The organism is Amycolatopsis sp. NPDC004378 (assembly GCF_053602455.1).
Genome location: NZ_JBSGDR010000020.1, coordinates 1 through 109,440, shown reverse-complemented (window position 1 = coordinate 109,440; position 109,440 = coordinate 1). Strand labels below are relative to the sequence as shown.

At 72.6% G+C, this 109,440-nt stretch carries 114 protein-coding genes (1 of these 114 only partly in view); 60 read left to right on the top strand and 54 right to left on the bottom strand.

Annotated elements, in window-relative coordinates:
• The 3 genes in view from ACWEN0_RS39380 to ACWEN0_RS39370 are tightly spaced (at most 9 nt apart) and all read left to right on the top strand, a layout consistent with a single transcriptional unit that may run on beyond the window.
• Positions 1-700, top strand: partial view of a dihydrodipicolinate synthase family protein gene (locus ACWEN0_RS39380; protein ID WP_451985231.1) — the 3' portion only. Its footprint begins 179 nt before the window's first position; the window shows 700 of its 879 coding nt (coding positions 180-879); the start codon falls outside the window, past its left edge; its stop codon occupies positions 698-700.
• A complete protein-coding gene (locus ACWEN0_RS39375; RefSeq protein ID WP_451985229.1) occupies positions 700-1,464 on the top strand; it encodes an SDR family oxidoreductase in 765 nt (254 codons plus the stop codon). The genes ACWEN0_RS39380 and ACWEN0_RS39375 overlap by 1 nt, the downstream gene beginning before the upstream one ends.
• A 9-nt stretch (positions 1,465-1,473) precedes the next feature.
• A complete protein-coding gene (locus ACWEN0_RS39370) occupies positions 1,474-2,904 on the top strand; it encodes an aldehyde dehydrogenase family protein (RefSeq protein ID WP_451985227.1) in 1,431 nt (476 codons plus the stop codon).
• A 37-nt stretch (positions 2,905-2,941) separates the two neighbouring features.
• Here ACWEN0_RS39370 and ACWEN0_RS39365 read toward each other — a convergent pair whose 3' ends face one another.
• The gene (locus ACWEN0_RS39365) at positions 2,942-3,538 is read right to left on the bottom strand and encodes a hypothetical protein (RefSeq protein ID WP_451985225.1); all 597 of its coding nucleotides are present in this window, start codon (positions 3,536-3,538) and stop codon (positions 2,942-2,944) included.
• A gap of 100 nt (positions 3,539-3,638) precedes the next feature.
• Here ACWEN0_RS39365 and ACWEN0_RS39360 point away from each other — a divergent pair, with 100 nt between their 5' ends.
• On the top strand, positions 3,639-3,770 hold the full coding sequence (locus ACWEN0_RS39360; protein ID WP_451985224.1) for a hypothetical protein: 132 nt from the start codon (positions 3,639-3,641) through the stop codon (positions 3,768-3,770).
• Between the two features lie 37 nt (positions 3,771-3,807).
• Here ACWEN0_RS39360 and ACWEN0_RS39355 read toward each other — a convergent pair whose 3' ends face one another.
• A complete protein-coding gene (locus tag ACWEN0_RS39355; RefSeq protein WP_451985222.1) occupies positions 3,808-6,546 on the bottom strand; it encodes an AAA family ATPase in 2,739 nt (912 codons plus the stop codon).
• A 124-nt stretch (positions 6,547-6,670) separates the two neighbouring features.
• On the opposite strand from ACWEN0_RS39355, the gene ACWEN0_RS39350 reads away from it, so the two are divergent.
• From ACWEN0_RS39350 to ACWEN0_RS39340, 3 genes are read left to right on the top strand one after another with little or no spacing between them, the layout of a single operon-like run.
• Positions 6,671-7,243: a VOC family protein gene (locus ACWEN0_RS39350; RefSeq protein ID WP_451985220.1), complete on the top strand. Its 573-nt coding sequence runs from the start codon at positions 6,671-6,673 to the stop codon at positions 7,241-7,243.
• Positions 7,244-7,260: 17 nt separating this feature from the next.
• Complete coding sequence (locus tag ACWEN0_RS39345; protein WP_451985218.1) at positions 7,261-8,622, top strand: dihydrolipoyl dehydrogenase family protein; 1,362 nt, start codon at positions 7,261-7,263, stop codon at positions 8,620-8,622.
• Positions 8,622-9,635: an alcohol dehydrogenase catalytic domain-containing protein gene (locus tag ACWEN0_RS39340; protein WP_451985216.1), complete on the top strand. Its 1,014-nt coding sequence runs from the start codon at positions 8,622-8,624 to the stop codon at positions 9,633-9,635. Before ACWEN0_RS39345 ends, ACWEN0_RS39340 begins: the two co-directional genes overlap by 1 nt.
• Positions 9,636-9,698: 63 nt before the next feature.
• Here the strand turns inward: ACWEN0_RS39340 and ACWEN0_RS39335 are convergent, their stop codons facing one another.
• Positions 9,699-9,851 carry a hypothetical protein gene (locus ACWEN0_RS39335; RefSeq protein WP_451985214.1) on the bottom strand — a complete coding sequence of 51 codons (153 nt, stop codon included), beginning with the start codon at positions 9,849-9,851 and terminating at the stop codon, positions 9,699-9,701.
• A gap of 311 nt (positions 9,852-10,162) precedes the next feature.
• On the opposite strand from ACWEN0_RS39335, the gene ACWEN0_RS39330 reads away from it, so the two are divergent.
• Positions 10,163-12,973, top strand: a complete 2,811-nt coding sequence (locus tag ACWEN0_RS39330) for a helix-turn-helix transcriptional regulator (protein ID WP_451985212.1) — start codon at positions 10,163-10,165, stop codon at positions 12,971-12,973.
• Here ACWEN0_RS39330 and ACWEN0_RS39325 read toward each other — a convergent pair.
• Positions 12,970-13,512 carry a DUF6328 family protein gene (locus ACWEN0_RS39325; protein WP_451985210.1) on the bottom strand — a complete coding sequence of 181 codons (543 nt, stop codon included), beginning with the start codon at positions 13,510-13,512 and terminating at the stop codon, positions 12,970-12,972. The genes ACWEN0_RS39330 and ACWEN0_RS39325 overlap by 4 nt on opposite strands.
• A gap of 64 nt (positions 13,513-13,576) precedes the next feature.
• Positions 13,577-14,431, bottom strand: a complete 855-nt coding sequence (locus ACWEN0_RS39320; protein WP_451985208.1) for a LysR family transcriptional regulator — start codon at positions 14,429-14,431, stop codon at positions 13,577-13,579.
• Positions 14,432-14,512: 81 nt separating this feature from the next.
• Here ACWEN0_RS39320 and ACWEN0_RS39315 point away from each other — a divergent pair, with 81 nt between their 5' ends.
• Together ACWEN0_RS39315 and ACWEN0_RS39310 are read left to right on the top strand one after the other, a co-directional pair.
• Entirely contained in the window at positions 14,513-15,469 is a 957-nt protein-coding gene (locus ACWEN0_RS39315) for a 4,5-dihydroxyphthalate decarboxylase (protein ID WP_451985206.1), read from the top strand.
• Positions 15,470-15,504: 35 nt separating this feature from the next.
• On the top strand, positions 15,505-15,930 hold the full coding sequence (locus tag ACWEN0_RS39310) for a pyridoxamine 5'-phosphate oxidase family protein (protein ID WP_451985204.1): 426 nt from the start codon (positions 15,505-15,507) through the stop codon (positions 15,928-15,930).
• Between the two features lie 334 nt (positions 15,931-16,264).
• Here the strand turns inward: ACWEN0_RS39310 and ACWEN0_RS39305 are convergent, their stop codons facing one another.
• A complete protein-coding gene (locus ACWEN0_RS39305) occupies positions 16,265-16,630 on the bottom strand; it encodes a hypothetical protein (RefSeq protein ID WP_451985202.1) in 366 nt (121 codons plus the stop codon).
• Between the two features lie 331 nt (positions 16,631-16,961).
• On the opposite strand from ACWEN0_RS39305, the gene ACWEN0_RS39300 reads away from it, so the two are divergent.
• Complete coding sequence (locus ACWEN0_RS39300; protein ID WP_451985200.1) at positions 16,962-18,983, top strand: MGH1-like glycoside hydrolase domain-containing protein; 2,022 nt, start codon at positions 16,962-16,964, stop codon at positions 18,981-18,983.
• On the opposite strand, the gene ACWEN0_RS39295 is transcribed toward ACWEN0_RS39300, so the two are convergent.
• Complete coding sequence (locus ACWEN0_RS39295) at positions 18,970-19,548, bottom strand: hypothetical protein (protein WP_451985198.1); 579 nt, start codon at positions 19,546-19,548, stop codon at positions 18,970-18,972. The two genes, ACWEN0_RS39300 and ACWEN0_RS39295, sit on opposite strands and share 14 nt — an antisense overlap.
• 160 nt (positions 19,549-19,708) lie before the next feature.
• Here ACWEN0_RS39295 and ACWEN0_RS39290 point away from each other — a divergent pair, with 160 nt between their 5' ends.
• Both ACWEN0_RS39290 and ACWEN0_RS39285 read left to right on the top strand, forming a co-directional pair.
• Complete coding sequence (locus tag ACWEN0_RS39290; protein ID WP_451985196.1) at positions 19,709-20,026, top strand: hypothetical protein; 318 nt, start codon at positions 19,709-19,711, stop codon at positions 20,024-20,026.
• Between the two features lie 36 nt (positions 20,027-20,062).
• Positions 20,063-20,527 carry a hypothetical protein gene (locus ACWEN0_RS39285; protein WP_451985194.1) on the top strand — a complete coding sequence of 155 codons (465 nt, stop codon included), beginning with the start codon at positions 20,063-20,065 and terminating at the stop codon, positions 20,525-20,527.
• 7 nt (positions 20,528-20,534) lie between these two features.
• On the opposite strand, the gene ACWEN0_RS39280 is transcribed toward ACWEN0_RS39285, so the two are convergent.
• Positions 20,535-21,164 carry a TetR/AcrR family transcriptional regulator gene (locus ACWEN0_RS39280; protein ID WP_451985192.1) on the bottom strand — a complete coding sequence of 210 codons (630 nt, stop codon included), beginning with the start codon at positions 21,162-21,164 and terminating at the stop codon, positions 20,535-20,537.
• Between the two features lie 114 nt (positions 21,165-21,278).
• On the opposite strand from ACWEN0_RS39280, the gene ACWEN0_RS39275 reads away from it, so the two are divergent.
• Both ACWEN0_RS39275 and ACWEN0_RS39270 read left to right on the top strand, forming a co-directional pair.
• Positions 21,279-21,881, top strand: coding sequence for an SRPBCC family protein (locus tag ACWEN0_RS39275; RefSeq protein WP_451985190.1), 603 nt, complete (start codon positions 21,279-21,281; stop codon positions 21,879-21,881).
• 17 nt (positions 21,882-21,898) lie between these two features.
• Positions 21,899-22,234, top strand: a complete 336-nt coding sequence (locus ACWEN0_RS39270) for a hypothetical protein (RefSeq protein ID WP_451985188.1) — start codon at positions 21,899-21,901, stop codon at positions 22,232-22,234.
• On the opposite strand, the gene ACWEN0_RS39265 is transcribed toward ACWEN0_RS39270, so the two are convergent.
• The gene (locus ACWEN0_RS39265) at positions 22,224-22,520 is read right to left on the bottom strand and encodes a DUF1540 domain-containing protein (RefSeq protein WP_086673666.1); all 297 of its coding nucleotides are present in this window, start codon (positions 22,518-22,520) and stop codon (positions 22,224-22,226) included. The two genes, ACWEN0_RS39270 and ACWEN0_RS39265, sit on opposite strands and share 11 nt — an antisense overlap.
• A 206-nt stretch (positions 22,521-22,726) precedes the next feature.
• On the bottom strand, positions 22,727-23,566 hold the full coding sequence (locus tag ACWEN0_RS39260; protein ID WP_451985186.1) for an LLM class F420-dependent oxidoreductase: 840 nt from the start codon (positions 23,564-23,566) through the stop codon (positions 22,727-22,729).
• Positions 23,567-23,674: 108 nt separating this feature from the next.
• Between ACWEN0_RS39260 and ACWEN0_RS39255 the strand changes: the two genes are divergently transcribed.
• The 4 genes from ACWEN0_RS39255 (at position 23,675) to ACWEN0_RS39240 (ending at position 26,492) form a co-directional block, all read left to right on the top strand.
• Positions 23,675-24,127 (top strand): hypothetical protein, encoded by a 453-nt coding sequence (locus ACWEN0_RS39255; RefSeq protein WP_451985184.1) that lies wholly within the window; start codon positions 23,675-23,677, stop codon positions 24,125-24,127.
• A gap of 168 nt (positions 24,128-24,295) precedes the next feature.
• Positions 24,296-24,955: a MerR family DNA-binding transcriptional regulator gene (locus ACWEN0_RS39250; RefSeq protein ID WP_451985182.1), complete on the top strand. Its 660-nt coding sequence runs from the start codon at positions 24,296-24,298 to the stop codon at positions 24,953-24,955.
• 182 nt (positions 24,956-25,137) lie between these two features.
• Complete coding sequence (locus ACWEN0_RS39245) at positions 25,138-25,926, top strand: choice-of-anchor P family protein (RefSeq protein WP_451985180.1); 789 nt, start codon at positions 25,138-25,140, stop codon at positions 25,924-25,926.
• Positions 25,927-25,931: 5 nt separating this feature from the next.
• Positions 25,932-26,492, top strand: a complete 561-nt coding sequence (locus tag ACWEN0_RS39240; RefSeq protein ID WP_451985178.1) for a class F sortase — start codon at positions 25,932-25,934, stop codon at positions 26,490-26,492.
• A gap of 122 nt (positions 26,493-26,614) precedes the next feature.
• Here the strand turns inward: ACWEN0_RS39240 and ACWEN0_RS39235 are convergent, their stop codons facing one another.
• Genes ACWEN0_RS39235 through ACWEN0_RS39225 form a run of 3 tightly spaced genes read right to left on the bottom strand, consistent with a single transcriptional unit; the run spans position 26,615 to position 29,969 of the window.
• A complete protein-coding gene (locus ACWEN0_RS39235; RefSeq protein ID WP_451985176.1) occupies positions 26,615-27,352 on the bottom strand; it encodes a succinate dehydrogenase/fumarate reductase iron-sulfur subunit in 738 nt (245 codons plus the stop codon).
• Positions 27,349-29,271 carry a fumarate reductase/succinate dehydrogenase flavoprotein subunit gene (locus ACWEN0_RS39230; protein WP_451985174.1) on the bottom strand — a complete coding sequence of 641 codons (1,923 nt, stop codon included), beginning with the start codon at positions 29,269-29,271 and terminating at the stop codon, positions 27,349-27,351. The genes ACWEN0_RS39235 and ACWEN0_RS39230 overlap by 4 nt, the downstream gene beginning before the upstream one ends.
• Positions 29,271-29,969: a succinate dehydrogenase cytochrome b subunit gene (locus ACWEN0_RS39225; protein WP_451985172.1), complete on the bottom strand. Its 699-nt coding sequence runs from the start codon at positions 29,967-29,969 to the stop codon at positions 29,271-29,273. The genes ACWEN0_RS39230 and ACWEN0_RS39225 overlap by 1 nt, the downstream gene beginning before the upstream one ends.
• Positions 29,970-30,051: 82 nt before the next feature.
• Here ACWEN0_RS39225 and ACWEN0_RS39220 point away from each other — a divergent pair, with 82 nt between their 5' ends.
• Genes ACWEN0_RS39220 through ACWEN0_RS39210 form a run of 3 tightly spaced genes read left to right on the top strand, consistent with a single transcriptional unit; the run spans position 30,052 to position 33,079 of the window.
• Complete coding sequence (locus tag ACWEN0_RS39220) at positions 30,052-30,996, top strand: LysR family transcriptional regulator (protein ID WP_451985170.1); 945 nt, start codon at positions 30,052-30,054, stop codon at positions 30,994-30,996.
• Between the two features lie 32 nt (positions 30,997-31,028).
• Positions 31,029-32,585 carry an amidase gene (locus tag ACWEN0_RS39215; RefSeq protein ID WP_451985168.1) on the top strand — a complete coding sequence of 519 codons (1,557 nt, stop codon included), beginning with the start codon at positions 31,029-31,031 and terminating at the stop codon, positions 32,583-32,585.
• Positions 32,586-32,614: 29 nt separating this feature from the next.
• Entirely contained in the window at positions 32,615-33,079 is a 465-nt protein-coding gene (locus ACWEN0_RS39210; RefSeq protein WP_451985166.1) for a MarR family winged helix-turn-helix transcriptional regulator, read from the top strand.
• 4 nt (positions 33,080-33,083) lie between these two features.
• Here the strand turns inward: ACWEN0_RS39210 and ACWEN0_RS39205 are convergent, their stop codons facing one another.
• Complete coding sequence (locus ACWEN0_RS39205) at positions 33,084-34,253, bottom strand: alpha/beta hydrolase family protein (RefSeq protein WP_451985164.1); 1,170 nt, start codon at positions 34,251-34,253, stop codon at positions 33,084-33,086.
• A gap of 279 nt (positions 34,254-34,532) precedes the next feature.
• Between ACWEN0_RS39205 and eno the strand changes: the two genes are divergently transcribed.
• Positions 34,533-35,810, top strand: a complete 1,278-nt coding sequence (gene eno / locus ACWEN0_RS39200) for a phosphopyruvate hydratase (RefSeq protein ID WP_451985162.1) — start codon at positions 34,533-34,535, stop codon at positions 35,808-35,810.
• 63 nt (positions 35,811-35,873) lie between these two features.
• Positions 35,874-36,644 (top strand): isocitrate lyase/PEP mutase family protein, encoded by a 771-nt coding sequence (locus tag ACWEN0_RS39195; RefSeq protein ID WP_451985160.1) that lies wholly within the window; start codon positions 35,874-35,876, stop codon positions 36,642-36,644.
• Here ACWEN0_RS39195 and ACWEN0_RS39190 read toward each other — a convergent pair whose 3' ends face one another.
• The 3 genes from ACWEN0_RS39190 to ACWEN0_RS39180 all read right to left on the bottom strand — a co-directional run bounded on the left by ACWEN0_RS39190 (position 36,645) and on the right by ACWEN0_RS39180 (position 40,615).
• Positions 36,645-38,219 carry a succinic semialdehyde dehydrogenase gene (locus ACWEN0_RS39190; protein ID WP_451985158.1) on the bottom strand — a complete coding sequence of 525 codons (1,575 nt, stop codon included), beginning with the start codon at positions 38,217-38,219 and terminating at the stop codon, positions 36,645-36,647. It lies immediately after the preceding gene.
• Complete coding sequence (locus tag ACWEN0_RS39185; protein ID WP_451985156.1) at positions 38,216-39,844, bottom strand: GMC family oxidoreductase; 1,629 nt, start codon at positions 39,842-39,844, stop codon at positions 38,216-38,218. Before ACWEN0_RS39185 ends, ACWEN0_RS39190 begins: the two co-directional genes overlap by 4 nt.
• Before the next feature lie 159 nt (positions 39,845-40,003).
• Complete coding sequence (locus tag ACWEN0_RS39180; RefSeq protein ID WP_451985154.1) at positions 40,004-40,615, bottom strand: TetR/AcrR family transcriptional regulator; 612 nt, start codon at positions 40,613-40,615, stop codon at positions 40,004-40,006.
• Positions 40,616-40,663: 48 nt separating this feature from the next.
• On the opposite strand from ACWEN0_RS39180, the gene ACWEN0_RS39175 reads away from it, so the two are divergent.
• The gene (locus ACWEN0_RS39175) at positions 40,664-41,101 is read left to right on the top strand and encodes an SRPBCC family protein (RefSeq protein ID WP_451985152.1); all 438 of its coding nucleotides are present in this window, start codon (positions 40,664-40,666) and stop codon (positions 41,099-41,101) included.
• A 202-nt stretch (positions 41,102-41,303) separates the two neighbouring features.
• Here the strand turns inward: ACWEN0_RS39175 and mftR are convergent, their stop codons facing one another.
• Positions 41,304-41,945: a mycofactocin system transcriptional regulator gene (gene mftR / locus ACWEN0_RS39170; protein WP_451985151.1), complete on the bottom strand. Its 642-nt coding sequence runs from the start codon at positions 41,943-41,945 to the stop codon at positions 41,304-41,306.
• 106 nt (positions 41,946-42,051) lie between these two features.
• Here mftR and mftA point away from each other — a divergent pair, with 106 nt between their 5' ends.
• The 7 genes from mftA to mftD are packed head-to-tail and all read left to right on the top strand — an operon-like array spanning position 42,052 to position 47,686.
• On the top strand, positions 42,052-42,159 hold the full coding sequence (gene mftA / locus ACWEN0_RS39165; RefSeq protein WP_451985150.1) for a mycofactocin precursor MftA: 108 nt from the start codon (positions 42,052-42,054) through the stop codon (positions 42,157-42,159).
• Positions 42,149-42,442 (top strand): mycofactocin biosynthesis chaperone MftB, encoded by a 294-nt coding sequence (mftB, locus tag ACWEN0_RS39160; protein ID WP_451985148.1) that lies wholly within the window; start codon positions 42,149-42,151, stop codon positions 42,440-42,442. The genes mftA and mftB overlap by 11 nt, the downstream gene beginning before the upstream one ends.
• Positions 42,442-43,617 (top strand): mycofactocin radical SAM maturase, encoded by a 1,176-nt coding sequence (gene mftC / locus ACWEN0_RS39155; RefSeq protein WP_451985146.1) that lies wholly within the window; start codon positions 42,442-42,444, stop codon positions 43,615-43,617. Before mftB ends, mftC begins: the two co-directional genes overlap by 1 nt.
• A gap of 1 nt (position 43,618) precedes the next feature.
• The gene (mftE, locus tag ACWEN0_RS39150) at positions 43,619-44,293 is read left to right on the top strand and encodes a mycofactocin biosynthesis peptidyl-dipeptidase MftE (RefSeq protein WP_451985144.1); all 675 of its coding nucleotides are present in this window, start codon (positions 43,619-43,621) and stop codon (positions 44,291-44,293) included.
• Complete coding sequence (locus ACWEN0_RS39145) at positions 44,290-45,069, top strand: mycofactocin-coupled SDR family oxidoreductase (protein WP_451985142.1); 780 nt, start codon at positions 44,290-44,292, stop codon at positions 45,067-45,069. Before mftE ends, ACWEN0_RS39145 begins: the two co-directional genes overlap by 4 nt.
• Positions 45,066-46,496: a mycofactocin biosynthesis glycosyltransferase MftF gene (mftF, locus tag ACWEN0_RS39140; RefSeq protein WP_451985140.1), complete on the top strand. Its 1,431-nt coding sequence runs from the start codon at positions 45,066-45,068 to the stop codon at positions 46,494-46,496. Before ACWEN0_RS39145 ends, mftF begins: the two co-directional genes overlap by 4 nt.
• Positions 46,493-47,686, top strand: coding sequence for a pre-mycofactocin synthase MftD (gene mftD / locus ACWEN0_RS39135; RefSeq protein WP_451985138.1), 1,194 nt, complete (start codon positions 46,493-46,495; stop codon positions 47,684-47,686). The genes mftF and mftD overlap by 4 nt, the downstream gene beginning before the upstream one ends.
• 11 nt (positions 47,687-47,697) lie before the next feature.
• Here mftD and ACWEN0_RS39130 read toward each other — a convergent pair whose 3' ends face one another.
• Together ACWEN0_RS39130 and ACWEN0_RS39125 are read right to left on the bottom strand one after the other, a co-directional pair.
• On the bottom strand, positions 47,698-49,950 hold the full coding sequence (locus tag ACWEN0_RS39130) for a glycoside hydrolase family 3 N-terminal domain-containing protein (RefSeq protein ID WP_451985136.1): 2,253 nt from the start codon (positions 49,948-49,950) through the stop codon (positions 47,698-47,700).
• Between the two features lie 143 nt (positions 49,951-50,093).
• The gene (locus ACWEN0_RS39125; protein ID WP_451985134.1) at positions 50,094-50,894 is read right to left on the bottom strand and encodes a S1 family peptidase; all 801 of its coding nucleotides are present in this window, start codon (positions 50,892-50,894) and stop codon (positions 50,094-50,096) included.
• 246 nt (positions 50,895-51,140) lie between these two features.
• Between ACWEN0_RS39125 and ACWEN0_RS39120 the strand changes: the two genes are divergently transcribed.
• Positions 51,141-51,905 (top strand): polysaccharide lyase family 7 protein, encoded by a 765-nt coding sequence (locus ACWEN0_RS39120; protein ID WP_451985132.1) that lies wholly within the window; start codon positions 51,141-51,143, stop codon positions 51,903-51,905.
• A gap of 4 nt (positions 51,906-51,909) precedes the next feature.
• Here the strand turns inward: ACWEN0_RS39120 and ACWEN0_RS39115 are convergent, their stop codons facing one another.
• From ACWEN0_RS39115 to ACWEN0_RS39105, 3 genes are all read right to left on the bottom strand, one after another.
• Positions 51,910-52,932: an LLM class flavin-dependent oxidoreductase gene (locus ACWEN0_RS39115; protein WP_451985130.1), complete on the bottom strand. Its 1,023-nt coding sequence runs from the start codon at positions 52,930-52,932 to the stop codon at positions 51,910-51,912.
• Positions 52,933-53,024: 92 nt separating this feature from the next.
• Entirely contained in the window at positions 53,025-53,642 is a 618-nt protein-coding gene (locus ACWEN0_RS39110) for a hypothetical protein (RefSeq protein ID WP_451985128.1), read from the bottom strand.
• Between the two features lie 17 nt (positions 53,643-53,659).
• A complete protein-coding gene (locus tag ACWEN0_RS39105) occupies positions 53,660-54,130 on the bottom strand; it encodes a hypothetical protein (RefSeq protein WP_451985126.1) in 471 nt (156 codons plus the stop codon).
• 274 nt (positions 54,131-54,404) lie between these two features.
• On the opposite strand from ACWEN0_RS39105, the gene ACWEN0_RS39100 reads away from it, so the two are divergent.
• From ACWEN0_RS39100 to fxsT, 5 genes are all read left to right on the top strand, one after another.
• Entirely contained in the window at positions 54,405-54,830 is a 426-nt protein-coding gene (locus tag ACWEN0_RS39100) for a Fur family transcriptional regulator (RefSeq protein WP_451985124.1), read from the top strand.
• 24 nt (positions 54,831-54,854) lie between these two features.
• The gene (katG, locus tag ACWEN0_RS39095) at positions 54,855-57,086 is read left to right on the top strand and encodes a catalase/peroxidase HPI (RefSeq protein ID WP_451985122.1); all 2,232 of its coding nucleotides are present in this window, start codon (positions 54,855-54,857) and stop codon (positions 57,084-57,086) included.
• 292 nt (positions 57,087-57,378) lie between these two features.
• Positions 57,379-58,860, top strand: coding sequence for a VMAP-C domain-containing protein (locus ACWEN0_RS39090; protein ID WP_451985120.1), 1,482 nt, complete (start codon positions 57,379-57,381; stop codon positions 58,858-58,860).
• Entirely contained in the window at positions 58,857-59,873 is a 1,017-nt protein-coding gene (locus ACWEN0_RS39085; protein ID WP_451985118.1) for an AAA family ATPase, read from the top strand. Before ACWEN0_RS39090 ends, ACWEN0_RS39085 begins: the two co-directional genes overlap by 4 nt.
• A 3-nt stretch (positions 59,874-59,876) precedes the next feature.
• Positions 59,877-64,070, top strand: a complete 4,194-nt coding sequence (fxsT, locus tag ACWEN0_RS39080) for an FxSxx-COOH system tetratricopeptide repeat protein (protein WP_451985116.1) — start codon at positions 59,877-59,879, stop codon at positions 64,068-64,070.
• 56 nt (positions 64,071-64,126) lie between these two features.
• On the opposite strand, the gene ACWEN0_RS39075 is transcribed toward fxsT, so the two are convergent.
• From ACWEN0_RS39075 to ACWEN0_RS39060, 4 genes are all read right to left on the bottom strand, one after another.
• On the bottom strand, positions 64,127-65,905 hold the full coding sequence (locus ACWEN0_RS39075; RefSeq protein WP_451985114.1) for an HEXXH motif domain-containing protein: 1,779 nt from the start codon (positions 65,903-65,905) through the stop codon (positions 64,127-64,129).
• 26 nt (positions 65,906-65,931) lie between these two features.
• Entirely contained in the window at positions 65,932-66,108 is a 177-nt protein-coding gene (locus tag ACWEN0_RS39070) for a hypothetical protein (RefSeq protein ID WP_451985112.1), read from the bottom strand.
• Between the two features lie 170 nt (positions 66,109-66,278).
• The gene (locus ACWEN0_RS39065; protein WP_451985110.1) at positions 66,279-67,421 is read right to left on the bottom strand and encodes an MFS transporter; all 1,143 of its coding nucleotides are present in this window, start codon (positions 67,419-67,421) and stop codon (positions 66,279-66,281) included.
• Between the two features lie 96 nt (positions 67,422-67,517).
• Complete coding sequence (locus ACWEN0_RS39060) at positions 67,518-68,069, bottom strand: Chromate resistance protein ChrB (protein WP_451985108.1); 552 nt, start codon at positions 68,067-68,069, stop codon at positions 67,518-67,520.
• A gap of 192 nt (positions 68,070-68,261) precedes the next feature.
• Between ACWEN0_RS39060 and ACWEN0_RS39055 the strand changes: the two genes are divergently transcribed.
• Genes ACWEN0_RS39055 through ACWEN0_RS39040 form a run of 4 tightly spaced genes read left to right on the top strand, consistent with a single transcriptional unit; the run spans position 68,262 to position 70,026 of the window.
• Positions 68,262-68,714, top strand: a complete 453-nt coding sequence (locus ACWEN0_RS39055) for a hypothetical protein (RefSeq protein ID WP_451985106.1) — start codon at positions 68,262-68,264, stop codon at positions 68,712-68,714.
• 9 nt (positions 68,715-68,723) lie between these two features.
• Positions 68,724-69,167: a hypothetical protein gene (locus ACWEN0_RS39050; protein WP_451985104.1), complete on the top strand. Its 444-nt coding sequence runs from the start codon at positions 68,724-68,726 to the stop codon at positions 69,165-69,167.
• A complete protein-coding gene (locus ACWEN0_RS39045; RefSeq protein ID WP_451985102.1) occupies positions 69,164-69,637 on the top strand; it encodes a hypothetical protein in 474 nt (157 codons plus the stop codon). Before ACWEN0_RS39050 ends, ACWEN0_RS39045 begins: the two co-directional genes overlap by 4 nt.
• Positions 69,634-70,026 (top strand): hypothetical protein, encoded by a 393-nt coding sequence (locus ACWEN0_RS39040; protein ID WP_451985100.1) that lies wholly within the window; start codon positions 69,634-69,636, stop codon positions 70,024-70,026. The genes ACWEN0_RS39045 and ACWEN0_RS39040 overlap by 4 nt, the downstream gene beginning before the upstream one ends.
• On the opposite strand, the gene ACWEN0_RS39035 is transcribed toward ACWEN0_RS39040, so the two are convergent.
• Positions 70,013-70,597, bottom strand: coding sequence for a TetR/AcrR family transcriptional regulator (locus ACWEN0_RS39035; protein WP_451985098.1), 585 nt, complete (start codon positions 70,595-70,597; stop codon positions 70,013-70,015). The two genes, ACWEN0_RS39040 and ACWEN0_RS39035, sit on opposite strands and share 14 nt — an antisense overlap.
• Positions 70,598-70,682: 85 nt before the next feature.
• On the opposite strand from ACWEN0_RS39035, the gene ACWEN0_RS39030 reads away from it, so the two are divergent.
• The gene (locus ACWEN0_RS39030) at positions 70,683-71,600 is read left to right on the top strand and encodes an aldo/keto reductase (RefSeq protein ID WP_451985096.1); all 918 of its coding nucleotides are present in this window, start codon (positions 70,683-70,685) and stop codon (positions 71,598-71,600) included.
• On the opposite strand, the gene ACWEN0_RS39025 is transcribed toward ACWEN0_RS39030, so the two are convergent.
• Positions 71,593-71,979, bottom strand: coding sequence for a hypothetical protein (locus tag ACWEN0_RS39025; RefSeq protein WP_451985094.1), 387 nt, complete (start codon positions 71,977-71,979; stop codon positions 71,593-71,595). The two genes, ACWEN0_RS39030 and ACWEN0_RS39025, sit on opposite strands and share 8 nt — an antisense overlap.
• 51 nt (positions 71,980-72,030) lie before the next feature.
• On the bottom strand, positions 72,031-72,882 hold the full coding sequence (locus tag ACWEN0_RS39020) for an SDR family NAD(P)-dependent oxidoreductase (RefSeq protein ID WP_451985092.1): 852 nt from the start codon (positions 72,880-72,882) through the stop codon (positions 72,031-72,033).
• A 70-nt stretch (positions 72,883-72,952) separates the two neighbouring features.
• Between ACWEN0_RS39020 and ACWEN0_RS39015 the strand changes: the two genes are divergently transcribed.
• Positions 72,953-73,858, top strand: coding sequence for a LysR family transcriptional regulator (locus ACWEN0_RS39015; RefSeq protein WP_451985090.1), 906 nt, complete (start codon positions 72,953-72,955; stop codon positions 73,856-73,858).
• On the opposite strand, the gene ACWEN0_RS39010 is transcribed toward ACWEN0_RS39015, so the two are convergent.
• Positions 73,855-74,670, bottom strand: a complete 816-nt coding sequence (locus ACWEN0_RS39010; protein ID WP_451985087.1) for a hypothetical protein — start codon at positions 74,668-74,670, stop codon at positions 73,855-73,857. The two genes, ACWEN0_RS39015 and ACWEN0_RS39010, sit on opposite strands and share 4 nt — an antisense overlap.
• Before the next feature lie 307 nt (positions 74,671-74,977).
• Between ACWEN0_RS39010 and ACWEN0_RS39005 the strand changes: the two genes are divergently transcribed.
• Together ACWEN0_RS39005 and ACWEN0_RS39000 are read left to right on the top strand one after the other, a co-directional pair.
• A complete protein-coding gene (locus tag ACWEN0_RS39005; RefSeq protein ID WP_451985085.1) occupies positions 74,978-75,466 on the top strand; it encodes a beta-class carbonic anhydrase in 489 nt (162 codons plus the stop codon).
• A gap of 106 nt (positions 75,467-75,572) precedes the next feature.
• Complete coding sequence (locus ACWEN0_RS39000) at positions 75,573-76,661, top strand: YeiH family protein (RefSeq protein ID WP_451985083.1); 1,089 nt, start codon at positions 75,573-75,575, stop codon at positions 76,659-76,661.
• On the opposite strand, the gene ACWEN0_RS38995 is transcribed toward ACWEN0_RS39000, so the two are convergent.
• The 4 genes from ACWEN0_RS38995 to ACWEN0_RS38980 form a co-directional block, all read right to left on the bottom strand.
• A complete protein-coding gene (locus ACWEN0_RS38995; RefSeq protein ID WP_451985081.1) occupies positions 76,648-77,889 on the bottom strand; it encodes an MFS transporter in 1,242 nt (413 codons plus the stop codon). The two genes, ACWEN0_RS39000 and ACWEN0_RS38995, sit on opposite strands and share 14 nt — an antisense overlap.
• Positions 77,886-78,230, bottom strand: a complete 345-nt coding sequence (locus tag ACWEN0_RS38990; RefSeq protein WP_451985079.1) for a VOC family protein — start codon at positions 78,228-78,230, stop codon at positions 77,886-77,888. Before ACWEN0_RS38990 ends, ACWEN0_RS38995 begins: the two co-directional genes overlap by 4 nt.
• The gene (locus ACWEN0_RS38985; RefSeq protein WP_451985077.1) at positions 78,230-78,385 is read right to left on the bottom strand and encodes a CopG family transcriptional regulator; all 156 of its coding nucleotides are present in this window, start codon (positions 78,383-78,385) and stop codon (positions 78,230-78,232) included. Before ACWEN0_RS38985 ends, ACWEN0_RS38990 begins: the two co-directional genes overlap by 1 nt.
• Before the next feature lie 303 nt (positions 78,386-78,688).
• A complete protein-coding gene (locus ACWEN0_RS38980) occupies positions 78,689-79,381 on the bottom strand; it encodes a TetR family transcriptional regulator (RefSeq protein WP_451985075.1) in 693 nt (230 codons plus the stop codon).
• Between the two features lie 129 nt (positions 79,382-79,510).
• On the opposite strand from ACWEN0_RS38980, the gene ACWEN0_RS38975 reads away from it, so the two are divergent.
• Complete coding sequence (locus tag ACWEN0_RS38975; protein WP_451985073.1) at positions 79,511-80,419, top strand: SDR family NAD(P)-dependent oxidoreductase; 909 nt, start codon at positions 79,511-79,513, stop codon at positions 80,417-80,419.
• On the opposite strand, the gene ACWEN0_RS38970 is transcribed toward ACWEN0_RS38975, so the two are convergent.
• Genes ACWEN0_RS38970 through ACWEN0_RS38945 form a run of 6 tightly spaced genes read right to left on the bottom strand, consistent with a single transcriptional unit; the run spans position 80,391 to position 84,085 of the window.
• The gene (locus ACWEN0_RS38970; protein WP_451985071.1) at positions 80,391-81,077 is read right to left on the bottom strand and encodes a GAF domain-containing protein; all 687 of its coding nucleotides are present in this window, start codon (positions 81,075-81,077) and stop codon (positions 80,391-80,393) included. The genes ACWEN0_RS38975 and ACWEN0_RS38970 overlap by 29 nt on opposite strands.
• Positions 81,078-81,128: 51 nt before the next feature.
• The gene (locus ACWEN0_RS38965) at positions 81,129-81,662 is read right to left on the bottom strand and encodes a TetR/AcrR family transcriptional regulator (protein ID WP_451985069.1); all 534 of its coding nucleotides are present in this window, start codon (positions 81,660-81,662) and stop codon (positions 81,129-81,131) included.
• Positions 81,637-81,993 (bottom strand): DMT family transporter, encoded by a 357-nt coding sequence (locus ACWEN0_RS38960; RefSeq protein ID WP_451985067.1) that lies wholly within the window; start codon positions 81,991-81,993, stop codon positions 81,637-81,639. The genes ACWEN0_RS38965 and ACWEN0_RS38960 overlap by 26 nt, the downstream gene beginning before the upstream one ends.
• Entirely contained in the window at positions 81,990-82,304 is a 315-nt protein-coding gene (locus ACWEN0_RS38955) for a DMT family transporter (RefSeq protein ID WP_451985065.1), read from the bottom strand. Before ACWEN0_RS38955 ends, ACWEN0_RS38960 begins: the two co-directional genes overlap by 4 nt.
• Before the next feature lie 42 nt (positions 82,305-82,346).
• A complete protein-coding gene (locus ACWEN0_RS38950; RefSeq protein ID WP_451985063.1) occupies positions 82,347-82,949 on the bottom strand; it encodes a response regulator transcription factor in 603 nt (200 codons plus the stop codon).
• Positions 82,946-84,085 carry a sensor histidine kinase gene (locus tag ACWEN0_RS38945; RefSeq protein ID WP_451985061.1) on the bottom strand — a complete coding sequence of 380 codons (1,140 nt, stop codon included), beginning with the start codon at positions 84,083-84,085 and terminating at the stop codon, positions 82,946-82,948. The genes ACWEN0_RS38950 and ACWEN0_RS38945 overlap by 4 nt, the downstream gene beginning before the upstream one ends.
• A 108-nt stretch (positions 84,086-84,193) precedes the next feature.
• On the opposite strand from ACWEN0_RS38945, the gene ACWEN0_RS38940 reads away from it, so the two are divergent.
• The 5 genes from ACWEN0_RS38940 to ACWEN0_RS38920 all read left to right on the top strand — a co-directional run bounded on the left by ACWEN0_RS38940 (position 84,194) and on the right by ACWEN0_RS38920 (position 88,999).
• Positions 84,194-85,078 carry an ABC transporter ATP-binding protein gene (locus ACWEN0_RS38940; protein WP_451985060.1) on the top strand — a complete coding sequence of 295 codons (885 nt, stop codon included), beginning with the start codon at positions 84,194-84,196 and terminating at the stop codon, positions 85,076-85,078.
• Positions 85,079-85,094: 16 nt separating this feature from the next.
• Positions 85,095-85,814 carry an ABC transporter permease gene (locus ACWEN0_RS38935; protein ID WP_451985058.1) on the top strand — a complete coding sequence of 240 codons (720 nt, stop codon included), beginning with the start codon at positions 85,095-85,097 and terminating at the stop codon, positions 85,812-85,814.
• Between the two features lie 32 nt (positions 85,815-85,846).
• Positions 85,847-87,289, top strand: a complete 1,443-nt coding sequence (locus tag ACWEN0_RS38930) for an alpha/beta hydrolase (protein WP_451985056.1) — start codon at positions 85,847-85,849, stop codon at positions 87,287-87,289.
• Positions 87,290-87,368: 79 nt separating this feature from the next.
• Positions 87,369-88,223: a helix-turn-helix domain-containing protein gene (locus ACWEN0_RS38925; protein ID WP_451985054.1), complete on the top strand. Its 855-nt coding sequence runs from the start codon at positions 87,369-87,371 to the stop codon at positions 88,221-88,223.
• Positions 88,220-88,999: an SDR family NAD(P)-dependent oxidoreductase gene (locus ACWEN0_RS38920; protein ID WP_451985052.1), complete on the top strand. Its 780-nt coding sequence runs from the start codon at positions 88,220-88,222 to the stop codon at positions 88,997-88,999. The genes ACWEN0_RS38925 and ACWEN0_RS38920 overlap by 4 nt, the downstream gene beginning before the upstream one ends.
• On the opposite strand, the gene ACWEN0_RS38915 is transcribed toward ACWEN0_RS38920, so the two are convergent.
• Positions 88,984-90,357: an MFS transporter gene (locus ACWEN0_RS38915; protein WP_451985050.1), complete on the bottom strand. Its 1,374-nt coding sequence runs from the start codon at positions 90,355-90,357 to the stop codon at positions 88,984-88,986. The genes ACWEN0_RS38920 and ACWEN0_RS38915 overlap by 16 nt on opposite strands.
• Positions 90,358-90,450: 93 nt before the next feature.
• Here ACWEN0_RS38915 and ACWEN0_RS38910 point away from each other — a divergent pair, with 93 nt between their 5' ends.
• Entirely contained in the window at positions 90,451-90,969 is a 519-nt protein-coding gene (locus ACWEN0_RS38910; RefSeq protein WP_451985048.1) for a winged helix-turn-helix transcriptional regulator, read from the top strand.
• On the opposite strand, the gene ACWEN0_RS38905 is transcribed toward ACWEN0_RS38910, so the two are convergent.
• From ACWEN0_RS38905 to ACWEN0_RS38895, 3 genes are all read right to left on the bottom strand, one after another.
• Positions 90,946-91,881 (bottom strand): glycoside hydrolase family 25 protein, encoded by a 936-nt coding sequence (locus ACWEN0_RS38905; RefSeq protein ID WP_451985046.1) that lies wholly within the window; start codon positions 91,879-91,881, stop codon positions 90,946-90,948. The genes ACWEN0_RS38910 and ACWEN0_RS38905 overlap by 24 nt on opposite strands.
• A gap of 107 nt (positions 91,882-91,988) precedes the next feature.
• The gene (locus ACWEN0_RS38900) at positions 91,989-92,942 is read right to left on the bottom strand and encodes a GNAT family N-acetyltransferase (RefSeq protein WP_451985044.1); all 954 of its coding nucleotides are present in this window, start codon (positions 92,940-92,942) and stop codon (positions 91,989-91,991) included.
• A gap of 43 nt (positions 92,943-92,985) precedes the next feature.
• On the bottom strand, positions 92,986-93,927 hold the full coding sequence (locus ACWEN0_RS38895) for a GlxA family transcriptional regulator (protein ID WP_451985042.1): 942 nt from the start codon (positions 93,925-93,927) through the stop codon (positions 92,986-92,988).
• A gap of 121 nt (positions 93,928-94,048) precedes the next feature.
• Between ACWEN0_RS38895 and ACWEN0_RS38890 the strand changes: the two genes are divergently transcribed.
• From ACWEN0_RS38890 to ACWEN0_RS38875, 4 genes are read left to right on the top strand one after another with little or no spacing between them, the layout of a single operon-like run.
• Entirely contained in the window at positions 94,049-94,714 is a 666-nt protein-coding gene (locus ACWEN0_RS38890) for a DJ-1/PfpI family protein (RefSeq protein WP_451985040.1), read from the top strand.
• Positions 94,714-95,031, top strand: coding sequence for a hypothetical protein (locus tag ACWEN0_RS38885; RefSeq protein WP_451985038.1), 318 nt, complete (start codon positions 94,714-94,716; stop codon positions 95,029-95,031). Before ACWEN0_RS38890 ends, ACWEN0_RS38885 begins: the two co-directional genes overlap by 1 nt.
• Positions 95,028-95,456: a hypothetical protein gene (locus tag ACWEN0_RS38880; protein WP_451985036.1), complete on the top strand. Its 429-nt coding sequence runs from the start codon at positions 95,028-95,030 to the stop codon at positions 95,454-95,456. The genes ACWEN0_RS38885 and ACWEN0_RS38880 overlap by 4 nt, the downstream gene beginning before the upstream one ends.
• Positions 95,453-95,749, top strand: a complete 297-nt coding sequence (locus ACWEN0_RS38875) for a hypothetical protein (protein WP_451985034.1) — start codon at positions 95,453-95,455, stop codon at positions 95,747-95,749. The genes ACWEN0_RS38880 and ACWEN0_RS38875 overlap by 4 nt, the downstream gene beginning before the upstream one ends.
• On the opposite strand, the gene ACWEN0_RS38870 is transcribed toward ACWEN0_RS38875, so the two are convergent.
• The 7 genes from ACWEN0_RS38870 to ACWEN0_RS38840 all read right to left on the bottom strand — a co-directional run bounded on the left by ACWEN0_RS38870 (position 95,688) and on the right by ACWEN0_RS38840 (position 102,765).
• The gene (locus ACWEN0_RS38870; protein ID WP_451985032.1) at positions 95,688-96,287 is read right to left on the bottom strand and encodes a TetR/AcrR family transcriptional regulator; all 600 of its coding nucleotides are present in this window, start codon (positions 96,285-96,287) and stop codon (positions 95,688-95,690) included. The genes ACWEN0_RS38875 and ACWEN0_RS38870 overlap by 62 nt on opposite strands.
• 28 nt (positions 96,288-96,315) lie before the next feature.
• Positions 96,316-97,371 (bottom strand): hypothetical protein, encoded by a 1,056-nt coding sequence (locus ACWEN0_RS38865; RefSeq protein ID WP_451985030.1) that lies wholly within the window; start codon positions 97,369-97,371, stop codon positions 96,316-96,318.
• Complete coding sequence (locus ACWEN0_RS38860) at positions 97,368-98,807, bottom strand: NAD(P)/FAD-dependent oxidoreductase (RefSeq protein WP_451985028.1); 1,440 nt, start codon at positions 98,805-98,807, stop codon at positions 97,368-97,370. The genes ACWEN0_RS38865 and ACWEN0_RS38860 overlap by 4 nt, the downstream gene beginning before the upstream one ends.
• Positions 98,808-98,872: 65 nt before the next feature.
• Complete coding sequence (locus ACWEN0_RS38855) at positions 98,873-99,193, bottom strand: DUF4387 domain-containing protein (RefSeq protein ID WP_451985026.1); 321 nt, start codon at positions 99,191-99,193, stop codon at positions 98,873-98,875.
• Entirely contained in the window at positions 99,186-100,550 is a 1,365-nt protein-coding gene (locus ACWEN0_RS38850; RefSeq protein WP_451985379.1) for an acyclic terpene utilization AtuA family protein, read from the bottom strand. The genes ACWEN0_RS38855 and ACWEN0_RS38850 overlap by 8 nt, the downstream gene beginning before the upstream one ends.
• A 5-nt stretch (positions 100,551-100,555) precedes the next feature.
• Positions 100,556-101,500: a phosphoglycerate dehydrogenase gene (locus ACWEN0_RS38845; protein ID WP_451985024.1), complete on the bottom strand. Its 945-nt coding sequence runs from the start codon at positions 101,498-101,500 to the stop codon at positions 100,556-100,558.
• Entirely contained in the window at positions 101,497-102,765 is a 1,269-nt protein-coding gene (locus tag ACWEN0_RS38840) for an MFS transporter (protein WP_451985022.1), read from the bottom strand. Before ACWEN0_RS38840 ends, ACWEN0_RS38845 begins: the two co-directional genes overlap by 4 nt.
• A 103-nt stretch (positions 102,766-102,868) precedes the next feature.
• On the opposite strand from ACWEN0_RS38840, the gene ACWEN0_RS38835 reads away from it, so the two are divergent.
• The gene (locus ACWEN0_RS38835) at positions 102,869-103,570 is read left to right on the top strand and encodes a GntR family transcriptional regulator (RefSeq protein ID WP_451985020.1); all 702 of its coding nucleotides are present in this window, start codon (positions 102,869-102,871) and stop codon (positions 103,568-103,570) included.
• Positions 103,571-103,635: 65 nt separating this feature from the next.
• Positions 103,636-105,480, top strand: a complete 1,845-nt coding sequence (locus tag ACWEN0_RS38830; RefSeq protein WP_451985377.1) for a glycoside hydrolase family 5 protein — start codon at positions 103,636-103,638, stop codon at positions 105,478-105,480.
• Positions 105,481-105,488: 8 nt separating this feature from the next.
• On the opposite strand, the gene ACWEN0_RS38825 is transcribed toward ACWEN0_RS38830, so the two are convergent.
• Together ACWEN0_RS38825 and ACWEN0_RS38820 are read right to left on the bottom strand one after the other, a co-directional pair.
• A complete protein-coding gene (locus tag ACWEN0_RS38825) occupies positions 105,489-106,454 on the bottom strand; it encodes a glycine betaine ABC transporter substrate-binding protein (RefSeq protein WP_451985018.1) in 966 nt (321 codons plus the stop codon).
• A gap of 22 nt (positions 106,455-106,476) precedes the next feature.
• Positions 106,477-108,927, bottom strand: a complete 2,451-nt coding sequence (locus ACWEN0_RS38820) for an ABC transporter permease subunit (RefSeq protein WP_451985016.1) — start codon at positions 108,925-108,927, stop codon at positions 106,477-106,479.
• A gap of 214 nt (positions 108,928-109,141) precedes the next feature.
• On the opposite strand from ACWEN0_RS38820, the gene ACWEN0_RS38815 reads away from it, so the two are divergent.
• Positions 109,142-109,440: hypothetical protein (locus tag ACWEN0_RS38815; protein ID WP_451985014.1), on the top strand; the 299-nt coding region annotated here is incomplete at its 3' end.

Below are 109,440 nucleotides of genomic sequence, written 5' to 3'. Positions count from 1 at the left end.
GGCCGTGCTCGAGACGGTGGTGGACACGGTCGGCCTGCCCCTCGTGGTCGGGGCGGCCTCGCTGGCGACACGGCCGGTCCTGGAGGAAGCCGAGCTGGCGGCGGACGTCGTGGGTGACCGGCTCGCGGGCGTCATGGTCCAGGTGAACTCGGCCGACCCGCACGTTCTGGTCCGGCACCTGACCGCGGTCCACGAGGCCACTGGCGCCGGGCTGGTCGTGCAGGACTACCCGCTGGTCTCGGGTGTCCACATCGGACCGTCGGTGCTGGCGGCCGCGTTGGCGGACACACCCGGTGTCGTCGCCGTGAAGGCCGAGGCACCGCCGACCCCGCCCGCGATCGCCGTGCTGACCGCGAAGCTGGACGTGCCGGTGTTCGGTGGCCTGGGCGGCCTCGGGCTGCTCGACGAACTGGCGGCGGGATCCGCGGGCGCGATGACCGGCTTCTCGTACCCGGAAGGCCTGCTCGCCTGCGTCGACGCGTGGCGCGAGGGCGGCTACCCGGCCGCGCGGAAGGCGTTCCTGCCCTACCTGCCGTTGGTGAACTTCGAACAGCAGGCCAAGATCGCTCTCGCCATCCGCAAGGAGTGCCTGCGCCGGCGCGGGTTCATCCTCGACGCGGCCGTCCGCCCGCCCGCGGCGCCGCTGCCCGAACCGCTGCGGGACCAGCTCGCCCGCCAGCTCGACGCCGTGGAGGCTTGATGGATCTCGGACTCACCGGCCGCGTCGCGGTCGTCTGCGCGTCGACCGGCGGGCTCGGCGAAGGCGTCGCCCGGGCGCTCGCCGCCGAAGGCGCGCGGGTGGTCATCAGCGGGCGGCGCGGCGACCGCGCGAAAGCCATCGCCGCCGAGCTGCCCGGCGCGATCGGCGTCGAGGTGGACCTCACCAGCGAGGACGGGCCGGACCGGCTCGTCGACGCCGCGCCCGGTCCCGTGGACATCCTGGTGCTCAACGGGCCCGGCCCCCCACCGGGGACCGCGGCCGAGACCACCGTGGAAGACGCCGACTCCGCCATCGCCGCGCTGGTGCGCCCGCACGTCCAGCTCGTGCGGCGGCTGCTGCCCGGGATGCGTGACCGGGGCTGGGGCCGCATCCTCGCCGTCGGGTCCAGCGGCGTCGCCGCGCCGCTGCCGAACCTCGCCTTGTCCAACCTGGGGCGCGCCGCGCTCGCCGGGTACCTCAAGACCCTGGCCACCGAGGTCGCCGCGGACGGCGTCACCGTCAACCTGCTGCTGCCCGGCCGGATCGCGACCGACCGCGTCGCCGCCCTCGACGAGGCCAACGCCCGCCGGGCGGGCCGGCCGGTCGCCGACGTCGCCCGCGACGCGCGGGCCGCCGTCCCCGCCGGCCGGTACGGCGAGCCCGCCGAGTTCGGCGCGGCGGCCGCTTTCCTCTGCGGCGCACCGGCTTCCTACATCACCGGCACCGCGCTCCGCTGCGATGGCGGCCTGGTGCCCACCCTCTGAAGGAGCGTCATGACCACGACCGTCCGGCACCTGATCGACGGAGCATGGACCGGCGAGCCCACGACCGAGCGCCGCAACCCGGCGCGGCCGGACGAGGTGGCCGTGCGGGCCCCGAGCGGCGATCTGTCCACTGTGGAGGACGCGATCGCGGCCGCCTCGGCGGCCTGGCGCGCCTGGGCCGCGACCCCGGCGCCGGCGCGCGGCGCGATCCTGCTCGACGCCGCGGACCTCCTGCGCCGACGCCACGAAGACGTCGCCGCCGACCTCGTCCGCGAAGAAGGCAAGACCCTGGGCGAGGCCCGCGGCGAGGTCCGGCGGGCCATCGACGTCCTGCGGTACTTCGGTTCGCACGGCTGGCGGCTCGGCGGCGACGTCTTCCCCAGCGGCACACCGGACACGAGTGTCTTCACCCGCGCCGAGCCGGTCGGCGTCGCCGGGCTCATCACGCCGTGGAACTTCCCCATCGCCATCCCGGCGTGGAAGCTCGCGCCCGCACTGGTCAGCGGGAACACCGTCGTGCTCAAACCCGCCGAGCTGACCCCGGCGTCGGCCACGCACCTCGCCGCCGCGCTGACCGAAGCCGGGCTGCCGCCGGGCGTGCTCAACGTCGTGCACGGCAAGGGATCCGTGCTCGGCGCGGCTCTCGCCGCGGACGAGCGGGTGCGGACGATCTCCTTCACCGGCTCGACGCGGGTGGGGCTGCGGCTGCACGAAGTCGTCTCGGCCCGCCGGGCCCGCGTCCAGCTCGAGATGGGCGGGAAGAACGCGTACCTGGTCCTCGACGACGCCGACCCGCTGGCCGCGGCCCGGGTGGTCGCCGCGGGCGCGTTCGGCCTGACCGGCCAGGCCTGCACCGCGACTTCCCGCGTCTACTGCACGCCGCGGGTCCGGGAGCAGTTCACCGAAGCGCTCGTCAAGGAGGCGTCCCGGTTCTCCCCCGGCGACGGCCTGGCCGAGGCGGCGACCATGGGCCCGGTGGTGAGCGACCAGCAGCTGGCGACCGACCTGTCCGCGGTCGAGCGCGCCACGGCCCAGGGCGCGTCCGTGGCTTTCGGCGGGACGGCCGAGGGCGCGTTCCTCGCCCCGACGGTCCTGGTCGACGTCGCCCACGACCACGACGTCGCCCGGCAGGAGGTGTTCGGCCCGGTCCTCGCCGTGCTGCCGGCCGACGGCTACGACGAAGGCCTCGCCCTGGTCAACGACTCGCCGTACGGGCTGACCGCCGGCCTGTGCACGCGCGACCTGGCGCTGGCGCACCACTTCGCCGCGCACGCGCAGGCGGGCGTGGTGAAGGTCAACCGGCCGACGACCGGCCTGGACCTGAACGTGCCGTTCGGCGGCGTCAAGGACTCGTCGTCCAACACGTTCCGGGAGCAGGGGCCGTCGGCGGTCGACTTCTACACGTGGTCGAAGACCGTCTACCTGGGACACGACCGCTGAGCGGTCGCTGTTCCCGGCGATTGCTGCGTGGTTCCCGTCAGAGGCAGGGCGGCCGGTAGCCGTCGATGCGCAGGCCGCGGAATTCCAGCCGGTTCGGGGTCTTGCCGACGAAGACCAGGCCGCGGGCTTCGGTCAGTGCGGAGGCGAAGGAGTACGCCGGCGTGCCCAGCTCCGGCAGCGACGTCCAGGCGCGCGGCTTGAAGCTGAAGAACTTCGTGACGAGCTTCCCGCCCGTCGACGGCACCCGGGTGAGCCACTTGTCGCCGCCGCTCCAGTGCGACGCCGGGCGCAGCTGGACGTACAGGTCGTCGGTCGCGCGGTAGGTGAGCCGGAAGCCGGCTGAGCGCGCGAGGTCCGCCTGCGCCTCGAACCGGTTGCCCAGCCAGACGACCGCGACGTGCCACTCCGCGTTCAGGAAGTCGATCTTCGCCGCGTAGCCCCGTCCTTCGCGGACGAGCAGGCTCCCGGTGGCCGGGACGGTGGTGCCCTCGCCACTGGCGAGCCACTGCTGCAACCGGTCGATCGACGGGGTCGCGCACCCGCCCGCCGGTGACGCGTTCGCGGGCGGGCCGACCAGGGAAAACACGAGCAGGGAAACGAAGATCGCGAGCGTCCGGACCCAGGCGAGGCGCATGCGGGGAAGCTAGCACACCGGGTGTGCTCCGCGTCACGGAATGCCGGGCGATCTCGGGCGCTACAGAGGGTAGGAACCGTTCCGAACCCTAGGGAGGGCCATGTCCGCCACCACCACGCCGGAAGCAGCGTCGACCACTCCGGTGGTGCCCGTGCTCGACGACTTCGACTTCCCGCTCGACGACGGCGCGGCGTGCCGCATCGACGACCCGGACTGCGAAGCCTGCCAGTGAACCCGGGGCCCCGGTGCGCCGGCGCACCGGGGCCGGTTCAGCGCGCCAGCGCCGTGTCGCGCAATTGACGGCGTGAGCTGATCCCGAGCTTCCCGAAGATCTTGCGCAGGTGCCATTCCACCGTGCGGGGGCTGAGGAACAGGCGCGTGCCGATTTCGGGGTTGGAGAAGCCGTCCCGGGCGAGCCGGGCGATCTGGAGCTCCTGCGGGGTCAGTTCGCCGCTCGGTTCCGGGGTGCGCTTGCGCGCGGTCTCGCCGGTGGCGAGTAGTTCTCGCCGGGCGCGGTCGGCGAACGCCTCGAGGCCCATCGCGGCCAGCATGTCGTGTGCGGTGCGCAGGTGCTCCCGCGCGTCGACGCGGTGGCCTTCGCGGCGCAGCCATTCCCCGTACAGCAGGTGCCCCCGCGCGAGGTCGACCCGCAGCGGTGTCCCGGTCAGCGCTTCGATCGACTCGCGGTGGTGCCGGCCGGGCTCGATCCCCGCCAGCGCGCGCAATCGCGCGTCGAGACCCCGCGTCCACGCGTTCGGCGTCACCCGCACCCGGCCCGCGAACCGCTGCAGCGCGGCCTCGACGAGATCCGCGTCGCCGGTCCGTGACGCCGCTTCGGCCAGCTCGGCCGTGGCGAGGCCCTGGTGGCCGACGGCGTCACGCTCGAACACGCGGCGAGCGGCGTCCCTGGCCGCGTCGTGGCGGCCGAGTCCGTTGTACAGCACCGAGTTCGCGTAGTCGGCGAACGTCACCACCCGCTCCTGGCCCCGCGCGGCGGCTTCCTTCGCGGTGGCGGCGATCAGCTCGGCCGCGGGCGCCTCGCGGCCCCGCATCGCCGCGAGCAGGACCGCGCTGTACCCGACCGACCGGCCGCCGGTCACGTCGGCGAGCAGGCGGTCCTCCTCGACCATCGCCTCCGCCGCGGCGAGGTCGCCGGACACCAGCTCGTGGTTGGCGAGGAAGTTGAGCGCGAACTGCAGCTGGACGAGCGCGCCGGTCTCGCGCGCGAGCTGCACCTGACGCGCCGCCAACGCGTGCCCGGCGGCGAAGTCGAGGATCTCGGTCGCGAGCGTGCCGCCCGCCCGGTTGCCCAGCAGCCACAGCACGCGGGCGGCGTCCTCGGTCGTGACGTCGAGGGCGGAAACGGCCTCGACGGCCCGCAGCAGTACCGGTGCGGCGGCCTCGTAGCCGTCGGTGAGCCGGGTCGCGAGCCCGTCCAGCACGAGGTCGACGGCGCTCGGCGGCACCCGGCCCGGCGGTGCGCTGCACGCCGCCTCGGCCGCTTCCGCGAGCCCGGTCCCGGCCCAGACGGCCGCGCCCAGCGCTTCCAGGTAGGTCTCGCGGGCCAGCTCGGCGTCGACCGGCGCGAGGTGGCCGGCCGCCCGCAGCAGCAGCCGCGTCGCCTCGCTCCCGCGGCGCTGGTCGAACGCGACCTGACCGCGCAGGCGTTCCGCCTCCGCGCGGCGGACGGGGTCGGGTGGCCCGTTTTCCGCGACACCCACCAGCCCGAGCGCTGCTTCGAGCGCGCCCGAGCCGCGTTTCGCCCGCGCCGCCGCCAGTTCACGGCGAGCGCGTCGCGCCGGGTCGGGTGTGAGCGTGGCGGCGTGCTCGAGGAACGCGGCGGCCGCGACCAGCCCACCGCGGGCCTGCGCCCGGCCCGCCGAACGCTCGAGCTCCGCCGCGACGGCTTCGTCGGGGGTCACGGTGGCCTGGGCGCGGTGCCACGCGCGGCGGTCCGGGTCGAGGGCCGCGTCCGTGACGTCGGCCAGCACGCGGTGCACCTCCTGCCGCTCGGCGGCCGTGGCGGAGCGGTAGACGGCCGAGCGCACGAGCGGGTGCCGGAACCGGATCCGCGCGCCGAACTCGATCAGCCCGGTCGCCTCGGCCGCGGCCGCCGGGTCCGCGCCCAGACCGAGCTCGCCGGCCGCGCGCCAGAGCAGCGTGGCGTCCCCGAGCGGTTCCGCGGCCGCGGTCAGCAGCAGCTGCCGGGTGTCGGCGGGCAGCGGGTCCGCCTGCTGGCGGAAGCACTGCTCGATCCGGCCGGCCAGCGGGAGGACGCCGGGCTGCGCGAACCCGTCGGCCAGCTCGGCGGCGGTCCAGAACCGCGGCAGTTCGACCAGGGCCAGCGGGTTTCCGTGGGTTTCGGCGACGATCCGGTCCCGCACGCGCGGGTCGACCGGGCCCTTGATCACGGAGTCGAGCAGCGCGCGGGCCGCGGTGTCGCCCAGCCCGTGGACGGGCAGGTCCGGCAGCCCGGCCAGGTCGAGCTCGTCGGCGGGCTCGCGCACCGCGATCAGCAGCGCGATCCGCTCGGCCAGCAGCCGCCGCCCGACGAACGCGAGGGTCTGCGCGGAGACGCGGTCGAGCCACTGCGCGTCGTCGACGACGCACGCCAGCGGTTCCTCCTCGGCCACCTGGGCCAGCAGGGTCAGCACGGCGAGCCCGACCAGGAACCGGTCCGGCGGCTCGCCCGCGGTCAGGCCGAACGCCGTGCCGACGGCGGTGCGCTGCGGCGGCGGGAGGTGCCCGAGCCGGTCGAGGAACGGCGCGCACAGCTGCTGCAGCCCGGAGTAGGGCAGCTCGCGCTCCGACTCGACGCCGATCGCCCGCGCGACCCGGTAACCGGACGCCCGCGCCTCGAAGTGGTCCAGCAGCGCGGTCTTGCCGATGCCGGCCTCGCCGCGCAGGACGAGCACCCGGCCCTCCCCCGTCCGGGCGTCGGCGAGCAGCCGGTCGAGCACCGCGCGTTCGCCCTCCCGGCCGAGCAGCCGGTACCCCTTGCCCGCCATGCCCGGGACACTACCGGGCCCCGGGGCACGACCAGGGTGTCTCACTGGTGCGAACGCGCCCGGCGAAGGACGAGGGTGAGGGCGAGCGGCGAACCCGCCACCCACCCACGAAGGAGTTGGCACCATGGACATGAAGCTCGAAGTCGTGGTCCTGCCCGTCACCGACGTCGACCGGACCAAGCACTTCTACAAGGCACTCGGCTGGCGCGAAGACGCCGACATCGTCTTCGGCGGCTCGCGGATCGTGCAGCTGACCCCGCCGGGGTCGCCGGCGTCCGTGCACTTCGGCACCGGCATCACCGACGCCGCCCCCGGCTCGGTCCGCGGCACCTACCTCGTCGTCGACGACATCGAAGCGGCGCGCGCCGAGCTCGCCGCCCACGGCGCCGAGGTGAGCGAGGTGTTCCACCGCGACGAGACCGGCGCGTTCGCCCCGGGCGTGCATCCCGGCCGCGGCACCTACTCCTCGTTCGCGTCGTTCAGCGACCCCGACGGGAACACCTGGCTGCTGCAGGAGATCACCGTGCGGCTGCCCGGACGCGTCACCGGCGTGACGTACGAGTCCACCGCGAAGCTGGAGCAGGGCCTGCGCGCGGCCGCGGCCGCGCACGGCGAGCACGAGCAGGAAACCGGGCAGTACGACGAGGAATGGCCCACCTGGTACGCCCAGTACATGGCCGCGCACCAGGACGCCTGAACCGGAAGAAGGAAGTCATGGCTCGACGCGATTTCGACGCCGTCGTCCTCGGCGGCGGCGCACCCGGTGAACACACCGCGGCCGCGATCGCCGCGGGCGGCCTCCGGGTCGCCGTCGTGGAACGGGAGCTGCTCGGCGGCGAATGCTCCTACTGGGCGTGCATCCCGTCCAAGACCCTGCTGCGGCCGGGTGAAGCCGTGGCCGCGGCCCGCACCGTCCCCGGTGCCGCCGAAGCGGTGACCGGGCAGGTGAACGCCGCCGCGGCGCTCGCCTGGCGGGACTTCATGGTCTCGTCGTACGACGACAAGGGCCAGCAGGCGTGGGCCGACGGCGCGGGCATCGAAGTCCTGCGCGGCGAAGGCAGGCTCGCCGGCCCGCACACCGTCGCCGTCGGCGGGTCGGAGTACACCGCCGGCCACGTCGTCGTCGCGACCGGCTCCGCGCCCGTCGTCCCGCCCGTGCCCGGCCTGCGCGAGCTGCCCGGCCTGTGGACGAACCGCGAAGCCACCGCCGCCACCGAGGTCCCGCGCCGGCTCCTGGTCCTCGGGGCCGGGCCGACCGGCGTCGAGCTGGCCCAGGCGTTCACGCGGCTCGGCGCGGACGTGGCACTCGTCGACGGCGCCGACCGGGTGCTCCCGCGCGAGCCCCGGGCACTCGGCGAGGCCGTCGGAGAGGCGTTGCGCGCCGACGGCGTCGCGCTGCACCTCGGGCAGCACGCGAGCGCGGCGGCACTCGAAGACGGCGAGTACGTGCTCGGCTTCCCCGACGGCACGCGGCTGCGTGCCGACCGGCTGCTCGTCGCGACCGGGCGGCGGCCGCGCGTCGACGGCATCGGGCTCGAAACCGTCGGCGTCGAGGCGAACCCGCACGGGATCCCGGTCGACGACCGGATGGCGGCCGGCGACGGCCTGTGGGCCGTCGGCGACGTCACCGGGCAGTGGAACCTGACGCACGCGGGCGAGTACCAGGGCCGGGTGGTGGCTTCGAACATCCTCGGCCGGCCCGCGAAGGTGCACTACGAGGCGGTCCCCCGCGTGGTCTTCACCGACCCGCAGGCCGCGGCCGTCGGTGCCGCCGAAGGCGCTTTCACCGCCACCGTGCAGCTTTCCGGGGTACCGCGGACGTCGACCTACACCCGCGCCTACGACACGCGACCCGGTTTCCTGACCGTCTTCTCCGACGGCCTGCGGCTCACCGGCGCCTACGCCGTCGGCCCCGAAGCCGGCGAGTGGCTCCAGCAGGCGACGCTGGCGATCCGCGCCCGCGTGCCGCTGGCCGTGCTGCTGGACGTCGTCCAGCCGTTCCCGACCTTCTCCGAAGCGTTCCTCCACGTCCTGCGCGATCTCGACCGCCAGGTCAACCCGTTGGGAGCCCAGTGATGTCCTACCGTGCGTTCGAAGTGACCGGGACGCGGCAGTTCGCCTTGGTCGAGCGCGAAGTCCGCGACCCGCTGCCGGGCGAGGTCCGGCTGCGCGTCGAAGCCTGCGGTGTCTGCCACAGCGACACCCTCGCGGTCGAAGGGCTGCGTGCCGACCCGTCGGTGCCGGTCGTGCCCGGCCACGAAATCGTCGGCGTGGTCGAGGCGGTGGGCCCCGGCGTGACGGCCTGGGCGGCCGGTGACCGCGTGGGCGTCGGCTACCTCAACGGCCACTGCGGCCAGTGCGAGGCCTGCCGCCGCGGCGACTTCGTCAACTGCGCCGACCAGCCGTGGACCGGGACGACGACCGACGGCGGCTACGCCGAGGTGGCGTACGCCCGCGCCACCGGCCTGGTCCGCATCCCGGACGGCGCGCAGTCCCTGGACGTGGCACCGCTGCTGTGCGCGGGGCTCACGGTGTACCGCGCGCTGCTGACCGCCGGCGCCCGGCCCGGCTCGCTGGTCGCGATCCAGGGCATCGGCGGCCTCGGCCACCTCGGGATCCAGTACGCCAAGACGCTCGGCTACCGCGTCGCGGCGATCGCCCGCGGCGCCGGAAAGGCCCGGCTGGCCGCGGAACTCGGCGCGGACGAGTACGTCGACAGCACGGCGGGCGACCCGGGCGCGGCGCTCGCGCGCCTCGGCGGCGCGGCGGCGATCGTCGCGACGGCGGCCAGCGGCGCGTCGATGTCACCGCTCGTGTCCGGGCTCGCCGACCGCGGACGGCTGTTCGTCGTCGGCGCCGCCCCGGATCCGCTGGAGATCCGCACGCCGGAATTGATCTTCGGCACGCGCTCGGTGGTCGGTGCTCTGACGGGTTCGTCGATCGAGAACGAGGACAGCCTCCGGCTGGCGCACGACCGCGGGATCCGCAGCCGGAACGAGGTCATGCCCCTGTCGGAAGCGCCGAAGGCGTATGAACGAATGATGTCCGGGGAGGCGCGGTTCCGCGTGGTCCTCGACGCCCGGGAATGATTCACCACGCGAAACGGCCGCAGCCGGGAATCGTTCCCGCTGCGGCCGTTTCGTCGAAACGACTCAGTTGTAGCCCATTTCGTCCATGGACACCGCGTTGTACCCCATCTCACTGAGGGTCACGCTGTTGTAGCCCATCTCAGCGGGGCTGACCGTCGCCGGCGCGGTGCTGACACCACCGGTGGCGCTCGCCTCGGAAGCGCTGAGGATACCCATCGCGAAAATGTTCAAAACGACCGCGGCACCGACGGCGGCCGTTCGACGAACCCGCATCATTCCTCCGGGTGGTCAATCGTACGTGACTGACTTTTCGGGCTTGGGGACGATGACAGAACCGGGACAACCGGCGGCCAATATCAGGTTAATGAGCGTCGAACTGCCGGTGGCGGAATCGCTCGGGTGAAATTTGTCCGAACAGCGCCCCAAATCGATGTTTCCCCCACGGGAAGCGTCGGTGACCGCACCGCTGAACAGTCGTTCGCCGTACATCTCTTGTTCAACAAGAGTTTTACTTCTATTATCATTGTGTGCGACCGCTCACGGACGGTGCTGAGCTGCTGGTCGGCCGGGACGGCGAGCTGTCCCGGCTGGCCGACTGGGTCCGTGACGTGGCCGGCGGCCGCGGGCGCGCGGTGCTGGTCGACGGCGAACCGGGCATCGGCAAGTCCGCGCTGGTCCGGGCCGGCTGCGCGATCGCGGCCGACGCGGGGTGCCAGGTGTACTGGGGCGCCGGCGACGAGCTCGGCCAGGCCCTGCCCCTGCTCCCGCTGCTGGACGCCCTGCGCATCACGACCTCCGCGCCGGACCCGCGCCGCGGCGCCATCGCCGGGCTGCTGCGCGGCGAAACCGCCGCCGACTCGGCCATCGACCTCGCCGCCGCGGCCGCCGAGCAGGTGCTCGCCCTCGTCGAGGAGCTCTGCCTCGCCGGGCCGGCCGTGCTCGTCGTCGACGAGCTGCAGTGGGCCGACCAGACGACGGTGACGGTGTGGAGCCGGCTCGCGCGCGCGGTCCGTCAGCTTCCTTTGCTGCTCGTGGGCGTGATGCGCCCGGTGCCGCGCCGCGACGACCTCCGCGCGCTGCGCCGGACCGTCGACCGGACCGAACGGCTGCGGATGGGCAGGCTCGGCGCGCCCGCGGTGCTCGAGCTGGTGGCGGCGCTGGCGGGCGGCAAGCCGGGCGGGCAGCTGGCGGAGCTGGCCGACGGCGCGGCCGGGAACCCGCTGTACCTCACGGAACTGGTCGACGCGCTGGCCCGGAGCTCGCGGCTGGCCGTCGACGAGGCGGGCATCGCGGAACTGACCGGCGGCCCCACGCCCGTGTCGCTCGCCGAGGCGATCGCGGACCGGCTCGGCTTCCTGCCGGAGCCCGTGCGCGAGGTCCTGCGGGCCGCGGCCCTGCTCGGCGTGGTCTTCTCGGTCGGCGACCTGACGACCGTCGTGGGGTCCGGGCTGGCCGGCGTGCTGCCGGCTCTCGACGAAGCGCGGGCTGCCGGGGTGCTGGCCGACGCCGGCGACGGCCTGGCGTTCCGCCACCCGCTGATCCGCACGGCGTTGTACGAGGACATGCCGGCCGCGGTGCGCGTCGCGTGGCACGGCTCCGCCGCGCAGGCACTGGCCAAGGCCGGCGCGCCCGTCGAGCGGGTGGCGCGGCAGCTGCTCCCCGCCATGACCCCCGAAGACGGCCGCGACCCCGTCCCCGCCTGGGTTCCGGGCTGGCTGGCCGACGCCGCCCCGCCCCTGATCGGCCTGGCACCCGCGGTCGCCGTCGCGATCCTGCGGCGCGCCGTGCGCGGTTCGGACGCCACCGGGGTGCTGTCCTGCCGGCTCGCCGAAGCCCTCTACCGGGTGGGCGACGTGGCCGACGCCGAGCGGATGGCCGGCCGCGCGCTGAAGCGCGTCACGGACCCCGACCTGCTCGTCGACCTGCACATGACGCTGACCCAGTGCCACCGGATGACCGGGCACTGCGCGGAATCCCTGAAAGCGCTCAACCGGGCCATGACCATGCCCGGTGTCGAGGCCCGGCACCGGGCCCGCCTGCAGGTGCTCGCCGCGCGGATGCACCGCAACCTCGGCCAGGTCGAGCTCGCCGGCCGCGCCGGCACCGAGGCGCTGGCCGAGGCGACCCGGATCGACGACCGCTGGGCCGTCGGGTGGGCCCTGCACGTGCTGAGCCTGGTCGCGATGATGCGGGGGGAATGGGCCGAGGCGCTGCGGGTGTTCGAGCGCGCGATCTCCGTGGCGCACGGCGATCCCACCCTCATCGACCTCAGCCTGCTGCTGCGGATCAACCAGGCGGTCACCCTCGGCGCGCTCGACCGCTACCCGGAGGCGCTGGCCGCCGCCGAGCGGGCGCGCGAGCTGGCCGACCGCACCGGCAGCGTGGTGCGCCTGATCCAGACCCAGAGCGCGCTGGGCCAGCTGCTGCTGGGCGCCGGCCGGTGGGACGACGCGCTGGCCGAGGTCGACGTCGTCCCGGACGACCTCAAGGATCCCAGCGTGGTGTGCTGCGACCACGGGGTCGCCGCGATCATCCACCTCCACCGCGGCGACGCCGCCGCGGCGCGGGAGCACCTGGCCGTCGCGGCGCCGGTGACGAAACGGATCGGCGATCTCGTCGTGGAGCCGCTGGCGCAGGCCCGCAGCCTCGCCGCCGAGCAGGCCGGCGCCCCGGCGCGGGCCCTCGCCGCCCTGACCGCGCGGCTGACCGGGGAGGACGAAGGCGAAGCCCTCCTCGGCGACGCCGTCCGCCTGGCGATGAAACTCGGTGACACGGCGACGGCGGCCCGGCTCGTGTCCCGCGTCCGGGCGATCACCGCGGGATCCTCGGTGCCGCACCGGAACGCGCTGGCCCTCTACTGCGACGGCCTCGTTTCGCGGGACGGGGCGACGCTGCTGCGCGCGGCCGACGGCTACCGCGACGCGGGCCGTCCGCTCCCCCGGGCCAAGGCTTTGGAAGCCGCCGCGGTCGCCTTCGCCGAAGCGGACGACCGCGGTTCGGCGCGGGCGGCGTTCACCCGGGCCCTCGACTGCTACACGGCCCTGGACGCGCAGTGGGACGTCGCCCGGCTGCGCGCCCGCTTCCGCGCGTTCGGGATCCGGCGCGGCCCGACGGTGAAGCACCGTCAGGCCACGCACGGCTGGGACAGCCTGACCCCGACCGAGGGCAAGATCGCCGGGCTCGTGGTCGCGGGCCTGTCGAACCCCCAGATCGCGGCCCGGCTGTACCTGTCGCCGCGCACCGTCGGCACGCACGTCTCGCACATCCTGACCAAGTTGGGCGTGCACTCGCGCATCGACATCGCCCGCGAGGCGGCCAACAACTCGGCGTCGGGCTAAGGGCGCCGCGAACCCTGCAGCCGGCTCCACAGCGGCACGACGTACCAGCACAGCACGAACCACCCCGTCGTCCCGGCGGTGATCCACGTCGCGACCGCCGCGCCCAGCGTGACGCTGAGGATCAGCAGCAGCGCGGCGCTGATCGAAAGCATCAGCAGTGCCAGCCCGAAGAGCGCGAACCGGCTGGACGCGAGCACCAGCTCCCGCTTGAGCCGGCGCCGGAAGACCAGCCGGTGGAAGGCCGCCGGCGCGATCAGCAGCGCGGTCGACGCCGCGCCCAGCACGAGCGCGCCGACGTAGACGCGCCGTTCGAACTCCGAAAGCGTCGCGAACCGCGGGGTGAAGGCGACGGTCAGCAGGAACGCGAGCAGCAGCTGCACGCCGGTCTGCGCCACCCGTACTTCCTGCAGTATCTCCGCGTAGTTGCGGTCCAGCCGTTGGGTGGGTGTCTCGCGGCGCACCGCGAAATTCCACTCGTCGTGGTCGTCCAGCGGCAGCGGCCGGCCGAAAGCGGTCGTGTCGATCTCGTTCACCTTCATGCTCCGACGATGCGCGCCGCGGCGGGCGGAGACATCGGTCGGCCGACGGATCTCGGAACCACCGCTACTCGCGGTAACCGGACCAGGCCACCTGGACGAAGCCGCGGACCAGCGGGCTGCGGCCGGTCTTCGGCCACGCCACGACGAGGTCGCTCGGCGGCCGGTCGGCCAGCGGGACGACGACCAGGCCGGCCGGCAGCGGCTGGTCGACCGGGGCGAGCGCCGCGGTTCCGTTCCACACCACCGCTTGCAGGCACTCCTGGACCGTCCGCAGCACCGGCGCCGCGGCGCCGGGCGGGCCGCCGGTCCAGTAGGCCGTCCACAGAGGATCGGTCCCGTCGGGCAGCCGCACCCACCGGCGGCCGGCCAGGTCGGCCGATGACGCGCAGTCGCGACCGGCGAGAGCGTCGTCGTCCCGGACCACCACGCCGACCGGCACCGAGCGCAGCACCTGCGTGCCGATTCCCTTGGTGTCGAAGGGAGTTCGCGTGAGGGCGACATCGACGAGCCCGGCGCGCAGGCCGGCCGTCGGGTCGCCGAGGTCGGCTTCGTGCACGCGGACGTCCACGTGCGGGTGGCGTTCCCGGAACAACGGGACCAGCCGGCCGCCGACGTGCTCGGCGGCGTCGGCCAGGGTGCCGACGGTCAGGGTCGCCGCGCCCGCCGCGGCGGTCACCCGGCCGCGGATCCGGTCGGCCTGCTTCAGCAACGCGTCCGCTTCGCCGTACAGGGCGGTGCCGGCCGGGGTCAGGGCGACGCCCTTGGACGTGCGCTCGAAGAGGGTCGCGCCGAGCTCGTCCTCGAGCTGCCGGATCGCCCGGCTGAGCGGCGGCTGCGTCATGTGCAGGCGGCTCGCGGCCCGGCCGACGTGCCGTTCGTCGGCGACCGCGACGAAGTACCGCAGCGAACGCAGATCCACGGCGCCACGATACCTTCGCGGTATCGGGTGGTCCGAGCCGGACTTGGACGCCGGGGGCCGCCCGGGCGAACGATCGGGGGTATGACTCTCACGATCGGGTGCTACCAGTACGACACGACGCGGGCGCTGTTCGACGGGACGGTGACGGCCGACGTCGCCGTGAAGACCGCGGGCACGCTGCCGGAGATCTTCGAGCGAGCGGTCCGGGGCGAGGAGTTCGACGTCGCCGAGCTCGGCCTGACGTTCTACTTGCGGCTGCTGGAATCGGGCCTGCCGTACGTCGCGCTGCCGATCTTCCCCAACCGGGTGTTCCGGCACTCGTGCGTGTTCGTCCACCGGGGTTCGGGGATCACCGGACCGGGTGATCTCGTGGACCGGACCATCGGCGAGTTCGGCACGTACGGCCAGGACTCCGGCGTGTGGGCCAAGGGCATCCTGGCGGACGAGCACGGCTTCGAGCCGGCGCGGAACCGGTGGGTGATCGGCGGGCTCGAGCACCCGGCGCCCCCGTTCGCCTTCACCCCGCACCCGCACCCCGCCGACGTGTCCGTGACCACCACGGACCGGACGCTCGGCGATCTGCTGGCCGCGGGCGAAATCGACGCGTTGTTCTCGGCGAACGTCCCGCAGTGCGTGCTCGACGGCTCCCCGGACGTCACGCGCCTGTTCCCGGACCACGAACGGGTGGAGCGCGACTACCACCGGCGGACGGGGATCTTCCCGATGATGCACGCGATCGTCATCCGGCGAGAGCTCCTGGACCGGGCCCCGGAGGTCTACCGGCTGTTCTCGGAGGCGGCGACGTCGGCCGCGGACCGCTACCGGCGCGACCGCCGGCTCTACCAGGTGCCGACGATGGTCCCGTGGATGAACGCCCTGGTGGAGCGCAACTCCGCACAGTTCGGCCCGGAGTGGTGGCCGTACGGGATTTCGGCCAACCGCCCGGCGCTGGAGACGTACCTGCGTTACCACTTCGAGCAGGGCCTCTCCTCGCGGCTGTGGCCGGTCGAGGAGGTCTTCGCGCTCCTGGACACGTGATCGTTTTGTCGGTGGTGGCGGGTAGCGTCGGGCGCATGGCACTTTCGGTGGAGGAACGCGAGACATTCCTGGCGGAACCGCACGTCGGGGCGTTGTCGGTGGTCGAGCGGCCCGACCGCGCCCCGCTGACGGTTCCCCTGTGGTACCAGTACACCCCGGGCGGCGAGCTGTGGCTGCGCACCCTGCCGAGCTCCCGCAAGATGCGCGCGATCGACGCGACGGGCCGGTTCACCCTGATGGCGCAGCGGGTCGAGCCGACGGTCAGGTACGTGACGGTGGAGGGCCCGGTGACCCGAACGGAGCCGGACACCCCGGAGCTGGCCCACGAGCTGGCGGCCCGCTACCTGCCGGCGGAGAAGGTGGCGGAGTACCTGGAGTTCGAGCGCACGCAGATCGGCGAGCACATCGCGGTGTTCATGCGGCCGGAGCACTGGCTGTCGCTGGACATGGGCCCGTCGTGATGGGCCGGTGATGTCCACTTCGGACTGACCGCCACCTCGCGCCGGGCCGAGTCGTACAGTGCGAACGGCAACCGGCGACGGGCTCGGCGGTACCGCGCGGCCCCGCGATGGCTCGGCTGTTGCACAACAGCAACCCCCGACGGGCTCAGCCACACAGGGCAGCCCGGCAATCCGCGACGGGCTCAGCGGTACGGCACGCCGCAGCAACCCCACGATGACTCGGCGCTGCTGCGCACCCCGGCAACCCTCGCGATGGGCTCAGCCACACAGCACAACCCGGCAACCCTCGCGATGGGCTCAGCCTCACCGCACACGGCTGACCCCGCGGCCGGGCTCAGCGGTACGGCGCGCCTCGCGGGGCTTGGCGTACCGGGCGCGGCTGCTGGGGCCGGGGCGGTGGTGGACCCGTGCGGCGCACCGGGGCGCGGGCCGCCGCCGGGGCTGGGCGCGTCTGGGGGCGCGGGGCTCGGGCCGGGCGCTCCTCCGCCGGCTCGGGTGCCGGGGGGCGGCGGGCGGGGCGGTTGACCCACGAGTCGAACAGCACGATCAAGCCCGCGAACACCGCGCAGGCCACACCCAGCATCACGTTGACGAGCGACCCGATGATCCCGGCCACCAGCAGCACCGGCAGCACCGCCATCAGGCAGTACGGATCGATCCGGCCGAACTTCGGGCGGGACGGCCCCTCCCGGGGACTCACCGCGCGGTCTCCGCTTTCCCTCGCGCCATGGTCGCAGTATGCAACCCGCAGCCGGGCGGGGCCAAGTGGCGGCGCCCCGCAATTCGGGCAAAGCACCCACCCGATCCGGAAACCCGCAGGTCGACGCAGCGCGGGAAGCCCGATTTCGACGACGGTGACCCACGCCGCACCACACGAGAGACGTCGCACTGGGTGATCAACCCGCCACCCGGACCGCCGAAGCCGGGCAACGGACAGAAATGGACAGGATTCGCCCGCGGGCGGGGAAAGCCACCCATCCTGTGGTGCACTGGTCGCCGTTCGAGGCGGGCGCCGGGAAGGGGTGCGCACCATGCGGCAGCGGTTCGGCTCGGTCCTCGTTTCCCTCACCGTCGCGGCCGGCACGCTCGGCGCCGCGGCACCCGCGGCCTCGGCCGCGACGCCGTCGCTGGAGTTCGCGAACCCCGGCAGCCAAGCGCTGTTCGGCACCGCCTACGACGCCGCGCTGCGGAACCTCTTGCGCACCAACACCATCGGCTACGACGCGAAGTACGACAAGAGCGGGCTGCTCGACCCGTCCGTCGGCGTCGTCCGCGCCGGCGGCGGGTACGACCAGCCGTGGACGCGGGACGCGTCGATCAACAGCTGGAACGCCACCAGCCTCCTCTCCCCCGCCCTGGCCGAGAACACGCTCTGGGCGGTCGTCGACAAGGACGCCGCCGGGGCGCTGCGCGTCCAGCAGGACGACCAGCAGTGGGACCAGGTCGTCTGGGCGACCGCCGCGTGGCACCACTACCTGGTCACCGGCGACCGGGACTTCCTCGGCAACGCCTACCGGACGACCGCCGACACCCTGGCCATCCGCGAACACGCCACCACCGCCGGCTTCAACGCCAAGTACGGCCTGTTCACCGGCGCCTCCTTCTTCAACGACGGCATCGCCGGCTACCCCGCGCCGCCCGCCGACGCCACCGAGTCGGTCAGCACCGGCAGCATGCCGTGGCCGGGCGTCGCGAGCGGGATGTACCTGAGCACCAACGAGGTGTACTACGCCGCCTATGTCAGCGCCGCCGACATGGCCGAGAAGCTCGGCCGCCCCGCCGCGGAGATCGCCGGCTACCGCACCAAGGCGAACGCGCTGAAAGCCGCGATCACCAAGCGCTTCTGGAACCCGAAGACCGGCCTGTACGACTACCAGCTGCTGGCCGACGGCACCACCGGTGCCTACCAGGAAGGCGCCGGGCTGGCCTTCGCCGTGGTCTTCGGCATCGCGAACCCGGCCCAGGCCCGGTCGATCCTCGCCCACGCCCGCGAGCTGACGTGGGGCATGCCCGACACCTACCCGAACTGGGACCGCTACTCGGACGCGCAACCCGGCCGCCACAACGCGATCGTCTGGCCGCTGGTGCAGGGGCTGTGGGCGAAAGCCCTGGCGCAGCAAGGCGACCAGGCCGGCTTCGCCGCCGAAACGGCCCGCCTGGCCAAGCTGGCCGGCAACAACAGCGGGTTCTGGGAGATCCACAACGGCGGCACCGGCGTCGTCGACGGCGGCTGGCAGCGGCTCGGCGACACCGTGAAGTTCCACTGGGGCTCGCAGCCCGACCAGACGTGGTCGGCGACGGCGTTCCTCGACATGGTCCACAGCGGCCTGTTCGGGCTGACCTTCACCGACCACGGCCTCGCCTTCGCCCCCGACCTCCCGGCGGGCTGGGGTGAGGTCACCCTGCGGAACCTCCGCTACCGCGCCGCGAACCTCACGATCGCCCTGCACGGCGCGGGCACCCGGATCGGCTCGTTCACCGTCGACGGCCGGCCCGCGCCCGGCAACGCCGTCCCGGACACGCTGACCGGCGACCACACCATCGCGATCACGCTCACCGGCGCGGCCGACGGCGACCGCGACGGCGACCAGGTGCCCGACTCGCGCGACCGGTGCGCCGACACGGCGGGCACCGTCGACGGCTGCCCGTCCCCCGCCCACCTCGAAGCCGAGGACGCGCTCAACACCGGCGGGGTCAAGACGAACGACAACCACACCGGCTACTCCGGCCGGGCGTTCCTCGACGGGCTCTGGGCCGAGGGCGCCGCGTCGGCGTTCACGGTGCACCGCACGACGTCCGGCACGGCGCAGGCCGCGATCACCGCGCGGTACGCCAACGCCACCGGCGACACCCGCACGATGACGCTGTCCGTCGACGGCCACGCCGTGCGGCAGGTGAGCTTCCCGAAGGTCTCCGACAGCTGGGACGCCTGGGGCACCACGACCTTCACCGACGTCCCGCTCGGTGGCCGCGACCCGGTGGTCACCCTGTCGTACGGCCCGGGCGACACCGGCCGCGTCAACCTCGACTGGCTTGCCGTCACAGGCGGCTGAGGTACTCCCGCAGGTGCCGGTCCTCGGTGCGGCCGTGCAGCGAAAACCGGAAGCACGACCCGTCGGGCCAGGTCAGCGTCCGCTTGCGGAAGGCGACCTCCGGCGCGTCCGGTTCCCGTGCATGCCAAAGGATCCTCGGCGCGGGCGCGTCGGCCGGGTCCAGGTAGGTCGGGCCGCTGTCCACCACGGCGACCCCCGACGTCGAGCACACCAGCCACGGCCCCCGCGCCGGGCGCAGCGCGTCGAGCAGGCCGAGCGCCATCGCGCCGGCCGGGCCGGTGACGCGGACTTCGCGCTGGAACGGGTTCACCACACCGCCGTTGACCAGGGCGAAGAGGAAGAACGCCGCACCACCGACGCCGCGCACGACGTTCCAGAGGAACCGCCGCACCAGCCGCCGGCCGCGCACGGTGCCGTCGCGCCGGCGGCCGGGGACGGCGAAGCCGAGGTCGTCGTCCGCGAGCCGCAGCGCGACGACCGGTTCCGGCCACTCTTCGCGCACCAGATCCTCGACCCGTTCGCGGAACCCGGGCCGGACCAGCACGCGGTCTCGCTTGTCCGTCATCCGACCATCCTCCCCGCGTCACCCGAATCGGTGAACTCAGGGCCCGGCCGTCATGCGCGCGCCGGACCCCACTCTCGATGGGTGCCGCGGTGGCCGGGCGGCACGCCCCCCGACCGGCCGGCCACCGCGCACAGCGGTCCGTTCCCCGCATACTGGACGGGTGAGCGAACCGATCCCGTTGTTCCCGGTGACGCGCGTCGATCCCGCGCGGTTCGCCGACGCTCAGCACCGCCTCTTCACCGGGATGCGGCTGCACATCGGCCGGTCCGGCATCGCCCACCGGGTCACGTGGGTGCCCTGGCTCGACGACCTGACGCTGCCCGCCCCCGCCTGTCACCAGGGGTGGTCCGGGCTGGGCGCCGCCGGCGAGATCACGCCGACCCACGATCCGGTCAGCTGCCGCAAGTGCCTGCGCCTCGGCGGCGAACCGGACGATCCGCACCAGCACGTCCTCTTCGCCCTGCCGGAACCGGGCTGACCGGTTAGGCGCGCTCCTGCCGGGTACCTCGACCCGATGACGGAGAACGGAGACGCGGTCCGGCAGTTCGCCACCGAGCTCGTCGAAGCCGCGGTGAACGGCCGTTACGACGACGTCGCCGACGCGATCGACCTGCTCGGCCGCGTCGGCTCGACGGACCTGCCCGCCGGGGTCGTCGGCGAGCTCGTCGACCGGTGCGCGGCCGAGGTCCGCGCCCGGCACCCGGCCGACGCCGGCGCGGTCTTCACCGTCGTCATCGAGGACGACCAGGCCCAGCAGGTCGAAGTGGACCGGCTCCCGCCCGGCCCCCTCGCTGCCCTGCGCGCGCTCCTCGCAACCCTCTGCCGGGACGAGGAGAGTCGTGACATCCACATCGGCCTGGCCACGCGGGGGCGGCCCGAAGACGTCATCGGGGCCATGACCCACCTGCTCGTGTGGCTCGTCGAGCTGTCGGACCCCGCATCGGCGACGCTCCCGCCGCTGAGCTGCTTCGCCCGCTGACCGCCCCTCAGATCGCGGCGACCTCTTCGTCGATCAGCAGATCGGTGTCGAAGCTCATCCCGGCGAACTGGCCCGCCAGCTCGAGCGAGAGCACGCCGTGCAGGCGCGTCCAGAACGACAGCGCGCGGTGCAGCACCGCGGTCGGCGCCGGGTGGTCACCGGCCCACGCGCGGTGGTTCTCGAGGTGCGCGTCGAACGGCGTCGCCTTTCCCGGCAGCGCGTCACAGGCCTCGATGAGCACGGCCATGACCTCCGCCGAGATCGCGGTCGTGTCGTCGGGCGCGTGGTACCCCGGGACGGGCGTGCCGTAGATCAGGAAGTAGCGCTGGGGGTCGCTGCGGGCCCAGTCCCGGATGACGTGCGCGAGCCCGGCCAGGTCCGCGCCGCCGTCGTGGGCCTCGCGGACGGTGTCGGCGAGGCTGCGGTAGGCGTCGCGGATCAACGCCGTGACCAGCTCGTCGCGGCTCGCGAAGTAGCGGTACAGCGCCGGGCCGCTCATGCCGAGCTGCTTGGCGATCGCGTTGAGGGACAGGGCCGGCACGCCCGCCGCGGCGATCTGCGCCCACGCGTGCTGCTTGATCTCCGCCCGGACCTGGGCCCGGTAGCGCTCCCGCGAGCTCGGCCCCGCGTCCGTCATGGGTGTCTCCTTCCGGCGAGTTAGAGGCTATCACTTTCCTTATTGACACTAAGAGACTGTCGGTTATAGCTTCTAACTATCGCGAGATGAACTAACAAGCCCGAGGAGAAGCCTATGTTCGACACCACCCGGCTGCGGTCCGCCGCGCTCGCCGTCCCGCTGGCCGCCGCGGCCCTCTTCGCCGCCGCACCGGCGGACGCCGCCACGGGCCCGCTGACCTGCCGGGGTCAGGGCATCGACCCCGCCGCCCGGCTGCACTACCGGACGGAAACGTTCGTCAAGGCGTCGCCGGACACCGTCTGGAAGGTGCAGACCGGCGTCGAAGGGTGGCCGGCCTGGCAGTCCGCCGTCACCAGCGCGAAGCGGCTGGATCCCGGCCCCCTGCACCCGGGTGCGCGGTTTCGCTGGACGACGCCCGCCCCGGCGACGCCTTCCTCCCCCGCCACCACGCTCGTCATCACGTCCACGGTCCAGCAGGTCCAGCCGGGTCACTGCATCCGCTGGTCGGGCCCGGCCATCGGCGACGGCCTGCGCATCGACCGGGGCGTGCACGTCTGGACGTTCACGCCGGCCCGCGGCGGCGTCGTCGTCCGCACCGAAGAGAGCTGGACGGGCGCCCAGGTCGAAGCCGACCCGGCCACGGCGATCAAGTACCTCGCGCCGGGCCTCGACCAGTGGCTCGCCGACCTCAAGACCGCCGCTGAAACGCCCTGCTGAACTCAAAGGAGAAGAAGATGAGTGTCACCACTCGCCCGTCGAAGAGCGTTCTCGGTGCCGCGTGGGCGTTCCCGGTCATGGTCGCCGGTCAGTTCGCCCTGCTCGCCGGGATCCCGGTCGCGATCGTGCTGGCCTGCACCGCCGGGTCGCGGGCCACGCGCTGGTGGAGCGGCCTGATGGCGGCGGCCTACGCCGTCCCGCTGGCGGCTTGGCTCATCGGGCCGAGCACCGCGCCGAGCCTGTCGAAGTTCCTGGGCCCCGTCGCCACCGGAGCCGTGGTCGTGGCAGGTGTCGCGGCCGCCGCCGGGCTGCGGCGACGGCCGGTCGACACCGCGCCGCGCGCTACTTCGTGAAGGTGAGGCAGTTCGCGGAGTGGCCGCCCTCGCCCGGGCCGACCCGGACGCTCGAAGCGGTGCACTCCAGCGAGGAGTTGTGCCGGCAGTCGGCGCGGGAGCACGCGCCCACCTGGGCCACGACGCGGTCCAGGCCGCCCTTGGTGTTCAGCGGGACGAAGGTGCCGCAGTCGGCGGACCCGTTGTCGCCACCGACGGTGATGGCGAACGCGTGGCAGCCGTCGTGGTTGTAGGAACAGCCGCTGACGGTGCATTCGTGGACGGCGGGCATTTCGGTGGTGGTCATGCTCGGCTCCGGTCTCCGTGGTGGGAAAACAGTTCGGTGAACCGACGCTCCCATCGGGTCCGAGTCCGCGCAATTCGCGGCAACTCGGCCGGGTGACCAGGGCCGCACGCCCGGGTGAGAATCGGTTTCGTGACCGAGCAGGGCACCGCCGTGCACGACGACCTGCCCCGCGGCATGCCAGGACGCGGCTCAGGTTGTCGTGAGTCTCAGCGGAGCGGTTCGAGGGCCTTCGCCAGCGGCTCGAGCACCGCCGGGGTGTGCGGTGGCGGCAGGTACACGATGGCCAGGTCGAGGCCCGCCTCGCCGAGCGCCTCCGCTTCCGCCGCGACCTTCGCGTAGTCGGCGTCCGGGCCCAGGCGGACGTGCGAGGACAGCGTGATCTCGGCCGGGTCGCGGCCGATGTCCGCGCAGTGGCGGTGGAGGACGTCGCGCTTGTGGGCGAACTCCTCCGGCGTGCCGCCGACGAAGTTCCAGTGCTGGGCGTACTTCGCGGTCGTGCGCAGGGTGCGCTTCTCGCCGCTGCCGCCGATGCAGATCGGCGGGTGCGGGCGCTGCACGGCCTTCGGCTCGCACCGGGCGTCGGCCAGCTGGTAGTACTCGCCCTGGAACGTCGTCGTCTCCTGGGTCAGCAGGCCGACGAGCACTTCGCAGGCCTCCTCGAACCGGTCGCTGCGCTCCTTCACCGGGCCGAGGCGCATGCCGTAGGCGCCGGACTCCTCTTCGTTCCAGCCCGCGCCGATGCCGATCTCCAGCCGGCCGCCGGACACGATATCGAGCGTCGCGGCCATGTTCGCGAGCAGCGCGGGGTGGCGGTAGTGGATCCCGCTGACGAGCGTGCCCACCCGGAGCCGCCGGGTGGCCTGCGCCAGCGCGGTCAGCGTGACCCAGCCTTCCAGGCACGGACCGCTCGAGTCGGAGAAGATGGGGTAGAAGTGGTCGAACGTCCAGCCGGACTCGAACAGCTCGATCTCGTCGGCCGCCTGCCACACGGCGAGCATGTCCGCCCAGACCGTGTTCTGCGGCGAAGTCTTGATGGCGAATCGCATGATCTTGATCGTAAACCTGGAGTTCCTCCAGGAAGCGGGTCGCACGATCCGGTGAAGTGCCCGGCCGCGCCGCGTTCCCCGGGTACCCCACCGGAAAGAGGAGGCGCGATGCCCGACAACGAACTCACGGCGTTCCTGCTCATCGGCCTGGTCTTCGTGCTGGCGGACGGCCAGGTCCTCTACCGCGGCGGCTGCCGGTACCTCAACGTCGCGGGCGCGGGGTCCCTGGCGTGGATGCTGGTGACCGTCTTCCACCTGGTCGCGTTCGGCCTGCTCGCGCTGCTGTCGGTGGTGGGCCCCGGCTGGTCGGGCTCGACGGCCGCCCTCGTCGGCCGGCTGGGCGTCTTCCTGCTGATGCTGGCGGCGGTCCACGGGCTGACGCTGCTGGCGATGGCCCGGCGGCGGCAGGACCACATCGTCGAAGCACACTTCCAGGAGGGCGACGACCCGGTCGTGGCGTCCGAGCTCGAGCAGGCGACGGTCACGCCGGTGCCCGGCCAGGACGGACGGCCGCCGCACGTGAGCCCGGACCTCGGCGACCGCGGCCCGTACCGGACCTGACCGCCGGGACGGGCCAGGGGCCGGACAGGAACCGCGCCAGCTCGTCGCCCGCCGCGTCGTAGCCCGCCTCGGACAGCCGTTGCAGCTCCCGCAGGTTCCGCGCCGCGACCGCGCGCCGCCGGGTCAGCAGCTCGCCCGCGTGCGTGCTGCCTTCGTCGAGTCGCTCGCGTGTCGACCAAGACCGTCCGCGTCTACCACGGCAAGGGCCTGCTGCCCGAGCCCGAGCGGGACGCCTCGGGCTACCGGCGCTACACCGCCTGGCACGCCGTCGAGCTGATCAAGATCCACACCCTCGCCGACGCGCCGTCCGAGGACGTCCGGCAGGCGCTCCGCCAGGTCGACCCCGACCTGACGGCCCGGATCCGGCGGCTGCGCGAGACGCGGGACCGCCTGCGCCGCCTGGAGTCCGGTCCCCCGCACGGCCTGCCCCCGGAGGTCGCCGCGCACCTCGACGCCCTTCCCGGCCTCGGCTTCACCGGACGCGCCGCCCACCCGGACACGGCGCTCGCCCTGTTCCGCGACCAGGCCGACGCGCTCACCCGGCCCGAGACGCGGCGGACGTACCTGGAGTCGACCGCGCGCACGACCTGGAGCCGGCGGACCCCGCCCTCCAAGACCTCGCGGAGCGCATCGTGGCCGCGACCCTGGCCCGCTACGGGGACGACCTGCCCGGCCAGGACACCGTGGTGGTCACATGACGCTGCGTGTTCGCCGCCGCCCATCCAGGTAATCACTCATCCGTGTCTGATCGGGCGTCAAATCGCCTCGAATGTCGCAATGCGCGTTACCGCGCGTCGACAAATTCGGAAAATCCCGGTGCTTGAGTGACCGCTTCGAGTTGTCCTCGAAGCTGGAGATCACTTATGGCAAACCGGCGCAAACACCGCCACCGCAACGAATCCTTGCCCCGCGTAGCGATTTTGATAGCGTGGCCAGGCTTTCCCCCGCCGCCGGGCTGTGCCCCGATGCGGCGTCTCCCTGTTTTCCCTTGCGGTGAAAGGACTTTCCACATGCGCACGACCCTGCTCCGAGCCGGGAGCCTGGCCGGGGTGACCGTCGCCGTTCTCGCCGGCTCGTCCGCCGTCGCCACCGCCGACGACGCCGTCACCGGATCCGCCTACGGAGCTTCGGCCAGCGTCTCGCTGCTGCCCGGGGTGCTGACCGACAGCAAGGGGATCACCGTCGACACCGGGCAGCTCGCGAAGACCTCGAGCGCCGGCCCGGCCACGGCGAGCGTCGCCGACGTCCCGCTCAAGGGGCTCGTCACCGCGAAGGCGATCACCAGCTCGGTGACGCCCGGCGCGGGTTCCGTGGCCGCCAAGGCGAGCGTCGCCGAAGTGACGCTGCCGCTGCTCGCGGCGGCCGCCGGCCGGGTGCCGTCGATCCGCCTGATCAGCGCCCGCTGCGCGTCGTCGGACGGGCACGTCACCGGCAGCAGCGACATCGCGGGCGTCAACCTCGGCCGGCTCGGCACGCTCCCCGTCGCCACTTCGCCCAACCAGAAGCTGGGCATCCCCGGCGTGGCCGAGGTGATCGTCAACGAGCAGACCCAGCGCTACGACGGCAGCCTCGAAGTGACCGCCCTGCACATCAAACTGCTCGGCGGCGCCGCCACCGGTGCGCTCGGCCGCGGCGACGTCAAGCTCGCCTCGGTCACCTGCGGCCCGTCGAAGGAGCAGGCGCCCCCGTCGCTCCCGTCGCCCCAGGCGCCGCCGAAGCCGCAGGGCCCCAGCCAGGTCGTCGTCGTCCCCGCCGGTGCCCCGCAGACCGGCGACGGCAGCCTCGCCGGCGAGCGTTGAGCCCGATGCTGCGCCGCGCACTCCTCATCGTCGTCTCCGCCCTGCTGCTCGCCGGCTGCGGCGCGACGACGACCCCGGCCGCCCCGCCGCCGGTGCCCGCCGCCGCGGGCCTGTCGCGGTCTCTGCCGACCTTGCTCGACGTCCCCGCGATCGACGCGAAGTCGACGCTGATCTCGCTCGGCCTCAACCCCGATCGCACGATCGAGGTGCCGCCGGTCGACCAGCCGCTGCAGGCCGGCTGGTACGAGTACAGCCCGACGCCCGGCGAGGTCGGCCCGGCGGTGATCCTCGGCCACATCGACGGCAACCACCAGAAGGGCATCTTCTGGCGGCTGCGCGACCTGAAGCCGGGCGACCCGGTGCACGTCGACCGCGCCGACGGCCACACGCTGACCTTCGAGGTGACGAAGGTCGACCAGATCGCGAAGAAGGAGTTCCCCACCGAAGCCGTGTACGGCAACACGACCCAGCCCGAGCTGCGGCTGATCACCTGCGGCGGGAAGTACGACGCAGCTAACCGGAACTACCTCGACAACGTGATCGTGTACGCCAAGCTCAAGAAGTGACGCCGAGCCGTCGGCGCCGGTGCGGCGGATCGTCACGCCTCGTCGGGATCCAGTGCCCGTCGCGGACGATCCGCCGGCCGCGTCGGCGACGTGGCGGACGAGGTAGGGCGGGAGCGGGACGTTCAGGAGCGCCGGGCCTTCCGGAACTCCCGGTTCAGGCCGGCGATGCTCGCGAACGGAATCCCCTTCGGGCACGACGCCACGCACTCACCGGTGTTGGTGCAGCCGCCGAAGCCCTCGGCGTCCATCGTGTCCACCATGTCCAGCACCCGCCGGGCCCGTTCCGGCTGTCCTTGCGGCAGCAGCGAAAGGTGGGTCACCTTGGCCGCCGTGAAGAGCATCGCCGAGCCGTTGGGGCACGCCGCCACGCAGGCGCCGCAGCCGATGCACGTCGCGTTGTCGAACGCCAGGTCCGCGTCCGGCTTCGGGACCGGGGTCGCGTGCGCGTCCGGGGCGCTGCCCGTCGGGGCGCTGACGTAGCCGCCCGCCTGGACGATCCGGTCCAGGGCCGAGCGGTCGACGACCAGGTCCTTGACCACCGGGAAACCGCGAGCCCGCCACGGTTCCACGTCCACGACGTCGCCGTCGGCGAACGAGCGCAGGTGCAGCTGGCAGGACGTCGTGCGCTCCGGGCCGTGGGCCTGTCCGTTGATCACCACGCCGCACGAACCGCAGATGCCCTCGCGGCAGTCGTGGTCGAAGGCCACCGGCTCCTCCCCGGCGGCGATCAGCTCCTGGTTCAGCACGTCCAGCAGTTCGAGGAAGGACATGTCCGGGCTGACGTCGGCGACCGGATAGGACACCAGCCGGCCTTCGGCGGCCGGGCCGGCCTGGCGCCAGACGCGGACGGTGAGGTTCATGTGTAGCTCCGCTGGGTCGGGTGGACGTGCTCGAAGACGAGCTCTTCGCGGTGCAGCACGGGTTTCTCCCCGTACTCCCAGGCGGCGACGTACGCGAAGTTCTCGTCGTCGCGCCGCGCCTCGCCTTCGAGAGTCTGGTGTTCTTCGCGGAAGTGCCCGCCGCACGACTCTTCGCGGGCGAGCGCGTCGATCAGCAGCAGCTCGGCCAGCTCCAGGAAGTCGGCGACGCGAAGCGCCTTCTCCAGCTCCTGGTTGAGGTCGGCGGCAGTGCCGGGAATGCGGACGTCCCGCCAGAACTCCGCGCGCAGCCCGGGCACGCGCTCGAGGGCCTTGCGCAGGCCTTCGCGGGTGCGGGACATCCCGCACCGGTCCCACAACAGCAGGCCCAGCTCGCGGTGGAACGAGTCGACGGACCGCGTCCCGCGCACCGTCAAGAGCCGGGTGATCCGGTCGCGCACTTCGGTTTCCACTTGCGTGACCGTCTCGCGGGAGACGTCGTCGAACCGGGTGCCGCCGAGGTAGTCGTTCAAGGTGGCCGGCAGGACGAAGTAGCCGTCCGCGAGGCCCTGCATCAACGCGGACGCGCCGAGCCGGTTGGCACCGTGGTCGGAGAAGTTCGCCTCCCCGATGACGAACAGCCCGGGGATCGTGCTCTGCAGGTCGTAGTCCACCCAGAGCCCGCCCATCGTGTAGTGGATGGCCGGGTAGATCCGCATCGGGGTCCGGTAGGGGTCCTCCGCCGTGATGCGCTGGTACATGTCGAAGAGGTTGCCGTAGCGGGCTTCGATCGCCGGGCGGCCCATGCGCTCGATCGCGTCGGCGAAGTCCAGGTGGACACCGAGACCGCCGGGCCCGACACCGAGACCCGCGTCGCAGACGTTCTTCGCGGCCCGGGACGCGATGTCGCGCGGCACCAGGTTGCCGAAGCTCGGGTACAGCCGCTCGAGGTAGTAGTCGCGCTCGTCCTCGGGGATGTCCGCCGGCGGCCGCTCGTCGCCCGCGCGCTTCGGCACCCAGATGCGGCCGTCGTTGCGCAGCGACTCGCTCATCAGCGTCAGCTTCGACTGGTGCTCGCCCGAGCGCGGGATGCACGTCGGGTGGATCTGCGTGAAGCACGGGTTGGCGAAGTACGCGCCGCGCTTGTGCGCCCGCCAGATCGCCGTGGCGTTCGAGCCCTTGGCGTTGGTGGAGAGGAAGAAGACGTTGCCGTAGCCGCCGCTGGCCAGGACTACGGCGTCGGCCAGGTGCGTCGTGATCTCCCCGGTCACCAGGTCCCGGGCCACGATGCCGCGCGCCCGGCCGCCGTCGACGACCAGGTCGAGCATCTCCGTCCGCGCGTGCAGCTCGACGTTCCCCGCGTCGATCTGCCGCGACAACGCCTGGTAGGCGCCGATCAGCAGCTGCTGGCCGGTCTGGCCGCGCGCGTAGAACGTCCGCTGGACCTGCACCCCGCCGAACGAGCGCGTGTCGAGCAGGCCGCCGTACTCGCGGGCGAACGGCACGCCCTGCGCCACGGCCTGGTCGATGATCTGCGCCGACACCTGGGCGAGCCGGTACACATTGGACTCCCGGGACCGGAAGTCGCCGCCCTTCACCGTGTCGTAGAACAGCCGGTAGACGGAGTCGCCGTCGTTGCGGTAGTTCTTCGCCGCGTTGATCCCGCCCTGCGCGGCGACGGAGTGCGCCCGCCGCGGCGAGTCCTGGAAGCAGAACTGGACGACGTGGTAGCCCTGCTCGGCCAGTGTCGCGCCGGCCGAGCCGCCGGCCAGGCCGGTGCCCACGACGATCACCCGGTGCCTGCGCCGGTTGGCCGGGTTCACCAGCTTCGCCGCGAACTTCCTTTCGTCCCAGCGGTTTTCCAGCGGGACGGCCGGGGCTTTGGTGTCGGCGATCGGGTCGCCCACGGTGTAGTCGCTCATCAGTCCACCAGTCCCGTCATGACCGCGACCGGGACGAGCGCGTAGCCGCCCGCGATCACGACCGCCGTCGTGCTGCCGAGGATCTTGATCGCCCGTTCCCGCTTGGCGCTGGTCACGCCCATGGTCCGCGCGGCGCTCGCGAAGCCGTGGTGGATGTGCAGGCCGAGCATGGCCAGGGCAACGAGGTAGATCAGGTTCACCCACCAGACCCGGAAGTCCGCGACGAGGTTGTGGTACGGGTCGCCGGGCACGAAGTCCCGGTTCACCGTGCCGACGGTGAAGTCGAGGATGTGCCAGACGACGAACACCGCCAGGGTCGCGCCGCCCCAGCGCATCGTGCGCACGGCGAAGGTCGCGCGCACCGGCGGCCGGTGGACGTAGCGCACGGGTCGCGCCCGGCGGTCGCGCCGCACGAGCTGGACCGCCGCGGTGACGTGCAGGACCAGCGCGACGAGCAGGACCGCGCGCTGGATCCAGAGGAACCAGGCGTAGTGCAGGACCGGCTCGCCGAGGGTCCGCAGCCAGTGGGCGTACGCGTTGAGGTCGCCGGCCCCCAGGAACGTCTTGAGGTTGCCGACCATGTGCGCGAAGACGAACGCCAGCAGCAGGGCGCCGCTGACCGCCATGACGATCTTCTTGCCGATCGTCGAGTCCCAGAACCGGCGGACGTTCGAACGGTGCTCGAGGGCGTTGACCACCTGACCGACGGTAGGAGCGGCTTCACCAGAGGTCAAAGACATGATAACTCTGCATTCGATAGCCACCGGCTATCGTGCTCGCATGCAGCTGCACCAGCTCGCCTACTTCGTCGCCGTCGCGGAGCACCGGCACTTCACGCGCGCCGCCGAGGAGGTGCGGGTCGCCCAGCCGTCGCTGTCGCAGCAGATCCGCGCGCTCGAACACGACCTCGGCGCGCCGTTGTTCCACCGCATCCGCGGCAACGTCTCCCTCACCGAGGCCGGCGAGGTCCTGCTGCCGATCGCCCGGCGCATCCTGGCCGAGACCGAAAGCGCGCGGCTCGCGATCCGGGAGCTGGCCGAGCTCGACCGCGGCCGCGTCCGGCTCGGCGCGCCGCCCAGCCTGTGCACGGGCCTGCTGCCGGCGATGCTGTCGGCGTTCCGCCGCCGGTACCCGGGCATCCAGCTGGAGCTGCACGAAAGCGGGTCCGGCGACCTCCGGCAGCGGCTGTCGGAAGGCGCGCTGGACCTGGCGCTGCTGGCCGGTGCCCGGGCGATGGGCGACCCGCACCTGGCGGCGACGCCGTTGCTGCTGGAAGAGCTGGTCGTGATCTCCCCGCCGGACGCGCCGGCGCGGACCGGCCGGCTCGACGTCCGCGAGCTCGCCGACGTCCCGCTGGTGATGTTCCGTCGCGGCTACGACGTCCGGGAGGCGACGGTGAACGCCTGCCGCGCGGCCGGGTTCGAGCCGTCGTTCGCGATCGAGGGCGGCGAGATGGACGCCGTGCTGGAGCTGGTCCGCGCCGGCGTCGGCTCGGCCGTCGTGCCGAGCACCGTGGCGGGCGAACGGTTCCGGCGGACGCGGTTCGCGCCCGAAGCGGGCATGACGCGGATCGTGCAGCTCGCCGCCCGGACCGAGGTCGAACCCACCCGGGCCGTCCGCGCGCTGCGCACCGCGATCGTCGGGTTCGTGGCCGACCGGGCGAGCCTCCCGCCCGGTATCGAGTCCCTTGTGGACAGAGGGGGCACCCGACCATCGGAGGGTTGACCGGCGCGGCGTTCAGGAGTGCCATGTAGGCCGTGAATCGTCTGCGCTCGGCCGCCGTGCTCGTCGTCCTCGCCGGTTCTCTCGTGGCCCCGGTGCCCGCCGTCGCCGCCACCGGCCTCGGCTTCGACCTCGACGCCGCCACCATCCCCGAACTCCAGCAGCGGATGGCCCACGGCAGCCTCACGTCCGTCCGGCTGACCACGGCCTACCTGCACCGGATCGACGCCCTCGACGGGAAGATCCACTCGGTCCTCGCCGTCGACCCGGGTGCGCTGCGGGCCGCCGCGGCCAGCGACGCGCGCCGCCGCGCGGGTCACCCGCTCGGGCAGCTCGACGGGATCCCGGTGCTGCTCAAGGACAACATCGACACGCGCGCCCAGCCGGCGACCGCCGGTTCGCGCGGCTTGCCGCGCAGCCGCCCGGCCGCCGACGCGGCGCTGGTGGAGCGGCTGCAGCGCGGTGGCGCGGTCATCCTCGGCAAGACGAACCTGTCCGAGTGGGCCAACTTCCGGTCCACGCACTCGACGTCGGGCTGGTCCGGGATCGGCGGCCAGACGAACAACCCCTACGTCCTCGACCGCAACCCGTGCGGCTCGTCGTCGGGCTCCGGCGCCGCCGTGGCCGCCACGCTGGCCCAGGTCGCGATCGGCACCGAAACCGACGGCTCGATCGTGTGTCCCGCCGGCGCCAACGACGTGGTCGGCGAGAAGCCGACGCTCGGGCTGGTCAGCCGGACCGGCGTCGTGCCGATCTCCGCCGAGCAGGACACGGCCGGGCCGATGGCGCGCCACGTCGTCGACACCGCCATCACGCTTTCCGTGCTGCAGGGCCGTGACGCGGCCGATCCCGCGACCGCGGCGATCCCCGCGGGACAGCCGCGCGACTACGCCGCGCTGCTGCACCCGGGTGCCCTGCGCGGGGCCCGGATCGGCGTGTGGCGGCTGGCCGGCCTGGACGCCGACGTCGACCGGGTCGTCGGCGACGCCGTGCGGACGCTGACCGCGCAGGGCGCCACCGTCGTCGACGTCGATCTGCCGTACCAGGACCAGATCGGCGCGGCCGAGACACCGGCGCTGCTGACCGAGTTCAAGCGCGACCTCGACGCCTACCTCACGCACCGCCCGGGTCACCCCACGACGCTCGACGAACTGATCGCGTTCGACCGCCGGGATCCGGTGGAGCTGTCGAAGTTCGGCCAGGAGCTGTTCGAGCAGGCCGCGGCCGCGCCGGGCCCGAGCGACCCGGCCTACCGGCAGCAGCGGGCCACGGCGACGGACCTGGCGAAGCGGTCGATCGACGAGACACTCGCCAAGCTGCACCTGGACGCGATCGTCGCGCCCACCAACAGCCCGGCGTGGAAGACGGACTACGCCGCGGGTGACGCGTTCGTGCTCGGCTCGTCGACCCCGGCGGCCGTCGCGGGCTACCCGAACGTGTCGGTGCCGGCCGGGTTCGCGGGTCCGTTGCCCATCGGCGTCTCGTTCTTCGCCGGGCGCTGGGCCGACGCCCGGGTGCTCGCCTTCGCGGCGGCGTTCGAGCGTGCCGCCCCGGCGCGCCGGGCGCCTGCCTTCCTGCCCAGCTCTGGTTAGGGTGGTCTCGACGGTGAGGAGGGCAGCCGATGGTCACCCGCGCGGAGCGGAACGCGACGGACCCCGACCTGGGTGTCCTGTCGGGACGGCTGCTGTTCGCCGTGCAGCGGGAGCTCTTCGCGACGCTGGCCGCGCAGGGGTTCGACGACCTGAAGCACCGGCACGGCGCGGTGCTGGCCTACCTGGACCCGGACGGCGTCCGGCCGACCGAACTGTCCCGGCTTTCGGGGCAGTACAAGCAGATCATCGGCACGCTCACCGACGAGCTGGAAGCACTCGGCTACGTCGAACGGCGGCCCGACCCGAGTGACCGCCGCGCGAAGCTGATCTGCCCCACCGAACGCGGTCTCGCGCAGATGAAGGCCGCGGACGCGATCATGGCGGGCATCCAGCGGCGTCACGCGAACCGCCTGGGGCGGGCCGACTACGAGCACTTCAAGCGGGTCCTGGCCGACATCACCGAGCACCAGCGCGGTGCCGTCGCCGGGGACTGACCGGCTACACCCGCGTCCGGAGCCATTCGGCCACCGGCGGCCAGCTTCCGTGCGCGGGATCGATCACCTCGAAGTGATCGCCGGCCACCTCCAGGTACTGCGCGTCCGGCGCGTGCTCGGCGTAGGTGCGGCTGTACTCGATCGGGACGATGTCGTCGGCGTCGCCGTGCAGCACGAGGACCGGGACCCCGGCACTCTCGAGGGCGCTCGGTGACGTCGTCGCGTACCGCTGCGGGACCTGGTCGAGGTGCCCGCCCAGCAGCAGGTTCACCACGCCCTCGCCGGCTCCTTCCGCCACCGCGGGCCAGAAATCCGGGGCCGCGGGCTTCGGGGCGTTCGCCGGGCGCACGAGGTCCGGGTCCGCCAGGAGCGCACCGAACGCCGTCCGGTCGGCCTCGGCCAGGTCGAGGACCCCGGCGAGCGACACGGCCGCGACCGGCACCACCTTCGGCGCCGCGCCCACGGCGTCGGCGGGCAAGGCCGCGCGGTGCGCGGTCCACGCCGCCAGGTGGCCGCCCGCGGAGTGCCCGATCACCGCGACCCGGGCGGGATCGAGGGCCGGGTCCGCCCCGGCGACGACGTCGAGCGCGGCCGCGGTGTCCTCGAACGTCGCGGGCCAGCCACCGCCGTCGCCGAGCCGGCGGTAGTCCGCGTTCCACACGGCGTACCCGCGGGCGACCAGGTCGTCGGCGAGCCGGGTCATCGAGCGGCGGTCGAACATCGCCGTCCAGTACCCGCCGTGCAGCAGCACGACCACCGGGAACGGGCCCTCGCCCGCCGGCACGTACAGCTCCCCCACCTGCGCCGGGTGCGGCCCGTAGGCGACGGTGCGCACCGGCCGCGGCGCGTCCTGTTCGTCGTCGTAGCGGGCACCGCGCCGCGCGCTCACCAGCGCGTCGATGGTGCCGAAGAACGCCGCGATCCGCGGATCGTCCCCGCCTCGGGCCTTCGAGTCGTCCCACGCGGTGTCGTCGATCCACTCGACGACGTCCAGCCAGGTCCCGGCGTCGAGACGCACCAGCTTCGCCGAGACGAAACCCCGGCGACCTTCCCGGAAGGCGGCCACCATGCCGGGCCGGGCCGCGAGCATCGCGGACGTCCGGTCCGGCCGGACGGTGAAGGTGGTCAGTTCGACGACGGCCATCCGCGCTCCCTCGATTTGGTCCAGATTCATGACTATCACGATCGTGGACCGACGCGCACGTGTGGCACCGTCCTCGCGAACGCCGGAGGTGCACCGCGCGGCCCAGGAGTCCTTTGTGGACGGCTGGTGACAGTCGGCGCTGGCCGGGGCGGCCGCCGCCCCCGTCTTCTCCTCGGCCGGGCCCTCGACGCGAACAGGTGCGCACGTGAAATGGCCCTTATCGATTCAGAAGGACTCTGCTAGCCTCCGGCACGGACCCGCGCACGGCAGCGCCGCCGGCGCCCCTGGGGAACTCTTCGAGGAGCTGAGATGACGGCAATCGCCCGTGTTCGTGGCCGTGAGGTGCTCGACAGCCGGGGCAACCCGACCGTCGAGGTCGACGTCGTGCTGGAGGACGGCTCGCTGGGCCGGGCCGCGGTGCCGTCGGGTGCCTCCACCGGCACGCGCGAGGCGGTCGAGCTCCGCGACGGCGACAAGGCGCGCTACCACGGCAAGGGCGTCCGCAAGGCCGTCACCGCGGTCAACACGGAACTCGCCGAGGCCGTCGTCGGGCTGAACGCCGAAGCGCAGTCCGAGGTCGACGCCGCCCTGATCGCCGCCGACGGGACGCCGAACAAGGCGCGCGTCGGCGCCAACGCCACGCTCGGGATCTCCCTGGCCGTCGCGAAGGCCGCCGCGGCGGCGAACACCCTGCCGCTGTACCGGTACGTCGGCGGCGTCTTCGCCCACCAGCTGCCGATGCCGATGATGAACATCATCAACGGCGGTGCGCACGCCGACAACCCGATCGACTTCCAGGAGTTCATGATCGGCCCGGTCGGTGCGGAGACGTTCGCCGAGGCCGTGCGGATGGGCTCGGAGGTCTTCCACACGCTGCGCGCGTCGCTGCGCAAGGCCGGGCACGGCACCAACGTCGGCGACGAAGGTGGCTTCGCGCCCAACCTCGCGTCGGCCGACGAGGCGCTCGAGTTCGTCGTCCGCGCGATCGAGGAAAGCGGCTACACCCCCGGCGAGGACATCGCGCTGCTGCTCGACCCGGCCGCGTCGGAGTTCTACGACAACGGCGTCTACGACTACCGCGGCGAGGGCCGCAAGCGCAGTGTCGAGGAGCACGTCGCCTACCTCTCGGAGCTGACGGCGCGCTTCCCGATCGTCTCCATCGAGGACGGCCTCGCGCAGGACGACTACGACGGCTGGAAGCAGCTCACCGACGCCATCGGCGACCGCGTGCAGCTCGTCGGCGACGACGTCTTCTGCACCAACGTCAAGCTGCTGCAGGACGGCATCGACCGCGGCATCGCGAACTCGATCCTGGTCAAGGTCAACCAGATCGGCACGCTGACCGAGACGCTGCTGACCGTCGACACCGCGCACAAGGCGGGCTATTCGGTCGTGATGTCCCACCGGTCGGGCGAAACCGAGGACACGACGATCGCCGACCTCGCCGTCCCCACCGGCTGCGGCCAGATCAAGACGGGCTCGCTGTCCCGCTCCGACCGCACGGCCAAGTACAACCAGCTCATCCGCATCGAGGAGGAGCTGGGCGCGGAGGCGAAGTACGCCGGCCGGGCCACCCTGCGCGGCTGATCCACCCCCGGGGCCCGTCCGGCGGGACGGGCCCCGGGGGCGCGGAAGCCCTAGATTGGCGGCATGACTTCCACCGCCGAGAAGGCCACCCGGCTGCAGGAGCTGCACGCCGCCCCCGAGCTGCTGCTCGTCGTCAACGTCTGGGACGCGATCACCGCCAAGGTCGTCGCCGAGACGCCCGGCACCCAGGCCCTCGCGACGCCCAGCCACGGCATCGCCGCCTCGCGCGGCTACCCGGACGGCGAAAAGATCCCCCGCGACGAGATGATCGCCGAAGTCGCCCTGATCGTGCGGACGGCGGGCGACCTGCCCGTCACCGCCGACCTCGAAGCCGGTTACGGCGACCCCGGCGGCACCATCGCCCGCGCGATCGACGTCGGCGCGGTCGGCGCCAACCTCGAAGACCAGATGAAGCCGCTGGGTGACGCCGTGAAGGCGGTCGAAGCCGCCGTCGCGGCCGCCGAGAAGGCCGGCGTCGACTTCGTGCTCAACGCCCGCACCGACGCCTTCCTCAAGACCGACCCGGAGACGGCACTGACCGAGGCGATCACCCGCGGCCGCGCCTACCTCGAGGCCGGCGCGTCCACCTTCTTCGTGCCCGGCAAGCTCGACGAGAACCAGGTCGAGCGGCTCGTCGGCGAACTGGGCGAGCGCAAGGTCAACCTCATCGGCATCCCCGGCTCGATCCCGCTCAAGCGCGCGCAGGAACTCGGCGTCGCCCGCGTGTCCTACGGCCCGTGGAGCCAGAACGTCGCCCTGACCGCGCTGGCCAAGCTCGCCGAGGACGTCTACGCCGGCGGCGGCCTGCCCGCCGACACCCGCAAGCTCAACTGATCAGCGGATCCGCAGCTTCCGCATGAGCTTGAGCCCGGACAGCATGCTCTCGACGTACTTCTCGTAGCCCTGTCCGGGCCGCGGGCCCATGACCTGCTTCTTCAGCACGGCCAGGTTCTGCACGTCGGTGTACTTGAGCAGGCCCTGGTCGCCGTGGCGGGCGCCGACCCCGGAGCTCTTGACGCCGCCGGAGGGCGTCCCTTTGGCGGCGAACGCCGTGGCGAGGATGTCGTTGACGTTGACGTTGCCCGATTCCAGGCGCGCGGCCACCGCGCGGGCGGCGCCGACGTCACGGCCCCAGACCGACGCGTTGAGGCCGTAGTCGGTGTCGTTGGCCAGGTCCACGGCCTCGTCGACCGTGCGGTACCGGTGCAGCGCGACCACGGGCCCGAAGGTTTCCGTGACGCCGCAGAGCATGTCCTTGGTGACGCCTTCGAGGATCGTCGGCTCGAAGAACGCCGGGCCGAGGTCCGGGCGCGGCTTGCCGCCGCAGAGCACGGTCGCGCCCTTCGCGACGGCGTCGTCGACGTGCTCCTTCACGCGGCGCAGGTGGTCGGGCGAGACGAGCGAGCCCATGTCTGGCCCGAAGTCGTAGGCCGCGCGGACGTCCAGCGCGCTCGCGGCGGCCACGTACGCGTCCTTGAACTCGGCGTACCGGGACTCCGGCAGGTAGATCCGCTCGATGTGCATGCAGATCTGGCCGGTGTTGCCGAACGCGCCGAAGATCGCGCCCTGGACGGCTTCCGCGATGTCGGCGTCGTCGAGGACGATCATCGGGTTCTTGCCGCCGAGCTCGAGGCAGCAGCCGATGAGGTTGCGGCCGGCCCGCTCGCCGATCACCTTGCCGGTGGCCGTGGAGCCGGTGAACATCACGTAGTCGGCCCGGTCGATGAGTGTCGGGCCGACGTCGGGGCCTTCGCCGCAGACGACCTGGAACAGCCCCTCCGGCAGGCCGGCCTGCTCCAGCATCCGGATGCCGTAGAGCGGCGAAAGCGCCGTCTTGTTGTCCGGCTTGAGCACGACCGCGTTGCCGGCCATCAGCGCCGGGATCGCGTCGGAAATGCCGGTGGCGAACGGGAAGTTCCACGGCGCGATGATCCCGACGACGCCTTTCGGCTGCCGGATCTCGGTCGACGTCGTCACCAGCGGCACCGGACCGCCGCGTTTCGTCGGCGCCAGCAGTTTCGCGGCCCGGCGCAGGTAGTGGCTCATCACCATCGCCGGGTCGCAGGTCTCCTCGATCGCCATCCGGCGGTTCTTGCCGCTCTCGACCTGGATGAGGTCGGCGACGTCGCGCGCGTGGTCGACGAAGAGCGTGTGCGCCCGCTTGAACACCGCCAGCCGCTGCTTGAGCGGCGTGGCGGCCCACTTCCGCTGCGCCTCGCGGGCGACGTCGAAGGCCTGCTCGATGTCGGCCGGCGTCGATTGGGGCAGGTCGACGAGCGGCTCGCCGGTGTAGACCTCGGTGAGCTTCCACGTCTCGCCGGCCGAGCCGGGCACGCGGGCGACGAGCTCGCGCAGGAACGCGCCGGTCACCGACGCCGGGCGGGTCAGCTCGAGCGGGGTCACGGTCACGATCCACTCCCGAGGACGAGCCGCGCGCCCATCTCGCCGATCATGATGGCGGGCGCGTTGGTGTTGCCGCCGGTGATCGACGGCATGATCGAGGCGTCGCAGACCCGCAGGCCCTCGACCCCGCGCACCTTGAGGTCGGGGCCGACGACCGCGAGCTCGTCGACGCCCATCCGGCAGGTGCCGACGCCGTGGTAGACCGACGTCGCGCGGTTCAGGATGGCGTCGCGCAACGGCTGGCCGCGCAGGTCCTTGCCCGGGTGGATCTCCTCCTTGACCGAGCCCTTGAACGCCTTCGAAGCGAAGATCTCGCGGACCATTTCCGAGCCTTCGCCGAGCACTTCGAGGTCGGCCGGATCGGACAGGTACTGGAAGTCGATGAGCGGCGCGGCCGTCGGGTCGGCCGAGGCGAGCCGGAGCGTCCCGCGGCTCTTGGGGTAGATCAGCGTCGTCAGCACCGTGAGCGCCGGGCGCTTGTCGACGTCGTGGCGGATCGGCGCGTCCTGGTTGGGCGACACGTACGCCCAGGGCAGCAGGTGCAGCTGGAGGTCGGGCACCGCGCCGGCCTGGGACGTCCGGAGGAACGCGACGGCCTCGAAGACCGAGTTCGCCAGGAACGTCGTGCCGGGCTTCAGCAGCTCGCGGGCCAGGCCGCGGGCGAAGTACGGCGCCGACCCCTTGTTCTTGCTGGAGGTGACGTTGAAGGTCAGCGCGTGGAACATGTGGTCGTGCATGTTGTCCCCGACCGGCAGGTCGGCGAGGACGTCGATGCCGTGCTCCTTGAGGTGCTCGGCGTGGCCGATCCCGGACAGCATGAGCAGCTGAGCGGAGCCGACGAACCCGGCCGACAGGATGACCTCCTTGCCGGCGCGGACGACGCGGTGACCCCGGCCGTCGGCGACCTCGACGCCGACCGCGCGGCCGTTTTCGAAGACCACCTTCTTCGCCAGCACGCCGGACTGCACTTCGAGCGTCGCGGGCGCGAGGTTGTGCAGGTAGCCGCGTGAGGCGCTGTAGCGCAGGCCGTCCGCGGCGTTCTGCTGCATCCGGCTGACGCCCTCTTGGGACTCGGCGTTGTAGTCGTCGAGGATCTTGCAGCCGAGGGCGTCGGAGGTCGCTTCGACGAACTGGAGCGAGCCTTCTTGGGGGATCTTGTTGCGGGTGACCCGGATCGGGCCGCCCGCACCGCGGAAGGCGTTCTCGCCGTCCTCGAAGTCCTCCATCCGCTTGTAGGCGGCGTTGACACTGTCGGCGTCCCAGCCGGTGTTGCCTTCGGCGGCCCAGGAGTCGAAGTTGGCGCGGTTGCCGCGGACGTAGACCATGCCGTTGATGGAGCTGGAGCCGCCGACGACCTTGCCGCGCGGCACCGGCATCCGGCGATCGAGAACGTGTTTCTGCGGGACGCCGTAGAAGCCCCAGTCGAAGGGCTTCTTGAGCTGGGGCACCGCGTGCATCGGGCCGACCAGGCCCGGCTTCTTGATCAGGAGCTTCTCATCGCTCTTCCCCGCTTCGAGCACGATCACGCTGGCCCCGCTCTGCGCCAGCCGCCCCGCGATCGCCGCCCCCGAGCTCCCCGACCCGACGACGACGTAGTCGGCCTCGTCGCCGCGCGGCGCCCTGTTCGCCATGTCCGCTCCTCGATCCGGCCCGCCACAAACTATAACCTGTTCTAGTTTGCTCACGGTATAGCGTCGCCGCCTCGGAGCGCAACGGGTACGCCTGCTTCCCGTCCACGGCCTCGGCCCGCCCGGTGTCGCCGCCGCCGGTAGGAGACGGGCAACGCCCGGTCAAAGCCCCTTGCGCAGCGCCTCGGCCGCCCGCGCGAGGTCGGCCCGCACCGCCCGGGCGACGCGCGCCGGGCCCTTCGCCAGGTGCCGCTGCAGGCTGACGGCGTAGACGGTCCACAGCCCGGCGACGGCGCCCGCGGTGATCCGGACGACCGGGTCGGCCGGGGACGCGCCGGTCCGCGTGGCCAGTGCCGCCGCCGCGGCGTCGGCCAGCCGGTCCCGGCTCTCCCGGTGGTGGGCCACCAGCGCCGGCGTCGAGCGGATCAGCTCGCCGAACCGCCGGACGTCGTCCCAGCCCTCCTCGCGCGCCGACGCGACGAGGAAGTCGAGCTCGTCGCCGAGCACCGCCAACGCGGCGTCCAGCGGCGTGGTCGCCGGGTCGGCCAGGCGGGTACCCAAAGCGTCGATCTGGGTGTCCCAGCGGTCGGCGAGCAGGGCCTCTTTGCTGCCGAAGTGGTTGAAGACGGTCTTTTCCGTGACGCCGCACGCGCGTGCGACGTCGGCGACGCGGACCGCCTCGAACCCGCGCTCCAGGAACATCCGGGCCGCCGTGTCGGACAGCTGCTGCCGCAGCTCGCGCTTCCGCCGGTCCCGCAGCGTCTCGGCACTCATACAGCAAGTGTACTGTTTACAGTGACTGTAACGAAGGGAGCCACCACCATGAGCGAGTTCGAGATCGTCCGGGAGTACCCGCAGCCCCGGCCCCGCGTCTGGCGCGCCTTGACCGACCCGGCCCTGGTCCCGCGCTGGACGTCGACCGGGCGAGGCGGCCGTCCCGAAGGCTTCGCGCCGGAGGTCGGCACGCGGTTCCGGTTCATCGGCAGACCGGTCCCCGGCTGGGACGGCGTCGTCCGCTGCGAAGTCCTCGCGGCCGACGCGCCCGAGCTGCTGAGTTTCAGCTGGCGCAACCAGGAGACCGACGCACCGAGCACGGTGACGTGCCACCTCGCCGAGACCGGCGGGGGAACCCGGCTCACCTACCGGCACACGGGGTTCAGCGGCGTCGGCGGCTTCTTCATGGCCCGGCTGCTGCACCGGGTCCGGCGCCGGATGCTGGCGGAAGGCTTCCCGGAGGTGCTCGCGGCGAGCGACTGGTGACGGCTCGGCGACCGGGGCCGGGCCACCACCGCGCGGCACCGGCCCCCGCCGCCGCAGGCCAGCGGCACGATCCGGTCGGCGCGCGCCTTGGCGACCTCGGCGCGGCCCAGGGCCGGCAGGCTCCCGCCGAGGGCGCGCGCCCCCGCCGCCGCGGCGGTGCGTGAAGCCACCCAAGCGGTGCGCGCGGCGACGGGCCGCCGGCTCAGCTCGGCACCGGGTCCGGCTCGCCCACCAGCACGTCATCGGCCAAGCCCGCCGCCAGGGCGCGCAACGCCGCGTCGAGGTAGACCGTCAGGTCGGCGTCCGCGCGGGCGGACCAGCGCTCGTAGGCTGCGCGGCAGGCCGCCAGCACCGCGCGCCCCACCACCAGCGGGTACAACGACTCCTCCGGCTGCCCGGACCGCCGGGCGACGAACGCGCTGACCGCCCGCTCCCACGCGTCGTAGTGGACGGCCGCGCTCGCGGCGAGCTCCGTCACCGAGCTCACCAGTGTCATCCGGGTGCGCAGCTCCGGCACGTCCGCCGCGCGGTAGTGGTTGGCCTCGAGCACCGCCCGCCGCACGGCTTCCAGGACCGGCAGCTCCGCCGGCATGTCGGCGAGCAGCGCGCGGATCGTCTCGACCTCGGTGTCGAACTCGTTCCAGAGCACGTCCGCCTTGGCGTCGTAGTAGCGGAAGAACGTCCGCCTGCTCACCCCGGCCGCCGCGGCGATCTGGTCCACGGTCGTCTCGTGGAAACCCTGTTCGCTGAACAGCCGCAGGGCCGCGACCTCGAGCTCCCGCGCGCTCGTACCCGGCGGCCGGCCGCGGCGGGCCGCCGGACGGGTGGTCAGGTCATCGGTCATCCGGGTGCCGTTCCGTCGAGGGTCTTGCTTATTGACACGGTGTGACACTACTCTCCCCGTTATTCGACACTCGGTGTCGTAAATCATCTCTGCCGAAGGAGTCAGGATGCCCGAGAACACCACCCCCACCGAACCCGCCGCCACCGAGGAACCCCTCACCGAGGACCTCCTGGTCGAAGAAGTGTCGATCGACGGCATGTGCGGTGTCTACTGAGGACACGCCGGCGGGGTTCGACCTGGACGGCGCGTGGCGGCTGGACGACCGGGTCTCGATCCGGCCCGAGCGGTTCGGCGCCCTGCTGTACCACTTCGGCACCCGCCGGCTTTCCTTCCTGAAGAGCCCGGCCCTCCTCGACGTCGTCCGCGGGCTCGCCGCGCACCCCGACGCGCGGACGGCGTGCGCCGAAGCCGGCGTCGGGGCCGGCGAGCTGCCGCGGTACCGCGCGGCGCTCGCCGCACTGGCCGCGTCCAGCATGATCCAGCCGAGGAGTCGCTGATGTCCCTTGTGGACGAATTCCAGTACGGGCTCGACGCCCCCATCTGCCTCACCTGGGAACTCACCTACGCCTGCAACCTCTCCTGCGTGCACTGCCTTTCCTCGTCGGGCCGGCGGGACCCGCGGGAGCTGAGCACGGCCGAGTGCAAGGCGCTCATCGACGAGTTCGAGCGCATGCAGGTCTTCTACGTCAACATCGGCGGCGGCGAACCGACCGTCCGCCCGGACTTCTGGGAGCTGGTCGACTACGCGACCGAGCACCACGTCGGCGTGAAGTTCTCCACCAACGGCATCAAGATCACGCCCGAGGTGGCCCGGCGCCTGGCCGCCAGCGACTACGTCGACGTCCAGATCTCCCTGGACGGGGCCACCGCCGAGGTCAACGACCACGTCCGCGGCCCCGGCTCCTACGCCACCGCGATCCGCGCCATGCGGCACCTTTCCGACGCGGGCTTCGAGAACTTCAAGATCTCGGTCGTGGTCACCCGGCAGAACGCCGGCCAGCTCGACGAGTTCAAGGCGATCGCCGACCGCTACGGCGCCCAGCTGCGCATCACCCGGCTGCGGCCGTCCGGCCGCGGCGCCGACGTCTGGGACGAGCTGCACCCGACCGCGGCCCAGCAGCGGCAGCTCTACGACTGGCTGGTGGCCCACGGCGAGCACGTCCTCACCGGCGACTCGTTCTTCCACCTCGCCGGGTACGGCGACGGCGGCCTGCCCGGGCTCAACCTGTGCGGCGCCGGCCGCGTCGTGTGCCTGGTCGACCCGGTCGGCGACGTCTACGCCTGCCCGTTCGCGATCCACGAGACCTTCCTCGCCGGCACCGTGCGCGGCGACGGCGGGTTCACGAGCGTGTGGCGCGAGTCCGCCCTGTTCACCGAGCTGCGCAGTCCGCAGAGCGGCGGCGCCTGCGAGTCGTGTTCGGCGTTCGACGCCTGCCGCGGCGGCTGCATGGCGGCGAAGTTCTTCACCGGCCTGCCGCTCGACGGCCCGGACCCGGAATGCGTGCGCGGCCACGGCGAGCTCGCGCTCGCGGCCGTCACCAGCGTGCCGAAGCCGTCGCTCGACCACTCGCACCGGACGCGCGAGCGCGAGCCGGTCCCGGTCACCATCGGGATGCGCCGCCCGCCGGAGCGCGCCTGCGACGAAAGCCCGCTCGCCGGGTTCCGGCCCTGACATGCGGCTCGCGGACCTCACCTGGCCGGACGTCGCCGAGCGCGCGGCGTCCGGCGCGATCCTGGCCGTGCCGGTCGGGGCGACCGAGCAGCACGGCCCGCACCTGCCGCTGGCCACCGACACCGACATCGCGCTCGCGCTGTGCGACCGGCTGGCGGAGAAGCGGCCGGACGTGCTCGTCGCCCCGGCCGTGGCGTACGGCTCCAGCGGCGAGCACGCCGGGTTCGCCGGGACGCTGTCGATCGGCCAGGAGGCGACCGAGCTCCTGCTGGTCGAGCTGGGCCGGTCCGCGGCGGAGACGTTCTCGCGACTGCTGTTCGTCTCCGCCCACGGCGGCAACGCCGGGCCGGTCGCCCGGGCCGTCGCGCGCCTGCGGGCGGAGTCGCGGGACGTCGAGGTGTTCCGGCCCTGCTGGACGGGCGACCCGCACGCCGGGCGCCCGGAAACCGCGCTGCAGCTGGCCCTGCGGCCCGATGACGTGCGGATGGACCTGGCGGCACCCGGCGACCCGCGGCCGCTGGGCGAGGTGCTGCCGCTGCTGCGGGACGGCGGGGTGCGCGCGGTGACCCCGAGCGGGGTGCTCGGCGACCCGACGGCCGCGACCGCGCCCGAAGGACGAACGTTGCTGGCCGAGCTCACCGCCCAGCTCGTGTCCCATGTGGACGGCTGGGCATGAGGGCCGCGCTCGTCACCGGCGCGGCCCGCGGGATCGGCGCCGCGACCGTGCTGCGCCTGGCCCGCCAGGGGTACGCGGTCCTGGCCGTGGACCTCGCCGCCGACGACCCTGCGCTCCCCTACCCGATGGGGAGCGCCGGGGACCTGGCCGCGGTCGCCGACCGCGCGGGCCCGGCCGTCGGCACCTACGTCGCGGACGTGCGAGACCCGGTGGCCTTGGCCGACGCGGTCGCCGAAGCCGAACGCCGCTGGGGCGGGCTCGACGTCGCCGTCGCGGCCGCGGGCGTCATCGCGGGCGGGGTGCCGCTGTGGGAGATGCCCGCCGAGCAGGAGGACGCCGTCCTCGACGTCGACCTGCGGGGCGTGGTCAACCTCGCCCGGGTCGCCATCCCGGCGCTGCTGCGCCGGCCGGCGCCGAGGTCGGGCCGCTTCCTCGCGGTCGCCTCCGCCGCCGCGACGCGCGGCCTGCCGATGCTGGCCGCCTACTGCGCGGCGAAAGCCGGCGTCGCCGGGCTCGTCCGCGCGCTCGGCAGCGAACTCGGGAACTCCGGGGTCACCGCCAACGCCGTCAGCCCGGGGTCGACCGACACCCCGATCCTCGCCGAGAGCGCCCGCCTCTACGCCCTGCCCGGCGCGCACGAATTCGCCGCGCAGCAGCCCGTCGAGCGGCTGCTCGAAGCGGACGAAGTGGCCGCGGTGCTGGCCTTCCTGGCCGGCCCGGACAGCAGCGCGATGACCGGCGCGGTCGTGCCGGTGGACGGAGGGCTGGCCCTGTGACCGCTCCCCTGCCCGCCGGCTTCCGCGTCGAACTCGACCAGGACACCCGGCAGCTGCGTGCGGACCTCTGGTTCGGCGGCTCCCCGGCCCGCGTGCTGCGCCTGACGGCGGCCGGGCGGAAAGCCTGGCACGAACTCGAAACCGGCCCGATCGTCTCCACCGCCGGCGGCACGCTCGCCCGGCGGCTCACCGACACCGGGCTCGCCCACCCGGTCCCGCCCGAGCCGGACTCGCCCGCGGACCTCACCGTGGTCGTCCCGGTCCTCGACCGGGCCGAGTCGCTGGCCCGCTGCCTCGCCGCGCTCGACGGCACGCACCCCGTGCTCGTGGTCGACGACGGTTCCGAAGACCCGGCCGCGATCGCCGCGGTGGCCGCCGCGCACGGCGCGAAACTCGTGCGCCGCGACGTCAACGGCGGGCCCGGGGCCGCGCGGAACACCGCGCTGGAGCACGTCTCCACCGACCTGGTGGCCTTTGTGGACAGTGACTGCGTGCCGGCCGGGGACTGGGCCGGCCGGCTCGCGGCCCACTTCGCCGACCCCCTGCTCGCCGCCGTCGCGCCGCGCGTCCGGCCCCTGGCCCCGGACACGGCGGCCGGGCGCTACACGCGCGCCGCCAGCAGCCTCGACCTCGGCGACCGGCCCGCGCGCGTCGCGCCCGGGACCCGGCTGACCTACGTCCCCACCGCCGCGCTCGTCGTCCGCCGCGCCGCGGTGACGGCGGCCGGCGCGTTCGACCCGGACCTGCGCTTCGGCGAGGACGTCGACCTGGTCTGGCGGCTGCACGCGGCGAAGCACCGCGTCCGGTACGCGCCGGACGTCCACGTCGGCCACCGGGAACCGGCGACCTGGCGCGAACTGTTCGCGCGCCGCGCGCGATACGGGACGTCCGCGGCGCCGCTCGCGAAGCGGCATCCGGAAAACCTCGCGCCGCTCGTCCTGCACGGCTGGCCCGCGGTGACCGTCGGCGCCCTGCTCGCCCGGCGGCCGGTGCTCGCGGCCGGCGGTTTCGCCGGAGCCGTGCTCAGCATGCTGAAGACGTTGCGGGCCCACGACATCCCACCCGGCGGCCTGGTCCGCGCGACGGTCACCGCCGTGCACCAGACCTGGCTCGGCACCGGGCGCTACGGCACGCAGTTCGCCGCGCCCGCGCTCGTGGCCCTGCTCGTCCCCGGCGGCCGCCGCCGGTGGGGACGGCGCGCCGCGATCGCGTCGCTGCTGCTCGGTCCCCCGCTCGGCCGCTGGTTCGCCGGCCGGCCCGGCCTGGATCCCGTCCGGTTCACCGCCGGCGCGCTCGCCGACGACATCGCCTACGGCACCGGCGTCTGGGCCGGCTGCCTGGCCCACCGGACCACCGTGCCGGTGCGGCCGAAGATCACCTGGCGCCCCCTGCGCATCGACAGCAAGGAAAAGCGAGGCCCCGCATGAGCACCACCTGGTTCGAGTCCATCGCCGAAGCCCAGCGGCGGGCCAAGAAGCGCCTGCCCGCGTCCGTCTACTCGGCCCTGATCGCCGGCTCCGAAAAGGGCCTGACGCTGAAGGACAACCTCGACGCGTTCGACGAGCTGACGTTCGCGCCGCGCACCGCCGGGTTGCCCGGCCGGCGCGAGCTGGCCACCACCGTGTTGGGGCAGGACATCGCGCTGCCCGTGGTGATCTCCCCGACCGGCGTGCAGGCCGTGCACCCCGACGGCGAGGTCGCCGTCGCCCGCGCGGCTGCCGCCCGCGGCACGGCGATCGGCTTGAGCTCGTTCGCGAGCAAGCCGGTCGAAGAGGTCGTCGCCGCCAACCCGAGCACGTTCTTCCAGGTCTACTGGACCGGCAGCCGCGACGACATCCTCGGCCGGCTGGACCGCGCCCGGCGCGCCGGCGCCACCGGGATCATCCTGACGCTCGACTGGTCGTTCTCCCACAGCCGCGACTGGGGCAGCCCGCACATCCCCGAGAAGCTGACCTTCCGCGAACTGCTGCGCTTCGCGCCCGAAGGCCTGTCCCGCCCGCGGTGGCTGCTCGACTACGCGCGCACCCGCCGCCTGCCCGACCTCAGCGTGCCGAACATGGCCGAGCCCGGGACGCCGGTCCCGACGTTCTTCGGCGCGTACGGCCAGTGGATGGGGACCCCGCCGGCCACCTGGGCCGACGTCGCCTGGCTGCGCTCGCAGTGGGACGGGCCGTTCCTGCTCAAGGGCGTCATCCGCGTCGACGAGGCCCGCCGCGCGGTCGACGCCGGCGTCAGCGCGATCTCGGTGTCCAACCACGGCGGCAACAACCTCGACGGCACCCCGGCCACGATCCGCGCACTGCCGGCGATCGCGGACGCCGTCGGCGACCAGGTGGAAGTCCTGCTCGACGGCGGGATCCGGCGGGGCAGCGACGTCGTCAAGGCCCTCGCGCTCGGCGCCCGCGCGGTCCTCATCGGACGCGCGTACCTCTGGGGCCTGGCGGCGAACGGCCAGGCGGGCGTGGAAAACGTGCTCGACGTCCTGCGCAACGGCATCGACTCGACGCTGCTCGCCCTCGGTCACCGGAGCGTGCACGACCTGAGCCGTGACGACGTCCGGATCCCGGCGGACTTCGCGCGCGTACTGGGTGCCGAAACGCCGGTCACCGCACGCTGATCCGGTGTGCGTCAGGTGACCGTGAAGCTCGCGGTCAGCGTGGCCGCGGAGCTGTTGCCCACGTAGACCTCGATCTTGCCCGGCTCGACGCGGAACTGGGCGGCGTTGTCGTAGAAGCCGACGTCGTCCGGGGTGAGCGTGAACGAGACCGGCTGCGAGGCGCCCGCGTTCAGCGTCACGCGCCGGAAGCCGCGCAGCCGCCGGACCGGCTGCACGATGCTCGCGACCGGGTCGCGCAGGTAGAGCTGGACGACCTCGTCGCCCGCGCGGCCGCCGGTGTTGGTCACCGTGGCGGTGACCTGGATCTTGCCGCCGCGGGCCGGCATCCGGGTGTCGGACAGCCGCAGGCCGTCGATGCGGAACGTCGTGTACGACAGGCCGTGGCCGAACTCGTAGAGCGGGCCGGACTCGAGGTCGAGGTACTTCGACGTGTACTTGTTGTTCGGATCGGCCGGGCGCCCGGTGTTCTCGTGGTTGCAGTAGACCGGGATCTGGCCGACCGCGCGCGGGAAGCTCACCGGCAGCTTGCCGCCCGGGTTGACCGTGCCGAACAGGACGTCGGCGACGGCGTTCCCGCCCTGCACGCCCGGCGCCCAGGCTTCGAGGATCGCGGGGGCGTTGTCGTGCAGGTACGGGATGGTCAGCGGGCGGCCGTTGACCAGGACCACGACGAACGGCTTCCCGGTCTCCTTGATCGCGGTGACCAGTTGCTGCTGCACGCCCGGGAGGTCGATGTCGCTGCGCGCGGCCGCTTCGCCGCTCATCGCGGCGGTCTCGCCGACCACCACGACGGTCACGTCGGCCGCCCGCGCCGCCTGCTGGGCCGCGGCGAACCCGCTGGTTTCGGTGCCGTCGACCGTGCAGCCGGCGGTGTAGCTCACCCGGGCGCCAGGCGCGGCGGCCTTGATGCCGTCGACCACCGTCACCGGCGGCGTCGTGCCCGCGCCGGTGCCGAGGCCCGCCCAGGTGCCGTTGAGGTCGTAGGTCGCCTGGCCGAGCGGCCCGACCACGGCCACCGAGCCGACCGACTTCGCCAGCGGCAGCACCGGCCCGTCGTTCTTGAGCAGCACCATGCACCGCGCGGCGGCCTGCCGCGACGCGGCGAGCGCCGCCGGCGACGGCGCCTTCACCTCGCCCGCTTCGTCGACGTACGGGCGTTCGAAGAGCCCCAGCTTGACCTTGACCAGCAGGATCCGGCGGACGGCGTCGTCGATCTGGTCGCGGGTGATCCGGCGCTGGTTCAGCAGCTGCTCGCCGTACTTGACGTAGTTGGTGCTGACCATCTCCATGTCGACGCCGGCCGGCAGTGCCGCGGCCGCGGCGTCCGCGCCGTCGCCGGCGAGCCCGTGCAGGATCAGCTCTTCGACGCCGGTGTAGTCGCTGACGACGAACCCGCGGAAGCCGTAGGTGCCCTTGAGGACGTCGTGCAGGACGTAGCCGTTGCCGTGCGCGGGCACGCCGCTGATGGTGTTGAAGCTGGCCATCACGGTCGCCACACCCGCCTCGACGCTGGCCTTGAACGGCGGCAGGTAGAAGTTGTGCAGCCGCTGCAGGGAGACGTCGACGGTGTTGTAGTCGCGGCCGCCTTCGGCCCCGCCGTAGGCGACGAAGTGCTTGGCACAGGCGGCGAGGCGGTCCGGCGACGCGATGTCGTCGCCCTGGAAGCCACGGACCTTCGCCACGGCGAGCTGCGAAGCGAGATAAGGATCTTCGCCGTACCCCTCGGCGATGCGCCCCCAGCGCGGCTCGTGGGTCACGTCCATCATCGGCGCGTACGTCCAGTGGATCCCGCTTCGCCGGGCTTCCTTCGCCGCGACCGTGGCGTCGGCGCCCGTGACGCCGGGGTCGAAGCTCGCGCCCTGGCCCAGCGGGATCGGGAAGTTCGTGGTGTAGCCGTGGATCACGTCGAGGCCGAAGATCAGCGGGATGCGCAGCCGCGTCTGCTCTACGGCGATCTTCTGGAGCGCGTTGAGCTTCGCGGCGCCGACCACGGAGAACACCCCGCCGAGCCGGCCGCCGGCGAGGGAAGTCCGCGCCAGGTCCTCGGTGCCGACCAGCTGGAGCTGGCCGAGCTTCTCGGCGAGCGTCATCTTCCGGAGCAGGTCCTCGACCCGCGGGTTCCGTTCGGGCGAGCCGGCGGGATCCGCCTCGGCGGGCGACGCGAGCAGCGTCGCGACTCCTCCGGCGGCGAGCAGGCCGCCGACGCCGGTGAGCAGGCTTCGCCGGTTGACACCGTCGGCGGGTTGACTCTCGGGCTGTTCCATGGCGGGGACCCTTTCGCGAGAGAACGAGGGCGACAGCATAAGCACGGAAGCCGGTTCTTTTCCGCCTGAACGCCGTGCTCGTCCCTTCCGCACCCCGCGCACCCGGACGGCGGCGGCGCACCGCCGTCCGGGGTCCGGCGGGGTCAGCCGATGTGCGAGCTGATCACCGTGTAGTCGTTGCCGACGTTGGTGTAGACACCCGGGAAGTCCTTGCGGGCGCAGCCCTGACCCCAGGAGACGATGCCGGCGAGCTTGCCGTCGACGTAGGCCGGACCGCCCGAGTCACCCTGGCAGGAGTCCTTGCCGCCCTCGGGCACGCCCGCGCAGAACATCGAGGCCTTGTCGTACTTCGAGCCGGCCGCGGTGTACTTCTCCGCGCAGGAGGCGTTGTCGACCACCGGCACCGAGACCTTGAGCAGGGTGTCCGAGACGTCGCCGCCCTCGGACGTCGCGCCCCAGCCGACCACGGTGACGTCGGCGCCGGTCCGGTAGGCCGGGTCGTCCGCCGACTGCACCAGTGTCGCCGGCTGGTACGACAGGTCCTTGTCGAGCGTCAGCACGGAGTTGTCGTGCTGCATGCCCTCCATGGTGAAGTCCGGGTTCTGCCAGACGTCCTTGACGCCGGCCTTCTCACCCGAGGTGTCGCTGAACTTCGTCTGGCCGCCGATGATCTGCATCTGCGACGCGTCGACGCCGTCGGTGCAGTGGGCGGCGGTGAGCACCTTGTTCTTCGCGACCAGCGTGCCCGCGCAGTGCTGGGCGCCGTTGACGTTGAAGATCACGGTGGCCGGGAACTCGTCGATCGTGGTCGGCGAACCGCCCACGATCCGCGGGTCACCAGCCGACGCACCGGGTGCGACGACGACCGCGAGGGCTCCGGCGGTGGCGGCCGCGGCGAGGACCGTCGCGGCCCGCCGGACCACGGAACGTCCGTCTACCTGCATGAACATCTCCCTTCAGGGACCTGGAAGGTGGTGTTCACGAGCAGACCAGACCGGCTCGGGTGCCAGTCACCTACGAAAGTCGCTTATTGACCACTTGTGGCCGATAGTTGGTTTTTGTCCGACGAAGGCATCCTTGACAACTCGCCAACGCCGTCTTACCGTTCCCTCACGCCGCCGGGTTGTCCAGACCATTTACTCACCGCCGTGAACGAATGGTCCAGCGTTCCATCGTGAAAGGACACCTCGATGCGCGCACGAGCCCTGCTCGTCCTGCTGGCGGTCCCGGCCCTGGCCACCGCCGTCGCGTTGCCCGCGGCCGCGGCCGACCCGACCGTGGCCCCCGGCGGCAACTTCGACCTGTCGATCTGGCAGCTGCAGGAGCCGGTCGGCTCCCCCGGGTCGCCGACCACCATCTCTTCGTCCCGGTTGAAGGGCCCGAACGGCTTCCAGGACAGCTACTTCTACACCGACACCCGCGACGGCGCGATGACGTTCTGGGCGCCGGAAAAGGGCGTTACGACCCCGAATTCGAACTACGCGCGGTCCGAGCTGCGCGAGATGAACCCCGACGGCTCGGCAGCGAACTGGTCGCTGAGCGGCTCGCACAAGCTCAACGCGACCCTGCGCGTGGTGTCGGTGACGAAGAACGTGTGCGTCGGCCAGGTGCACCTCGGCACCGGCGGCTCCTCGACGAAACCGTTGCTGGAGCTGTACTACCACTCCAACGGCGACATCGTGCTGGGCACCGAGAACTCCCCCGACGGCGGCCAGACCCCGCACACCGTCGGCCACGTGTCGATCGGCAAGACCTGGACGTACACGATCGGCATCTCGGGCGGCACCACCATCGACCTGACGGTCAACGGCAGCACCACCCACTACTCGATCCCGTCGTCCTTCAAGGCGTACAAGCAGTACTTCAAGGCGGGCTCGTACAACCAGTCCTCGTCGAGCAGCACGACCAACGGCGCGCGGGTGGCGTTCTACGGCCTGACCGTCTCGCACGGCTGACCGGTCAGCGCCAGCCGAGCTCCGGGGCCACGTGCGTGAGGATGCTCTCCAGCACGTGGGCGTTGTAGTCGACGCCGAGCTGGTTCGGGACGGTGAGCAGGAGGGTGTCCGCGGCCTGGATCGCCTCGTCCTCCTTCAGCTCCCGGACCAGCTCGTCCGGCTCGGCGGCGTACGACCGGCCGAAGATCGCCCGGGTGTTCTCGTCGATCATCCCGACCTGGTCGCGCGAGTGGCGGTCGCGGCCGAAGTAGGCCCGGTCGACGTCGTTCGTCAACGCGAAGATGCTCCGGCTGACCGAGACGCGCGGCTCCCGCTCGTGGCCGGCTTCCTTCCACGCTTCGCGGTAGGCCTCGATCTGCTTGCGCTGCTGGACGTGCAGCGGCTCGCCCGTCTCGTCGTCCTTGAGCGTCGAGCTCTGCAGGTTCATGCCCAGCTTCGCGGCCCAGACGCTCGTCGCGTTGGAGCCCGACCCCCACCAGATGCGGTCCCGCAGACCCGCGGAGTGCGGCTCGAGCCGCAGCAGGCCGGGCGGGTTGGCGAACATCGGCCGCGGGTTCGGCTGCGCGAAGCCTTCGCCTTCGAGCAGCTTGAGGAAGACCTCGGTGTGCTGACGCGCCATGTCGGCGTCGGTCTCGCCCTCGGCCGGGGCATACCCGAAGTAGCGCCAGCCGTCGATCACCTGCTCGGGGGATCCCCGGCTGATGCCCAGCTGGAGCCTGCCGCCCGAGATGAGGTCGGCCGCGCCCGCGTCCTCGACCATGTACAGCGGGTTCTCGTACCGCATGTCGATCACGCCGGTGCCGATCTCGATCTTCGACGTGCGCGCGCCGATCGCCGAGAGCAGCGGGAACGGGCTCGCCGCCTGCCGCGCGAAGTGGTGCACGCGGAAGTACGCGCCGTCGACGCCCAGCTCCTCCGCCGCGACCGCCAGGTCGATCGACTGGTGCAGGAAGTCGGCGGCGGAGCGCGTCTCGGAGTGCGGGCCCGGCGACCAGTGGCCGAACGAGAGGAAGCCGATCTTTTTCACACCCGGTTCAGCGTCCGGGAGCCGGGAATGATTCCCGGTTGTGAGCGGCCCGGCCGCCGCCGCACCCCTAGCGCGGCGGCGGCCGGAGGATCTCACCCACAGTGTTCTGCGCGCTCCTGGTCGGTCATCGGCGCGGTGTGCTGCGTGATGTCCCCGGTCGAGCCGGGCACCGGGCCATCCGCGTCGAAGTCCTGGTACCAGATGTAGTGGTCGTAGAACTTGTCCGGGAAATGCATTTCGTAGGTGCCGTGCACCTTCTGCATCTTCGGCGCGCGTTCCACCCAGCCCTTTTCCCCGGGCCGCACGTCGACGTTCGTCGCCTGCCCTTCGGTGTGCGAAGACTCCCAGGTGTGCTGGTACGACGTCTCGATCGAAACCTTGAACACTTCCGAGAATCCGTATTCGGCCGAAAGGGAAACGCCGAAGCTGTTCGACTCGCCGGTCGTGTCGGACCAGTTCACCGTGCTGCGCTGGAGGTCGCCGGTGCAGTTGTAGGCCGCTTCGCCGACCTGGTGCCCGGCCCCGGTGTGCTCCTCCGGCGGGCCCGCCGGGTGGAACACGCAGGAGTCCGTGCCGTTGTTGCACTTGTCGAGCAGTTCCCGGGCGGTGGGCTGGCCGCCGGCCGACGCGACCGGGGCGGTCAACACGATTCCGGCGGCGGTCAGCAGGCCGAGACCCGCCGCCGTCCACGCGGTGCGCTTGCTGGTCATGGTGATCACTCCTCTGCTCAGCTGAACCCGATGGACTGGGTGCGGTTGTCCATGAAGGACCCGATGTTGCCGGTGTTCTCCTTGAACGGGCCGTCCCGGTCGCCGCCGAGGTTCGGCTCCGGGTAGAGCCAGATCCAGCAGTCCCCCCACGGCTGCACGGACGAGATCTTGTTCTTCCAGTCGTCGCCGAGGTCGAACTGCCAGTTCACCCAACCGTCCTTTTTGCACAGCTCCGGTCCGGTGATCGTCAGCGAGTCCCCGGTGTAGTCGGGCCCGTCGAAGAAGGTGCCCTGTGTGACACCGTCGGCCTTCTCGTCGACGAGCGCGGAACGCTGCGCGCCCGTGGAGCATTTCTGCACCCCGGTTCCGATATTCAGCACGCAGTGCCGGGTCGCCGGCGTGGCCGCCGCCGGAACGGCGCCGATCAGGGACGCGCTCGCCGCCACGGCCATGGTCGTCAGTGCACTTCTGGTCCATTTCCCCGACATGTGAAAACCTTTCATCGACTGCGAATCGATCTTATGAATCGAAAATACGTCGGGCCCGCCGGTTAATGCGCGCGCGTTGCCCGTCGGGCCCGCGGGGTCTGCCCCATTCCCCTGGGCGCCCCGGCGCCGGTGTGCGAGCCAGGCGGACCGGCGGTACAGTACGCCGACCCGGTGACGCACGCCGTCGATCTCGTCACCCTCGGTGACATGATCATGAAGATTCCACGTGTCGTAACTTGACTCATTCCAGAGAAGCGCTAGGGTTCTCCTCGTGATGACCGACTTCGAGGCGCAGCTGCGGGCGGTCTCGTTGCGGGTGACGCGGCCCAGGCTGGCCGTGCTCACCGCGCTGCGCGACCACCCGCACGTCGACACCGAGACGGTGATCGCGCTGGTCCGGGCCGAGCACCCGACGGTTTCGCACCAGACGATCTACGACGTCCTGCGGGCGCTGACCGACACCGGCCTGGTGCGGCGCATCCAGCCCGCCGGCGCGACCGCCCGGTACGAGTCCCGGACCGGCGACAACCACCACCACGTCGTGTGCCGTACCTGCGGTGCGATCGAAGACGTCGACTGCGCCGTCGGCCACACCCCGTGCCTGACCGCCTCGGACGACCACGGTTTCGTGATCGACCAGGCGGAGGTCGTCTACTGGGGCACCTGCCCCGAGTGCGCGACCACCCGCACCCCGAAATGATCCGCCCCGCCCGGAAGGAAGTAGATGAGCAACACCCAGGACAACGCCGGCTGCCCGGTCGCGCACGACTCCGTGACCGCGCACGGCAGTGAGAGCGAGAACCCGGCGATCGGTTCGCCGTCCGCGAAGACGGGCGGCCGTCCGCGCACCAACAAGGACTGGTGGCCCAACCAGCTGGACCTTTCGGTGCTGCACGCGCACTCGGCCAAGGGCAACCCGCTGGGCGAGAAGTTCGCCTACGCCAAGGAGTTCGCGAAGCTCGACGTCGACGCCCTGAAGCGCGACATCACCGAGGTGCTCACGACGTCGCAGGACTGGTGGCCTGCCGACTTCGGGCACTACGGCGGCCTGATGATCCGCCTGAGCTGGCACGCCGCCGGCACCTACCGGATCCACGACGGCCGCGGCGGTGCCGGCGACGGCGGTCAGCGCTTCGCGCCGCTGAACAGCTGGCCCGACAACGCCAACCTCGACAAGGCGCGCCGCCTGCTCTGGCCGGTCAAGCAGAAGTACGGCCAGAAGATCTCGTGGGCCGACCTGCTGGTCCTCGCCGGCAACGTCGCCCTGGAGTCGATGGGCTTCAAGACCTTCGGCTTCGGTTTCGGCCGCGTCGACACCTGGGAGCCCGAGGAGATCTTCTGGGGTCCCGAGGACGACTGGCTGGGCGACGAGCGCTACGCCACCAACACCGAGATGGTGCCGGAGCTCGGCGCGACCGAGATGGGCCTCATCTACGTCAACCCGGAGGGTCCGCGCGGCAGCGCCGACTTCGAGGCCGCGGCGCACTTCATCCGCGAGACCTTCGCCCGGATGGCGATGAACGACGAGGAGACCGTCGCCCTCATCGCCGGCGGCCACACCTTCGGCAAGACGCACGGTGCCGGCAACGCCGACGACCACGTCGGCCCGGAGCCCGAGGGCGCGCAGCTGGAGGCCCAGGGCCTCGGCTGGCTGAGCACGTACGGCTCCGGCAAGGGCCCCGACGCCATCACCAGTGGTCTCGAGGTCACCTGGACCGACAAGCCGACCCAGTGGAGCAACCGCTTCTTCGAGATCCTCTTCGGCTACGAGTGGGAGCTCACCACCAGCCCGGGCGGTGGCAAGCAGTACGTCGCCAAGGACGCGCCGGAGATCATCCCGGACCCGTTCGACCCGGACAAGAAGCACAAGCCGACGATGCTCACGACGGACCTGTCGCTGCGCTTCGACCCGGTGTACGGCCCGATCTCGCGCCGGTTCCTGGAGAACCCGGACGAGTTCGCGCTGGCGTTCGCCAAGGCGTGGTACAAGCTGCTGCACCGTGACATGGGCCCGGTCAGCCGCTTCCTCGGCCCGTGGGTCGCCGAGCCGCAGCTGTGGCAGGACCCGGTCCCGGCCGTCGAGGGCGACCTCGTGAGCGAGGCCGACATCGCCGCCCTCAAGGCGAAGGTGCTCGAGTCCGGCCTGACGACCGCCCAGCTGGTCGGCACGGCCTGGGCGTCCGCGGCGAGCTTCCGCTCCACCGACAAGCGCGGTGGCGCGAACGGCGCCCGGATCCGCCTGGAGCCGCAGCGCAACTGGGAGGTCAACGGCCAGGTCGGGCCGGTCCTCGACAAGCTCGAGGCCATCCAGCGCGAGTTCAACGAGGCCGGCGGCGCGCAGATCTCGCTGGCCGACCTGATCGTGCTGGCCGGTTCGGCGGCGGTCGAGCGCGCGGCGCGCGACGCCGGCGTCGAGACGACCGTGCCGTTCCACCCGGGCCGCACGGACGCCACGCAGGAGCAGACGGACGTCGACTCCTTCAAGGTGCTCGAGCCGCGCGCCGACGGGTTCCGCAACTACCTGCGGGCCGGCGAGAAGCTCCAGCCGGAGGTCCTGCTGGTCGACCGCGCGTACATGCTGAACCTGACGGCCCCGGAGATGACGGTCCTGGTCGGCGGCCTGCGCGCACTGGGCACCAACCACGGCGGCTCTTCGCACGGCGTCCTCACCGACCAGCCGGGCGTGCTCACCAACGACTTCTTCGCCAACCTGCTCTCCCCGGGCACCAAGTGGAAGGCATCGGAGTCCGAGGAGAACGTGTACGAGATCCTGGACGTGAGCACGGAGAAGGTGAAGTGGACCGCCACCGCGGTCGACCTCGTCTTCGGCTCCAACTCCCAGCTGCGGGCACTGTCCGAGGTGTACGCGAGCGACGACGCCCGCGAGAAGTTCGTCGAGGACTTCGTGAAGGCGTGGACGAAGGTCATGGAACTGGACCGGTTCGACCTGGACTGATCCCTGGTTCGCCGAGCGGGCCCGGCCGATCTTTTCGATCGGCCGGGCCCGTTCTTTTGCGGGTGTTCGGACCACTGGCCGGAAGTGCTGCGCTGAACGGCGGACACCCGAGCACCCCATCGGCACCCTCCCCGGCTGACCGAAGTCACGCGCCGTCCGTCATGTACTGGGCGAGCCCGGGCCCGTCCGGGCGCGCGCGATAGGCCGTCCGGTTGAGATCGCACCCCAGCGGTTGTCCCGGTGGGCGATGCTGGGATATCCCGTTACTTCCGGAGGGCGAGGGAGGGGTGGGGTGACGTCGTGGAACGGGGCTGACTACCCGAGCTCCCTGGGCTTCCTCATCGACTGCCTGGAGCAGATCCCGTCCCTGCGCGACCCGGGCAGCCGCCGGCTGTGCCTGGAGCTGCTCGCCGATCACCTCGGCGTGCCCCTGGTCGTCGAGGAGCTGCCCACCACGCGGGCCAGCCTGATCGGCATCGTGCAGGCCTGCCGGCGGCAGCACCCGCGGGCGCTCGCCGCGTTCGTCGACGCCGTCGAGCAGATGGAGCCCGGGTCGATTCCCGTGCAGCGGGCGCGGTCGGCCGTCGAGGACATGGCCACGCTCGACCTCGTCACCGAGTTCGACCGCCGGGAACTGCTGAACCTGCTCGGCGAGAACCCCAGCAGCCGGCTCGCCGAGCTCGTCCGGGCGGCCGCCGGGCCCGCCGCCGAGCTGACCTCGGCCGACCACCGGCCGGCCGACGCGCTGGCGACGCTGGAGCGGATGAACGCGCAGCCCGACGGGATCCCGCCGCTGCTGCTGTTCGTCGAATACCTCGCGGCCGCCGCCGACGGCCAGCGCGCGGAAGGCCTGCGCGACTGGAACGACCGGCAGGCCGCGCGCCTGGGCGTGACCGAGCAGATCAAAGCCGTCCGGCTGGCGCAGGCCGCCGAACCCGCCACGCCGGAGGAGGTCGTCGCCTATCTCGTCGTCCGCATCGAACCGGACCTGCTCGACACCGGCCTGCTCGTCGCCGTGCACTGGCGGCACAACGATCCCACGGGCTGGCGGCCGCGGCGGAGCGAGCCGTTCGCCGGTGACCTCGACGCCGTTCGCGCGCACGTGGCCGACCTCGTCGCCGAAGCCGAAACCGGCTGGGCCAAGGACGCCGCCGCCATCCGGATCGAGTTCCTTCTCCCGTTCTCGCTGCTGAACCTGCCCGTGGACCAATGGGACCTCGAGGCGGGCAGTTCGCTCCCCCGCCCGCTCGGCCTGCACTACCAGGTCGTCGTCCGCAGTCTCGACCGCGCGCGCTCGCCGCGCTGGCACCGGGAATGGCGGCGGCGGTGGGACCTGCTCAAGAAGGTCCCCGCCGGGCTCACCACGCCGGAAGAGCACTGGCTGTGGAGCGACGGCGCGAAGCGGCGGCACCTGACCGCGCTCGACGCCAAGCTCGCCGAGCAGAAGAAGGTCGTCTCCCTCGTGCTCCGGTCGGTGCCCGACAGCGCGGACCCCGGCGAGGTGCTCGTCGGCGTCCGGACCGGGATCCCGGTGATGATCTGGCACCGCACCGAGTCAGCCCGCTCCGCGTTCGAAGCGGAGATCAAGTCCCTGCGCGACTTCCTGCCCGAGCTCGTCGAACACCTGCGCCTGCTGCGCAGCCGGGCCCGGCAGGCGGCCCGGCCCGATTCCCACGTGGGCAGCCGGGTTTCGCTCCTCTGGGACGACCCGGACCGGCCCGTCGAGCCGCAGGATCCCCCCGCGGCCCCGATCGAGGAGGTGCCCGCCCGATGAGCGGTGCCGAGATCCCGCCATGGTGCGTCTACCGCGGTCACGGGTTGCCGCCGCCGGCCGGTGACGACGCGCCGGAGCTGCCCGCGCCGCCCAGCTGGCGCACGTTCGACGGCGGGCCGGCGCTGCCGGTCCCTTCGGCGTCCGACGCCGAGTTCGTCCGGCGGCTCGGCGTACCGGCCCTGGCGTCGGCGCGGGACGCAACGCTCGAAGAGGTCCTGACCGTGAACGCCGCGTTGTACCTGCGGCGCCCGCTGCTGATCACCGGCAACCCCGGCACCGGGAAGTCCAGCCTGGCCTACAAGATCGCGCGGGAGCTGCGGCTAGGCCCGGTGCTGCGCTGGCCGATCAGCAGCCGCACGATCTCCCGCGACGGGCTGTGGACCTACGACGCCATCGGCCGCGTCCAGGCCGCGGCGACCGAGGAAGGCGCGGACATCGGCGGGTTCGTCCGCCTCGGTCCGCTCGGCACGGCGCTGCTCCCCCACGACCGGCCGCGCGTGCTCCTGATCGACGAGCTCGACAAGTCCGACATCGACCTGCCCAACGACCTGCTGGCCGTGTTCGAAGACGGCGACTACGAAATCCAGCCGCTGGCCCGGATCGCCGCCACCCAGCCGGAAGTCAGCGTCTTCACGCACGATCGCGGCGGGCGGGCGAAGGTGCAGGACGGGCACGTGCGGTGCCGGGCCTTCCCGGTCGTCGTCGTGACGAGCAACGGCGAACGGGACTTCCCGCCGGCGTTCCTGCGCCGCTGCCTCCGGCTCGACATGCCGCAGCCCGGTTTCGAACAGCTCGTGAGCATGGTCGCGGCCCACTTCCGCGACGTGCCTTCGCGCAGCGACGACCTGATCCACGAGTTCCTCGCCAGCAGCGGGCAGGAAGGCGGGCTCGCCAACGACCAGCTGCTGAACGCGCTGCACCTGACGACGTCGGGCGCGCACCAGCACGACTCGAACTGGGAGGTGCTGCGCGACACCCTGTGGCGGCGGCTCAACGTCCGGGGAACGGACTGAGCGATGGCCGACCCGGTCGACCGCCTCGCCACCGAGGCCCTCCACGCGGACGAGATCGCCGACGCGGTCTGGCTCGCCGCCCGCATCGCGGCGAGCGAGCCTCCGCGCGTGAAAGCCGAGCCGCGGCCCGAGCCCGCACCACCACCGCCCCCGCCGGAACCCGAACCCGAGCCGGAACCGCCGCCGGAGCACCGGATCGAGCACCCGCCGCCGGGCCGTCAGGAACCCACCCGGCCGCCCGACCACCCGGAACCCGCCCCGCTCCCCCTCGAGCCGGTCCCGGTGCGGTCGCGCGCCCGCAAGCCGCCGGCGGCGCCACCCGTCCGGGTACTGCCGCCGAGTCTCCCCAAGGGACTGGCCAAGGCCCTGCGGCCGCTGAACCGGCTCGTGCGGTTGAAACACCGCGCCGAACTGGACGAAGAAGAAACCGCGGTCGCCGCGGCCGAAACGCGGGTGTGGCTGCCGGTGCACCGGCCCGCCCGGGGGCATCCGTTCGAGGTCGTGCTGGTCGTCGACCGCGGTTCTTCCATGGTGCTCTGGGAACGCACTTCCCGCGCTTTCCGCGCCCTGCTGGAAAGGCAAGGCGCGTTTTCCGACGTCAAGACGGTTTCGGTGGACACCGACGATTCCGACGTGCGGTCCGTGGAAACCGCACCGGGCACGGGGTGCGAGCCGGCGCAATTGGCCGACCCCACCGGGAGGCGCGTGATCGTCGTGCTCAGCGACGGCGTCGGCCCCGCGTGGCGCAGCGGGTCGATGTTCCGGCTCCTGTCCCTGTGGGCCAAGACGTGCCAGGTCACCCTGTTCCACCTGCTGCCGGCCGAACGCTGGAGCTGGACGGGGGTTCGCGTGGTGTCACGGACGTTGCGCGGCGTCCGCCCCGGCACCGCGAACCCGATTCCCGTGCTGGAGCTGGAACCCCGGCACGTGCACCGCTGGGCAGAACTGGTGTCGGGCACTCCCGGCGTGCGGCTTCCGGTGCTGGTGCCGCCGTCCGACGAAGACCTCGCCGCCGGCGCCGAGAGCACGGAAGAACCGCCGTCGCCGACGGAACGGCTCGACCAGTTCCTCGCCACGGGTACTTCGCCCGCCATCCGGCTGGCCGGATTGCTCGCCGCAGCACCCCTCACACTCCGCGTGATGCAAGCGGTGCACGGCACCTTGATGCCGCAGGCGCGGCCCGTGCACTTGGCGGAAATCCAGCTGGGCCGTTTGCTGCACCGCGTCCCGGCGGGCGGCGAAAGCCCCGTCGAGTACGACTTCGCGCCCGGGCTGCGCCGCCGGTTGCTGGCCCTGGTGTCGCGGGCCGACACCGCGCGCGTGCAGCGAGTGGTCCAGGACGTGCTGGGTCCCGACGAGCCCGCGGTCGCGAATCTGCGCACCGCGCTGGCCGCTCCGGACGACGCCACTCTACCGGTGGTTACATCCCGCTCTGAACCGTTGTTGACTGTCCAACGTGACGTTCTAAGAGCACTCTCGGGTCCGTACACCCGGAGGGCTAACCGATTGGGTGATGCCTTGGAACGGTTTCGGGGGTCCCGTAACGATGGCGGTGCGCACGCGACTAGGACGACGGAAGGCCTAGGGGTAACTCCAGGCCACCATCCGGTAGGGTCCCAGCCGCAAGCTGAACCGATCAACCCTCGAGGGATCTCAGTGACGACCACGAGTTCGGAGCCGGGCACTGAGGTCCGCCTCTCCGGCCAGCAGCCCGCCGTCTGGGGCGGAGTCCCCCTGCGCAACGTCAACTTCATCGGACGCGGGGACATCCTGCGCGCGTTGCACGGTGAACTCTCCAAATCAACCCGTACGGCCGTACTGCCCGGTGCGCTGCACGGGATGGGCGGCATCGGCAAATCCCAGATCGCGGTCGAATACGTGTACCGCCATGCCGAGGAATACGACCTGATCTGGTGGATCCCGTCGGAGAACCCCTCGGAAATCCAGGCGTCGCTGGTGAAGCTGGCGAAGCGGCTCGATCTTCCGGTGGAGCAGTCCGTGGACACCGCGGTGCCCGCCGTGCTGGAGGCGCTGGGCGGCGGCGAACCGTATCGCCGCTGGCTGCTGGTGTTCGACAACGCGGACCGGCCCGAAGACGTCCGCAAGTTCTGGCCGCGGCGCGGTGAGGGCCACATCCTCGTGACGTCCCGGAACCCGCAGTGGTCCGAGGTTTCCCAAGCGGTCGAGGTCGACGTCTTCCGGCGGTCGGAAAGCCGGGAGCTGCTCCAGCGCCGCAACCACGACCTCGCCGACGAGGACGCCGACCGGTTGGCGACGGTCCTGGGCGACCTGCCGCTGGCGGTCGAGCAGGCGGCCGCTTGGCGCGCCGAAACGGGGATGGCCACCGACGAATACCTGGAACTGTTCGAGAACAAGCGCACCGAACTGCTGCAGTCGCGGCCGCCGGCGGACTACGACGTCGCGGTCGAAGCGGCGTGGAACGTTTCGCTGGACAGGCTGCGCGAGGAGAACCCCGGCGCGCTGGAACTGCTCGAAGTGTGCGCGTTCTTCTCCCCGGAACCCATTCCGCGAGCGATGTTCAGCGGCGTCCGCAACGTCCCGACCTCCGAGGCGCTCGAGCAGACCCTGGGCGACCCCATCCAGCTGAGCCGGGCGATCCGCGAAATCAACCGCTACAGCCTCGCCAAGATCGACCACCGCAGCGACACGCTCCAGCTGCACCGCCTCGTGCAGCTGGTGCTGCGCAACAAACTCGGGCCGGACGACCAGGAACGGGTGCGCCACACCGCCCACCTCCTGCTCGCCAACCGGGACCCCAAGCAGCCCGACTCGGTCGACTACTGGGCGCGGTACGCGGAAATGCTCCCGCACATCCGCGCTGTCGACGCCCGCAACTGCACCGACCGCTGGGTGCGCCGGATGGCGATCAACGCGGTCAACTACCTCTTCGCCTTCGGCGACCCGGCGGGTGCGCTGCGGATGGCGGAGGACTACGCGCAGTTCTGGAACGCCAAGCTCGGGGAAAAGCACGCGGACACGCTCGTCGTTTCGCGCTGGTGGGGCCGGATGCTCCGCGCGCTCGGGCGGTTCGAAGAAGGCCGCGCCGTCGCGGAGCGGACCTTGGCCCTGATGCAGGAGACCCTGGGCGAAACGCACGAAGAGACGCTGCTGACCATGCACGGCGTCGCCTCGGACCTGCGGGCGAAGGGCGACTTCGAGCGCGCGCGCCAGATGAACGAGTTCGCCTACCTGAGCGCACTGGACCGGTTCGGCGACGAAGATCCCGACACCCTGGCCGCCGCCAACAACTACGCGCTGAGCCTGCGGCTGGTCGGCGACTTCGCCGCGGCGCGCGACCTGGACGAGCGGACGGCCCAGCGCAAGCAGACCGTCCTGGGCCCGGACCACCGGCACACGCTGCTGACGCTGGACAACTGGTCGGTGGACCTGCGCGAGACGGGTGACTACCTGCGGGCGCGCACCGAGCAGGAGGACACCGTCCGCCGGATGCGGACCCAGCTGGGTGCCCGGCACCCGATGACCCTCTCGGCCATCAAGAACCTCGCGATCGCCTACCGCAAGGCGGGTCTGCACCGCGACAAGAAGGCGCTCACCCTCGCGATGGAGGCCACCGACGGGCTGGTCACCAAGTACGGGGAATCCCACCCCGACGCGATGTCCGCGACCATGGACCTGTCGATCGAGCACCGCCAGGACGGCAACCTCGCCGAGGCGCGGCGGCTCGGCGAGCACGTCATGGGCCTGTACGAAGCGAGCTGGGGCGAGAAGCACCCGTTCAGCGTGGCCGCGGCGACGAACCTCGCGGTGACGCTGCGCCTGCTCGGTTCGGTCGAGCAGGCGCGTGCGCTGGGCGAGCGGGCCCTGACCGACATGACCGAGGCGCTCGGCGCGGACCACCCGTTCACGCTCGTCTGCGCGACGAACCACGCGAGCGACCTCGCCGAGTCGGGTGACTACGAACGCGCCTACGCACTCGACCAGGCGACGCTCGAACGCTCCGAGCGCGTGCTCGGCGCCGACCACCCGTCGACGCTGGCCCTGCTAGTCAACCAGGCACTCGACCTGCGCGGGCTCGGCCGGGGCGAAGAGGCGGACAGCCTGCAGCTGAACGCGGTCCAGCGGCTGCGTCAGGTCCTCGGGTCGGAGCACCCGGCGACGGCGGACGCGCAGTTCAACCACCGCGCCAACTGCGACATCGACCCGATGCAGATCTAGCTCGCGGCAACCACGAAGGCCTCCGGTCGGGATCCCCGGCCGGAGGCCTTCGTCGTTCAGCCGAGCCAGCGCGCCAGCCGGTCCGGGTTGGGCGCCATCCCGTGCTGCCGGCGTACTTCCCGGTGCACCGCGTACACCAGCTCGGGACGGTTCAGCAGCACCGGGTACCGCGTCGCCAGGGCGAACCCCGCCCAGGCCGCCGGGGAGTCCGGAGCCGTCGCGAGCTCCTGCCGGTAGAGCTCGGCCGCGTTCCCGGTGTCGCCGTCGACGAGGGCCAGGTCCGCCGCCGACATCCCGGCGATCTCGGCCATCGCGAGTTCCGGTTCGGCGCGGTAGACGTCGTACAGGTCCGGGTCCGTCACCCAGGTCCGGGTGAGCGTGAGCCGGGCCGACCCGGCGGAACCCGGTGCCGGCACGAGGATCGGCGGTGCGGCCGGGATGAGCGGGCACGGCCGGTTGCGCAACCAGGCCTCGGCCAGCTCCGCCGCCACGCGGTCGGCGACGCGCAGGTGCCGCAGCCGCCACGCCAGCCGGTGGTCGAGGTTCGCGCGCGCGGCCGCGTGCCCTATGTCGTCCGGCAACGGCTCCGTACCCCAGTCGCGGAGCCGATCCCGTGAAATCGCGAGGAACCGGCGGCCCAGCGCCGAGGGGACCGCGTCGGTGAGCAACGTGCCGACGGCGTGCGCGGTCTGTTCGCGCCGGTAGGCGAATTCGAACTGCGCGGCCCGCGCCGCCAGTCCCTTCACCACCGGGTAGTGCTCGCGGTAGAAAGCCGTGACCCCCAGGAACGAATAGGCGCCGTGGAGGAGGCCGACGGCCGGCCGCGGGTCGTCGCGCCAGGGCGCGTAGAGAAGTGCGGTTTCGTTGTCCGCCAAGGGATCGAGGAGATCGACCAGCACCAGGAGGACCCCGAACTTGCTGTGCTGGAACTCGTGCACCAAGGTCGCCGCGAACGTCGTCGCGTCCGGCGGCCGGGACAGGACCAAGGCCCCGAAGACGTCGTTGTGGGACGCGCTGTACGGCGTGAACCGGTCGATGGCGGGTGCGGGCACCAGGGTGGTGAGGCCGGCGGAAAGCTCCGCCGCGACCGCCGGGTGGTGCTCGGTCAGCAGCTGCCAGGTCTCCGTCAGGATTTCCGCCCACCGCGCGACTTCGCCGTCGTCGAGCCGTTGAGGCGGCTGGGGTCCGTCGAAGCGGCGGAACGGATCGAGGTCGTCGAGGAAGAGCTCGCCGTCGCCGGCGCGCAGTGTCCGGAGCGGGAGCCAGCCCGGGCCGTCGGCCGAGCTGTCGTCGGGTATCTGCACGCTCCCGGCCGGCCCCCGCACCAGGACGTGCCCGCGGTCCGCGTGCACCTGCGCGAAATCCCATTCCCGGCGGCTCCGGACGTCGGCGAGGCCCAGGGTGGGCAGCATGAGCCGGCCGCGCCAGACCGGCACCCGGGACCGGAAGTCGTGACCCGCGCGGATCGCCGCGGCGGTGGCCAGCCGGTGGAGACCACCGAGCTCGGCCCACAGCGGCGAAGGTTCCGTGCCCCCGTTCGTCAGCCGCTGCAGGACGTTCGCCGCCCACAGGCCCGTGTGCGGGTGCGCGATGACGCGGTCGGTCGCCGCGGGATCACGCTGCTGGGCCTCGATCAACAGCGTCCAGGCCTGGTCGAGCGGCGACAGCGGGGACATCGCGGGCTCCAGCTCGGCGGCACTGTCGAGCACCGCGCGCAGCAGCGTCAGCCGCCTGCTGCGGTCGGCTTGCCTGAGCTGCCCGACGACGGCCGCGTCGCTGGTCCCCGCGGCCATCGCGTCGAGGTTCGTCAGTGACACCCGGTGGGTGTCCAGCATCGGGTCGCGGGTTCCCTAACCCCCGCTCAACGAGCGTCCGGGGCCTGGTTCTGCAGCACGCCGGTCCGGCTGCACTCGGCCTGCCCGGCGACCTTCCGGAGCGAGTGGAGCAGCGCCGGGTCGTCACTGTCGCGCAGATCGGCCAGCGGGAACGCGCTCAGATCGACCATGCCCGTGGTGACTTCGCCTCGCGCCTGTCCCATATCAGGTCCTCCCTCACGACACGCCCCGCGATCGGGGGAGTAATCATCATGCAACACGAAACGGGATTTGTGAGCGTCCGCATGGCGGATCAATCGCTCCGGTCCGAATACGGTGCGTTTCCACAACGCCGAAGCTCGCCATTCGCAGGGAAACTGACGGACGCCGGGCACTAGCGGCGTGCCGTGCTCGCCACCGCGACCGCGAACAAGGCCAATACCACCGCCAAGCCGGACAAACCGACGGCAAGCGAGCCGGCGGCGGCCAGTGCCCCGACGAGGAGCGGGCCGCCCGCGTCGCCGAGTTCGCGGCCGACTTCGGCCGAGCCCATCGTCTGCCCGAGGCGTTCGGGCGGGGTCGCGGCGGCCAGGTGCGCGAAGCCGATCGGCGTGGCCAACCCGGTTCCGGCGCCGATGGCGAGCGCGGCCACGAGCAGTCCGGCGATCCCCGGCAGGACGACGGCCGACGCCAGTCCCAGCGCGGTGATCGCGAGCCCGCCCGCCATGCCGGCGCCGTCGCGGATCCGGCCCGCGTCGCGCGCTCGGCCGGCCCACGGCTGGACCAGCGCGCCCACGGCCGCGAGCACCGACACCACGGCCCCGGTGGCCAGCGGGCCGAGTCCCGCACCCGCACCGGCCACCGGCAGGAACCCGACGCCGACCGCGACGGCGGCGGTCGCGCCCGCGAGAGTCGCCGTCGGGCGCAGGAAACCCCGGGTGGCGAGCCGGCGGGCGAGGTCGAGCACCGTCTGCCGGGCACGCGGAAGTGGCGCCACGCCCGGGACGGCGGCCGCGGCCCAGCCGGCGACCGCCAGCGCGAGCACGCCGAGGGTGCCGAACAGCAGCGGATAACCGCCGAGCGTGATCAGGACCCCGCCGAGGACCGGGCCCAGGGTGTAGCCGAGGCCCTTCCACGCGCCGTAGCCGCCGAAAGCGCGGCCGTGGCCGGTTTTCGGGGCCAGGCGGGCCACCAGCGCCCCCGCGGCCGGCGAGAACGCGGCGGCGCCGGCGCCTTGCCCGAGCCGCGCGAAGCCGACCAGCGCGGGATTGCCGGCCAGCACGAACGCCGCCGACGCGACGGCGAACACCAGCAACCCGCCCAGCAGCACGGGCCGCGGCCCGATCCGGTCGGCCAAGGCCCCGAACACCGGCTTCAGCACCACTTCGGCACCGTCGTAGACCGCCAGCAGCAACCCCAACGTGAGCAGCGACGCGTGCTCGGCTTGGGTGTAGCCCCCGAGCCCGGCCGCGATGCTGTGCGCACCGAACGCCGTGACGAACCCCGCCGCGTAGACGGGCAGCAACCGGCCCTTCACGACGTCGGCGCCGTCGCCGGGCCGGCCGGCATCGCGTGCGGCCAGGGCGTGTCAGGCGCGAAGTCGTTGACAGTCAAGAAGAAGTCCACGCCGGCCTCACATCTGGTGGAGCGCCTGGAAGACCAGGTCGGTGTACTCGGCCAGCCGGTCGGCGCAGTGCTTCAGCCGCTCGTCCGCCTCGGCGGCGGCCGGCGCGCCGAAGACGTCGCGGGCCTTGATGTCGCGGTGCCAGCGCCGCAGCCGCTCCAGGCTCTGCTCTTCCTCTTCGAGCTCGGCCATCGTGAACTTGCGGGTCCGGATCTCCTTGTCGATTTCGGCGTCGAACTTGCCGCAGTCGGCCAGGAACTCGGCCCACTCCTCGGCTCGCTCCGCGGTGAACAGGGCCTCCAGCCGCGCGGCGTCCGGCTCCGACCGGCCGGTCGCGTCGAGCACGAGCACCTCGCCGTCCCCGCGGCCGGCCAGCTCGATCACCCGGGCGACGCCGGCCACGAACACCGGCGCGTCCGGCACGACCCAGGCGCCCTGCCCGAGCGACAGCGCGCCCGCCCGCCGCAGTTCACGCCAGACGGCGACCCGGTGGCGGCTCGGCTCGGCCGGCACCCGCACCACCAGCACCGACCACCGCGGCGTGTCCCGAGATTCAGTCACAACGTCGAATGTATCAGCTGTTACATCAGAGACCGGTCTCGCGCGTAACACAAGGTGACGACCGGGATCAAGGGGCCTCCGGCCTCCACGGTCAGGCCGGTAGCCCGCAGTGACGAACGCCCCGAATTCCGCACACTCTTCGTGACAGCCCAGTCGGGCGGGTTCCCCGTAACGCACTCCCAGGAGACATCCATGCGCAAGATCAGCAAGCGGTCCGCGGTCGTCCTCGGCGCCACCGGCGCCCTCGTCGTGGCCGGGGTCGCCTACGCGGCCTGGACGAGCTCGGGCTCCGGCACCGGCTCGGTCACCTCGACGACCTCCGTCGACTCGGCGATCTCGCCCGCCACTTCGGGCAGCGCGCTCTACCCGGGGGCGAGCACGGACTTCACCGTGACGGTCAGCAACCCGAACGACTACCCCGTGGTCGTGACCTCGATCAGCGGCGGCTCCTCCGCGCTCGTCAACGGCACGTGCGCGGCCGGCACGGTCACCAGCGACGCCGCCACCGCACCGGCCGGCACCATCGCGGCGCACGGCACCGGCACCTACACCCTGCACGCGCACATGAGCGGCACCGCCGACGACGCCTGCAAGAGCCAGACCTTCAGCCTGCCCCTCACCGCGACCCTCGCGTCGAACGCCTGACCAACCCCGATGCCCAGGTGGAGACACGGCGCCCCGGCCGCCGCGCTGGCGGTCGCGGTGCTCGCCGGGTGCGCGGGGGCCCCACAGCCCGGGCGGCCGGATCCGAACGGCGGCAAGCGGTTCGGCATCGCCGACCTCCCGGGCCGGGCGAGCCCGCTGTACCCCGGCGCGACCGGAACCCGCTGGATCCGGCTGAGCAACCCGGAGAAGTTCGCGATCCAGGTCAAGACGGTCGAGGCGAAGGTCGGCACCCCGCTCGACGCCGCCGGCCGGCCGGTGACCGCGTGCCCGGCGACGTCGGTTCGCGTCGACGCCCTCGCGCGGCCGGTGCCCGTCACCGGCGGCGGGACGGCCGACGTCGCCCTCCGGACCCACATGCTGCCCGGCGCGCCGCCCGCGTGCCGCGCCCTCACCTTTCCCTTGAGCTACACAGGAACGGCGGTCAAGCCATGAAGAACCCCACCCTGCGCCGCGCCCTCGTGGTGACCACGGTGGTCGGCGCGACGCTGGGCGGCGGGATCGCCGTCGCGGCGTGGACGAGCACCGGCGCGGGCACCGCCGGCGCGAAAGCCGGCACCGCGGCGGCGCCCGCCACCGGGACCGTCGACGCGTCGGCGATCACCACCGGCCTGCTCTACCCCGGCGGCCAGGGCACCGCGAAGATCCAGATCACCAACCCCAACCCGTACGCCGTGACAGTCACGAGGATCGCGGCGAACGGCGCGGCCACCGGCACCGGCGGGACCGGCAGCTGCGGCACCACCGGCGTCACCTGGACCCTGCAGCAGCCCGGCAGCCCCATCGCCGCCGGCGGCACCGCGACGCTCACCCTGACGAACGCGGTTTCGATGGCGACGACCGCCGACGACGGCTGCCAGGGCGCGGTCTTCTCGATCCCGGTCACGGTCGCGGTGAGCTCGTGAACGGGCGGGCGCTGACCGCGTTCGTCCTCAGTGGACTCGTCGTGACCGGGACGGCCACGGCGGAGGCGGCGTGGCAGAAGACCGGCCCGGGCACGGCGGCCGCCCGGGCGGACAGCCTGCCGGCGCCGGCCGGGTTCAAGCTCACCGGTAGCAACTGCAACAACGGGAAGCCGAAGGCCTCGGTGTCCTGGACCAACCCGGCTCCCGGGCTCTGGACCGGCCTCGACGTCGTGGCGGCGCCGGCCGCGGACAGCACCGCCTACACCGTGCTCACGACGTCGCAAGGCACCTCGGCCGACCTCGACCTGCCGTACAGGCCCGCCTACCTCAGCGTGCGCACGGTCCGGAACAGCTGGCGCGGCCGGTCGGACGTCGTCAGGGCCTGCTGAGGTCCGGGCGCAGCGCGTCCGCGACCAGGTCGAGCAGCCGGCCGATCCGTCCCGGGTCCTGGTCGCCCGTGGTGGACAGGAACACGCCGAGCACCATCAGCGTGACGTCCTCGGGCCGGGCGTCGGCGCGCAGGGTGCCCGCCCGCGCGCCCGCTTCGAGGATCGCGCCGATCGCGGTGCTGATGCGCTTGCGCGTCACCGGGGTCGTGATCCGTCCCGACGCCAGGCTCGCGCGCAGGACGTCGCCCATTCCGCGCTTGGTCTGCACGAAGGCCGCGTAGCGGTCCATCCAGGCGCGCAGCGCCGCCTCGGGCGGCAGCTCCTCGAGCAGGGCCGGGGCGCTGGCCGTGACGTCGTCGAGTTCCGCCGCGTAGACCGCTTCGACGAGCGCCTCGCGGGTCGGGAAGTGGCGGTAGAGCGTGCCGATGCCGACGCCGGCCTCGCGGGCGACGGCTTCGAGCGCGACGGGTCCCTCGGCGCCGGCGAAAGCGGCACGCGCGACCGCGACGAGCTTTTCCCGGTTGCGGCGCGCGTCGGCGCGCACCGGGCGCTCGGGTTCGGGCGATGGCAAAGCGGAGGCACCTCCGGTTGTGCTACGGTCGGCTTAGCGGAGGTCCCTCCGCTTCACGATTGTCGCACGAAGACGGGGAACAGCCATGCCTTCCACCGAAACCGCCCCGCGACCGGGCGGGACCGGCACGCTCGCCGGCCGCACCGTCTCCCGCGTCGGCTACGGGGCGATGCAGCTCGAACGCCTCCACGACGACCGCGCCGCGGCCGTCGCGCTCCTGCGCCGCGCCTTCGACCTGGGCGTCGACCACGTCGACACCGCGCAGTTCTACGGCAACGGCTTCGTCAACGAGGTCCTCCGCGAGGCGATCCGGCCCGAAGACGACGTCCTGGTCGCCAGCAAGGTCGGCGCCGATCCCGACCCCGGCGGCCCGATCCCGCTGCGCCTGGCGCAACGGCCCGAGGAGCTGCGGGCGAGCGTCGAGGACAACCTGCGGTCGCTCGGGCTCGACCGGATCCCGCTGGTGAACCTGCGCCGCGCGGACCGCCGGCCCGGCGTCACGGCCGAGGGTGACCAGGTCGTCGACCTCGACGACCAGCTCACGGTCATGACGGCCCTGCGCGACGAAGGCAAGATCGGCGCGATCGGACTCAGCAGCGTGACCCTCGACGTCCTGCGCCGCGCGCTCCCGGCCGGCATCGCCTGCGTGCAGAACGCGTACAGCCTCGTCAGCCGGGACGACGAAGAGATGCTCCGGGTGTGCGTCGCGGAGGACATCGCCTGGGTGCCGTTCTTCCCGCTCGGCGGGGCCTTCCCCGCCCTGCCCAAGGTGACCGACGAGCCCGTGGTCAAGGCGGTCGCCGACGCCCTCGGCCGCACCCCGGCGCAGGTCGGCCAGGCCTGGCTGCTGCACCACGCGCCGAACGTCCACCTGATCCCGGGCACCGCGAGCGTGGCGCACCTCGAAGGCAACATCGCCGCCGGCGACATCGCCTTCGACGCCGGGACGCTCGCCGAGCTGGACGCGGTCCCGTCGCGCTCGATGGACTCCGCGCTCAGCTGACCTGCTGCAGGTACGCCGCGATCCGGACCCGCAGTTCGCGCACGTCCACCAGGTCGAGGGTGAACGACCCGGCCGGCCGGGTCCCGGGTTTCCGCTCGGCCGGCCGGCACGGCCCGGTGACGTGCACGTAGCCGTCGTCCGCGTTGTGCCGCGGCGCCGACCAGACCGGCTCCGGCCGTGCGGACCGGGCGCGCGCCCGCCAGTAGGCCGGCAGCTTCATCACCTCGCCGAGCGCCTTCGCGAACCCCCGCACGTCGTGCGGGTGCAGGGCCAGGTCACTGCCCGGCGCCACGCCGTCGCGCGCGACGGCGTGGGTGAACGTCACCTCGCCGCCGGACGTGCGGATCGTCCAGGGCGGCAGTTCGGTCAAGGTCGGCACGGGTCGCTCCTCCCACCAGCGGCCCCCAGGTCCCGGCCCAGCCTAGTCGATCTACCGCCGGCCCGGTGCCCAGGGAAGCACCGCTCCATTCCGGACCAGTTCGCCGTACTGGTCCGGAATGGCCGGACGGAACACCAGGTCCAGCAAGGTGTCCGCGGCCTGCGCCGGGCTGGGCGCGTCACGCACGTCCCACCACAGCGCCGATGTCGGGGTGTTCATCATCCCGGGACAGACGGCGGCGAGCAGGATCCCCCGCGCGAGGTCGTCGTCGCGCCGCTGGGCGGCGAGCGCGCGGACCGCCGCGACCTGGCCGATCTTGGACGGGATGTTGACGAAGCCCGGCCAGTCGCCGCCGCGGGCACTGCCGTCCGCGACGGCGTCGCGCCAGGCAGCGACCTGCTTGTCCACTTCGTCCAGGGAGGACAGTCCGTCGAACCGGTCGTGCAGCGCCGGGGCGAGGTGGTTCAGCGTGCCGAACGAGCTGGCCACGACGAGGAACCGGCCGCCGTCCCGCAGCAGCGGCGCGAACGCCCGCAGCAGCCGGGTGGTGCCGAAGTTGTTGACCTCCGCGTAGGCGCCCACGATCGCGCGCGGGTCGTCGTCGGGGCCGACGCGCATCACGGCGTTGCCGAACACGACGTCGACGCCGCCGTGGCGCTCGCGCAGCCGCGCCGCGAGCCGGTCGGCGCCACCGGGGTCGGCGACGTCGAGGACTTCACCCCGGACTTCGGCACCGCCAGCGGGCATCGCCTCGACGGCCTGCGCGACGCGCCCGGCGTCACGACCGGTCAGGTAGACGGTGTCCTCGGTGGACAGCCGCTGGGCGAGCCCCTCGACGAGGGCGAGCCCGAGGCCTTGGGTGGCGCCGGTGACGAGGGCGACCTTCGTGCGCTTCGCATCCATGAGTCCAAGCTAGGACCGTTTCGGGCATGCGAACAGCGAAAGAAACGCAGATCTGGTATGCGTAAACGTCATGACCTTCGCCGACGCCTCCCTGACCGCCCTGCGGGTGTTCCGAGAGGTCGCCGAGCGGGGCACGCTCACCGCCGCGGCCACGGCGCTCGGCTACACGCAGTCGGCCGTCTCGCGGCAGATCGCGTCCCTGGAACGCGCGGCGGGAACGCCGTTGCTGGAGCGCCGCCACGACGGCGTGCGGCTGACCTCGGCCGGGCAGGTCGTGGTGCGCCGGGCGGCGGGCGTCCTCGACCAGCTCGACGCCACCGCGCGCGAGCTGGCCGGACTGCCCGGCGAGCAGGGCACGGTCCGGCTCGGCTGGTTCCCGACCGCCGGCGCCGAGCTGCTCCCCCGGGCCCTCGCGACGCTGCGGCGCACCCACCCCGCCATCACCGTGCTCAGCCGGGAAGGCGGCACCCCGGCGCTGGTCCGGGCCCTGCGGGCCGGCACCGTGGACCTCGCGCTGCTGGCTTCGGCGCCGCCGTTCCGCCCGCCCGACACCGAGACCCCGGCGCTGGCCGTGCACACGCTCACCGAACGCAGCCTGCGCGTGGCCGTGCCCGAGTCCCACCCGCTCGCGCGCCGGGAGTACATCGACGTCGTCGACCTGCGCGGTCAGCGCTGGATCGCGGGCTCGGGCGACGACCGGGCACTGGGCGTGTGGCCGGGGCTGGACGAACGGCCCGAGATCGCCCACACCGCGCGCGACTGGCTGGCGAAGCTGCACCTCGTCGCCGCCGGCTGCGGGATCACGACGGTGCCCGGCTCGCTCGGCGGCGTGGCACCGCCCGGTGTGCGTGTCCTGGCCGTGCGCGGCGGGCCCGGCGAGCAGCGCCGCGTCCTGCTCGCCCACCTCCCGCGGCCGCTGCCGGAAGCCGCGGCCCGCGTCGCCGCCGCGCTGCGCGAAGCGGCCTTGGAACGCTAAGGCAACCCGATGACGGTCCGCGAGGTGAGCCGCCCCTTTTCCGGCTCCCGGGCGACTTCGCCGGCCGTGACCGCGGACGTCACCGCCCCGATCGCGTCTTCCGGGCGGTAGATCGTCTCCAGGAGCGTGAACTGCTGCAGCTCCGCGACCGTCCGGCGGCCGTGGCGCGCGAGCTCCGCTTCCAGCGCGCGCCGCAGTGGCAGCAGCTGCGGCGTCAAGGAGATGTCGACGAGCGTGCCTTCGGCGTCCCGCGGGTCGCGGTAGCGGATGCCCGCGAACTCGTCCACGGCCCACAGTTCGCTCTTGAACGTCGCGAGGTGCTTGCTGTCGCTCGTGGCGAACACCAGCAGCCGGACTTCGCCGTCGTCGGCGACCAACTCGACGGCGCACGCCGCCCGCAGCCCGGCGCGGTAGTCCGTGTCCGGGACGGGCGCGGTGACGACCACCTCGTGTCCCTTGCCGCGCGCGAGCGCGGCGAGCAGCGGCCACGCGCCCGGGCCGTCCAAATGCGCCAGCAGCGGCCCGGCCACCTCGAGGTCGCCGGCGTCCGGTTCTTCGCGCACGGACAACCCGTCCGGGGCGCCGCCGGGCGCCGCCGAGCCGACCACCACCAGTTCCAGGTGGTGCCCGTCGAGCCGGTCGGAGAACTCGCCGAAGACGCGGAGGGCGTCGGCCGCGAAGCCACCGCACTCGACGTACGTGCCGCCGCGCGGGGACCGCACCACCTTCGCCGTCCACGCGTCGAGGTACCGGACCAGCACGTCCCGCTCCACCGCGGCGTGCCGGCCGGGGCGCTGCCCGCGCTCGGCCACGCTTCCCGTTGTACCGCAGTGAACCGCGTGGCACCAGGGCCGCGACGTGCCGGAACGTGCCCGCCGGGTGGTCGCGCGCGCCGTCGTCGACGACGTACACCTCCTCGGGCCGGTGGTCCATCTCCAGGACGGTGGCGTGCGCGCCGGCCGCCCCGGTCCACAGTGGACGGAGGCGGCACCCCACACCACGCCGGGCCTACCGGCGGTCGTTCCGCCCCCATGACGGGTCCAGATCCTGGGCGCCGTTGCGCCGGGTGCGCGAAGCGAGTCCACTCGGCGCACCCGTTCCTACGCCGGAAGGTTCACCATGTCGGTCACCGACGAGCTCCTGGCCAACAACGCCGACTACGCCGCGGGTTTCAGCGGGCCGCTGCCGCTGCCGCCCGCCAAGCACGTCGCCGTGCTCGCGTGCATGGACGCGCGCATCAACGTCTACGGCGTGCTCGGCCTGCACGAAGGCGAGGCCCACGTGATCCGCAACGCGGGCGGGGTGGTCACCGAGGACGAGATCCGCTCCCTCGCCATCAGCCAGCGGCTGCTCGGCACCGAGGAGATCATCCTCATCCACCACACCGACTGCGGCATGCTCACCTTCACCGACGACGACTTCAAGAAGTCGATCCAGGAGGACGTCGGCGTCAAACCGGCTTGGGCCGCCGAAGCGTTCAGCGACCTCGACGAGGACGTCCGCCAGTCGATCGCGCGGATCAGGAACAGCCCCTTCATCCCGAAGAAGGAGTCCGTGCGGGGCTTCGTGTTCGACGTCGCGACCGGGAAGCTGGCCGAGGTCGCATGAGCACGAGACCACGGCTGACCGCCGACTGGGCCGCGGTGGCGGTCGCGGCGGTGCTGGTGCTGCTGGCGGCGTTCGGCGTGCTGCCGACGATCCCCTTCCTCGTCAAATGACGGCGGACACCGCCCGCCGCGGCGGGCTCACGGCGATCCCGGTCCTGCGGTACGTCCCCGGCCTGCTGCTGCTCGCCGCCGTCGGCGTGGTCGGCACGCTGGCGCAGAACGGTGTGCGCAGCATCGGCAAGGCGACCGGGACCGCGCTGCCCGACCTCGAATACGTGCTGTGGGCGATCATCCTCGGGCTGCTCATCCGCACCACGATCGGCATCCCGGCGGCGTTCCGGCCGGGCGTGGCGACCTACGAGTTCTGGCTGAAGACCGGCATCGTGCTGCTCGGCGCCAGGTTCGTGCTGGGCGACCTCGCCAAGCTCGGCGGCCTGAGCCTCGGCCTGATCCTGATCGACATGGCCGTGGCCACCACCGTGATCCTGCTGGTGGGCAAGCTCTTCGGGCTCGGCGGGAAACTGTCGTCGCTGCTGGCGATCGGCACGTCCATCTGCGGGGTGTCGGCGATCATCGCGGGCAAGGGCTCCATCGACGCCGACGACGAGGACTCCGGCTACGCGATCGCCGCGATCCTCGCGCTCGGCGCCGTCGCCCTGTTCACGTTCCCGCCGATCGGGCACGCGCTCGACCTGACCGACACCCAGTTCGGGCTGTGGGCGGGCCTGGCGGTGGACAACACGGCGGAGACGACGGCGACCGGCGCGGCCTACTCACCGCACGCCCAGGACGTCGCCGTCGCGGTGAAGAGCACGCGCAACGCCCTGATCGGGCTGGTCGTCCTCGGGTACGCGGCCTACTGGTCCACCCGCGGCGGCAGGAGTGTCGCAAGTGGACCGAAGGAGCGCGCCGCCTTCGTGTGGCGGACGTTCCCGAAGTTCGTGCTCGGCTTCATCGCCGTTTCGGCCCTCGCGACCGCGCACGTGTTCACCAAGGCCGAGGTCGCCGGCCTCGGCAACCTGTCGAAGTGGGCGTTCCTGCTGTGCTTCGCCGGCGTCGGCCTCAACTTCGACCTGCGGCAGCTGGCCCGCAGCGGGTTCCGGCCGCTCGTCGTCGCCGCGCTCGGGCTGGTCGTGGTGGCGGCGTGCTCCCTCGGGCTGGTGCTGCTGACGTCCCAGTGGATCACCTTCGGCTGACGACGGCCGCCGCGGCCAGCGCGGCCCCGAACACCAGGTAGGAGGCGAACAGCCCGCCGGCAGAGCTCAGCGCGCCGCCGACGGCGCGGCCCAGGAGCTGCCCGACGCACTCGGCCGTGATGACCGCGGTGGCCAGCTCCGTGGCGGTGAACCCGCCGTCGTCCGCCGTGGTGGCCCGGATGTAGAGGCCGGGATAGGCGAGCCCGACGCCGATCCCGGCCACGGTCCAGGCGATGAGCGCCACGGCGAACGAGCCGCCGAAGGCCAGCACGGCCGTGCCTGCCGCGGTCAGGCCCAACCCGATCGCGGGGCGGGGTCGCACCGACGTGGCCACCAGGCTCGTCACCGCCCAGGCCAGCGGGGCCGCGCTCAGGACGATCGCCGCCGGCCCGAGCCCGACGCCGAACCCGGCCGTCAGCAGCACGGTGATCAGGCTGTCCGCGCCGAAGTAGCCCACCGCGAACAACACCATCGCGGCCAGCGCGGCGGGCGTCCCCCGCCCGAGGCGCGCGGTGCCCGCGGGCAGGATCGCGACCATCCCGGCGACCGCGACGGCCGCCCCGCCGGCCGCGACGGGCCACCACCCCGCGCTGAGCACCACCCCGGCCGCGCCCAGGGGCACCAGCAGCGTCCGTCCCAGGGGGCGGCGTGCGTCGTCGCCGGGCGGGTCGTCCCGGACGGCGCGCACCACGAGCAACCGTCCGAAGAGGACGAACGGCACCGGCACCAGCAGCGTCCACCGCCAGCCGACGAGGTGTTCGAGCCCCAGCGTCGCGGCGGGCCCGACGAGGGCGGGCAGGATCCACATCGCCGACGACGCGGCGACCACCCGGATGCGCACGCGCTCGTCGAGGTGCCGGATCGCGGACCCGACCCCGAACACCGCCAGGAGGCCACTGGCGAGCCCGGTGGAGAACTGCCCCACGGCGAACGTCCACGCCGTGCCTGCGGTCGCCGCGACGACGAGCCCGCCGACGTAGGCGACCATCCCGGCGCCCAGGGTCCCTCGCGTCCCGAGCCGCCCCAGCACCCGGCTCGCCAGCGGAAGCGCGACGAACAACCCCAGACTGGAGCCGGCGACAAGCAGGCCGAGACTGTCCCGCGCACCGAGGTCCCCGGCTACGACCGGCAGGAGCGTCGAGGCGACGAAGCTCGTGACGGCGGCCGCGAACTCCAGCGCGACGATGCCTGCCGCGAGGACCAGCGTCCCCCGCGGCAGCACGCTCACGTGTACAGCTCGCGGTCGTACAGGTTGATCTGCACCGGGACGCCGTCGGGATCCTCGACGCGCAGGGAGCTGCCGAACCCTTCGTCGATCACGGGCCCCGGCTCGAACCCGGCCGCCTTCAGCCGTGCCGCGACGCCTTCCAGCGGTTCGTCGGCTTCGAAGGCGAGTTCGCAGCGGCCGGTGTCCGCTTCGGACCGGTGCAGGGCCAGCATCCCGCCCGCTGCGGGCAGTTCCACCCAGCCGCCGGGCCGCGAGACCGAGCCGACGCTCAGACCGAGGGCTTCGTAGAACCGCGTCAGCGCCTCGACGTTTTCGCTGTAGCGGATCGGCATCACGCGCATCAGGGACGTTCCTCGTTCTGTCGTAGGTACTCCTCGAGTACGCGCTCCACGAACGACGAGAGCGACTCGTCGGCATCGACCGAGGCGTGCTTCACCCGCCTGACCAGATCGGGTGGCAGGTAGACGCTGAACTGCCGCTTGGGTTGTGCGGGCATGCTCACATGCTAGCATGCCCGCAATGTAAGAAATGCGGCACGTGAGGGCCGCGCCTTCCGACGGGGTGGCTGTGATCTCCGCTTTCTGGCCCGCCGTCACGACCTTCGACAGCGTTCCGCCGTTCTGGCCCGTCACCTCGTACGTGATCGCCCATGATTTGCCCGTCGGGTTCGAACACGCTGCCAGGCCGGCACCCAGGACCACCACTGCCGCGAGCACTCCCGCGATCTTGATGAACCGACAGCAGGGAACCCGCAACCGCCCGCTTGGTCCTCACCCACGCCCGGGGTGACGACGCCGTCCTACCGGTTTTCGGCGGCGGAGGGCGCCGGGTTGCGGGCCATCGCGCCCGCGATCAGCATCGCCAGGCCGTTTTCCAGCGCCGGGGCCAGGTCCAGGTGCAGCGCGGCCAGTGCCGGGTCCACTTCGTAGGCCGCCAGTGCGCTGGGCGCCGGACGGCAGTGCGTCCAGAGGCCGCCCGTCAGGATCATCGCCAGCATGCACACCGAGCCCGCCTCGGCGCCGACCTCCGGGACCGCCCGGCGCAGCAGCGTGACCATCGTGTCCAGGCCCGTCAGTGCGGAACGTTTGAAGCGCACCACCACGTCGACGGACACGTTGTGCTCCAAGACACCCGCCTGCGCGCCGATGAGGTCGCAGAGCACCGTGCGGCGGGCCAGCGAGTGCGCGGTGACGGCCGCGAACCGGGCCCCCCGCTCGCTCGCGGGCAGGTCGGGGTCGACGCCCGAAGCCAGCTCGACGGCCACCTCGGCCAGCCAGTCCCGCAGCGCCCGGTCCAGCAGTTCGAGCAGCACCGCTTCGCGGGATTCGAAGTAGCGCAGCACGTTCGACTTGGCCAGCCCGACCCGCCGGGACAGCTCGTTGAGGCTCACGTCGGCCACCGGCATCTCGTCGAGCATGGCCAGCGCCGTGTCGAGGATCGTGCGGCGGCGCTCCTCCCGCTGCTCCGCGCTGCGCGCTCGCTGGAACGTCATGCGACCCAGCGTAACCCGCGTCGCACGAATTTGGAGACCGGCAGTCTCTTGACAACAGACCGACGGTTCCTTACCGTCGGGGACATAACAGACCGCCGGTCCGCAAGGGCCGCCACGAAGGGACCCACCATGGGCGAGAACTGGACCGAGCGCGACGTGCCGAGTCAGAAGGGCCGCGTCGCCGTCATCACCGGCGCGAACACCGGCCTCGGGTTCGACACGGCGAAGGTGCTGGCCGAGCGCGGCGCGACGGTGGTGCTGGCCGTCCGCGACGTCGAGAAGGGCAAGCAGGCCGCCGCCAAGCTGGGCACCGGTGCCGACGTCACCGTGCAGGAGCTGGACCTCGCTTCACTGGACTCGGTCCGCACCGCCGCGGCCGACCTGCACGGCACGCTGCCCAAGATCGACCTGCTGATCAACAACGCCGGCGTGATGTACCCGCCGCGGCAGACCACGCGAGACGGTTTCGAGCTCCAGTTCGGCACGAACCACCTCGGGCACTTCGCGTTCACCGGCCAGGTGCTGGACCTGCTGCTGCCCGTCGAGGGCTCGCGCGTGGTGACGGTCGCCAGCATCGCCCACCGCATCCGCGCTTCGATCCACTTCGACGACTTGCAGTGGGAGAACTCCTACGACCGCGTCGCAGCGTACGGGCAGGCGAAGCTCGCCAACCTGATGTTCCACTACGAGCTGCAGCGCCGCCTCGCCGCGCACGGCACCACGACCGCCGTCGCCGCCCACCCCGGCGTCGCCCGCACGGAGCTGATGCGCAACTCCCCCGCCGTCGCCCGCGCTCTCTTCCCGCTGGTCGCGCCGCTGTTCACGCAGAGCTCGGAGCGGGGCGCGCTGCCGATCCTGCGCGCGGCGACCGACCCCGCGGCGCTCGGCGGCCAGTACTACGGCCCGGCCGGCCTGGGTGGCTACCGCGGCCGCCCGGAGGTCGTCGCCTCGAGCCCGCAGTCCTACGACGTGCGCGTCCAGCAGCGGCTGTGGGCGGTTTCCGAAGAGCTCACGGCGGTGAAGTTCCCGGTCGGCTGACGGCCGGGGCCACGAAGGCCTGCTTCGGCAGGCGGGCGAGCACGCCGCTCGCGCCGTGCGCGATGAGCCGTTCCCGGCTGTCACCCAGCGGGCGCGGGCGGGTGTGGTGGAACGACAGCACCCCCAGGATCTCGCCACCGGGGGTGCGCAGCGGGTAGGAGGCCACGGCGAGGGAGCCCGCGTCCAGCAGCGTCTCCCGGATGGCGCGCTCGGTGAAGAACCGGCTTTCGGCGATGTCCTCGATGAGCACGGGCTCGCCCGTGGCCAGGGCCCGGCCGCACGCCGTGAGCGTTTCGGCGTCGACGGCGGCGAAGAAGTCCAGGAAATCCTGGGCGAAGCCGTGGTGGCCGCCGATGTGGAGCGTGCCGCGGTCGAGGAACTGCAGGTCGCACGCGTCGGCAGCGGTCAGCGCCGCGGCGAGGGTGGCGTGCACGAACCCGACCGCGTCGGCGATGGCGAGGAATTCGGGGTCGAACAGCACCGCGACGTCGCTGCCCGCGCGCTCGCGGGCCCGCTCCCGCAGCTGCTTGCGGCTGGCGCGGACCTCGGAGTCGACGACGCTCTGGTGGAACCGGGCCGCGAGCTGCCCGCGCAGCCGGGCGGAGTGGCGTTGCAACTCGGCGGCCTGGGCAAGCAGTTGCCGCGCTTCGTAGCTCACGTTCGCATGGTCGCTCGTGACGGCCGAAACGTCCAGAAGCCGGCCGTCCGCTCAGCCGGCCAGGACGCGGCGGATCCGCGCCACCGAGGGCGTCTCGTCCTCGAAGAGGCACTGGAGCTGGTAACCGTCGGCGGCCGCGGCCAGGCGGACCGCCTCGGCCGCCGGCAGCAGGTCCGCCAGCACTTCGCGCAGGTGTGCGTTCGAGGCCCGGCTCACCTGCCGGAACGCCTCGTCCCGCATGCCCAGCAGGTACAGCTCGTAGGCGACGACGCTGGTCGGGCGCTGCTCGGTCAGCTGGTGGTGGACCAGCTCGGCGAGGCGGCGCACGACGTCCGGCGGGCGCGTCCCGGCGAGCCGCTCCGTGAGGGTGTCGGAACGCAGCCGCAGCACTCGGGCGCTCGCCTCGAGCAGCAGCCCCGGCACGGACTCGAAGTGGTAGGCCACCGACCCGACCGGGACGCCGGCTTCGGCCGCCACCGAGCGGGCCGTGACGCTCGCGATCCCGCTGCGGTGAACCACCCGGATGGCGGCACCGAGGATCCGCTCCCGCCGCTCGGGGTCATTCGGGGTGTTCTTCGGCCGCACCGGTCCCCCTCCGCGCGTTGATCAGCATGACACCGGCCACCACGAGCCCGACCCCGGCCCACGCCGCCGGGGACAGGCGATCCGCGAACAGCACCGCCGCGAGCAGGGCGACCCCGGCGGTGCCCGCGCCCGTCCAGACGACGTACGCGACGCTCATCGGCACCACCTTGAGCGCGAACGCCAGCGCGACGGTGGTGGCGCAGTAGGCCAGCACCGAGACGACCGAGGGCACCAGGACGGTGAACCCGTGGGACGCCGTGAGCGTGAGCGTGGCCAGGACCTCCAGCAGGACGGTGGCGGCCAGGCACAGCCACCCGCGCGCCGGGCTCATCCCGCCACCCCCAGCAGCGCGACCCCGGCCAGGGTAAGCGCCATGCCCGCCAGCTGCACGGGGCTGGTCCGCACCGCGAAGAAGATCCGGTCGACGAGGACCAGGACGACGGCCGCCGTCCCCGTCCACACCGCGTAGACGACTCCGACGGGCAGCCGCTGGACCAGCCAGGACAGCAGCAGGGTGGCGGCGGCGAAGGAGGCGATCGCGGCCAGCCCGGGCACCCGGCGGGCGAACCCGCGGGAGGCGCGGGTGAACAGCGTCCCCGACAACCCCGAAGCGATGGCGAGCGCGAGCACGGCGAACGTCATGCCGGCCAGAGTATGTACACGCGTTCATACTTGGCAAGGTGCTCAGAGCCAGTCGTGCTCGCGGGCGTAGCGGGCCGCCTCGTGGCGGGTGCGCGTCTGGGTCTTCTGCATCGCGTTCGACAGGTAGTTGCGGACCGTGCCCTCGGCCAGGTGCAGCTGACCCGCGATGTCGGCCACCGAAAACCCCTCGCGGGTCGCGCGCAGCACGTCGATCTCGCGGTCGGTCAGCGGGCAGTCGTCGACGACCGCGAGGGCCGAGACGTCCGGGTCGATCCAGCGCTTGCCCGCGTGCAGGGTCCTGATCACCGACGTGATGTGCGCCGGCTCGGCCGCCTTGCTGACGAAGCCCTGGACGCCGAGCTTCAGCGCCTTGCGCAGCACGCCCGGCCGGGCGTGCCGGGTCAGCATCAGGATCACCTGCTGCGGCCGCGCCCGCCGGATCTCCGCGACCGCGCCGAGACCGTCCACAGTGGGCATTTCGAGGTCGATGACGAGCACGTCCGGCTCGTGCCGCAGCGTCGCCGCCACCGCCTGCTCGCCGTCTTCGGCCTCGGCGAGCACGGTGATCTCGCCTTCGAGGGGCAGCAGCGACGCCAAGGCCTTGCGCAGCAAGGCTTCGTCGTCGGCGAGCACCACCGTGGTCATCGGACGTCCTCCTTCGGCCCGGGGAAGGCCGCCGCCGTCAGGAACCGGCCGTCCTGACGCGACACTTCCAGCTCGCCGCCGTTCGCCGCCACCCGGTCCCGCAGCGCCGAAAGTCCGCTGAGCTCGGGCGGGCCGGCCTCGGCGACGCCGTCGTTGACGATCGCGATCCCCGACCGCGAAAGCGTGATCCGCACCTGCCGGGCCTCGGCGTGGCGCAGGATGTTGGTCGTCGTCTCGCGCAGCACCTGGCCGAGCAGCTCGCCCGCGCGGGTGTCCACTTCGGCCTCCCGCTCGACGCGCACGTGGATGCCCGCGGCTTCGAAGAGGTTCTTCGCGTTCTCCAGCTCGGCGGACAGGTTGAGCCGGCGCTGGGCGTAGGCGAGCTCCTTGGTCTGGACGATCGTGTCGCCGACCAGGGTGTGCACCTCCCGCAGCTCCTCGCGCGCCCGGGCGGGGTCGCGGTCCAGCAGCTTCTCGGCCAGCGCGACCTTCAGCTTCACGACGTGCAGCGTGTGGCCCTGGATGTCGTGCAGGTCGCCGGCGAAGCGCACGCGCTCGCGGATGACCGCCAGCTCCGCCTCCCGTTCCCGCGACTGCTCGAGCTCCGCGATCAGGTCGAAGAACCGCTGGCTGACGAACATGAACGCGGTCGTGATCAGCACGGCGACCGCGGGGATCGCGACGTACTGCAGCAGGCGGGGCACCAGCCGGTCGTCGTGCACCAGCAGGTTCGCCGACCCGAGGACGGCGACCAGGCCGCCGAGCCCGAAGAGGGCCGCGAGCCGGTGGCGCCGCAGCGGCGGGATGAGGAACGAGCCGACGAGGGACAGCCCGTAGAACGCGGCGGTGTCGTCGGTCAGCGCCCCGGCCAGCCAGACCACCGCGGTGACGACCAGGCTCGGGCGGGCGACGCGGAGGTAGTCGCCCGCGGTCCAGCGTTCGGCCGTCGCGAGGGCCGCGATCAGCCCGACGAGCTGGATCACGACGTGCCACCACGAGTGGGCCGTGAACACCAGCAGCAGGACGCCGACGAACGCGAGCGGCGGGATCGTGGTGATCAGGTTCAGCCGGCGCAGCCGCTCCTGGACCGCCCCGCCGGTCCAGGAGCTCCTGCGCGCGATCGTGGGCACCTCCATGCTCCCGAGCGTAACGGGATCGGCGGGCGCCACCAGTGACACTGCGTCATGTGTCGGGGTGACGTCAGCACACTGCCGGACGGCGGTGCGCACCGCTGGAATCGGAGCATGTCCACGACACCCGTCATCGACGTCGATCGCTTGAACCTCACCTATGGCGGTTTCGCCGCCGTGAAAGACCTTTCGTTCCAAGTGGAACGCGGCGAGCTGTACGCGCTGCTCGGCACCAACGGCGCCGGCAAGACCTCCACCCTCGAGACGGTCGAAGGCCACCGCCAGCCGGCTTCGGGGACCGTGCGGGTGTTCGGGAAGGATCCGCGCGACCGAGCCGCCGTCCGGCCGCGGCTGGGGATCATGCTGCAGGAGAGCGGGTTCTCCCCCGACCTGACCGTGGCCGAGAGCGTCCGGCTGATCGGGCGGCTCACCGAGCGGGCCGACGACGCCGGGCGCGTGCTCGGGCTCGTCGGCCTCACCCGCAAGGCGAGCACGAAGGTCGGCCAGCTCTCCGGCGGCGAGAAGCGGCGGCTGGACTTCGCCACCGCCGTGTACGGCACGCCCGAGCTGGTCTTCCTGGACGAGCCCACGACCGGCCTCGACATCCAGTCGCGCGACGCGCTCTGGGACGCGGTGGACCGGCTGCGCGAAGACGGCTCGACCGTCGTCCTCACCACGCACTACCTCGAGGAAGCCCAGCAGCGCGCCGACCGCATCGGCCTGATGCACCAGGGCGAATTCCACCGCGAAGGGACCGTCGCCGAGCTGACGCGGACCCTGCCGGCGACCATCCGCTTCGGCCTGCCACCGCACACGCCGGCCCCACCGCTGCTCGCCACGCGCGGCGCGGACGGGCAGTTCCTGGTCGAGACCTTCGGCCTGCAGAAGGACCTCCACACGCTGCTCGGCTGGGCGCAGGACCACGCCGTGGAGCTGCACGACCTCCAGGCCGGGCCGACGCGGCTCGACGACGTCTTCCGCGCCATCGAAAACTCCTGAGGAAGGGACCATTCCCATGTGGACGATCGCTCGCGGCGAGCTGATCCAGATCTTCCGGAACCGGCTCGTCCTGGTCACCGCGCTGGTGCTGCCGGCCGCGCTCAGCGCGTTCTTCATCGCCAAGCGCGACCTGTTCACGCAGGCCGGCAGCCTCGGCTACATCGCTTCGCTGGCCTTGTTCTTCGTGGCCGGCATCGGGCTCTACACCACGACGGTGACGACGCTGGCCGCCCGGCGCCAGAACCTGTTCCTCAAGCGCCTGCGCTCGACCGCGGCGGGCGACGCCGGCATCCTCGGCGGCCTGGTGCTGCCGATCACCGTGCTGTCGGTGCTGCAGATCGCGGTGATCCTCGGCGCGCTGGCGGTCGTCGCCGGGAAGCCGGCGAACCCGCTCCTGCTGGTCGCGGCCGTGGTGTCCACCGTGGTCATGATGCTGGCGCTGGGGCTGGCCACGGCGGGGCTGACGAACTCGCCCGAGCACGCGCAGGTGACAACGCTGCCGGTCAGCGTCGGCGTGATCGCCGTCTCGGGCTGGGTCGGGCTCACCGGCACCGGCGACCTCACGCTGCTCAAGCGCCTGCTCCCGGGCGGATCGGCGACCGAGCTGGTGCTCGACGCCTGGAACGGCGGCCGCCCGGTCGTCGACTCGCTGGCCCTGTTCGGCCCGACCCTCGCCTGGGTCGCCGTCGCCGTCGCGCTGGCCACGCGGCTCTTCCGCTGGGAACCGCGCCGCTGACCGGCGGCCGGAATCGAACGAGGGGAACCACCATGCGCACCACCCTGCTGGCCGCCGCCGTCGCCGTGCTCGGCGCGACGGCCGTGGCCCCCGCGGCGTCCGCCGCTCCGGCCGGCCTCGACTGGGGGCCGTGCCCCGCCGGGGCCGTCCCGACCCCCGACCTGCAGTGCACGACGATGAAGGTCCCGCTGGACTACCGGAACCCGGACGGCCCGGAGATCGACGTCGCGGTTTCGCGGCTGCCCAGCAAGAACCCGGCGAAGCGGCGCGGCGTGCTGCTGACCAACCCGGGCGGTCCCGGCGGCGAAGGCCTCGCCTACCCGGAGGTGCTCAAGCTCTTCAAGCTGCCGCAGAGCGTGCTCGACGAGTACGACGTCATCGGGTTCGACCCGCGCGGCGTCGGGCACAGCACGCCCGTGACGTGCGACCTGACGACCGAGCAGATGATGATCGGGAACCTGCCGTACGCGCACGGCCCGGCCGACGTCGTGAAGCAGGCGAAGGTCGCGAAGACCGAGGCCGAGCAGTGCGCCGGCGCCAGGACGGGGTCGATGCTGCCCTACACGACCACGGCGAACACCGCGCGGGACATGGACCGGATCCGCACGGCACTCGGTGAGTCCACGGTGTCCTACCTCGGCGCGTCCTACGGCACGTACCTGGGGGCGGTGTACACGACGATGTTCCCGGACCGCAGCGACCGGTTCGTGCTCGACAGCAACCTCGGGCCGGGCGGCTACGACATCGACGCGATGCGCGCGTTCGGCCGCGGGATGGAGGACCGGTTCCCGGACTTCGCGAAGTTCGCCGCGGCGCACCCGGAGTACGGGCTCGGCGCGACGCCGGCGCAGGTGACCGCCAAGTTCCACGAGCTGGCCGCCCGGCTGGACCGGACGCCGGTCGAGGGGATCACCGGCTCACTCTTCCGTGGCTTGACGTTCGAAGGGCTCTACGCCAACGATCTGACGAAGCTGGCCGGCGACTGGCAGGGCCTCGACCACGGCAAGGCACCGAAGCCGCCGGAAGGCGTGACGGCCCCGGCGGACAACCTGTTCGCGGCGCGGTTCGCGGTGCTCTGCGGGGACTCGGCGTGGCCGCGGTCGGTGGCGGGCTACCAGCTGGACGTGGCCGTCGACCGGGTCCGGTATCCCTTGCTGGGCGCGGCTTCGGCGAACATCGCGGCCTGCGCGTTCTGGCCGGCGACGCCGCTGGAGCCGAAGGTGCGGATCACCGGCCGCGGGCCGTCGAACGTGCTGATGGTGCAGAACGAGCGTGACCCGGGAACGCCGTTGGCGGGCGCCCGCGAGCTGCGCGCGGCGTTCGGCGACCGCGCCCGGATGGTGACGATCGACCAGGGCGGGCACGGGGCGTACCTGTTCGCACCGAACAAGTGCGGCAACACCACGGTGACGGACTTCCTCACGACGGGCACGCGTCCCGCGCGGGATCGGTTCTGCGCCGCGGAAACCCCCTGACCGCCGGGGACGAGGCCGCCGGTGTCCCTGGGAGTGACAGGACCAGGCACCGGCGGTCACCTCGGCTTACAGTCGGGGCATGACCGGCGAAAACCTCCTGGGCGACCACCTCCGCGCCCGCCGGGAGCTGCTCACCCCCGAGCAGGCCGGGATCCCCGCCGCCGGTCTGCGGCGGGTTCCCGGACTGCGCCGGGAAGAGGTCGCGATGCTGGCCGGCATCAGCGCCGACTACTACCTGCGCCTGGAGCAGGGCCGCGACCGCAACCCGTCGAGGCAGGTCCTCGAGTCCCTGGCCCGGGTGCTCCAGCTCGACGACGACACCACGGCGTACCTGCTCGGCCTCGCCGATCCCCCGCCGCGGCGCCGGCGGCGCCGACGTCGCCGGGAGACCGTCCCGCCCGGGACCGTCAAGTTCCTGGCCGCGGTCGGGCTGCCCGCGTTCGTCGAAGGCCGCTACCTGGACGTGCTGGCCGCGAACCCGCTCGCCGCGGCCCTCTCACCGCGTCTCGTGGCCGGCGGCAACCGGCTGCGCGACGTCTTCCTCGACCCGGCCGAGAAAGCCCTGTTCCCCGACTGGGAAAGGGCCACCCGGGGGCTGGTCGCCGGGTTCCGCCAGGCCGTCGGGACCGACACCGGCGACCCGCGGTTCATCGAGCTCGTCGGGGAGCTTTCCCTGGCCAGTCCGCGGTTCCGCGAGCTGTGGGCGCGGCACGACGTGGCGAACCGGCGGGGCGCGACCGTGCGGTTCGACCACCCACAGGTCGGCGAGCTGGTGCTGAACCGCGAGAAGCTGCTCCTCAGCGACGCACCCGGGCTCGTGCTCGCCGTCTACCACCCCGACCCCGGCACGGACGCCGCCGACAAGCTCGCGCTCCTCGGCTCCGCCGCCCTTGCACCCGCGCCATCCCCAGCACAGGAAGAGAAGCACGCATGAGCAAGCTCGCCCTCGTCACCGGCGCCACCTCCGGAATCGGCCGGGCGTTCGCCGACCGCCTCGCCGCCGACGGGTACGACCTCGTCGTCGTCGGACGGCGACAGGAGCGGCTGGACGAGTTCGCCGCCGCGCACACCGGCGTCAAGGTCCGCGCCGTCGCCGCGGACCTCTCGACCGACGAAGGCATCGGCGCCGTCGCGGAAATCTGCGCCACCGAGCCGCTCGACCTGCTGGTGAACAACGCCGGAGTCGCGCACTACATGCCACTGGCCGACCTGCCCGCCGCCCAGGCGTCCGAACTGGTCAAGGTCAAGGTCCTCGCGCCGACCCTGCTCGCCCGCGCGGCCGTCGGGGGCATGCAGGAACGCGGCGACGGCACGATCGTCAACGTGGCCGGCATGATCGCCTTCAGCGGACCCGCGCCGAGCTCGCAGCTGCCGCGCCGCGCGGTCTACGCCGGCACGCTCGCCCACCTGGTCGCGCTGTCGCAGACCCTCAGCGCCGAGCTCGACGGCACCGGTGTCCGGATGCAGGTCGTCTGCCCCGGCGTGGTCGCCACCGAGTTCCACGAGCGGCAGGGCCTGGACCTGAGCGCGGTGCCCCGGATGAGCGCGGCCGACGTCGTCACCGCGTCCCTGCGCGGCTTGGAACTCGGCGAGGTCGTCTGCGCCCCCGGCGTCGAAGACCCGGGGCTTCTCGACGCCGTCTTCCGGGCCGACCTGGCCGCGTTCGGCGGCCAGAGCCCCGAACTCGCCGGCCGCTACCGGACCGGCTGAGCCGCTTTCGCGGTGGCCCGCGCGGTCAGCCCCGCGATCGCGGCGGCACCGGCCAGGGACACGGCGATGCCGACGAGCACCGCGGTGTCCCAGCCGGCGGTCAGGCTCGCCGGGGCCGGCGTGCCGTGCACGGACAGCACGCTGACCACGGTGACGCCGAGCGCCGCGCCGACGTAGCGGCTCGTGTTGTTGATGCCGCTGCCCATCCCGGCCCGGTGCGGCGGCACGCTGGCCACCGCTTCCCGGCCCAGCGACGCGTTCACGACGCCGGTGCCGAAGCCGGCCACGACCAGGCTGGGCAGCAGGGACGCCGCCCCCGAGTCCGGCGTGACGAACGCGAGCGGCACCAGTCCCGCGGCCACGACGACCAGGCCGGCGCTCAGCCGCGCGCCGCCGGAGAACGCGGCGGGCAGGTGCCGGGTCAGCAGCGCGGAGACCACGCTCGTCGCCGACCACGCGAGCACCACGAGCGCCGCGGCCGGCGGCCTGAGCGCGAGGCCGTTCTCGAGCACCGTGCACAGGAACGCCATCAGCGCGGTGACCCCGGCGCCCGCGACGAACGCGCCGGTCGTCGCCGACACCAGCGCGGGACGGCGGAAGAGCGCCAGGTCGAGCATCCCGCCGCCGGACCGGGTCTGGTGGGCGAAGAACGCGACGAGCAGCACGACCGCGGCCGCGATCAACGTCAGTTCGAGCGGGCTGGTCCAGCCCTGCCGTCCTTCGGTGAGGGCGGCCAGCAGCGCGGCGAGACCGCCACCCAGCAGCAGCGCGCCGGGCAGGTCGACCGTCCGGGCCCGCCCCGACACGGACTCGTCCAGCAGGACGCGCCCGAGCACGGCGACCCCGAGGGACAGCACCGCGATCACGACGTAGAGCACGCGCCAGCCGGTGTTCAGGGCGGCGCCGGCCAGCGGGCCGATCGCGATGCCCGCGCCGAGGCAGGCACCCCACAGGCCGGTGGCGCGGCCGCGGCCGGCGGCGTCGGGGAACGCGGGCCCGAGCACGGCCAGCCCGCACGCGATCAGCGCGGCGGAGCCGAGGCCTTCGACGACGCGGCCGGCGACGAACGTCAGGGGCCCGGGCGCGACCGCGCACACCACCGACCCGGCGGCGGTGACGACGGCGCCGGCGACGAAGACGCGTCGCCGGCCGAAGTCGTCGCCGATCGCGCCCGCCGGCAGCAGCGCGACGGCCAGGCCGAGGCTCATCGAGCTGAGGATCCACGACGTCGCGACCGCGCCGGCGCCGAGCCCGCCGGCCACCGCCGGGACGATCGAGAGCGGCGCCGTGAAGACGAAGAGCGCGAGCAGGGTCCCGCCGCCGGACGCGACGAGGACGGCTCCGGGGCGGACGGCCATGCGGGCTCCAGATGATTCGGTCACCGAACTCTTTCGCCGCGACGATAGCACGGTTGGTTCGATGAACGAACTCTTTTGTGGCAGACTGGTGGCGTGGCCCTCCCCCGCGAATACAGCAACCAGTCCTGCTCGATGGTCCGCGCCCTCGAGATCGTCGGCGAACGCTGGACGCTGCTGATCGTCCGCGACGCCGTCTTCGGGGTCCGCCGCTTCAGCGACTTCGTCGAGCACCTCGGCATCCCGCGCGCGGTGCTGACCGAACGACTGGAGTTCCTCGTCGGCGAAGGCGTCCTTACGCGCGTCCCGGGCCCCGGCAAGCGCAGCGAGTACGAGCTGACGGCCAAGGGCCTGGGCCTGTGGCCGGTCGTCCGCGCGCTCTCGGCCTGGGGCGACGAGCACTACGCCCCGGACGGACGGCGCCGCGTGTTCCTGCACGCGTCCTGCGAAGGCGAGGTGGGCCCCGCGGGCACCTGCCGGAAGTGCGGCCAGGACGTGCCGATCGCCGACACCCTCCTGACCCCCGGGCCGGGCCTGCCCCCGCCGTCCCCCGGCGACGGCCAGGTCACCGCGATCCTGGCGCGGCCGCGGTCACTGCTGCAGCCGCTGCACTAGCATCTGCCGGACTTCGTCGGCCGTCTCGGCGCCCGCCGCCTGGGTCACCGCCTGCGTGACGGCCGGCACGAGGTCGGCGATCAGCTTGCCGTCGAGCGCCTCGGCGAGCTGCTGCGGGTCGACCGGGTGCGCCGAGCTGTCCGTGATGAGCTTCGTGACCGCGTCCAGCGACGAGCCGAGCGCCGTGATCTTGGCGTCCATGTCCTTGATGAACTGCGCGTAGTTGCGGTTTCCGGTGAGGTCGAAGACGTTGCCCCACATCAGGTGGGCGAAGTCGTCGCTGGTGAAGGCCATGTCGTCCTCCGGGCTGAGGTGGTTGTCGGTGTAGGACTCGTCGAGGTCGACCGCGCCGGCCGAGCCGGGCAGGCTGCCGCCGCTGGTGTACTGGTGCACGTCGTAGCGGCCCGGGTACCGGCCCGCGCCCGCCGCCTCCGGGCGCGCGCCGTACCGCGCGATCACGATCACCAGGCCCGGCACGTCCCACTGGTCCGGCCGCAGCGCGGCGCCGAACGACGCGCTCATGTAGACGGCCGGCCGGAGGCCCGCCGCCGCGACGCGCCGGCAGAAGGCGATCCCGAAGGACCTCGCCGCCGCGTCCGGGCGGAACGGCGCTTCGAGGTCGAGCATCGGCGCGACGCCGGTCGCCCCGAGCCGGCCGACTTCGCCGAGCAGCACCTCCGCCTGCTGTTCGGCACCCGGCGACGGCTGGGCGTAGTGGTACCCGCCGACGGGGATGCCGCGCGACTTCGCGCCGGCCACATGGGTGTCGGGCCGGTGGACGACGCCGCCTTCGGAGCGGGTGTAGGGCGCGCCTCCGTCGGAGACCTTGACCCACGCGAAGGCGATGTCGCTCACCTGGTCCCAGCGAAGCCCACGCTGGTAGAAGGGGTGGACATCGGTTCCTCGTGCCATCGTTCAGCTCCTCACCAGCGCAGGGCCCGACCTGACCGCAGGCTCGCACGAGCCGTCGACAATCCGTCGATCCTGACGCTGGGGGTGCAGCCGACGCCGCGGAGTGGTCAGACTTCGAGCGCCCAGCGCACGTAACGCAGCTTCGGCACGAAACCGGCCTTCGCGAAGATGCCTGAGGCACCGGACGGGCTCGCCGAGTCCACGCTCAGGCTGGCCCGGTCGTACCCCTGTTCACCGGCCGCCCGCAGCGCGTGCGCGATCAGCGCGCCCGCGACGCCCCGGTTCCGGTGCTCCGGACGGGTTCCGACGACCATGAAGTGCGCGTCACGGACGCCGGTGACCGCCGTGTCGGCTTCCCAGTGCATGGTCACGAGCACCCCCACTGGGACCTCGGCGCGCACCAGGAAGCTGGCCTCGGGCCGGAACGTCTGGTTGGTGATCTTGGTGCGCCACAGGTCCGCGGGCATCGGCACCGCGCCCCAGCAGTCCCGGTAGGACTCGTTCCGGACGAGCCGGAAGTCCTCGTCGTCCTCCGCCGACCACGGCTCGATCGTCAGCCCGGCCGGGACGGCCGGGTCGCCGGGCGCGACGTCGAGCGGGCGCTCCATGCGCCGGAAGTACCGGACGGGCGCGAAGCCTTGGGAGCGCAGGAGTTCCGGCAGGCCGGCGATGTGCTCGGCCTTGTGGACGTCGACCACGAGCCGCCGGTCCGGGTGGTGCAGCGCGTGCACGACCTTCGCCGCCGCGATCCCGGCTTCGACGAGCGAGGTGCCCACACCCCGGCGTCGGTACGCCGGATGGACCCCGCCGTCGAGGAACACCCGGTGCGCTTCTTCCGCGGACGGCTTGAAGCGGATCTTCATGTACCCCACCATGACGTCCCCGTCGAACGCGGCGAGGCTCGCGCGTTCGAGGTCCGCGTACGGGTCGATCAGCTCCTGCAGGGTGTCCTCGGCCGTGTAGTTCTCGCCGATCCCGTCCACGGTTTCGACGGTGTTGAGGAGGTCGGCCGACGCCTGGGCGTCCTCGCGGGTCAGCGGGCGCCACGTCAGTTCGGTCATCCGCCGGACGTTATCCGCGCCCGGGACGGCTGTCGCCCGGTTTTCAGGCGGGCCGGAAGGTCCTGCGGTACTCCCCCGGGTTGACGCCCACGGTCTGCGCGAACTGGGTCCGGAAGTTGCTCGGCGACGGGAAACCGACCTGCCCGGCGATCCGGTCGACCGTGTGGTCGGTGATCTCCAGGAGCTCCTGGGCGTGCCGGATGCGCACGCCGGTGAGCCACTGGATCGGGCTCTGCCCGGTCTCCGCCTGGAAGCGCCGGGAGAGCGTGCGGCTGCTCATGCCCGCCGCGCCCGCGATGTCCGCGAGCGTGAGCGCGCGGTGCGCGTTCTCCTCGATCCACGCCAGGGCCTTCTCCAGCGTCGCGGTCTGGTAGGTCGGGCGGTTGCGGAGGATGTACTGGCCCTGCCCGCCGGTGCGCTGCAACGGTGCGACGGCGAGACGGGCCGCGTCGGCCGCGACCGCCACGCCGTAGTCGCGCTCGACGATGTGCAGGCACATGTCCAGCCCCGCCGAAGCACCCGCGGACGTGAGGATCTGCCCGTTGTCGGTGTAGAGCGCGTCCGCGTCGACCCGGACCGCCGGGTACCGGCGCGCCAGGTGGTCGGTGGCGAGCCAGTGCGTGGTCGCCCGCTGCCCGTCGAGCAGGCCCACCTCGGCGAGCGTGAACGCGCCGACGCAGACGGACGCCACCCGCGTTCCCCGGGCGACGGCCGCACGCAGCGCTTCGCCGACGTCAGGCGGCGTGGGCCGGGACGGGTCGTTGCGGCCCGGGACGACGATCAGGTCCGCCCGCCGGGTCTCGTCGAGGCCCGCGCCGACGGCCAGCCGCACCGGGCCGGCGTCGACCACCGGCTCCGGCCCGGCGACGACGATCTTGTAGCCCGGGCGCCCGTCGGGCAGCCGGACGCGCCCGAGCGTCTCGACCGGCGTGGCCAGATCGAACGCGATCACGTCGTCGAGGGCGAGCACCACAACCGTGTACATGCTCCGAAAGTACCCCGTGATCCGCGTGGCGAGATACCGGCGTCCTGTGTCTTGATCGCCACTGTCCGGCGTGGCCGGCGACGCGCAGCATGGCAGCGAACCCAGCCGAAAGGATCACCCGATGCCGAACCCGCTTGCCCAGTTCGTTCTCTTCGACGGCTTCGACCCGCTCGACGCCGTCGCGCCGTTCGAGGTCCTCTCCGGCGGACGGGCGTTCCTGGGCGGTGCGCTGGACGTCGAGTTCGTCTCCGCCGAAGGCGCCCGGGCGGTCGTCTCCGGCACCCCCGGCATCACGCTCACCGCGACCGCCGCGCTCGACCCGGCCGTGCCGGGGTACGTCGTGGTCCCCGGCGCGGCCGGCCCGGTCGACGGCGACCCGGACGAGATCGACACCATCCCGGTGCTCCTCTCGCGGTTCGCCGCCGGCGCCGCGGCCCCGCTGCTGGGCCGGTGCCTCGAAAACCCGGAGATCACGGTGGCGACCGTCTGCGGCGGCTCGCTCGCGCTGGCCATGGCCGGGCTGCTCGAAGGCCGGACCGCGACCACCCACGTCCTCGGCGTCGACCTGCTCGAAGCGGCCGGGGTCACCGCCGTGCGCGCCCGCGTGGTCGACGACGGCGACCTCGTCACGGCCGGCGGCGTCACCTCCGGCCTCGACCTCGGCCTGTACCTGCTCGAACGCGACTTCGGGCCGCGGATCGCGCACGCCGTCGAGGAACTGTTCGAGTACGAACGCCGGGGCACCCCGTGGAAGCACAGCGGGCTCGCCGCGACGGGGGCCGCGTGATGAGCGGGATCACCGGAACCTGGCGCCTGCGCATGAAGACCCCCATCGGCACGATCGACGCCGGCTACCGGTTCACCGAAACCCCCGGCGGAACCACCGGCACGGCCGTCGGGGCCGGCGAAGAGTCCATTTTGGAGGACATCGTTCGCACCGCGACGGCCGAAGGCGAGCGCGTCACCTGGCGGCAGCGCATCACCAAGCCGCTGCGGCTGAACCTCGAATACGACGTCACGGTCACCGGCGACACCCTCGCCGGGCACTCCCGCGCGGGCCGGCTCCCCCGCACCCGCGTCACCGGCGAACGGGCGGGCACGTGACCCCGTTCCTGCTGTCGGTCCACGTCGTCGCCGCGGTCCTCACGATCGGCCCGGTCGCGATCGCCGCGAGCATGTTCCCGGCCGCCGCCCGCGAAGAGCCCCAGAAGACGGCGGTGCTGGGCGTGCTGAACCGGATCACCCGCGTCTACGCCGTGATCGGGGTCTTCGTGCCGGTGTTCGGCATCGCGACCGCGGCCGCATTGGGCGTGCTCGGCGACGCGTGGCTGATCGTCTCGATGGTGCTGACCGCGGCCGCGGCCGTCCTGCTGGTGGCCGTCGTCCTGCCGGGCCAGCAGCGCGTGCTCGACACCGGCCGCCCGGACCGGCGGCTGGCGATGACCACCGGGCTGTTCAACCTGCTGTGGGTGGCCGTGGTCGTGCTGATGGTCTACCGCCCCGGCTCGACGACGGGAGCCACCCTGTGAACCCGCGCCGCACCCTGCACGTCCTCGGCACGGCCGAGCTGACGACGCTCGTCCTCCTGCTGCTCAACCTGGTCACCGTCCACCTCCCGGCGTTCTCCCGGGTCCTCGGGCCGGTGCACGGCCTCGCCTACACGGCCACGGTCATCGCCGCGGTGCTGCCGGCCGGCGGGCGGCACCGGGTCTGGCTGCGGGCCCTGGTCCCCGGGATCGGCGGGCTGCTCGCCGCCCGGGTCATCCGCGCAGGGCCGGACCGAGCCAGCGGCGGACCAGCGCCCGCAGCCCGTCGTCGGTGAGCGGCGGCGTCGACGGGTGCTGCAGGAAGGACATGAAGAGCCGCATCAGGATCTCGGCGAGCCCCTGGAGGTCTTCGTCGGTCGTGACGCCGACCGCGCGCCAGTCCACCGGGAGGTTGCGCAGAATCCTTGTGCCGAACGAGAAAGCGAGCGGCGAGATGACGCCGTCGGTGAAGAAGTCGGCTTCGCCCGCCTGCAGGAGCAGGCCGAGGTAGGGCTCGCCGGGAACGGTCCGGACCGCGAACACCACCGACTCGACAGCGGCCTCCTCCGCGCTGCCGCAGGCGGCCAGGTGGCGTTCCATCCGCCCGGCGAACTCCTCGACCCCGGCCAGGCCGACGGCGCGGAGGATGTCCTTGAGGCCCGGGAAGTAGCGGTAGACGGTCTGCCGCGTCACGCCGGCCTCGGCGGCGACGTCGGACAGGCTGGTCTTGGCCAGCCCGGCCCGGTCGAGGCACGCCGTCGCCGCCTCGACGATCCGCCGGCGCGCCTCGTCTTCCGTGCCGGGCGGGTTGCCCCGCCACCCGTGGTACCCCATGCCGCCCATCTTCCCCGAGCGGGACCGGTCACACCGGGACAGGGGCCCTGCGGCGGAGCGCGGCCAGCACGAGACCGGCCGCGGCGAAGCAGGCGAGCGCGTAAGGGCCGCTGCCGACGGGGGTGCCATCGCGGGTGATCCCGTGGTCGGCGGCGAAGTACGCCGGCAGCGCGCTGACCCAGATCACGGCCAGCACGCCGAGGTAGAGGGCGGGGTAGACGCGGACGAAGGCGGACGCGGGCTCGCCGGTCGCCGCCCGTCCCGTCGCCACGACCCAGCCGCCGGCCAGCCAGACCAGGGCCAGCTCGGCACCGAGGATCCACGCCTGGGCCGTGGTGTTGCCCTGGAACAGGCTCGCCGGCAGCCCGGCGACGACCATGGCGAGCGGGGTGAGGACGCCGGCCAGCAGGATCCGCGGCACCAGCCGCCCGCTTCCGGCGAGCCGCACGACCAGGTACGTCATCGCCGCCATCGAGACGGACGCGAACAGCAGCGCGCTCGTCATCGGCACCGAAGCCATCGCCGGCTGGTCGACGATCCGGTTGCCCGGGTTCCACGCCCACCACTTCAGCTGCGGTCCGATGTGGTCGAACACCTCGTAGAAGACCTGGCACACGAAGGCGACGGCCACGGCGCCGCGCAGCGGGCCACGGCGGCGGAAGATGCCGAGCGACCGCACGAGCTCGTACGCGAGCTGGGTGAACATCGGGTAGAACGCCACGATGTACAGCGGCAGCCGGTCGCCCATCAGCTGCACCGTGAACCGGTTGTGGGCGAAGACGAAGCCGTAGATCCGGTCGAGCCCGAACCACTCCGGGAAGTACAACGGCGGCTCGGTGACGAACAGGTAGACCAGGGACGTCCACCACAGCGCCAGGTTGACCGGGTCGCCCGCGCGGTACCGGCGCAGGGCGTGCACCAGCGCGAAGACCGCGCCGCCGAGGACGAGCACCTCCAGCACCGGCATCGTCCAGTTCTCGAGGTCCCAGGGGAACCGGACCGAGACCACCTGGGCGACGTCGTGGCAGTCGAAGCCGAGCCCGCGGGTGACGGCTTCGGCGTCCGGCCCGCACCCGGACGTCATCGCGTGGCCACCGTCGAGTAGTCCGTGGCCGGCGGTTCGGCCCGCGGGTCGAACCCGGACGGGACCCGGTGCCGGCCCAGCGCGGCCCGGATCCGGTAGCGCACCAGCCCCGCGAGCACGCGCGGGGTGCGCAGCATCGCCCCCAGCGACTCGTCGAGGTTGAACACCTTGGCGAAGTGCTCGTCGATGACGTCGTCCTCCCGGGCGGCGCCGACGATCAGGCTGAACGCCGGGCCGGACACGGCCGCGAGCAGCCGGCGCCGCCACTCGGGCGGCTTCTCGGTGCCCACCGCGCACTCGTAGCCTTGGTCCCGGGCCATCGCGAGCCGCCACGGCACGTTCAGCAGCTTGCGTTGCGCCGCGAGGAACCTCGCGCTGAACCCGGCGTCGAGGCCGCGGGCGAGGTGCTCGCGCAGGAGCAACGCCGAACCCGCCGCCGAGCTGATGCCCTGCGCGTAGAACGGGTTGAACGCGCAGATCGAGTCGCCGACGAACGCCAGGCCCTTCGGCGGGTTGCCCATCCGGTCGTAGCGCCGCCACCGGTTGCCGGTCGAGCGGGTCAGGTGCACCTCCGAGACCGGGTCGCACCGGTCCATCGCGGCGGCGAACAACGGCGTCCGCACCCGGCGGGCCACCTCCACGAACGCGTCGGTGGTGCGCGGCATCTCGAGGCCCCACGAGCCCATGCAGGCGATGACGCGGTTCCCCTCGATCGGGAAGAAGTTGACCAGGAACTCGTGCTCGGCCGGGTGCTCGCCCTTGTCCGGCGTCGGCATGATCACCAGGTGCTGCCACCACCACGACGGCGGCCGCTCGGCCGCGGAAGGCAGGTCGTACCAGCGCGAGGTGTAGGTGACCTTGGCGTCGAGCGTCCGCACTTCGACCTCGGGCCAGCCCGCCGCCACCAGCCACGAGCCGACCGGGGAGCCGCGGCCCATCGCGTCCACGACGAAGTCGGCGTCGACGTGGGAGCCGCCGAAGCCGACCCCGGTGATCCCGCCGTCCCGCACGGTCAGGCCGGTCACCGAGACACCCTCGCGGACCTCGACGTTGGCCAGTTCGCGCACCTTGTCGCGCAGCACGCGCTCGATGAGGATGCGGGAGCCGTAGATCATCGTCATCGCGCTGCGCTTGCGCGCCGACCAGCCCGGCCCGTCGAGGTAGGCGGCGTCCATCGACGGCATCAGGTGCAGGCCGCCCGCCGCGACGAGGTCTTCTTCGAAGCCGGGGAACAGCGCCCCGATCGCGCGGCGGCCGGAGTTCAGCAGGAAGTGCGGGTGCTTGCTCTGCGGGACGCCACGCCGGTGCTCGGCTTCCGCCGGCAGTTCGTCGCGTTCCAGCACCAGCACTTCGTCGAAGGAGGGGGCGAGGGCGCCCGCGGCACACAGGCCGGCGGCACTGCCCCCGAGCACGACGGCGGTCTTGCCGAGCCGCACGAGGATCAGCTCCTCTCGTCATTCATACACTTGGACGACGAATGTATGAATGACGAGAGGGCGTGTCAAGCGGCCGGCACGCGCAGCCCGGCGAGCGGGACGTGGTGCTGGCCCGCGTGCATGTCCCGGTCCCGCAGCGAGCCCTGGCTCACCGGGCGCGGGAAGGAGATCTTCACGACGTTGAGCGACGGGATGCGGAAGATCCGGACCGTGCTCGCGTCGACCCGGTAGAGCGACGCGATCACGCGTTCGTCGAGGAAGGACTCGTCGGCGGCGACGCGGTAGGCCTCGGCGTCGCGCAGGAACAGCTCCATCGTGACCCAGAACGGCCCGGCGTTCTTGGCCCGGACCTCGCGGGCCAGGTCCGCCAAAGTGGTGTCAGGCAAGGGTTCCCTCCCCCAGCTCGATCCGGAACAGGTCCAGCGGCGCGCAGTCGGCGACGTGGTTCAGCACGAACTCGTACGCTGCGCCGCGCTCCACCTCGGCCGGGGACGAGGCGAACGCGAAGCTCGGCAGGTAGTCCATCGACGGCGTCGGCAGGTGCAGCATCAGCGGGTTCGCCACCTTGGCCACGGCCGTCGCGGTCGCCTGGTCGGGCGCGTTGACCAGCAGCATCACGCCCACCTCGCGCGGCGGCCCGGTCTCGGGTTCGAGCTCGCCCAGCACCGCGTTGTGGCCGTAGAGCCGCAGGTCGAACGCGTACTCGTCGTCGGCGAGGCCGAGGGTCTGGCCGACGCGCCGGGTGATCAGCACCCGCATCAGGGCGGCCCACTCGTCGATGTCGGCGAGCACGAGCGGGTCGCGGATCGCCGAGAACGACATCGTCTCGTACCCGGTGATCCGCGCGCCTTCGAGCTTGATCGTGTACTGGTCCGCGACGTGGAACCGGGAGCCTTCGACGCGGACGATCCGGTCGTCGACGGCGGTGTACCGCGCCTCGCGGACGTCGAGCGTGCCGTCGGGTTCCCGCATTTCGAAGGGGTTCGCGGTCTCGTAGAGCATGTGCGCGGCCACCAGGATCGGGGTGCACGCCGCCATCGGGTCGAGGGGTTCGATGGTGAAGCCGCCGGCGTCGATCGTCGCCAGGACGCCGCCCGCACGCGGGTTGTCGGTGCACTGGCCGCCGCACTCGATGATCTTGGCCGCGTGCCAGGTCGGTCCGGCGGGCAGGCCCATCATGAGCGGGTAGGCGGCCGCCACCGCGGTGTCCGTGGCCCGGCCGGCGAGCACGACCTGGGCCCCGGCCCGCAGCGCCTCGGCGATCGGCTCGTGGCCCATCGCGCCGACGATGTGGGTGCAGCTTTCCAAGGTCTCCGCGTCGAGTTCGCCCAAGGGCGGCAACGGGTGCACGCGGCCGGCGCCGAGTTCCTCCTTGAGGCCGGCGGCGTCCTGCTCGCTGTAGATCCGCGCGACCCTGAGGTGCAGGCCTTCTTCGGCCATCACCTCCGCGGCGATCCCGGCGACCCAGTCGACGCCGGCGTCGGTCCCGCTCGTGCCGCAGGAGCCGACGACGACCGGGATCCCCGCGCCGGCGGCGGCGGTCAGCAGGCTGCGCAGGTCGCGCGCGACCGCCTTGGCCGTCGTCTTCGGGGTTGCGGCGCCGAGGTAGTACGGGCCGGAGTCCGTTGAGCCGCCGTCGATGCTGATCACGTCGGCACCGAGGGCGATGCCGCGTTCGACCGTCGCGTGGTCCCAGCCGGCCCCGAGCATCCCGCTCGGCGCCAGGATCCGCACTTTCTCCATGGTCCTCATTTCTCTCCGTTCACCACGAACCGCGCCCGCCCCGCGAGGGCGTCCACGAGTTCTTCGGCTCCCCGCAGGCCGGCGGCCCGGCGCGCTTCGGCGGTCTGCCCGGCCAGGTGCGAGCAGACGACGATCCCCGCCACCCCGCGCAACGGGCTTTCCGACGGGAGTGGTTCTTCGGCCACCACGTCGAGCATCGCGCCGGCGATCTCCCCCGCCCGCACGGCGGCCACCAGCGCGTCCTCGTCGACGATGGCGCCGCGGGCGGTGTTCACCAGCACGGCCGTCGGCTTCATCCGCTTGAACGCCGGGGCGTCCAGCAGGCCCCGGGTCCGTGCGGTCAGCGCGGTGTGCACCGAGACGTAGTCCGAAGTGGACAGCAGCTCGGGCAGGCCGGCGAACCGGACCTCCGCCGACGGGACGGGCGTGGTCGTCGTGCAGACCACGGTCATCCCGAAGGCCCGGGCCAGCGGGACGACCGCCCGCGCGGTGGCGCCGTGGCCGATCAGCCCGAGCGTCGCCCCGCGCAGCTCGTGACCGTCTTCGCGCGGCCAGCCGCCGGCCGCCACCCCGGACGCGGACTGCACGAGCCGCCGCGCGCCCGCGAGCAGCAGGCCCATCGTGTACTCGGCGACGGCGTTCGCGTTGACGCCGGGCAGGGTGCTGACGCTGATCCCCCGCCGGGCCGCGGCTTCGACGTCGATCGAGTCGTAGCCGACGCCGGTCCGCACGATGACGCGCAGCCGCGGCGCCCGGGCGAGCACGCCGGCCGTCAGCGGCTCGTTCGCCACCAGAGCCGCGTCGATCCCGGCGAGCGCGGCGACCAGGTCTTCCGGATCGCGGCGGCCGGTCATCGGCGAGTGCACGGTTTCCAGTCCCGCGCCCCGCAGGTACTCGTCGGCTTCGTCGCCGGGACGCAGGAAGTCCGCGGTGACCAGGACGCGCTTCACAGGGCACGCCCGTCGCCCCGGCGGCGCTGCAGCACCGCGACGCGCGCGACCGCGAGCACGGCGAGCAGCGTCACGACCCCGACGTCGAGCAGCATGAACGGCCAGCCCGTCACGTCGACCATGGCGCCGACGAGTGCCGGGCCGGCGAACCCGCCGCTCGCCCAGCCGACGGTGTAGAGCCCGGTGTAGGTGCCGATCACCCGCGCGGACGGCGCGAGGTTCCACAGCACGACCGCCATGTTGACCATGAACGCCGACGCGCCCGCGGACGCGGCGCACATCGCGGTGACCGTGCCGGCCGGCGTCGGCACGGCCGTGCCGAGCACCATCGCGACGGCGAACACGACCATCCCGGCGAGGATCACCCGCAGCCGGCCGAAGCGTTCCGCGAGCAGCGCGACCGGGTAGGCGGCCGCGATGAAGGCCAGCCCGCTGGGCAGGGTCAGCCCGCCCGCGTCGCCGCGCGAAAGCCCGAGCACCTCCATGCCGTAGTTGGTGACGAGCGACCGCGAGGCGAACCAAGCGCCGCCGAAGGCGAACACGGCCGCGATGACCAGCAGCCGGCTGCGGTCGGGGTCGCGCACGATGTCGCGCAGGACGTCCCGCATCCGCACCCGCGGCGACGCCTCGGCGTGCGCTTCGCGGTCTTCTGCGAGCGCGGCCTGGTAAGCCGGGGAACGACTGTCGCGCACCTTCCACGCCAGCACGGCCACGGACCCGACCATCAGCACCGCGGGGATCGCGAAGGACAGCTTCGGGTGGTCGTCGACGAGGAAGATGCTGATCAGGGCGGCCACGATCACCGTGATGCTGGAGGCGACCTTGACCGCCGCGTTGGCCCGGCCGCGCCGCTCCGGGCCGATGTAGTCCGGCAGCAGGGACTCGGCGATCGGCTTGAAGGAGTTCGCGACCAGCGCGTAGCCGAACATGGTCAGGACCAGCAGCGGCAGTGAGGCTGCGGCGTGCGGGATGAGCACGAACAGCACGGCCGCCACCGGCATGCCGGCGACGAGGTACGGGATGCGCCGCCCCCACGCGGTGCGGGTGCCGTCCGAACGGTTGCCCATCCACGGCTGGATGAAGATGCCCAGCAGGTTGTCCATCCCCATCAGCGCGCCGATCAGCGCGGCGCTGCCGAGGTGCGTGCGCAGCAGGGGCGGGACCTGCGAGTCGTAGAGGTTCCACGTCGACTCCTGGGCGAAGACCGCCAGAGCCACGAAGAACGTGATGCGCCCGGTGCGCACGCGCGGGGTGGTCAACGCCATCGTCGGCCCCTTCCGTCCTGGTGATGGCCGCTACCGTACTTTTGCTATAGCAAGATGGTCAATAGTTGCATGTGGTTTTTGCCATGACCACTAGACTGGCTACATGGAGAGCGTCACCACCGACACCCTGGCCGACCGCGTGTACCGCGCCCTGCGCGACGCGATCACCACCGGCGAACTGCGCCCGGGGCAGAAGGTCACCGAACGCGGGTTCGCCGAACGGCTGTCGGTCAGCCCGACACCGGTGCGCGAGGCCATCCGGCGGCTCGAGCAGGACGGCCTGCTCGAGCGCAGCGGCCCGCGCACGGTGAAGGTCGCGATGTTCGGCGGCGTCGCGATCGCCGACCTCGCCGAGGTCGAGGTCGGCCTGCGCGGAATGGTGGCCCGCTTCGCCGCCCGCCACGCAACACCGGAGCAGCTCGACCGGCTCGACGCGATCCTCGACGAGGCCGACGATCTGCTGATCCTGATCAAACAGCGCCACGAGTCCGGCCAGGACGTCGCGAAGCACGTGGGCCGGCTCTTCGACGCCATGCAGCGCTTCAACGCCGTTGTCGAGTCCTGCGCCGGGAACCCGGTGCTCGTCCGGCTGCTCGACCAGACCCGGGTGTTCTCCGGGCCGGAACGCCGGTCCCGCGTGCTCGAGCGCGTCAGCGTGGACGAGACGTTCGGCCTCGACCGCTACACGACGCACCGCAAGCTCGTCCACGCGCTGCGCGCGGGTGACTCGGCGGCGGCCGAAGCCTTGGTGCTCGAGGACGCTCGCGGCGGGCTCGGCGACCTCCTCGCGGGCGCCCGGTCCTGACGATCCACGACGGATGGCCGTATCCAAGCGGTGTCCGGGCTGGCTAACCTCCGCTCGTGAAGATCCTGGGTGCTGTTTTCACCGTGCTTTCGGCCGTCGGTTTCGTGGTTCCCCTCGCCCCGCCGGCCCCGGCTTCGGCATCGACGCCGGCCGAGAGCTGGGTGGGCCCGCTGAGCACGCGCGGCCGCTACATCGTCGACGCGAACGGCAACCGGTTCAAGCTGAAGGCCGCCAACTGGCACGGCGCGAGCGGCACGTGGACCGGGTCCGGGGACGTCGACGACCCGGCCAACCACCACGCCGGCGAGATCGCGTACCAGACGCCGCTGGGCCTGGACCGCGCGTCGATCGACACCGTGATCGACGGGCTGGCCCAGCTGGGCCTCAACAGCGTGCGGCTGCAGTTCTCCAACGCGATGATCCACGACACCCGGCCGGTGCCCGACCTCCCGGCCAACCCCGGCCTGCACGGCCTGACGCCGCTGCAGGTGTACGACCGCGTCGTCGAACGGCTGACCGCGCGCGGGTTCGCCGTGATCCTCAACAACCACACCACGACGTCGCGCTGGTGCTGCGGGCTCGACGGCAACGAACGGTGGAACACGGCGCAGTCCGAGCAGCAGTGGCAGGACGACTGGCTGTTCATGGCCCGCCGCTACGCCGCGAACAAGCGGGTCGTCGGCGCCGACCTGTACAACGAGGTCCGCCGGAACACCTTCGACGACCCGAACTGGGGCTGGGGCAACGGAACCGACTGGCAGCGCGCGAGCCAGCAGGTGGCCGACCGCATCCAGACCGAGGCCAACCGCGACCTGCTGATCATCGTCGAGGGCATCAACTGGACCGGCCTGCCCATCGACGGCTTCCCGCACGGGCGCCCGACGCTGGAGCCCGCGCGCACCCTGTCGCACACGCTGATCGACTCCGGGAAGCTCGTCTATTCGGCCCACTTCTACGGCTACACCGGCCCGAACCACTCGGGCGCGACGGGCGTCGGGGAGACGCACGACCCGCGCTACCGCGACCTTTCGCCGCAGGACCTGCGCGACACCCTGTACCGGCAGGCGTTCTTCGTCGAGCAGGACACCGGCAAGCACTACACCGCGCCGCTGTGGATCAGCGAGTTCGGCGAAGGCCGCAACACCACCGACCCGGCGTCGCGCGCCTTCTTCGAGAACTTCGTGAACTACCTCGCCGAGACCGACACCGACTTCGCCTACTGGCCCGCGGTCGGTTTCCAGACCAACGGATCCGGCGACGGCTGGTCGCTGCTGGCCTGGGACGCCGCCGGCCACCGCATCGACGTCCTCGACGGCACCGACTGGCGCGGCCCGGCCTGGCAGCGGCTGGTGAACGCGCCGTCGCGCACCGGGCAGATCCCGCCGGCCGAGCACTGGTCGATGCTCAACCTGGACTACGCGGACTTCCAGCCGTCGCGTGCGGTCCGCGCGCTCGGTGACTGGGATTCGGGGGCCCGCAAGGGTGCCTGCCCCGACGGCCAGCGCCTGACGGGCCTCGCCCACACCGGCGGCCGCGGCCTCTGCACGGGGACGATCGCCACGCCCACGAGCTACACGGTGGTGCGCGACGAGTCCTATGTGGACACGGACTGGGCGTCCGGCTACACGAAGGCGCAGTGCCCGCCGGACCACGCGGTGGCCGGCTACAGCTTGCGCGGCGCGGCGGTTTCGGCGGTGCTGTGCGGCCGCTCGCCGGTACCCCTCGGCCGCACGGGCCGCACGGTCTGGTTCGACCGCGGCGACAACCGCCCCTCGGGCGACCCGGGCGGCGACTTCGCCTCGGGCAACTACAAGGGCCAGTGCGCGCCGGGCGAGTACGTGGCCGGCGTGGCGTACACGGGCCGCGTCGGCGCCAGCCGGACACCCGACGCACTCCTCTGCCGCAGCTAGTCGTGGGCTCAGCTGATGAAGCCGGCCGCCTTGAGCCAGTCGTGGGCGACCGTGGCCGGCTTCTGGCCGTCCACGCTGACCTTCTTGTTCAGGTCCGTGAGCGTCGCCGTGTCGAGCTTGGCCGCGATCGGGGTGAAGACCTGCTCCAGCTGCGGGTACTTCTTCGCCACCGCCGAGGCGATCGTGATGGCCGGGTTGTACGTCGGGAAGAAGTGCTTGTCGTCGTCCAGCACGACGAGCTTCTGGCCCGCCACGCGCCCGTCGGTCGAAGCGACCGAGCCGAAGCCGCACGGGTCGCCCTTGCCGATGCTCGGGTAGACGACCGCGTCGTTGAGCAGGTGCACCTGCGGCTCGGGCAGGGTGAACCCGTAGGTCTTCTCCAGCCCCGGGAAGCCGTCGTCGCGGCTCTTGAACTCCGGGCCCATGCAGGTCGACGCCGTCGCCGGGTCCTTCTTGGCCAGCGCCGCGTAGTCCGACAGCGTCTTGACGCCGGTCTTGGCGACCGTCGCCGGGTTGCCGGCGACGGCGTAGGTGTCGTTGGCCGGCGACCGCGCCCACCAGGTGACGTTGTTCGCGGCATCGGCCTGCTTGACCGCGTCGTACTGCGCCTGCGGGTCCGCGATCGGCTTGGTCTGCTTGAGGTAGCTGATCCACGCGGTGCCGGTGTACTCCCAGTACAGGTCGACCGCGCCGGTGGTGAGCGCCTGGCGGACGTTGCTCGAGCCGGTGATGTTGGTCTTGTCCTGCGGGCTCGCGCCGGCCGCCTGCAGGGCGACGAGCGCGATCTGGCCGAGCAGCAGCTGCTCGTCGAACTCCTTGGAGCTGACCCGGATCTGCGCGCCGGCCAGCGCGTCGATCTTCTTGATGGACCCCTCGCCCACCTGCGTGCCGCCCTGGCCGGTGCCGATCGTGCACCCGGCCGTGACCGCCGCCGTCACGAGGACGACCGCCGTCGCGCGTCGAAGTTTCCGCATGGTTGCTCCTCCTTGGATCGGACTACAGGCCGCGCGGGTGCAGGACCTCCTCGGCCACCAGGCCCAGCCAGTCGGCGAACAGCGCCAGCGCGGCGACGACGATGCCGAAGGTCAGGCTCAGGATCGGGCGGTACAGGCCGATCCCGGCGACGAGCCCGCCACCGAGACCGCCACCGTCGATGAAGGTCGCCAAGGTCGCGCTCGCGACGGTGAGCACCAGTGCCGTGCGGATCCCGGCGAGGATCACCGGCACGGCCAGGGGCAGTTCGATCCGCCAGAGGATCGCCGTCTTCGTCATGCCCATGCCGCGCGCGGCGTCGACGACGGCCGGGTCGACGCCGTCGAGCCCGACGATCGTGTTGCGCAGCACCGGCAGCGTCGCGTAGACGACCAGCGCCGTCACCGCGGTCACTGTGCCGGTGCCGGCCCAGAGCGCGAGCAGGACGACGAGCCCGATCGACGGGATCGCCTGGCCGAGGTTGCCCAGCCCGAGCCCGAACGGCCGGGCCCAGCGGGCGCCGGGGCGGGTGAGCAGGACGCCGAGCGGCAGCGCGAGGGCGATGGTGCACACCGTCGAGATCAGCGTGAGCCGCACGTGCGCGCCCAGTTCGGCGAAGATCTCGTCCGCGTTGAGGTAACGCTGCTCGATCGAGTCGATCGGCTGCGCGCGCACGAGCAGGAACAGCGCCAGCAGGCCGAGCGTGAGCAGCACCGGGCGGACCAGCAGGCCGAGCCGGCGCCGCCGCGGCGGGCTCTTCGACGCCACTTTGGGTGGTGCCTCGGCCTCCGGAACGGGCGCCGGCGGCACCGCGTCGCCCGGCCGGAGCGCGGCGACCAGGCGCGGCACGTCGCACACGCCCAGCGCGCGTCCGGTGTCGTCTTCGACCAGGACCGCGGTGGCGCCGGTGCGGACCATCGTGTCCAGCGCGTCGCGCAGGCTGGCCTCGCGCGGGACCGGCGGCAGCCCGGCCGCCACCGGCCCGAGGTCCAGGTCGGCGACGCGGGTCAGCGCGAGCCGTTTCAGGTTCCGCTTCGAGCCGACGAAGGACGCGACGTAGTCGTCGGCCGGCGCGGCGAGGATCGCCTGGGGCGTGTCGTACTGCGCGAGCACCGAACGCGGCCGCAGCACCGCGATCCGGTCGCCCAGCTTCAGGGCCTCGTCGAAGTCGTGCGTGACGAACACGATCGTCTTGCGCACTTCCCGTTGCAGCCGCAGGAACTCGTCCTGCAGCCGGGCGCGCGTGATCGGGTCGGTGGAGCCGAACGGCTCGTCCATCAGCATCACCGGCGGGTCGGCGGCCATCGCCCGCGCGACGCCGACGCGCTGCTGCTGGCCGCCGGAAAGCTCGCGCGGGTACCGGGTGGCGTGCTCGCGCGTCAGGCCGACGACGTCGAGCAGCTCGCGCACCCGGCCGGCGATGCGCCGGCGGGGCCAGCGGAGCACCCGCGGCACCACGCCGATGTTCGCGTCGACGCGCAGGTGCGGGAAGAGCCCGATCTGCTGGATGACGTACCCGGTGTGGCGCCGGTGCTCGTCGAGGTCGAGCGCCGACACGTCGGTGCCGCCGACCGTGACGACGCCGGAGGTGGGCTCGACGAGCCGGTTGATCATCCGCATGGTGGTCGTCTTGCCGCACCCCGACGGCCCGGTCAGCACGACGATCTCGCCCGCGGGGATCCGCATCGTCAGCCGGTCGACGGCGGGCGCGCCTTGGCCGGGGTACTGCTTGCTCAGCTCCCGCAGCTCGATCGTCTCGCCGCCGGTGCCGGCCGCGGCCGAAGGCGCGATCTCACCGAGCGGCCGCGGCCGCCGCCACGTCGTCAGCTTGCCGGCCACCACGAAGGCCAGGTCGAACAGCAGAGCCAGGACGACGATCCCGAGCGTCCCGGTGAGCACCTGGTTCAGCGAGTTGACCGAGCCGAACCGGCCGAGCCCGTCGAAGATCTCGTTGCCGAGCCCGGGCCCCTTGACGTACGCGCCGATGGCGGCGATGCCGATCGTGATCTGCGTCGACACCCGGATGCCCGAGAGGATCACCGGCCAGGCCAGCGGCACCCGCACGCGCCACAGCACCCGGACGCGGCCGAGACCCATCCCGCGCGCGGCGTCCACCACGGCCGGGTCGACGCCGCGCAGCCCGACGATCGTGTTGCGCGTGATCGGCAGCAGCGCGTAGAGCACGAGCGCGAACAGGACGTTGGTCAGCCCCAGCCCGAAGGGCCCGATCAGGATGCCGAGCAGCGCGATCGACGGGATGGTCAGGAACGCGGCGGTCGTCGTGGTCGCGACCTCGCCGAGCCACTTCCGGCGGTAGGTGAGCAGGCCGGTCGACACCCCGACCAGCACGGCCAGCACGACGGCGGCGAGGGTCAGGTCCACGTGGCGGATCGCGTCGTTCACGACGTCGACCCAGTTCTCGCGGAGGTACTCGAACAGGCTCAGGACCCCGCTCCTCGCCGTCGCAGTGAACAACCGACCGGATCACGCCCGGCCCCGCACAACCCCAACACGCCCGCACGGCTCTTGTCCACACCCGCGGCCGTCGCCCGCCGGTTGCCCGCCCGGGACACGGATCGGGGATTTTTCGGGCACCGGGGGTTCCGGGACCTCGCCCTTTGCTACTTTCCCCGGAAGGATTGTTTGAAAGTTTGATGATTGTTCGTCTGGACGTCAGGAAGGTCGCGTAGTGGCGAACCCGCTGGTGGCAGAGACGAAGGATTCGACGAAGGCGTATTCGGGGATTTCGCTGTTGGAGTCGGCGAATGATCTGAAGTCGGCGATCGAGAGTGGTGACTGGGCGTCGGTCGCGATGGGTGCGGTCGGGACGGCGTTGGATGCGTTGTCGATGGCGATGGATCCGTTCGGGGCGATCCTGGCGGCCGGGGTCGGCTGGTTGATGGAGCATGTGGGGCCGTTGAAGGAGGCGTTGAACGGGCTGACCGGGAACGCCGATGAGATCGCGGCGCAGTCGGAGACGTGGAAGAA

Bases quoted from the DNA above. Each gene is read 5' to 3' on its own strand.
- ACWEN0_RS39275 (WP_451985190.1), top strand. From the start codon at position 21,279: ATGTTCGACACCACCCGGCTGCGGTCCGCCGCGCTCGCCGTCCCGCTG.
- ACWEN0_RS39310 (WP_451985204.1), top strand. From the start codon at position 15,505: ATGGCACTTTCGGTGGAGGAACGCGAGACATTCCTGGCGGAACCGCAC.
- ACWEN0_RS39375 (WP_451985229.1), top strand. From the start codon at position 700: ATGGATCTCGGACTCACCGGCCGCGTCGCGGTCGTCTGCGCGTCGACC.
- ACWEN0_RS39100 (WP_451985124.1), top strand. From the start codon at position 54,405: ATGACCGACTTCGAGGCGCAGCTGCGGGCGGTCTCGTTGCGGGTGACG.
- ACWEN0_RS39335 (WP_451985214.1), bottom strand. From the start codon at position 9,851: ATGGGTATCCTCAGCGCTTCCGAGGCGAGCGCCACCGGTGGTGTCAGC.
- ACWEN0_RS39205 (WP_451985164.1), bottom strand. From the start codon at position 34,253: ATGAATCTGGACCAAATCGAGGGAGCGCGGATGGCCGTCGTCGAACTG.
- ACWEN0_RS39270 (WP_451985188.1), top strand. From the start codon at position 21,899: ATGAGTGTCACCACTCGCCCGTCGAAGAGCGTTCTCGGTGCCGCGTGG.
- mftA (WP_451985150.1), top strand. From the start codon at position 42,052: ATGCCCGAGAACACCACCCCCACCGAACCCGCCGCCACCGAGGAACCC.
- ACWEN0_RS39030 (WP_451985096.1), top strand. From the start codon at position 70,683: ATGCCTTCCACCGAAACCGCCCCGCGACCGGGCGGGACCGGCACGCTC.
- ACWEN0_RS38950 (WP_451985063.1), bottom strand. From the start codon at position 82,949: ATGACCACGGTGGTGCTCGCCGACGACGAAGCCTTGCTGCGCAAGGCC.
- ACWEN0_RS39070 (WP_451985112.1), bottom strand. From the start codon at position 66,108: ATGGGACAGGCGCGAGGCGAAGTCACCACGGGCATGGTCGATCTGAGC.
- mftE (WP_451985144.1), top strand. From the start codon at position 43,619: ATGCGGCTCGCGGACCTCACCTGGCCGGACGTCGCCGAGCGCGCGGCG.
- ACWEN0_RS38955 (WP_451985065.1), bottom strand. From the start codon at position 82,304: ATGACGTTCGCCGTGCTCGCGCTCGCCATCGCTTCGGGGTTGTCGGGG.
- ACWEN0_RS39245 (WP_451985180.1), top strand. From the start codon at position 25,138: ATGCGCACGACCCTGCTCCGAGCCGGGAGCCTGGCCGGGGTGACCGTC.
- ACWEN0_RS39050 (WP_451985104.1), top strand. From the start codon at position 68,724: ATGCCCAGGTGGAGACACGGCGCCCCGGCCGCCGCGCTGGCGGTCGCG.
- ACWEN0_RS38825 (WP_451985018.1), bottom strand. From the start codon at position 106,454: ATGCGGAAACTTCGACGCGCGACGGCGGTCGTCCTCGTGACGGCGGCG.
- ACWEN0_RS39340 (WP_451985216.1), top strand. From the start codon at position 8,622: ATGTCCTACCGTGCGTTCGAAGTGACCGGGACGCGGCAGTTCGCCTTG.
- ACWEN0_RS38850 (WP_451985379.1), bottom strand. From the start codon at position 100,550: ATGGAGAAAGTGCGGATCCTGGCGCCGAGCGGGATGCTCGGGGCCGGC.
- mftC (WP_451985146.1), top strand. From the start codon at position 42,442: ATGTCCCTTGTGGACGAATTCCAGTACGGGCTCGACGCCCCCATCTGC.
- ACWEN0_RS38865 (WP_451985030.1), bottom strand. From the start codon at position 97,371: ATGACGTCCGGGTGCGGGCCGGACGCCGAAGCCGTCACCCGCGGGCTC.
- ACWEN0_RS39000 (WP_451985083.1), top strand. From the start codon at position 75,573: ATGACGGCGGACACCGCCCGCCGCGGCGGGCTCACGGCGATCCCGGTC.
- ACWEN0_RS39110 (WP_451985128.1), bottom strand. From the start codon at position 53,642: ATGACCAGCAAGCGCACCGCGTGGACGGCGGCGGGTCTCGGCCTGCTG.
- ACWEN0_RS39315 (WP_451985206.1), top strand. From the start codon at position 14,513: ATGACTCTCACGATCGGGTGCTACCAGTACGACACGACGCGGGCGCTG.
- ACWEN0_RS38840 (WP_451985022.1), bottom strand. From the start codon at position 102,765: ATGGCGTTGACCACCCCGCGCGTGCGCACCGGGCGCATCACGTTCTTC.
- ACWEN0_RS39045 (WP_451985102.1), top strand. From the start codon at position 69,164: ATGAAGAACCCCACCCTGCGCCGCGCCCTCGTGGTGACCACGGTGGTC.
- ACWEN0_RS39240 (WP_451985178.1), top strand. From the start codon at position 25,932: ATGCTGCGCCGCGCACTCCTCATCGTCGTCTCCGCCCTGCTGCTCGCC.
- ACWEN0_RS38985 (WP_451985077.1), bottom strand. From the start codon at position 78,385: ATGCCCGCACAACCCAAGCGGCAGTTCAGCGTCTACCTGCCACCCGAT.
- eno (WP_451985162.1), top strand. From the start codon at position 34,533: ATGACGGCAATCGCCCGTGTTCGTGGCCGTGAGGTGCTCGACAGCCGG.
- ACWEN0_RS38960 (WP_451985067.1), bottom strand. From the start codon at position 81,993: ATGAGCCCGGCGCGCGGGTGGCTGTGCCTGGCCGCCACCGTCCTGCTG.
- fxsT (WP_451985116.1), top strand. From the start codon at position 59,877: ATGGCCGACCCGGTCGACCGCCTCGCCACCGAGGCCCTCCACGCGGAC.
- mftR (WP_451985151.1), bottom strand. From the start codon at position 41,945: ATGACCGATGACCTGACCACCCGTCCGGCGGCCCGCCGCGGCCGGCCG.
- ACWEN0_RS39285 (WP_451985194.1), top strand. From the start codon at position 20,063: ATGACGGAGAACGGAGACGCGGTCCGGCAGTTCGCCACCGAGCTCGTC.
- ACWEN0_RS39260 (WP_451985186.1), bottom strand. From the start codon at position 23,566: ATGCGATTCGCCATCAAGACTTCGCCGCAGAACACGGTCTGGGCGGAC.
- mftD (WP_451985138.1), top strand. From the start codon at position 46,493: ATGAGCACCACCTGGTTCGAGTCCATCGCCGAAGCCCAGCGGCGGGCC.
- ACWEN0_RS38905 (WP_451985046.1), bottom strand. From the start codon at position 91,881: ATGGCACGAGGAACCGATGTCCACCCCTTCTACCAGCGTGGGCTTCGC.
- ACWEN0_RS39230 (WP_451985174.1), bottom strand. From the start codon at position 29,271: ATGAGCGACTACACCGTGGGCGACCCGATCGCCGACACCAAAGCCCCG.
- ACWEN0_RS39085 (WP_451985118.1), top strand. From the start codon at position 58,857: ATGAGCGGTGCCGAGATCCCGCCATGGTGCGTCTACCGCGGTCACGGG.
- ACWEN0_RS39350 (WP_451985220.1), top strand. From the start codon at position 6,671: ATGGACATGAAGCTCGAAGTCGTGGTCCTGCCCGTCACCGACGTCGAC.
- ACWEN0_RS38990 (WP_451985079.1), bottom strand. From the start codon at position 78,230: ATGCGCGTGATGCCGATCCGCTACAGCGAAAACGTCGAGGCGCTGACG.
- ACWEN0_RS39365 (WP_451985225.1), bottom strand. From the start codon at position 3,538: ATGCGCCTCGCCTGGGTCCGGACGCTCGCGATCTTCGTTTCCCTGCTC.
- ACWEN0_RS38870 (WP_451985032.1), bottom strand. From the start codon at position 96,287: ATGGGGTACCACGGGTGGCGGGGCAACCCGCCCGGCACGGAAGACGAG.
- ACWEN0_RS39195 (WP_451985160.1), top strand. From the start codon at position 35,874: ATGACTTCCACCGCCGAGAAGGCCACCCGGCTGCAGGAGCTGCACGCC.
- ACWEN0_RS38975 (WP_451985073.1), top strand. From the start codon at position 79,511: ATGGGCGAGAACTGGACCGAGCGCGACGTGCCGAGTCAGAAGGGCCGC.
- ACWEN0_RS39125 (WP_451985134.1), bottom strand. From the start codon at position 50,894: ATGCAGGTAGACGGACGTTCCGTGGTCCGGCGGGCCGCGACGGTCCTC.
- ACWEN0_RS39255 (WP_451985184.1), top strand. From the start codon at position 23,675: ATGCCCGACAACGAACTCACGGCGTTCCTGCTCATCGGCCTGGTCTTC.
- ACWEN0_RS38925 (WP_451985054.1), top strand. From the start codon at position 87,369: ATGACCGGCGAAAACCTCCTGGGCGACCACCTCCGCGCCCGCCGGGAG.
- ACWEN0_RS38935 (WP_451985058.1), top strand. From the start codon at position 85,095: ATGTGGACGATCGCTCGCGGCGAGCTGATCCAGATCTTCCGGAACCGG.
- ACWEN0_RS38895 (WP_451985042.1), bottom strand. From the start codon at position 93,927: ATGTACACGGTTGTGGTGCTCGCCCTCGACGACGTGATCGCGTTCGAT.
- ACWEN0_RS39280 (WP_451985192.1), bottom strand. From the start codon at position 21,164: ATGACGGACGCGGGGCCGAGCTCGCGGGAGCGCTACCGGGCCCAGGTC.
- ACWEN0_RS39105 (WP_451985126.1), bottom strand. From the start codon at position 54,130: ATGTCGGGGAAATGGACCAGAAGTGCACTGACGACCATGGCCGTGGCG.
- ACWEN0_RS39370 (WP_451985227.1), top strand. From the start codon at position 1,474: ATGACCACGACCGTCCGGCACCTGATCGACGGAGCATGGACCGGCGAG.
- ACWEN0_RS39295 (WP_451985198.1), bottom strand. From the start codon at position 19,548: ATGACGGACAAGCGAGACCGCGTGCTGGTCCGGCCCGGGTTCCGCGAA.
- ACWEN0_RS38900 (WP_451985044.1), bottom strand. From the start codon at position 92,942: ATGACCGAACTGACGTGGCGCCCGCTGACCCGCGAGGACGCCCAGGCG.
- katG (WP_451985122.1), top strand. From the start codon at position 54,855: ATGAGCAACACCCAGGACAACGCCGGCTGCCCGGTCGCGCACGACTCC.
- ACWEN0_RS39210 (WP_451985166.1), top strand. From the start codon at position 32,615: ATGGTCACCCGCGCGGAGCGGAACGCGACGGACCCCGACCTGGGTGTC.
- ACWEN0_RS39345 (WP_451985218.1), top strand. From the start codon at position 7,261: ATGGCTCGACGCGATTTCGACGCCGTCGTCCTCGGCGGCGGCGCACCC.
- ACWEN0_RS39055 (WP_451985106.1), top strand. From the start codon at position 68,262: ATGCGCAAGATCAGCAAGCGGTCCGCGGTCGTCCTCGGCGCCACCGGC.
- ACWEN0_RS39145 (WP_451985142.1), top strand. From the start codon at position 44,290: ATGAGGGCCGCGCTCGTCACCGGCGCGGCCCGCGGGATCGGCGCCGCG.
- ACWEN0_RS38940 (WP_451985060.1), top strand. From the start codon at position 84,194: ATGTCCACGACACCCGTCATCGACGTCGATCGCTTGAACCTCACCTAT.
- ACWEN0_RS39235 (WP_451985176.1), bottom strand. From the start codon at position 27,352: ATGAACCTCACCGTCCGCGTCTGGCGCCAGGCCGGCCCGGCCGCCGAA.
- ACWEN0_RS39220 (WP_451985170.1), top strand. From the start codon at position 30,052: ATGCAGCTGCACCAGCTCGCCTACTTCGTCGCCGTCGCGGAGCACCGG.
- ACWEN0_RS38980 (WP_451985075.1), bottom strand. From the start codon at position 79,381: ATGACGTTCCAGCGAGCGCGCAGCGCGGAGCAGCGGGAGGAGCGCCGC.
- ACWEN0_RS39005 (WP_451985085.1), top strand. From the start codon at position 74,978: ATGTCGGTCACCGACGAGCTCCTGGCCAACAACGCCGACTACGCCGCG.
- ACWEN0_RS38890 (WP_451985040.1), top strand. From the start codon at position 94,049: ATGCCGAACCCGCTTGCCCAGTTCGTTCTCTTCGACGGCTTCGACCCG.
- ACWEN0_RS39015 (WP_451985090.1), top strand. From the start codon at position 72,953: ATGACCTTCGCCGACGCCTCCCTGACCGCCCTGCGGGTGTTCCGAGAG.
- ACWEN0_RS39020 (WP_451985092.1), bottom strand. From the start codon at position 72,882: ATGGATGCGAAGCGCACGAAGGTCGCCCTCGTCACCGGCGCCACCCAA.
- ACWEN0_RS39075 (WP_451985114.1), bottom strand. From the start codon at position 65,905: ATGCTGGACACCCACCGGGTGTCACTGACGAACCTCGACGCGATGGCC.
- ACWEN0_RS39175 (WP_451985152.1), top strand. From the start codon at position 40,664: ATGAGCGAGTTCGAGATCGTCCGGGAGTACCCGCAGCCCCGGCCCCGC.
- ACWEN0_RS39120 (WP_451985132.1), top strand. From the start codon at position 51,141: ATGCGCGCACGAGCCCTGCTCGTCCTGCTGGCGGTCCCGGCCCTGGCC.
- ACWEN0_RS39185 (WP_451985156.1), bottom strand. From the start codon at position 39,844: ATGGCGAACAGGGCGCCGCGCGGCGACGAGGCCGACTACGTCGTCGTC.
- ACWEN0_RS38945 (WP_451985061.1), bottom strand. From the start codon at position 84,085: ATGGAGGTGCCCACGATCGCGCGCAGGAGCTCCTGGACCGGCGGGGCG.
- ACWEN0_RS39265 (WP_086673666.1), bottom strand. From the start codon at position 22,520: ATGACCACCACCGAAATGCCCGCCGTCCACGAATGCACCGTCAGCGGC.
- ACWEN0_RS39360 (WP_451985224.1), top strand. From the start codon at position 3,639: ATGTCCGCCACCACCACGCCGGAAGCAGCGTCGACCACTCCGGTGGTG.
- ACWEN0_RS38885 (WP_451985038.1), top strand. From the start codon at position 94,714: ATGAGCGGGATCACCGGAACCTGGCGCCTGCGCATGAAGACCCCCATC.
- ACWEN0_RS39130 (WP_451985136.1), bottom strand. From the start codon at position 49,950: ATGGAACAGCCCGAGAGTCAACCCGCCGACGGTGTCAACCGGCGAAGC.
- ACWEN0_RS38915 (WP_451985050.1), bottom strand. From the start codon at position 90,357: ATGGCCGTCCGCCCCGGAGCCGTCCTCGTCGCGTCCGGCGGCGGGACC.
- ACWEN0_RS39300 (WP_451985200.1), top strand. From the start codon at position 16,962: ATGCGGCAGCGGTTCGGCTCGGTCCTCGTTTCCCTCACCGTCGCGGCC.
- ACWEN0_RS38920 (WP_451985052.1), top strand. From the start codon at position 88,220: ATGAGCAAGCTCGCCCTCGTCACCGGCGCCACCTCCGGAATCGGCCGG.
- ACWEN0_RS38835 (WP_451985020.1), top strand. From the start codon at position 102,869: ATGGAGAGCGTCACCACCGACACCCTGGCCGACCGCGTGTACCGCGCC.
- ACWEN0_RS39325 (WP_451985210.1), bottom strand. From the start codon at position 13,512: ATGAAGGTGAACGAGATCGACACGACCGCTTTCGGCCGGCCGCTGCCG.
- ACWEN0_RS39180 (WP_451985154.1), bottom strand. From the start codon at position 40,615: ATGAGTGCCGAGACGCTGCGGGACCGGCGGAAGCGCGAGCTGCGGCAG.
- ACWEN0_RS38930 (WP_451985056.1), top strand. From the start codon at position 85,847: ATGCGCACCACCCTGCTGGCCGCCGCCGTCGCCGTGCTCGGCGCGACG.
- ACWEN0_RS39355 (WP_451985222.1), bottom strand. From the start codon at position 6,546: ATGGCGGGCAAGGGGTACCGGCTGCTCGGCCGGGAGGGCGAACGCGCG.